This is a genomic window from Streptomyces sp. NPDC049954 (assembly GCF_040656295.1).
Taxonomy (GTDB): Bacteria; Actinomycetota; Actinomycetes; order Streptomycetales; family Streptomycetaceae; genus Streptomyces.
Window position 1 is genome coordinate 113,115 of the sequence record NZ_JBFALS010000001.1, and the last position, 81,135, is coordinate 194,249.

General features: G+C 73.0%; 75 protein-coding genes (1 of these 75 cut by a window edge). 43 read left to right on the forward strand and 32 right to left on the reverse strand.

The window, feature by feature from the left end; all coding sequences use genetic code 11:
• The 4 genes from AB0J21_RS00480 to AB0J21_RS00495 all read right to left on the reverse strand — a co-directional run.
• Positions 1–848 carry the 5' portion of an iron-containing redox enzyme family protein gene (locus AB0J21_RS00480; RefSeq protein ID WP_363143513.1) on the reverse strand. The gene continues 184 nt to the left of window position 1, outside the view, so 848 of the gene's 1,032 nt are visible here — the first part of the coding sequence; the start codon lies at positions 846–848; the stop codon falls past the left edge of the window.
• A complete protein-coding gene (locus tag AB0J21_RS00485) occupies positions 845–1,087 on the reverse strand; it encodes a CDGSH iron-sulfur domain-containing protein (RefSeq protein ID WP_363143514.1) in 243 nt (80 codons plus the stop codon). The genes AB0J21_RS00480 and AB0J21_RS00485 overlap by 4 nt, the downstream gene beginning before the upstream one ends.
• Positions 1,071–1,760: a HemK2/MTQ2 family protein methyltransferase gene (locus tag AB0J21_RS00490; RefSeq protein ID WP_363143515.1), complete on the reverse strand. Its 690-nt coding sequence runs from the start codon at positions 1,758–1,760 to the stop codon at positions 1,071–1,073. Before AB0J21_RS00490 ends, AB0J21_RS00485 begins: the two co-directional genes overlap by 17 nt.
• A 251-nt stretch (positions 1,761–2,011) precedes the next feature.
• Positions 2,012–2,569 (reverse strand): TetR/AcrR family transcriptional regulator, encoded by a 558-nt coding sequence (locus tag AB0J21_RS00495; protein ID WP_363143516.1) that lies wholly within the window; start codon positions 2,567–2,569, stop codon positions 2,012–2,014.
• Positions 2,570–2,972: 403 nt separating this feature from the next.
• Between AB0J21_RS00495 and AB0J21_RS00500 the strand changes: the two genes are divergently transcribed.
• The 16 genes from AB0J21_RS00500 (at position 2,973) to AB0J21_RS00575 (ending at position 14,273) form a co-directional block, all read left to right on the forward strand.
• Entirely contained in the window at positions 2,973–4,487 is a 1,515-nt protein-coding gene (locus AB0J21_RS00500) for a DHA2 family efflux MFS transporter permease subunit (protein WP_363143517.1), read from the forward strand.
• Positions 4,488–4,685: 198 nt separating this feature from the next.
• The gene (locus tag AB0J21_RS00505) at positions 4,686–6,452 is read left to right on the forward strand and encodes an alpha,alpha-phosphotrehalase (RefSeq protein ID WP_363143518.1); all 1,767 of its coding nucleotides are present in this window, start codon (positions 4,686–4,688) and stop codon (positions 6,450–6,452) included.
• A 259-nt stretch (positions 6,453–6,711) separates the two neighbouring features.
• Positions 6,712–7,287 carry a fluoride efflux transporter CrcB gene (gene crcB, locus AB0J21_RS00510; RefSeq protein WP_363143519.1) on the forward strand — a complete coding sequence of 192 codons (576 nt, stop codon included), beginning with the start codon at positions 6,712–6,714 and terminating at the stop codon, positions 7,285–7,287.
• Positions 7,284–7,700, forward strand: coding sequence for a DUF190 domain-containing protein (locus AB0J21_RS00515; RefSeq protein ID WP_363143520.1), 417 nt, complete (start codon positions 7,284–7,286; stop codon positions 7,698–7,700). Before crcB (AB0J21_RS00510) ends, AB0J21_RS00515 begins: the two co-directional genes overlap by 4 nt.
• The gene (crcB, locus tag AB0J21_RS00520; RefSeq protein ID WP_363144064.1) at positions 7,700–8,068 is read left to right on the forward strand and encodes a fluoride efflux transporter CrcB; all 369 of its coding nucleotides are present in this window, start codon (positions 7,700–7,702) and stop codon (positions 8,066–8,068) included. The genes AB0J21_RS00515 and crcB (AB0J21_RS00520) overlap by 1 nt, the downstream gene beginning before the upstream one ends.
• A gap of 111 nt (positions 8,069–8,179) precedes the next feature.
• Complete coding sequence (locus AB0J21_RS00525) at positions 8,180–8,518, forward strand: tetratricopeptide repeat protein (RefSeq protein WP_363143521.1); 339 nt, start codon at positions 8,180–8,182, stop codon at positions 8,516–8,518.
• Between the two features lie 300 nt (positions 8,519–8,818).
• Positions 8,819–9,142, forward strand: coding sequence for a gas vesicle protein (locus tag AB0J21_RS00530; RefSeq protein ID WP_363143522.1), 324 nt, complete (start codon positions 8,819–8,821; stop codon positions 9,140–9,142).
• Between the two features lie 17 nt (positions 9,143–9,159).
• The gene (locus AB0J21_RS00535) at positions 9,160–9,660 is read left to right on the forward strand and encodes a gas vesicle structural protein GvpA (protein WP_363143523.1); all 501 of its coding nucleotides are present in this window, start codon (positions 9,160–9,162) and stop codon (positions 9,658–9,660) included.
• A 5-nt stretch (positions 9,661–9,665) separates the two neighbouring features.
• The gene (locus AB0J21_RS00540; RefSeq protein WP_363143524.1) at positions 9,666–10,448 is read left to right on the forward strand and encodes a GvpL/GvpF family gas vesicle protein; all 783 of its coding nucleotides are present in this window, start codon (positions 9,666–9,668) and stop codon (positions 10,446–10,448) included.
• A 1-nt stretch (position 10,449) separates the two neighbouring features.
• Positions 10,450–10,719, forward strand: coding sequence for a gas vesicle protein GvpG (locus tag AB0J21_RS00545; RefSeq protein WP_363143525.1), 270 nt, complete (start codon positions 10,450–10,452; stop codon positions 10,717–10,719).
• Positions 10,716–11,474, forward strand: coding sequence for a hypothetical protein (locus AB0J21_RS00550; protein ID WP_363143526.1), 759 nt, complete (start codon positions 10,716–10,718; stop codon positions 11,472–11,474). Before AB0J21_RS00545 ends, AB0J21_RS00550 begins: the two co-directional genes overlap by 4 nt.
• A 6-nt stretch (positions 11,475–11,480) precedes the next feature.
• The gene (locus AB0J21_RS00555) at positions 11,481–12,470 is read left to right on the forward strand and encodes an SRPBCC family protein (RefSeq protein WP_363144065.1); all 990 of its coding nucleotides are present in this window, start codon (positions 11,481–11,483) and stop codon (positions 12,468–12,470) included.
• A 24-nt stretch (positions 12,471–12,494) separates the two neighbouring features.
• Positions 12,495–12,962 carry a gas vesicle protein gene (locus AB0J21_RS00560; protein WP_363144066.1) on the forward strand — a complete coding sequence of 156 codons (468 nt, stop codon included), beginning with the start codon at positions 12,495–12,497 and terminating at the stop codon, positions 12,960–12,962.
• Positions 12,959–13,771 (forward strand): GvpL/GvpF family gas vesicle protein, encoded by an 813-nt coding sequence (locus tag AB0J21_RS00565; protein WP_363143527.1) that lies wholly within the window; start codon positions 12,959–12,961, stop codon positions 13,769–13,771. The genes AB0J21_RS00560 and AB0J21_RS00565 overlap by 4 nt, the downstream gene beginning before the upstream one ends.
• The gene (locus AB0J21_RS00570; RefSeq protein ID WP_363143528.1) at positions 13,768–14,001 is read left to right on the forward strand and encodes a gas vesicle protein; all 234 of its coding nucleotides are present in this window, start codon (positions 13,768–13,770) and stop codon (positions 13,999–14,001) included. The genes AB0J21_RS00565 and AB0J21_RS00570 overlap by 4 nt, the downstream gene beginning before the upstream one ends.
• Positions 13,998–14,273, forward strand: a complete 276-nt coding sequence (locus AB0J21_RS00575; RefSeq protein ID WP_363143529.1) for a gas vesicle protein K — start codon at positions 13,998–14,000, stop codon at positions 14,271–14,273. The genes AB0J21_RS00570 and AB0J21_RS00575 overlap by 4 nt, the downstream gene beginning before the upstream one ends.
• Before the next feature lie 26 nt (positions 14,274–14,299).
• On the opposite strand, the gene AB0J21_RS00580 is transcribed toward AB0J21_RS00575, so the two are convergent.
• The 3 genes from AB0J21_RS00580 to AB0J21_RS00590 all read right to left on the reverse strand — a co-directional run bounded on the left by AB0J21_RS00580 (position 14,300) and on the right by AB0J21_RS00590 (position 16,473).
• Positions 14,300–15,241 (reverse strand): D-2-hydroxyacid dehydrogenase family protein, encoded by a 942-nt coding sequence (locus tag AB0J21_RS00580; protein WP_363143530.1) that lies wholly within the window; start codon positions 15,239–15,241, stop codon positions 14,300–14,302.
• Between the two features lie 65 nt (positions 15,242–15,306).
• The gene (locus AB0J21_RS00585; protein WP_363143531.1) at positions 15,307–15,825 is read right to left on the reverse strand and encodes an MSMEG_6728 family protein; all 519 of its coding nucleotides are present in this window, start codon (positions 15,823–15,825) and stop codon (positions 15,307–15,309) included.
• A 51-nt stretch (positions 15,826–15,876) separates the two neighbouring features.
• Complete coding sequence (locus AB0J21_RS00590) at positions 15,877–16,473, reverse strand: DoxX family membrane protein (RefSeq protein WP_363143532.1); 597 nt, start codon at positions 16,471–16,473, stop codon at positions 15,877–15,879.
• A 262-nt stretch (positions 16,474–16,735) separates the two neighbouring features.
• Between AB0J21_RS00590 and pgm the strand changes: the two genes are divergently transcribed.
• The 3 genes from pgm (at position 16,736) to AB0J21_RS00605 (ending at position 20,278) form a co-directional block, all read left to right on the forward strand.
• Complete coding sequence (pgm, locus tag AB0J21_RS00595) at positions 16,736–18,376, forward strand: phosphoglucomutase (alpha-D-glucose-1,6-bisphosphate-dependent) (protein WP_363143533.1); 1,641 nt, start codon at positions 16,736–16,738, stop codon at positions 18,374–18,376.
• A 109-nt stretch (positions 18,377–18,485) separates the two neighbouring features.
• A complete protein-coding gene (locus tag AB0J21_RS00600) occupies positions 18,486–19,121 on the forward strand; it encodes a hypothetical protein (RefSeq protein WP_363143534.1) in 636 nt (211 codons plus the stop codon).
• Entirely contained in the window at positions 19,118–20,278 is a 1,161-nt protein-coding gene (locus AB0J21_RS00605) for a PrsW family glutamic-type intramembrane protease (protein WP_363143535.1), read from the forward strand. Before AB0J21_RS00600 ends, AB0J21_RS00605 begins: the two co-directional genes overlap by 4 nt.
• Positions 20,279–21,006: 728 nt before the next feature.
• Here the strand turns inward: AB0J21_RS00605 and AB0J21_RS00610 are convergent.
• Positions 21,007–24,111 (reverse strand): tetratricopeptide repeat protein, encoded by a 3,105-nt coding sequence (locus AB0J21_RS00610; RefSeq protein WP_363143536.1) that lies wholly within the window; start codon positions 24,109–24,111, stop codon positions 21,007–21,009.
• Positions 24,112–24,329: 218 nt separating this feature from the next.
• Here AB0J21_RS00610 and AB0J21_RS00615 point away from each other — a divergent pair, with 218 nt between their 5' ends.
• Positions 24,330–26,732 (forward strand): NB-ARC domain-containing protein, encoded by a 2,403-nt coding sequence (locus AB0J21_RS00615; RefSeq protein ID WP_363143537.1) that lies wholly within the window; start codon positions 24,330–24,332, stop codon positions 26,730–26,732.
• A 35-nt stretch (positions 26,733–26,767) separates the two neighbouring features.
• On the opposite strand, the gene AB0J21_RS00620 is transcribed toward AB0J21_RS00615, so the two are convergent.
• Both AB0J21_RS00620 and AB0J21_RS00625 read right to left on the reverse strand, forming a co-directional pair.
• Positions 26,768–27,322, reverse strand: a complete 555-nt coding sequence (locus AB0J21_RS00620; protein WP_363143538.1) for a hypothetical protein — start codon at positions 27,320–27,322, stop codon at positions 26,768–26,770.
• A complete protein-coding gene (locus AB0J21_RS00625) occupies positions 27,319–28,560 on the reverse strand; it encodes a hypothetical protein (protein WP_363143539.1) in 1,242 nt (413 codons plus the stop codon). The genes AB0J21_RS00620 and AB0J21_RS00625 overlap by 4 nt, the downstream gene beginning before the upstream one ends.
• 214 nt (positions 28,561–28,774) lie before the next feature.
• Between AB0J21_RS00625 and AB0J21_RS00630 the strand changes: the two genes are divergently transcribed.
• The gene (locus tag AB0J21_RS00630) at positions 28,775–29,212 is read left to right on the forward strand and encodes a protein-tyrosine phosphatase family protein (RefSeq protein ID WP_363143540.1); all 438 of its coding nucleotides are present in this window, start codon (positions 28,775–28,777) and stop codon (positions 29,210–29,212) included.
• Positions 29,213–29,335: 123 nt separating this feature from the next.
• Here AB0J21_RS00630 and AB0J21_RS00635 read toward each other — a convergent pair whose 3' ends face one another.
• Positions 29,336–30,778 (reverse strand): NAD(P)/FAD-dependent oxidoreductase, encoded by a 1,443-nt coding sequence (locus AB0J21_RS00635; RefSeq protein WP_363143541.1) that lies wholly within the window; start codon positions 30,776–30,778, stop codon positions 29,336–29,338.
• Between the two features lie 156 nt (positions 30,779–30,934).
• Here AB0J21_RS00635 and trxA point away from each other — a divergent pair, with 156 nt between their 5' ends.
• Positions 30,935–31,336: a thioredoxin gene (trxA, locus tag AB0J21_RS00640; protein ID WP_363143542.1), complete on the forward strand. Its 402-nt coding sequence runs from the start codon at positions 30,935–30,937 to the stop codon at positions 31,334–31,336.
• A gap of 153 nt (positions 31,337–31,489) precedes the next feature.
• Here the strand turns inward: trxA and AB0J21_RS00645 are convergent, their stop codons facing one another.
• Complete coding sequence (locus AB0J21_RS00645) at positions 31,490–32,926, reverse strand: benzaldehyde dehydrogenase (protein WP_363143543.1); 1,437 nt, start codon at positions 32,924–32,926, stop codon at positions 31,490–31,492.
• Positions 32,927–33,273: 347 nt separating this feature from the next.
• On the opposite strand from AB0J21_RS00645, the gene AB0J21_RS00650 reads away from it, so the two are divergent.
• From AB0J21_RS00650 to egtD, 5 genes are all read left to right on the forward strand, one after another.
• Positions 33,274–33,699 carry a type II toxin-antitoxin system PemK/MazF family toxin gene (locus AB0J21_RS00650; protein WP_363144067.1) on the forward strand — a complete coding sequence of 142 codons (426 nt, stop codon included), beginning with the start codon at positions 33,274–33,276 and terminating at the stop codon, positions 33,697–33,699.
• Between the two features lie 235 nt (positions 33,700–33,934).
• A complete protein-coding gene (gene egtA, locus AB0J21_RS00655) occupies positions 33,935–35,257 on the forward strand; it encodes an ergothioneine biosynthesis glutamate--cysteine ligase EgtA (RefSeq protein WP_363143544.1) in 1,323 nt (440 codons plus the stop codon).
• Entirely contained in the window at positions 35,254–36,630 is a 1,377-nt protein-coding gene (egtB, locus tag AB0J21_RS00660) for an ergothioneine biosynthesis protein EgtB (protein WP_363143545.1), read from the forward strand. The genes egtA and egtB overlap by 4 nt, the downstream gene beginning before the upstream one ends.
• Positions 36,630–37,388, forward strand: coding sequence for an ergothioneine biosynthesis protein EgtC (gene egtC / locus AB0J21_RS00665; RefSeq protein WP_363143546.1), 759 nt, complete (start codon positions 36,630–36,632; stop codon positions 37,386–37,388). Before egtB ends, egtC begins: the two co-directional genes overlap by 1 nt.
• Positions 37,385–38,362, forward strand: a complete 978-nt coding sequence (gene egtD / locus AB0J21_RS00670; protein ID WP_363143547.1) for an L-histidine N(alpha)-methyltransferase — start codon at positions 37,385–37,387, stop codon at positions 38,360–38,362. The genes egtC and egtD overlap by 4 nt, the downstream gene beginning before the upstream one ends.
• Positions 38,363–38,409: 47 nt before the next feature.
• Here the strand turns inward: egtD and AB0J21_RS00675 are convergent, their stop codons facing one another.
• The gene (locus AB0J21_RS00675; RefSeq protein WP_363143548.1) at positions 38,410–39,684 is read right to left on the reverse strand and encodes an extracellular solute-binding protein; all 1,275 of its coding nucleotides are present in this window, start codon (positions 39,682–39,684) and stop codon (positions 38,410–38,412) included.
• Positions 39,685–40,046: 362 nt separating this feature from the next.
• Between AB0J21_RS00675 and AB0J21_RS00680 the strand changes: the two genes are divergently transcribed.
• Positions 40,047–40,286 carry a dodecin gene (locus tag AB0J21_RS00680; protein WP_363143549.1) on the forward strand — a complete coding sequence of 80 codons (240 nt, stop codon included), beginning with the start codon at positions 40,047–40,049 and terminating at the stop codon, positions 40,284–40,286.
• A 127-nt stretch (positions 40,287–40,413) separates the two neighbouring features.
• Positions 40,414–40,794, forward strand: a complete 381-nt coding sequence (locus AB0J21_RS00685) for a hypothetical protein (RefSeq protein ID WP_363143550.1) — start codon at positions 40,414–40,416, stop codon at positions 40,792–40,794.
• Positions 40,795–40,826: 32 nt separating this feature from the next.
• Here the strand turns inward: AB0J21_RS00685 and AB0J21_RS00690 are convergent, their stop codons facing one another.
• The 3 genes from AB0J21_RS00690 to AB0J21_RS00700 all read right to left on the reverse strand — a co-directional run bounded on the left by AB0J21_RS00690 (position 40,827) and on the right by AB0J21_RS00700 (position 42,923).
• The gene (locus AB0J21_RS00690) at positions 40,827–41,039 is read right to left on the reverse strand and encodes a hypothetical protein (RefSeq protein WP_363143551.1); all 213 of its coding nucleotides are present in this window, start codon (positions 41,037–41,039) and stop codon (positions 40,827–40,829) included.
• A gap of 49 nt (positions 41,040–41,088) precedes the next feature.
• Complete coding sequence (locus AB0J21_RS00695; RefSeq protein ID WP_363143552.1) at positions 41,089–41,913, reverse strand: SAM-dependent methyltransferase; 825 nt, start codon at positions 41,911–41,913, stop codon at positions 41,089–41,091.
• Between the two features lie 173 nt (positions 41,914–42,086).
• Positions 42,087–42,923: an NAD(P)H-binding protein gene (locus AB0J21_RS00700; RefSeq protein ID WP_363143553.1), complete on the reverse strand. Its 837-nt coding sequence runs from the start codon at positions 42,921–42,923 to the stop codon at positions 42,087–42,089.
• A 210-nt stretch (positions 42,924–43,133) separates the two neighbouring features.
• Here AB0J21_RS00700 and AB0J21_RS00705 point away from each other — a divergent pair, with 210 nt between their 5' ends.
• From AB0J21_RS00705 to AB0J21_RS00720, 4 genes are all read left to right on the forward strand, one after another.
• Positions 43,134–44,174, forward strand: a complete 1,041-nt coding sequence (locus AB0J21_RS00705) for an LLM class flavin-dependent oxidoreductase (RefSeq protein ID WP_363143554.1) — start codon at positions 43,134–43,136, stop codon at positions 44,172–44,174.
• Positions 44,175–44,236: 62 nt separating this feature from the next.
• Positions 44,237–45,565 (forward strand): radical SAM protein, encoded by a 1,329-nt coding sequence (locus tag AB0J21_RS00710; protein WP_363143555.1) that lies wholly within the window; start codon positions 44,237–44,239, stop codon positions 45,563–45,565.
• A 149-nt stretch (positions 45,566–45,714) separates the two neighbouring features.
• On the forward strand, positions 45,715–48,120 hold the full coding sequence (gene uvrA / locus AB0J21_RS00715; RefSeq protein ID WP_363143556.1) for an excinuclease ABC subunit UvrA: 2,406 nt from the start codon (positions 45,715–45,717) through the stop codon (positions 48,118–48,120).
• 141 nt (positions 48,121–48,261) lie between these two features.
• A complete protein-coding gene (locus tag AB0J21_RS00720; protein WP_363143557.1) occupies positions 48,262–49,236 on the forward strand; it encodes an alpha/beta hydrolase in 975 nt (324 codons plus the stop codon).
• 95 nt (positions 49,237–49,331) lie between these two features.
• Here AB0J21_RS00720 and AB0J21_RS00725 read toward each other — a convergent pair whose 3' ends face one another.
• The 3 genes from AB0J21_RS00725 to AB0J21_RS00735 are packed head-to-tail and all read right to left on the reverse strand — an operon-like array spanning position 49,332 to position 52,736.
• Entirely contained in the window at positions 49,332–50,081 is a 750-nt protein-coding gene (locus tag AB0J21_RS00725; RefSeq protein ID WP_363143558.1) for a succinate dehydrogenase/fumarate reductase iron-sulfur subunit, read from the reverse strand.
• On the reverse strand, positions 50,078–52,027 hold the full coding sequence (locus AB0J21_RS00730) for a fumarate reductase/succinate dehydrogenase flavoprotein subunit (RefSeq protein WP_363143559.1): 1,950 nt from the start codon (positions 52,025–52,027) through the stop codon (positions 50,078–50,080). The genes AB0J21_RS00725 and AB0J21_RS00730 overlap by 4 nt, the downstream gene beginning before the upstream one ends.
• A gap of 1 nt (position 52,028) precedes the next feature.
• Positions 52,029–52,736, reverse strand: coding sequence for a succinate dehydrogenase (locus AB0J21_RS00735; protein WP_363143560.1), 708 nt, complete (start codon positions 52,734–52,736; stop codon positions 52,029–52,031).
• A gap of 83 nt (positions 52,737–52,819) precedes the next feature.
• Between AB0J21_RS00735 and AB0J21_RS00740 the strand changes: the two genes are divergently transcribed.
• Positions 52,820–53,755: a LysR substrate-binding domain-containing protein gene (locus AB0J21_RS00740; protein WP_363143561.1), complete on the forward strand. Its 936-nt coding sequence runs from the start codon at positions 52,820–52,822 to the stop codon at positions 53,753–53,755.
• A 51-nt stretch (positions 53,756–53,806) separates the two neighbouring features.
• On the opposite strand, the gene AB0J21_RS00745 is transcribed toward AB0J21_RS00740, so the two are convergent.
• Positions 53,807–55,951, reverse strand: coding sequence for an EAL domain-containing protein (locus AB0J21_RS00745; protein ID WP_363143562.1), 2,145 nt, complete (start codon positions 55,949–55,951; stop codon positions 53,807–53,809).
• Positions 55,948–56,766, reverse strand: coding sequence for an SAM-dependent methyltransferase (locus tag AB0J21_RS00750; RefSeq protein ID WP_363143563.1), 819 nt, complete (start codon positions 56,764–56,766; stop codon positions 55,948–55,950). Before AB0J21_RS00750 ends, AB0J21_RS00745 begins: the two co-directional genes overlap by 4 nt.
• A 509-nt stretch (positions 56,767–57,275) precedes the next feature.
• Here AB0J21_RS00750 and AB0J21_RS00755 point away from each other — a divergent pair.
• Positions 57,276–57,803, forward strand: a complete 528-nt coding sequence (locus AB0J21_RS00755; protein WP_363143564.1) for a hypothetical protein — start codon at positions 57,276–57,278, stop codon at positions 57,801–57,803.
• A gap of 38 nt (positions 57,804–57,841) precedes the next feature.
• Here AB0J21_RS00755 and AB0J21_RS00760 read toward each other — a convergent pair whose 3' ends face one another.
• On the reverse strand, positions 57,842–58,342 hold the full coding sequence (locus tag AB0J21_RS00760) for a hypothetical protein (protein ID WP_363143565.1): 501 nt from the start codon (positions 58,340–58,342) through the stop codon (positions 57,842–57,844).
• Positions 58,343–58,769: 427 nt separating this feature from the next.
• Here AB0J21_RS00760 and AB0J21_RS00765 point away from each other — a divergent pair, with 427 nt between their 5' ends.
• Together AB0J21_RS00765 and AB0J21_RS00770 are read left to right on the forward strand one after the other, a co-directional pair.
• Positions 58,770–59,417, forward strand: coding sequence for a class F sortase (locus AB0J21_RS00765; protein WP_363143566.1), 648 nt, complete (start codon positions 58,770–58,772; stop codon positions 59,415–59,417).
• Positions 59,418–59,614: 197 nt separating this feature from the next.
• Positions 59,615–60,076, forward strand: coding sequence for a universal stress protein (locus tag AB0J21_RS00770; RefSeq protein ID WP_363143567.1), 462 nt, complete (start codon positions 59,615–59,617; stop codon positions 60,074–60,076).
• A 21-nt stretch (positions 60,077–60,097) separates the two neighbouring features.
• On the opposite strand, the gene AB0J21_RS00775 is transcribed toward AB0J21_RS00770, so the two are convergent.
• Positions 60,098–61,291: a CapA family protein gene (locus tag AB0J21_RS00775; protein ID WP_363143568.1), complete on the reverse strand. Its 1,194-nt coding sequence runs from the start codon at positions 61,289–61,291 to the stop codon at positions 60,098–60,100.
• 298 nt (positions 61,292–61,589) lie between these two features.
• On the opposite strand from AB0J21_RS00775, the gene AB0J21_RS00780 reads away from it, so the two are divergent.
• Both AB0J21_RS00780 and AB0J21_RS00785 read left to right on the forward strand, forming a co-directional pair.
• Complete coding sequence (locus AB0J21_RS00780; protein ID WP_363143569.1) at positions 61,590–62,192, forward strand: sigma-70 family RNA polymerase sigma factor; 603 nt, start codon at positions 61,590–61,592, stop codon at positions 62,190–62,192.
• A gap of 185 nt (positions 62,193–62,377) precedes the next feature.
• Positions 62,378–62,878: a hypothetical protein gene (locus tag AB0J21_RS00785; RefSeq protein ID WP_363143570.1), complete on the forward strand. Its 501-nt coding sequence runs from the start codon at positions 62,378–62,380 to the stop codon at positions 62,876–62,878.
• A gap of 31 nt (positions 62,879–62,909) precedes the next feature.
• Here the strand turns inward: AB0J21_RS00785 and AB0J21_RS00790 are convergent, their stop codons facing one another.
• The 6 genes from AB0J21_RS00790 to AB0J21_RS00815 form a co-directional block, all read right to left on the reverse strand.
• Positions 62,910–64,121: a histidine kinase gene (locus AB0J21_RS00790; protein ID WP_363143571.1), complete on the reverse strand. Its 1,212-nt coding sequence runs from the start codon at positions 64,119–64,121 to the stop codon at positions 62,910–62,912.
• A gap of 28 nt (positions 64,122–64,149) precedes the next feature.
• Positions 64,150–65,688 carry a cation acetate symporter gene (locus tag AB0J21_RS00795; RefSeq protein ID WP_363143572.1) on the reverse strand — a complete coding sequence of 513 codons (1,539 nt, stop codon included), beginning with the start codon at positions 65,686–65,688 and terminating at the stop codon, positions 64,150–64,152.
• Positions 65,685–66,083, reverse strand: a complete 399-nt coding sequence (locus AB0J21_RS00800; RefSeq protein ID WP_363143573.1) for a hypothetical protein — start codon at positions 66,081–66,083, stop codon at positions 65,685–65,687. Before AB0J21_RS00800 ends, AB0J21_RS00795 begins: the two co-directional genes overlap by 4 nt.
• Before the next feature lie 75 nt (positions 66,084–66,158).
• The gene (locus AB0J21_RS00805; protein WP_363143574.1) at positions 66,159–66,941 is read right to left on the reverse strand and encodes a LytTR family DNA-binding domain-containing protein; all 783 of its coding nucleotides are present in this window, start codon (positions 66,939–66,941) and stop codon (positions 66,159–66,161) included.
• Positions 66,942–67,011: 70 nt separating this feature from the next.
• Positions 67,012–67,875 carry a DNA-formamidopyrimidine glycosylase family protein gene (locus AB0J21_RS00810; RefSeq protein ID WP_363143575.1) on the reverse strand — a complete coding sequence of 288 codons (864 nt, stop codon included), beginning with the start codon at positions 67,873–67,875 and terminating at the stop codon, positions 67,012–67,014.
• Between the two features lie 92 nt (positions 67,876–67,967).
• Entirely contained in the window at positions 67,968–70,055 is a 2,088-nt protein-coding gene (locus AB0J21_RS00815) for a SpoIIE family protein phosphatase (RefSeq protein WP_363143576.1), read from the reverse strand.
• A 153-nt stretch (positions 70,056–70,208) separates the two neighbouring features.
• On the opposite strand from AB0J21_RS00815, the gene AB0J21_RS00820 reads away from it, so the two are divergent.
• Together AB0J21_RS00820 and AB0J21_RS00825 are read left to right on the forward strand one after the other, a co-directional pair.
• Positions 70,209–70,775 (forward strand): NAD(P)H-dependent oxidoreductase, encoded by a 567-nt coding sequence (locus AB0J21_RS00820; protein ID WP_363143577.1) that lies wholly within the window; start codon positions 70,209–70,211, stop codon positions 70,773–70,775.
• Positions 70,776–70,777: 2 nt separating this feature from the next.
• Positions 70,778–71,149 (forward strand): helix-turn-helix domain-containing protein, encoded by a 372-nt coding sequence (locus tag AB0J21_RS00825; RefSeq protein WP_363143578.1) that lies wholly within the window; start codon positions 70,778–70,780, stop codon positions 71,147–71,149.
• A 100-nt stretch (positions 71,150–71,249) separates the two neighbouring features.
• Here AB0J21_RS00825 and AB0J21_RS00830 read toward each other — a convergent pair whose 3' ends face one another.
• Together AB0J21_RS00830 and AB0J21_RS00835 are read right to left on the reverse strand one after the other, a co-directional pair.
• Positions 71,250–74,069 carry a ricin-type beta-trefoil lectin domain protein gene (locus AB0J21_RS00830; protein ID WP_363143579.1) on the reverse strand — a complete coding sequence of 940 codons (2,820 nt, stop codon included), beginning with the start codon at positions 74,067–74,069 and terminating at the stop codon, positions 71,250–71,252.
• 179 nt (positions 74,070–74,248) lie between these two features.
• The gene (locus AB0J21_RS00835; protein ID WP_363143580.1) at positions 74,249–76,696 is read right to left on the reverse strand and encodes an RICIN domain-containing protein; all 2,448 of its coding nucleotides are present in this window, start codon (positions 76,694–76,696) and stop codon (positions 74,249–74,251) included.
• A gap of 325 nt (positions 76,697–77,021) precedes the next feature.
• Here AB0J21_RS00835 and AB0J21_RS00840 point away from each other — a divergent pair, with 325 nt between their 5' ends.
• Together AB0J21_RS00840 and AB0J21_RS00845 are read left to right on the forward strand one after the other, a co-directional pair.
• Complete coding sequence (locus tag AB0J21_RS00840; RefSeq protein WP_363143581.1) at positions 77,022–79,310, forward strand: sigma-70 family RNA polymerase sigma factor; 2,289 nt, start codon at positions 77,022–77,024, stop codon at positions 79,308–79,310.
• A gap of 108 nt (positions 79,311–79,418) precedes the next feature.
• A complete protein-coding gene (locus tag AB0J21_RS00845) occupies positions 79,419–79,964 on the forward strand; it encodes a hypothetical protein (RefSeq protein WP_363143582.1) in 546 nt (181 codons plus the stop codon).
• 19 nt (positions 79,965–79,983) lie between these two features.
• Here the strand turns inward: AB0J21_RS00845 and AB0J21_RS00850 are convergent, their stop codons facing one another.
• Positions 79,984–80,934 carry a DUF6777 domain-containing protein gene (locus AB0J21_RS00850; RefSeq protein WP_363143583.1) on the reverse strand — a complete coding sequence of 317 codons (951 nt, stop codon included), beginning with the start codon at positions 80,932–80,934 and terminating at the stop codon, positions 79,984–79,986.
• Between the last annotated feature and the right edge of the window lie 201 nt (positions 80,935–81,135).

The window sequence follows — 81,135 nt, forward strand, 5'->3', positions numbered from 1 at the left end:
CGGCGCACGACCTGTTCGTGGACGGCGTCGGCCTCGACGTGCTCGGTGTAGAAGAACTCGGCCGCCGGTCCCCCTCCGGTGCGGCGCAGGGCCTCGGCCAGTCGCCGGGAACCGGGCGAGGAGGTCACCTCCACGCAGGCGAAGTGGCCCACCAGGCTTCCGCGCAGGGCCCGGTGGAGGCCGAACAGCGACATCTGGTTGACCGTGGCGAGCGCCTCAGCGGGCGCGTGGTCGAGGTAACCGCCGTAGCCGGTGTCCAGGCCCAGGTCGGCCATGAGTTCGGCGAAGAGCCGCGCGTGGACGCGTTCGGCCCGTCCGGCACCGAACTCGTCGTACTCGACGGCGACCATCGCGGCCTTGGCCCGGCCGTGCAGGCGGGGGATCACCCAGACGTGCGGATCGGCCTCCTTGAGGTGGTAGAGGGAGCGCAGGGCCGCGTACTCGCGCAGATGCCACAGCTCGCCCTCGTACTGGAGGTACTGGGCCACGCTCGACGGATCGCGCCCAGCGGGTTCGACGAGCAGGCCCTCGAAGGCCTCGGTCACGGTCCGGCCGGAACCGGTGTCCGCGCGCAGGGCCGCCAGGTAGCCGCGCTCCAGGCGTTCGCGCGCGCCGAGCAGTACGGGGTCCCACTCGCGGCCGTCGTCCACCCCGGCGAATCCGCGGTAGTGCAGTTCGTACAGCACGTAGAGGGCCAGTTGCAGGTCGTCGCCGTACGGGGCGGCGTCCGGGAGCCGTGCCGGGAGCGGCCGGTCCTCGGCCAGGGCCCTGATCACCGCGTGCGACAGGGGGCCGCGGGCGGGGGGCAGTGACGGCCCGGTCGTCGGGGGCCTCGCTTCGCGGATCATGGCGTCCCGTCCTCCTGCGTGTCGGCGGGTTCCGGCGGCGGGGCGGGGCGGGCCCTGCGGCGGTGGCTGGCGTCGCACCAGGGGGCGGTGCGGGTGCGCCGGCAGGTGCACAGGGCGACGAGGAAGCGGTCGGAGCGGCTGACGCGGCCGTCCTCGGCGACGACCTCGACGGGGCCCTCCACGAGCAGCGGGCCGTCCCGGGCCACCCGGACGCGGCGGGTCTCACGGTCGTTCGGCACGGATCACCACCACCTCCTCGCGGTCCTCGTCCGGTCCCAGCAGCCCCGCGCTCCTGAGCCAGCCGAGCCGCGAGCGCACGACCGGTCCGAAGGGGATCCTCGCGCGGTCACTGACCGAGGTGCGCAGTCCCGCTTCGGTCAGCCTGCGCACGGTCGTGTCCGTGCCGCACAGCGCCGAGTGCACGAGGAGCAGGACACCGCCGCTGCGCAGCGCCGCTGGGGCGAGAGCGCACAGGTGGTCGAGGACGGCGCGGCCGTCGTGACCGGCGTCCCAGGCGCGGGCCGCGCCCTTGGTGGGCGGTCCCGGGGTGGGCGCGGGCACGTACGGCGGGTTGCTGATCAGCAGGTCGTAGCTGCGCGCGGTCAGGGCCGCGACCGCGTCGTGCCGGCGCACGGTGAGCCGCTGGCCGCTGAGCAGGGCGTTGGCCCGGGCCGAGAGCACCGCGCGCCACGCGATGTCGACCGCGGTCACCCGTGCTCCGAGCCGGGCGGCGTGGACGGCGAGCACCCCGCTGCCGGTGCCGATGTCGAGCAGGTCGCGCGGGCGGGCACCGGGCGGGAGTTCCCTCTCCAGCGCCAGCAGCAGGAGCCTGGTGTCGGACTGTGGCGCGTAGACGCCCGGCAACCGCAGCAGGCGGCCTCCGGTCGTGGCATTGGTGATGAGGGCGGTCATGGCACGGCTCCTGTCCTCGTCCCTGCGCGTCCGGGCCGCTCGTGCGACGTGCGGCGCGCCCGCCGAGTCCCCCGCTCGATCCTCCGTCGGCCGCGCGCATCCCACCACTGGAGCGCTGCGGTGCCCACGGGCAACGGGAACGAGCCACGGGGAAACAGGGCGGGCACGTCCACGGGGCGGGAGCGGATGCCCGGGCAGGCTTGGAGAGCGGCGGTCGGCGAGGCGCGCCGTCCGTCCGGGGACCCGGAAGGTCAGAGACCGAGGGCGGGCAGGATCACGGAGCGCACGTAGGAACGCAGGAAGACGCGGTCGACGGCGTGGTCCTCGACCAGTTCCCTGGCGATGACCCCGCCGATCATCATGTGCGCCATGTAGTCGATGGCCGGGTTGTCGGCGGCCACCTCCCCCCTGGCCACGGCGCGGCGCACGATCAGGCGCAGGACGTCGTCCTCGGGCTCGATCAGCAGGTCGCGCAGGGCGCGCATGAACTCGGGGTTGGTGTGCGCGACATGGATCAGGCTGCGCAGCAGGGCCGTCTGTTCCTCGGTCTTGCTCTCCTCGTAGTGGTCGACGAGCTCTTCGAGGTCACCGCGGAGCGATCCGGTGTCCCCGCAGGCGCTGGGTGAGGGCTTGCCGTGTTTGAGCGCTCGGGCGACCAGCCCGGCCTTCCCGCCCCACTGGCGGTAGAGAGTCGCCTTGCTGACGTGGGCGCTGTGCGCGACGGCGTCCATCGTGAGCGACTCGTAGCCGCATTCGCGGACGAGGTCGAGTACCTTCTCATAGAGTTCGTCGGCCCTCTGGGCACTCATCCTGCCGGGCGCTGATCCGCTCGTCACTGACACGCTTCGCACCCTCCGTACCTGACCTGCCTCGGGCCGAGCTTACCAAGAGACGGCAAAGAAACGAAACAGTTTCGTTCGCATCAACTTCGCGATCAAGGTCCTCGCAGGGTCCAAAAGTGGCCCCTGAGCTGCATATTCCCGATATGGGCAGGCGATCCGGCAGAAAGCGCGGCTCGCGGACACGGCCGATTCCGCTTTCCCATCGCGCGCAGGACCACGTACGGTTCGTGTACGAAACCGTTTCGTTCCGGCAGACCCGCGATCCCAGCGCTGTGATCCGGCCCCTGCCCCGGCCCGAGCGCCGCCCGGCGCACCGGCCCGTCCGGTTTCGCCAGAGTGTTTCTCGAACGCGTCCCATGGAGCACTTCCCATGAACGAATCCGCCCAGACCCTCGACGAGAAGGTCGCCCCGTCCCCGCCGTCCGACGACACCGGCCACGCGCACCACCACGCGCGCCGCTGGTGGGTGCTGGTGGTCATCGCGCTGGCCCAGCTCATGGTGGTGCTCGACGCCACCATCGTGAACATCGCGCTGCCCTCGGCCCAGCACGACCTGGGATTCAGTGACGGCAACCGGCAGTGGGTCGTCACGGCCTACGCCCTGGCCTTCGGCAGCCTGCTGCTGCTCGGCGGCCGGCTGGCCGACCTCTTCGGCCGCAAGACCATCTTCCTGGTGGGCGTGGTCGGCTTCGCCGCCGCCTCGGCGCTCGCCGGTGCCGCGGGAAGCTTCGGTGTCCTGGTCGTCGGCCGCGTGCTGCAGGGGCTGTTCGGCGCCCTGCTCGCCCCGGCCGCACTGGCCCTGCTCAACACGACCTTCACCAACGCGAAGGAACGGGCCAAGGCCTTCGGGATCTTCGGGGCGATCGCCGGTGCCGGTGGCGGTGTCGGCCTGCTGCTCGGCGGGCTGCTGACCGAGCACCTGAGCTGGCGCTGGACCCTGTACGTCAACCTGATCTTCGCGGTGCTCGCCTTCATCGGCGGCATGGTCTTCCTCAACCGCAGCACCTCGACCGAGCGGCCCAAGCTCGACCTGCCGGGCACGCTGCTGGCCTCGGCCGGTCTGTTCGGTCTCGTCTACGGCTTCTCGAACGCCGAGACCCACGACTGGTCCTCCCCGCTCACCTGGGGCTTCCTGACCGCGGCCGTGGTCCTGATCGCCGTGTTCGCCTGGTGGCAGACCCGCAGCCGGCACCCGCTGCTGCCCCTGCGGATCCTCACCGACCGCGACCGCGGCGCCTCCTTCATCATCGTGGCGATCGCCAGTGCGGGTATGTTCGGGGTCTTCCTGTTCCTGACGTACTTCCTCCAGTCGTCCCTGGGCTTCACCCCGGTCAAGACCGGTCTTGGCTTCCTGCCGATGATCGGCGCGCTCATGGTCACCGCCCAGCTGGCGACCAACATCCTGCTGCCGCGTCTGGGCGCCCGGCCCATCGTGCCGGTGGGCCTGCTGATGGCGGCCGCGGGTCTGGCCCTGCTGACCCGCCTGGACCTGTCCAGCACCTACGCGGCCGACGTACTGCCCGGCCTCCTGATCATGGGCCTCGGCCTCGGTCTGGTCATGCCGCCGGCGATGAGTCTCGCCACCAGCGGGGTCGACGCCCACGACGCGGGTGCCACCTCCGCCACGGTGAACACGATGCAGCAGGTCGGCGGCGCCGTCGGCACCGCGCTGCTCAACACCCTCGCCGCGAGCGCCGCGACCAGCTACCTCGCGGGCAAGCAGCCCACCAAGGCCGTGCTGGCGCAGGCGCAGCTGGAGAGCTACTCGACCGCCTACTGGTGGTCGGCCGGGTTCTTCGCGGCCGGCGCGGTCATCGCGGTGCTGATGTACCGCAGCGGCAAGCCCGGAGCCGTCCAGGAGGGTGCGCCGGTCGTCCACATGTGACGGCCGCACCACCTGTGAGCCGACTCCCCCGGGGCGTGTGAGCGGAGCGCCCCGCGGGCCGGCCGCCGGCCCGGGTCCGCGTGGGGACGACGGACCCTCCGGCCGACGGCCCGGCCCGGTCGTCCCGGCACCGCACACCGCGGCGCCGGGACGACCGGGCCTTTTCGTTCAACTCCCCTGCGGGCCTACAGTTTTCCCATGACCTCGGCCCACTCCGTCAGCCCGGGCGGCCCGCCCGGCGAACCCGCCTGGTGGCGCGACGCGGTCGTCTACCAGGTCTACCCCCGCAGTTTCGCCGACACCGACGGCAGCGGGACCGGTGACCTGCGCGGCGTCACCGAGCACCTCGACCACCTGGCGGCCCTCGGTGTCGACGTGCTGTGGCTGTCCCCGGTGCACCCCTCGCCGCACGCGGACAACGGCTACGACATCAGCGACTACCGCGCCATCGATCCGCTCTTCGGCACGCTGCGGGACTTCGACGAACTCCTGAGCGCCGTGCACGCCCGCGGCATGCGGCTGATCATGGACCTGGTGGTCAACCACACCTCCGACGAGCACCCCTGGTTCCTGGCGGCCCGCGAGGACGGCCCCGGCGGCCCGTTGCGCGAGCGCTACATCTGGCGGCCGGCCAGGCCCGGCCGGAGACCGGGCACCCCGGGAGCCGAACCCAACAACTGGGGGTCGTGGTTCTCCGGTCCCGCCTGGACCTTCGACGAGGCGAGCGGCGAGTACTACCTCCACGTCTTCTCCCCCAAGCAGCCCGACCTCAACTGGGAGAACCCCGAGGTCCGGCAGTCGGTGTTCGCGACCATGCGCTGGTGGCTGGACCGGAGGGTGGACGGCTTCCGGATGGACGTCATCAACCTCGTGTCCAAGGACCCCGCGCTGCCCGACGGGCCGGTCGCGGACGGGGCGCGGTACGGCGACGGCAGCCGCTCCTTCGTGTGCGGCCCGCACATCCACACGTATCTCGCGCAGATGCGCCGGGAGGTGTTCGCCAGGTATCCGCGCCGGCTGCTCGCGGTCGGCGAGATGCCGGGCGTCACGGTGGAAGAGGCACGGCTGTTCACCGATCCCGCGCGGGGCGAGGTCGACATGGTCTTCCAGTTCGAGCACATGAGCCTCGACCAGGGGCCGGGCGGGAAGTTCGACCCCCGCCCGTTGCGCCTCACCGACCTCAAGAAGAGCCTGGGACGCTGGCAGACCGGTCTCGGCGCGGGCTGGAACAGCCTGTACTGGAGCAATCACGACCAGGCCCGGGTGGTGTCCCGCTTCGGCGACGACCGCCCCGCCTTCCGCGCCCGCTCGGCGACCATGCTCGCCACCGTCCTGCATCTGCACCGGGGCACCCCCTACGTCTACCAGGGCGAGGAACTGGGCATGGCCAACGCCCCGTTCGGCACGGTCGAGGACTTCCGGGACATCGAGTCGCTGAACCACTACCGCGAGCGGACGGCGGCCGGAGCGGATCCGGGGCAGGTGCTCGACGCGCTGCGCGAGCGGGGCCGGGACAACGCGCGCACCCCGATGCAGTGGACCGCGGGCCCGCAGGCGGGTTTCACGAGCGGCCACCCGTGGCTCGCGGTGAACCCGGACCACGTCACCGTCAACGCCGAGGCGCAGCGCGCCGATCCGGGCTCCGTCTTCCACCACTACCGGCGGCTCATCGCCCTGCGGCACGAGGAACCCGCCGTGACCGGGGGCGACTTCCGCATGCTGCTGGCCGAGGACGAGCGCGTCTACGCCTTCCTGCGACACGACCGGGCCACCGGCACCGAACTGCTCGTGCTCGGGAACTTCACCGGCGAGGAGGCCGCCTTCGCTCTTCCCGAGGACATCGGGCCGCGGAGCTGGGCGGGCTCACCGACCGTCCTCGCCAACCTCCCCGGGCCGGCGCTGCCCGGCCCGCCGTGGCGGCTGCGCCCCTGGGAGGCGCGCGTCCACCGCCGCCGCGCCCCGTGATCCCGGGGAGCCGGTACGGGGACGCCGCGACGACGACGGAGCGGGCGCGGCGGCGGGCCGGGAGGGAGGCGTCGTCGGGACACGGCGCGAGGTCCGCGCCGCACGAAGGGCTATCCTGTTGGCTGAGTGCCGTCACGCCGAGCGGAGGCACTCGCGGCGGTGGGGCCCGCCGTACCCGAACCGCGGCAGGCGCCGCCAACGGTCCCTACTCGTGACAAGTGCCGCCCGCGTCCCGGGCGGTCCACGCGTAGGGAGAGGTATGCGTTCGAACAGGCCCGGGCGACCGGTACGGACTCCGGCACGGCCCGTCTTTGCCGCCGAGCCGACAGACCCCGACATCGAGGACGCCGAACCCGGCGGGGGCACGGCGGAAGCCGGGGACCGCGGACGCGGGCGTGCCGGGGGCCGGCCGAACCCGTGGCACTCCCAGGGGCCCGTGGTCGGCGCCGTCTCGGCGGGCGGTGTCCTCGGCGCGCTGGCCCGGTACGGCATGGGGCTCGGGTGGCCCACCCCGCGCGACGGGTTCCCCTGGACGACCTTCACGATCAACGTCCTCGGATGTTTCGTGATCGGCGTCCTCCTCGTCTCGGTCACCGAGATCTTCCGGGCCCACCGGCTGCTGCGCCCCTTCTTCGGCACCGGCGTCCTCGGCGGATTCACGACGTTCTCCACGTACTGCGTCGACATTCAGCAGCTGATAGAGAACGGGCGTCCGGGGACCGCCGTCGCCTACCTCGCGGCCACCGCCGTCGCCGCGCTCGCCGCCGTCACCCTCGCCGCCCGCCTCACCAGGCGGCTGCTGGGGCACCTCACGAAAGGGACTTTGCGACCGTGACCGAGTCCACCACGTCCGAGGGCTGGACGACCGTCGACGGGGTACGGCTCACCGTGCTCGTCGACGACACCGACACCTGGCACCACCGTCCCGTGTACAGCGAGATCGTGCACCGCGCGCACGCGGCGGGGCTCGCGGGCGCCTCGGTCTTCCGTGGCGAGGAGGGCTACGGCGTGCATCAACTCGTCCACACAACCCGGCTGTTGTCGATGGCCGACGACCTCCCGGTGGCCGTGGTGATCGTGGACCGGGCAGAGCGGGTGCACGCCTTCCTGCCGCGACTCGCGGAGCTGGGCCTCGAAGGGCTTCTCACGCTGGAGCCGGTCGGCATCCTCACGTTCGACGGCCGCGGGACGCCCGGCACCGGCCCCGGCACCGGCACCGGCACCGGCACCGGAGGAGCGCACACGTGATCAACGCGTTGCTCGTCGCACTGGGGGCGGCCGTCGGTGCCCCGCTGCGCTACCTCACCGACCGGTCGGTGCAGTCCCGGCACTCCGGGGTCTTCCCCTGGGGCACTCTCTGCGTGAATGTGGCGGGCTCCCTCGTGCTCGGGATCGTGACCGGGGCGAGCCTGTCGGGTCTCGCGGGCGAGCGGGTGCGGCTGCTGCTGGGCACGGGGCTGTGCGGGGCGCTGACGACGTACTCGACCTTCTCCTACGAGACACTCCGGCTCACCGAGACGGGGGCCCGGTTCTACGCCGCGGCCAATGTCCTCGCCTCCGTCGCCGCCGGGATCGGCGCGGCCACTCTGGGGTACGTGCTGGGCCGGGCGCTGTAGCCGAGCAGCCGTGGAATATTCAACTTTCCGCTTCGGTTGACCCGCGTGCACGGCAGTTTCGGCCGGCGCCGCCACTTCCGGGCAGGCGCCACCACGTCCGGGAGGGACATCGTGACCGACGCCTACTTCGAGTTCGGCACGCCCGCGGACCGCTGGGACCGCGCGCAGATGTTCTTCGCCGCCAAGGAGTACGGCACGGCGGCCCGGATTCTGCGCGGACTGGTCGAGGAGGACCCGCGGAACACGGCCGCGCGGATGCTGCTCGCCCGTGCTTACTACCACTCGGCGCAGCTGGGCCGGGCCGAGCGTGAACTGCGTTCGGTGCTGGAGCGGGACCCGGTCGAGCACTACGCGACGCTGATGCTGGGCCGGACCCTGGAGCGCCAGGGCAGGGACGCCGAGGCGGCCCCCTATCTGCGGCTCGCCTCCGCGATGTCCGGCGAGTTCTGAGGCGGGTCCGACTGGCCCGGAGTCGCTGACTGAGCCCTCACACGGGCCCGGGGCGCGCATGGCGAAGGCCCCTGGCCGACGACCCGCCGAGGTCGCGGTCAGGGGCCTTCGCCATGCCAGGAAGGCTTCCTGTGGCGCCGGGGTCAGGTGCTGAGGCGGCGTCCTGGCCTCAGGAGCCGGGTGCGCGGGGCGCCCTGACGCCGGGCCCGGCCCGTCGGCGGGACCGGCCCCCGGGGCGCGCGGCTCCCGTTCGGGTGTACAGCGCGGGCGGAACCGGCGTCCTGCGGACAGGCTGGGCACATGGCAGAGCACCGTACCCGTTCCCCGGGTCCCTCCTCGCGGGCCGCGGCCCCCACCCACGCGCTCAAGGGCGCCGAGGAAGCGGCGGAACACGCCTGCCGGAGTCTTTCCGCCCTGATCAGCCATCGCGCCGAGGGCGTGTCCGCCGTGGGGCGGGCCGCCGACCACGAGGGCTGGCGGGTCGACGTCGACGTGCTGGAGGTCCCCCGGATCCCCGACACGACGAGTCTGCTCGCGACCTACGCGGTCGAGCTGGACAGCGCCGGGACGCTTCTGGAGTACCACCGGGTCCGGCGGTACCGCCGTGGCGCCGCCGACAGCTGAGAAGGACGGTCCACGCCATGACGATCACCACCCCCGGCTACCGGGACGACGTCGCGTGCGCGCCGCGTGCCGGCACCCTCTACGACGTTCTGGAACTCATCCTCGACCGCGGCATGGTCATCGACGTGTTCCTGCGCGTCTCCCTGGTGGGCATCGAGATCATCAAGGTGGACGCCCGGATCGTGGTGGCGAGCGTCGACACCTACCTGCGGTTCGCGGAGGCGTGCAACCGGATCGATCTGGAGGACGACTCGCACAGCCGGACCGTCCCGGAGCTGTTCGGCGGGATGACGAAGACGATGGGCAAGGCCGGGGCGAAGAAGGCCGCTTCCTCCGTGGGCGACAAGGTCAAGGGCGCGTTCGGCGCCGGCCGCACGGACGAGGCGGAAGAGGCCGAGGAGCCCGTGGCGGACGAGGAAGCCGAGGAGCGCCGGCCCCGCAGGCGCGCGAGCGCCGGCCGGTCCTCCCCCGCCGGTGGCAGCGGTGCCCGCGGCCGGCGCCGGACGACGAGGGACTGACGACGATGAGCGTGTACGTGTACGCGGTGGTGGGAGCGGGCCACGAGCTCGCGGCCGGTCTCCGTGGTGTGGGTGAACGGCCCTCCTCCGTGGCGCTGTTGAGGAACGCCGAGGGTGAACCGGCCGCTGTGACGGGAGCCGCGCCGACCGGCCTGAGGGCCAGGCGGCGCGACCTCAACGCCCATCAGGACGTGCTGGAGACGCTGATGCGCTCCGGCCCGGTGCTGCCGATGCGGTTCGGCGTGGTACTCCCGGACGAGCGGACGGTCCGCGACCAACTGACCGCCCATGCCGCCGAGTACGCCGCCGTGCTGGAGCGAGTCGAGGGCCGCGTCGAGTTCAACGTGAAGGCCCTGCCGGTACAGGACGAGACCGCGCTCGCCACTCTGCTGCGGGAGGACCCCGCACTGCGGGAGCTGCGCCGGAGCACCTCGCGCCGCCCCGCCTACGAGGCCAACGTCCGGTTCGGGCGGGCGGTGGCCGAGGCACTGACCCGCCGGGCCGCCCGCTGTGCGGAGCGGGTGCGCGCGGCGCTCGAAGAGAGGGCCGCGGAGGTGTCCGAGGGCCCGGAGGTCGATGCCTGCGTGCTCAACACCTCGTACCTGGTCCCGCGGGGTACCGAAGCGGCCTTCCGCGCTCTCGTGGAACGGCAGGCGGCCGCGGAGCGGGGGCGGATCGAAGTGCGCCTGACCGGCCCGCTGCCGTGCTACAGCTTCGTCGGCTCCGGTTCGGCGCGTACGGTCCCGGCCTCCTCACCGTCCGCGGCGCCGTCGTCGGCGGGGGTCTGAGATGGGCCTGCTGACGGGTCTGCTCACCCTCCCCCTCGCGCCGGTGCGCGGAGTGTCGTGGATCGCCGACCGGCTCGTGGACGCCGCCGAGCAGGAGCACAGCGACCCCGCTGTCGTACGGGCCCGGCTCGCCGCTCTCAACCGGGCCTACGACGAGGGGGAGATCGGCACCGAGCAGTTCGAGACCGCCGAGGAGGAACTGCTGGACCTGCTGGAAGGCGTGACCGCCCCCCGATCCGCGTTGTCCCCTGCCCCGGGAAGACAGACATGAACGACAACAGCAAGGCCGTCCTCGCCGCCGCACTCGCCGGCGGCTATCTCCTGGGCCGCACCCGCAAGGCGAAACTCGCCCTCGCGGTCGGCTCGTACCTCGCCGGACGCCGCTACGGGCTGTCGCTGAACAGCCTCACGCCCCGCGGCCTGCTCGACGAGGGACTGACCCGGCTGCGGGAGACACCGCAGTACGCCGCACTGAGCGAACAGGTACGGGAGGAACTGCTCAAGGCGGGCCGGACCGCCGTCTCGGCCGCCGCCGACCGTCACCTGACCTCCCTCGCGGACATCCTGCGTGAGCGCACCTCCGCGCTGACCGGGGTCTCCGTCGGCCCGAAGGGCGAAACGCCCGAGGACGACGAGGAGGACGAGGGGGGACCCGAGGGGTCCGACGAACCGGAGGACGCCGCCGATACGGAGGAGGAGGAAGAAGACGAGGGTCCGGACGGCGAGGGACAGGACGCGGGCTCGCATCAGCCCGGTCGCCGCCCGGTCACTCCTCCCGGCGGCACCGCGAAGACCTCCCACCGGGCGCCCACGAAGAAGGCGCCCGGCGGACGGGTGAACCCCGCCGAGAAGACCGCCGCGGCGAAGAGGGCCGCGGACAGCGGGACGGCCAGGAGGAAGGCTCCGGCCAGGAAGGCCGCGCCCGCCAAGAAGGCCGCCCCCGCGAAGAAAGCCGCCAAGAAGAGCACCCCGCGCGGGGCGGCCGGTACCGGCCGGAGCGCCGCGCCCTCACGACGGGCGAAGTGATCAATGATGGCAGCGGAAAAGAGCGGTGCGAAGGACGGGGAGAAGCCCTCCGCGCTGGAGCACCTGATCGAGGAAGTGACCTCTCATCTCGAAGCCATGGCACAGCACTTGGCTGACAAGGCGGGAGAGAAGGTCAGCGATCTGACCGGCAGGTTGTCCGATGTCGCCGAAGGCACGGGCGCCCGCGCGGGCGCCCGCATCCTGGGCGGCGAATCACCCGTGAAAGCGCTGTTCTCCGAGAAGACGAAGGACGTGAAGAGCAACGTGGCCGGCAAAGTGAAGGGTGCCTTCGGCGGAGGCGGCGGGGGCGACGAGGGTGGCGGCGGGGGCGGCGGGGGCGCCGCGGGTGACCTCAAGATCACCAACATCATCGAGACGCTGGACGTCGGCGTCCCCGTACGCACCGCCTACGACCACTGGACGCAGTTCGAGGACTTCAGCGGCTTCATGAAGGGTGTGAAGTCGGTAGACCAGAAGGACGACGTCAGCACCAACTGGAACGTCAAGGTCGCTTTCTCCGCCCGTAGTTGGGAGGCGACGATCGAGGAGCAGGTGCCGGACGACCGGATCGTGTGGAGCTCCGAGGGCGCCAAGGGCAGCACCCACGGAGCGGTGAGCTTCCACGAGCTGGCACCGAACCTGACCCGCATCGTGGTGGTCGTCGAGTACTCCCCCGCCGGCTTCTTCGAGAAGACCGGCAACCTGTGGCGCGCCCAGGGCCGCCGGCTGCGCCTGGACCTCAAGCACTTCGCCCGGCACGTCACCTTCGCCGAGGAGGACGAGATCGAGGGCTGGCGCGGGGAGGTGCGCGACGGCGAGGTCGTCCGCTCGCACGAGGACGGCCTCAAGGACGACGAGCCGGACGACGAGCAGGACGACGAGGCGGGTCCGGAGGGCGAGGACGAGAACGGCGACGACGGGGGCGAGCCCGAGGACGACGAGGCTGAGGAAGAGGACGACGAGGACGCGGACGAGACCGAAGACGCCCGGGTCTGAGGGGAAGCCGTGACTGACCTCGACCTGCGCGGCGGACGGGAACGGGACTTCGTCCTCCCCGAGCCGGGCACGACGAATCTCGCCGACATCCTCGAACGCGTCCTCGACAAGGGCATCGTGATCGCCGGGGACATCAAGATCGACCTGCTGGACATCGAGTTGCTGACCATCAGGCTCCGGTTGTTCGTGTCCTCCGTCGACACCGCCAGGAAGGCTGGGATCGACTGGTGGGAGACCGATCCCGCGCTCTCCTCCCGGGCCAGGAAGGAGGAACTGGCGGAGGAGAACCGGTTGTTGCGTGAACGGGTCGAGGCGCTGGAGTCGGCGCTCCCGGACGAGTCAGCCTCCGGCGCGCGCGGTTGCGGCGTGCCGGAGGCCCCGTCCGGGCGCCGCTCCGGGGACGGCGGCCCGGACCGGCCCGCGGACCCCGCCCCGGCGCATGCCGGGCCGGCCGGCTCGCCCACATCCACACGTCGCGGGAGGACCGTATGAGCGTCGCCACCTACGTCTACGCCGTTCGACGCTGCGGGGGCGCCGAGGTGCACGTGCCCGGGCACCCCGGCGGAAGCCCGGTGCGGTTGCTGCCGTTCGGGGCGCTGGTCGCGGTCGTGCAGGACGTGCCCGCCGAGGACTTCACGGAGGAGGCGATGCGCCGGCGCCTCGCCGATCCCGCGGAACTGGAGCGGTGCGCGCGCACCCACCACGCCATCGTGACGGCCTGCGCCGACACCGCGCCCACCGTGCCCCTGCCGCTCGCCACGCTGTACGCCAACGACGTCCGGGCCCGCGCGGCGCTGGAGGAGCACGAGGAACGCTTCGGCGCGGCGCTGCACCGCCTCGCCGGGCACGTCGAGTGGGCGGTCAAGGTGCACCGGGACGGCGCGAGCCCCGGCCCCGGCATCGCGCCGGGACCGGCCCCGGCGGCCGAGCCCGCCGAGGACCCCGGGGCGTCGGGTGACGGCCGCAGCTATCTGCGTCAGGTGCGCGAGCGGCAGCGGCAGCGCGACCGGCATCACGAGCAGAGCCTGGACGTGGCCGACCTGGTGGACCGGACGGTGCGCTCGCTGGCGGTGGCGGCGGTGCGCCGCAGACCGCACGGCGTGGAGGTGACGGGCCGGGACCGTCCGCAGGTGATGAACGCCGCGTACCTGCTCGCGCGGGAGGACCACGTCCGGCTCAGCAGCCTGATCAGCACGCTGGAGGCGGACCCCCGGCTGCGGGGGTACGCGGTGGAGACCTCCGGTCCCTGGGTGCCGTACTCCTTCGCGAACGACGAGGACCCGCACGGGGAGACGGTGTGACGGCGCCGCTGCCCGAGACGGTCGCATGGGAGGGCTGGGAGCCCGCGGGCCCGCTGGGCGTCCCGCTCGTGGACCTGCTGGACCGGGTGCTGGCCGCAGGGGTCGTCATCAGCGGGGACCTGGTCATCGCGATCGCCGACGTTCCGCTCGTACGGGTGTCCCTGCACGCGCTGCTGTCCTCGGTCAACGACCGGGTACCCGCGCCCTGGGCGGACAGTGGGCCGCTGTGAGCGACACCCGGGTGGATCTCGACACCGAGCAGGCCGGACGGGATCTCGCCGCCCTGGTCATGACGGTCGTCGAGCTGCTGCGCCAGCTCATGGAACGCCAGGCGGTGCGCCGGGTCGAGCAGGGCGACCTCAGCGAGGAGCAGGAGGACCGCATCGGTACAACCCTCATGCTGCTCGACCGGCGGATGACGCAGCTGTGCGCGCAGCACGGACTCAGACGCGAGGACCTGAATCTCGACCTGGGCCCGCTGGGCACCCTGCTGCCCGACTGAGCGCCCCGGCCCGGCCGCGTTCCGCGTCAGTTCAGGACGCGGACCGGGGCTCCTTCGGCGTAGGCCCTGATGTCGTCCGCCGCCTGCCCGTAGAAGACCTCGTAGGTGCCCTCGGTGACGTATCCGAGGTGCGGGGTCAGGACGGTGCGCGGGGCGGTGCGCAGCGGATGGCCGGCGGGCAGCGGCTCGACGTCGTACACGTCGAGGCCCGCCCCGGCGATCCGTCCCTCGTGCAGGGCCTCGACGAGGGCCGGGGTGTCGATCAGCGGGCCGCGCGAGGTGTTGACCAGGTAGGACCGCGGGCTCATCCAGGACAGTTCCGTACGCCCGACGAGGCCGGTGCTGCGTCCGCTCAGCTTGTAGTGCACGGTGACGACGTCGGCGGCGGAGAAGAGTTCCCGTTTCGAGACGGGCTCGGTGCCGAGTTCGCGTGCCCGCTCCGGGTCGAGGTTGCTGCTCCACGCGAGCACCCGCATCCCGAAGGCCCGTCCGATCGCGGCGACCCGCGCGCCCAGCCTGCCGAGTCCGACCACGCCTAGCACCCGGCCGTCGAGGTCGCCGCCGAGGGTGTGCTGCCAGCCGCCTTCCCGCATTCCGGCGGCCTCGGCGGGCAGATGGCGCACGAGGGACAGGATGAGCCCCCAGGTCAGTTCGGGGGTGGCGGAGACGGGGCTCTCGGTCCCGCACACCGTGACGCCGCGTTCGCGGGCCGCCGCCAGGTCGATGGAGGCGTTGGCCATGCCGGTGGTGACGAGCAGTCGCAGGGCCGGCAGCGCTTCCAGGCGTTCGCGGGTGAACGGGGTCCGCTCGCGCATCGCCACGATCGCCTCGCAGTCCCCCGCGGCGGCGACCAGCGCCTCCGTGCTCGTGAGGGGTTCGTGATGGAAGACCACCTCCGCGCCGAGCGCGGACCAGTCGGCGAAACGATGGGCGGCCTTCTGGTAGTCGTCCAGCACGGCGACGCGCACGGTGTGTCCCTTCGGCGGCGAAAGACGGATCGGCGCCGATCCTAGGCGCTCGCCCGGGTGTTCCCTCACGCACTGTCCGTGCCGGCTGCCGGGCTGCGCGCGGCACCTCGGTCCGCGGTCTCCTCCCGGTCGGAGCGCGGCCACACGTAGGGCAGGTCGTCGGGGGCCGAGGGGAACTGCGGGAGGTAGAAGTCCGGGTTCTTGCGGACCAGGGCCGAGCGGTGGCTGAGGTGGAAGTCCTCGTCGCCCAGCCACGGGGGGAGTTCACGGGCGCGGGACAGGGTGTCCTGCCTGCGGACCCGGCTCGTTCCACGGGCCGCGCGCAGATCGGCCCGCAGGCTCGCGGCGCAGGTGTCGGCCCGGCCGGTACGGGTCCACTCGGCGCACACGTCGAGCCCGTAGCGCACGAGGGCCTCCTCGTAGCCGGCCCACATGCGCACCGCCGGATGGCGGCGCCAGCCGTGGCCGGGCACGGTGAGGCCGCGCAGCACCTGGAGCGCTTCGACGCGCTGCTTGCCGAGGCGACGGGCGTCGAGCGACCGGGCGCTGCGGACGAAGTCCGGGTACGGCAGGAAGGTCTGCATGACGGGTCCCTACCGCACCCGGGCCCCGGTGGTGCGCGTTCGGCGCGGGCTTCAGCCGATGGGGAGCCTTTCGCGGGCGGCCGCCGTGGCCGACCCGGCCGCCGAGCGCGCCGACTGGGAGACGTCGGCGAGGGTGTGCCGTGCGCTGTCCGCCGCTTCCTGTGCGGAGTGGGCGGCCTGACGGGCCGTGGCCAGGGTCTCTCGTTTGCCCAAGCGGGCGGCGGAGCGGGTGCGGTAGGCGACGGACGGTTTCCCGTGGGTGTCGGCGGCGGCGAGGAGCAGTCCGCCGAACAGGGACAGGTCCTTCGTGAACCGCGCCCGGGCCCGCCTGCGCTCCTCGGGGTCCTCCGCCGTCCGCCAGGCGTGGCCGGACAGGGTGGTCGGCAGGAGGCTCGCGGCCAGCGCGAGCGCGCAGACGCGCGGGGAGCGGCCGAGGGCGAGCAGGGTGCCGGCGCCAAGTTGCACCGCACCGCCCAGGCGGGCCAGTCGCACCGGGTCCTCGGTCAGCGGGCCGATCCGGGTGGCGAGGGGCACCAGCACGGGAGCGGCGGCCGACGCGGCGCCGTGGGGGTCGCGAAGAGTGCGCAGTCCCCCGGTGACGAAGGACGAGGCGAGCAGCGGGCGGGCGATTCTCCTGAGGACAGCCATGGCGCTCGCCTGCCCGGGTCGCGCGGCGGCATGCCCGCACGGGGCGGGCCGGTGACGCGGCGGGCCCCGGCGCCGTTCCTGACGCCGGGCCGGTGCGGGGAGCGTCGCCGGGGCGGCGGGGCAGGTGCCTCGGACGGGGGTGACACTGGATGATGGGCCTGCGCCTGCGCGAGGACGCCCCGGCGCCCCGGGCCCCGGCCGTCCAGGTCCTGCGACCTGAGACCGGGACCTGACGACCTGAGACCTGAGCGAGGAGTGGCAGATGCCCCACGAACGAGCCGGACAGCCCGCGCGGCCGGAGAACCTCACCGACATCGCCCGGCTGGTGACGGCGTACTACGCGCTGCACCCGGACCCCGAGGACCCGGCGCAGCGGGTGAGCTTCGGCACCTCCGGGCACCGGGGTTCCTCGGTCTCGACGGCGTTCAACGAGGACCACATCGCGGCGACCAGTCAGGCGATCTGCGAGTACCGGGCCCGCCAGGGCACGGACGGCCCGTTGTTCCTCGGGGCGGACACGCACGCCCTGTCCGAGCCGGCGAAGGTGACCGCGCTGGAGGTGTTCGCCGCGAACGAGGTGACGGTCCTCGTCGACGCGGCGGACGGGTACACCCCGACCCCGGCCGTGTCGCACGCGATCCTCACGTACAACCGGGGCCGCGGCGAGCACCTCGCGGACGGGGTGGTGGTGACGCCCTCGCACAACCCGCCCGGCGACGGGGGTTTCAAGTACAACCCGCCGAGCGGCGGTCCGGCCGGTTCGCAGGCGACGGGCTGGATTCAGGACCGGGCCAACCGGATCATCGCGGACGGACTGGGGGAGGTGCGTCGTGTCCCGTACGCGCGGGCCCTCGCGGCGCCGACGACGGACCGTCACGACTTTCTCGGCACCTACGTCGACGACCTGTCCTCGGTCCTCGACCTGGAGGCGGTGCGCGGCGCGGGGGTGCGGATCGGGGCGGACCCGCTGGGCGGGGCCTCGGTCGACTACTGGGCGCGGATCGCCGAGCGCTACCGTCTCGACCTCACGGTCGTCAATCCGCTGACCGATCCGACCTGGCGGTTCATGACGCTGGACTGGGACGGCAAGATCCGGATGGACTGCTCCTCGCCGTACGCGATGGCCTCGCTCATCGAGCAGCGGGACCGCTTCCAGATCGCGACCGGGAACGACGCGGACGCGGACCGGCACGGCATCGTCACCCCGGACGCGGGCCTGATGAACCCCAACCACTACCTGTCCGTCGCGATCGGCTACCTGTTCTCGCACCGCCCGCGGTGGCCCGCGGCGGCCGGGGTCGGCAAGACGCTGGTGTCCTCGGGGATGATCGACCGGGTCGCCTCCGACGTGGGGCGCACGCTCGTCGAGGTGCCGGTCGGTTTCAAGTGGTTCGTGGACGGGCTGAGCGACGGTTCGCTCGGTTTCGGCGGCGAGGAGTCGGCGGGCGCCTCGTTCCTGCGCAAGGACGGCTCGGTGTGGACCACCGACAAGGACGGCATGCTGCTCGCGCTGCTGGCCTCGGAGATCCTGGCCGTGACCGACAAGACGCCCTCCGAGCACTACGCGGGGCTGACGGCGCGCTTCGGCGCCCCGGCGTACGCGCGGATCGACGCGCCCGCGACGCGTGCCGAGAAGGCGGTGCTCGCGAAGTTGTCGCCCGATCAGGTGCGGGCCGACACGCTGGCCGGGGAGCCGGTCACCGGGGTGCTGACCGAGGCCCCGGGCAACGGCGCGGCGATCGGCGGCATCAAGGTCACGACGGAGAACGCCTGGTTCGCGGCGCGCCCCTCGGGCACCGAGGACGTGTACAAGGTGTACGCCGAGTCCTTCCAGGGCCCTGAGCACCTCGCGCTCGTCCAGGAGGAGGCCAAGGCCGTGGTCGCGGCGGCGCTCGAAGGCTGAGCCTCGTACGGCCGGGGCGCGGGCGGCGGGCGGTTCGCGGTGCGTCCGGGCTTCGGCCGTACGGCCTACGGAGGGTGCGCGGGACGAGTGGCCTGTTCAAGGTGGGCACATGCGCCTTCCCGCCGCCCTCTCCTCCCCCGCCTCCCCGGGGCCCTTGGAACCCGCGGGGTTCTCCGGGCCGGCCGGCCTGCGCCGTACCGCAGCGTTCCTCGCGTTCAGCACGGTCGCGGCGCTCACCCTGGGCTGGCCGCTGGTGGCGCGCGCGGTGCCGGACGGCGAGGGGCTGAGCGCGGGCCAGGTGCTGCGCCTGGGCTTCGCCCCGGCCCAGCGGGTGAGCCTGCGGGTCATGGGCGCGGGCTGGCGGCTGAGCCGCGCCGAGAGCGATCCGGGCACGGGGTTTCTGCTGACCCGGGACGGGGTGCGGCTGCGGGCGAGCCGGGTGGGACTGACCAGGCCGCAGGACGCGGACCGGCTGTGGACCGGTCTGCGGCAGGTGTTGCGCACCTCCGACGGCGCGGCGCGGCTCGGGTCGCCGCGTGTCGTGCGCACCGACACGGGGCGCGCGGGGCAGCGGGGGAACGCCTCGGAGGGCGGGCGTTCCGGACAGGCCTTCGTCTTCGCCTCCCCCGCACGTGACTACGGGCTTCAGGTGGTCGTGCTCGGTGAGCCGGGCGCGGACGCGGGAGCCCTGCGGGAGGGGTACGCGCTCGCGCGGACGGCCGTCTTCGCACGGGAGGGGGCGTGAGCGGCCTGGACCCGGCGACGGCCCCGGTTCCGGAACCCGCGGTACCGCCCCGGCCGCTGTCCGGCCCCGACGGAGCAGGCGCCCTGCGGGCACGAGTGGGGCGGGCGGGCCTCGTGTGGGCGCTGGCGGCGGTGTGCGCGGTGGGGCTGGTGGTGCTCGGCTGGAGTTTCCGGGGGACGGTGCGGGTCTTCGCCGGTACGGCGGTGCTCTCGGCCTTCCTCCTGCTGGTCGCGCTGCACGTCGGCGTCACGGCGCTGCGCCGGGTGCGCCCGTTGCGGGCCCCGCCGCGTGGCTGGTCGTGGGCCGGGGTGTGCTGGGGCGGTACCGCGGCGACGGGCTGCGCGCTGCTCGCCAACGGCGGCCTCTCGGCCCTGTGGTCACGAATCGGCGGTGTCGACTTCGGTTCCTCGTGGGGGGCCGCTCTGACGGCGCCGCTCAACGAGGAGTGCCTGAAGACGGCCGGGGTGGTCCTGATCGCGGTCGCCGTACCGGTGCGGATGCGCGGACCGATGGACGGGTGGACGCTCGGCGCGTTCACCGGTCTCGGCTTCCAGATGACGGAGAACTGGACGTACGCGATGCACAGCGTCCTCATGTACGGGGGCACGTCGGCGGGCGATTCGGCGCTCCAGTCGATCATCGGCCGCGTGGGCTTCACGGGGCTCGGCTCGCACTGGACGATGTCGGCGGTCGCGGGGACGGGCGTGGGGCTGTTGTTGTGCGGGCCGCCCTCGTCCTGGCGTGTGCGGCTGGCCGGGGCGGCCGGCTGTCTGCTGACCGCGATGGCGATGCACTGGTTCTTCAACGCCCCTTTGCTGACAGGGGTGGTGGGTACGGCGGCGAAGACGGGCCTCGACTTCTGCGTGGCGCTCGGCTTCTACCTGGTGTTGCGTCACCGGCTGCGACGGCGTGCGCGTGCGGTGCTGCTGTCCCCCGGCACGCACCCCGGCGCGGCCCGTCTGCTGACCCGGGGCGGCCGCCGACGGGCCCGCGCGGCTCTCCCGCCCGGGCCGGGCCGTGACGCCTACGCCCGGCTGACGGCTGCCCAGTTGGACCTGCTGGAGGAGACGGCCGCCGCCGGGCACCCGCGTCCGGCACTGGCGAGGACGCTCACCGAACGGGTGGCGGCCGCCCGGATCGCCGTGCCCGCTCCGTGACATGAGGGAGTGGGGTCACCGCACGGGATGCACGGTAGCGTGTCGGCCCTCGCGGGGAGGACCGGATCGCGGACTTCTCCGACGGGCCGCACGGCGCAGGCATGGACGGCCCCGGGCAGGGCATAGGATCGCGCAGATTCAGCGAAGGGATGCACCCATGGCTTCGGCGATTTGTCCATGTGGCGGTACTTTCAGCACCGGCGACCCGGGCCCGGACGGCCGGACCACGGCGCTGGTGCACCGCGATGCGCACAACGCGGTGGCGCCGTGCCCGTTGGAGCAGCGGGAAGGGGCGGCGGCGGTGCCGGGGCGGGAGCCGGGCCGGTGACAGCGCGCCGGGGCGCACGGCTGCGGCCGCGCGCCCCGGCGGGGTTCATGCGGAGGTCGGGCTGTATCCCATGCAGGTCGCCCATATCACGATCGCGACCGGCGTGACCGCCAGAGCTCCCCAGAATACCGACTTCACAGCGAGGGAGAGCGGTCCATTATTTCTGGGCACTACACAAAACCTTTCATTGTGCTGGTGGCACGCACCTGAAGAAGCAGGGCATGCGGGAGTGCAAGGAAAGACCTCAGCATCGGGGCGACTCGTTCCGGGAGCGATCATAGCGAGATCATCGGCAGCGCACATAATTCGACCCAATCAGCTTGAGCGCCGCAGCCCTCAGCAGCATTGGTGTAAATGGCACGCATCAGGATCGACCGAGCGCATATGCCAGAAGCAATTCTCAGTCCTGGTCCGGCAGCGCCTCGTCCGCGGCGAGGGCCCTGAGCGCACGCAGCGTATGGGCCGCCTCGGCGCGTGAGCCGAGGCTGTTGCTGATCTCAAGGCTCTGCCGAAGGCGCTCGGCCGCCGCCCGCACCTGCCCCATCGCCTGCTCGGTCCTGCCCAGGTCGTAGAGGACGCTCGCCTCGTCCCCACGGGCCCGGAGTTGGCGCAGCAGGGCGAGGGACGCCAGGTGGCGCGGAACGGCTTCGACGTACCGGCCGGCCCCGCGCAGCGCTCGCCCAAGACCGTTGAGCACCAGGGCCTCCCCGCGGGCGTCCCCGACGCCGCGCAGCGCGGGCAGCGCCCTTTCCAGCAGAGAAAGCGCTTCCTCAGGCTCCCCGAGAGTCGTCAGAACGGTCGCGAGATTCAAATGGAGAGTGGCACTGTCACCACGCCCGCTACCCGAATCCAATAGCTTTATTGCCTGTCGATAAGCGCGCTCAGCCGCCTGCGACCTACCAATGCGCTGATACAGCTCGGCAATATTGTTCAGAGACCGGTAAAGCCCTCTCCGGTCACCCTCGCCAGTGAATCCGGATATAGCCAGAAGGAAATATTCGACCGCCTGCTGATCATTCCCGACATGCAGGTGGAGAATACCCATAAGATTATGGCTGCGCGCCAGCTGTAGAGCATCGCCCAGACGCAGACGAATGCGCAGAGCCCGCTCCGAGAAGGTGTGCGCATACCCGAACTTCCCCATGTACCAGAGCGCCATCGCCAACTGATGCAACGCCTCGGCCTCGACCAGCGGAAGATCCCGGGCGCGGGCCACCGACAGCGCCCCGAGGGCCGCCCGGCGCGCATCCCGGTACTCGCCCCGGTGTGCGCACACCACACTCAGGTCGAGCAGTGCGGCCGCCGCCGCGCTCGCCTCACCGGCGGCCAGCCAGTACGTCACGGCGGCGCGCTGGACGGGTTCAGCCGTCGCGAGATAACCCTCCCCATCCAGGAACCCGCTCAACACATGCACGAACAAAGCGAGTTGCGCATCAGAACCGTTGGCACGCAGCCACTCCAGAGCACCGAGGAGATTGGCCCCCTCCCTGACGAACCACTCGGTGGCGGCGTCCGGCCCCTCCGGTCCGTACGCGTCGCGTGCCCCGGAGGGCGCATCAGGGACAGGTATGCGCACCCGGAACGCGTAAGCCGAGCGATCGGCGTGATCGGCGGAGCGGAGATAATGGTCCACCAGGCGGAGCCGTGCCTGACGGGCCTCGGCCTCGGTGTCCACCTCGGCGAGCCCCTCGACCTCCGCACGAATTGCGCCATCCGTTCCCACCAGGAGACGGGCATAGGAACGCAAGAGATCATGCATGCCGTACCGATGAGGACTGGGCTCTATGATCATATTTCTGACGAGTAGTTCCTCGATTAGACGTTCGGACGTCGCCACCGGAAGATCCGCCAGCGCCGCCACCGCCTCGGGACCGAACTCACTTCCGAAGTGCATCCCGACCCGGCGGAAAACGAGCCTCTGCAGAGGCGTGAGCGCGCGATAGGAAGAAGCGATCACCTGAGTGATGGTCTTTTCGCCGTCCCGCAGCTCCGCCAATCGGTCGGGCCCGCTCAGCAATTGATCCAGAAGATCCGACACCCGCCAAGAAGGGTGCGAAAGGAGCCTACTGGACACCAGTTCGATCGCCAGGGGTAGGCCGGCGCAGAGTCTGACCACCCGCTGGACCTCGGGTTTCCAGGCGTCCCGTTCCAGTCCGACCCGGTGCAGGAAGAGGGCCGCACCCTCCTCCTGCGGCAGCGGCGGGAGGGTGAGATGCCGGACGCCCGTCAGCCCGTTCAGCCGCTGTCGGCTGGTCACCACGACGGCCGCGGGAGAGTCGCCCGGCAGGAGTTCCCTGACCTGCTCGGGGCCGGAGGCGTCGTCGAGCAGCACCGCGATCCGGCGTTCCCGCAGCACCGTGCGCCACAGGGCGACGAGTTCGTCCCTCCGGTGCGGGATGCGTTCGGCCGGGAACTCCAGGAGCCGCAACAGTTCGGTGAGCGCCTGCTCCGGGGCCAGAGGGGCGTGGCCCGGCGTGTGGCCGCGCAGGTTCACGTACAGCCGGCCGTCCGGGAACCGGTCCCGGAGCTGGTGGAACACGTGCAGGGCCAGCGCGGTCTTGCCCAGTCCGCCCATGCCCCCCAGCGCCTCCACGGTCACCACGGGACCGGCCTTTCCCGCCTTCGGACTGAGGGCCGCCGTGAGCCTGCGCACCTCCTCGCGCCGCCCGACCCACGACACGTCCCTGGGCAGGTTGTCGGGGCAGCCCGCACGCCTGCGCGAGGTCCGCTCCGCGCCCGGGTCCAGGAGGTCGGCCGCCGGGACCCCGGCCAGCACCCCGGAGTGGGTCGCGGTCAGGCGCTCGCCGATGTCGATGCCGGTGCGCCGCACGACGCGCTGTCGTGCCGACCTGAGCACCGAGGCCGCCTCCCCCGTGCGGCCGCTCCCATGCAGGGCCAGTGCGTACTGGGCGACGAGGCTCTCGTCGACGGGCCGGTCCTCCAGCAGCGGCGCCAGGAGCGGCACCGCCTCCTCGTACCGGCCGGCCCGCATGAGCGTCGCCGCGCGCAGGCCCAGAGCGCCCGTCCGTGCGTCGCCGACGGCGGCGCGCAGCCGCTGGACCCAGTCCGTGTCCATTCCGGCCAGCGGCTCCCCGCGCCACAGCGCGTCGGCGCGGTCGAGGACCTGCCACGCCTCGGCTCCGGCGCCGCCCCGCGACAGCGCCCGCGCGCGACGCACCAGGTCGGTGTAGCGGTGCAGGTCCACCTGGTCCGGCTCGACCGCGAGGAGGTACGCGTTGCCCCTGCTGACGATCACCGACGGGTCGAGACGGCACTCGCGCAGCGCCCGGCGGACTCTGGAGACATGGCTGTGCAGCGCTTCCCGGGCCTTGAGCGGAGGGTCCTCGCCCCAGACCCTCCGGACGAGGCTCTCCACGCCGACGGTGTTCCCGGCCTCCCAGGCCAGGACGGCCAGAGTCAGACGCGTCTTCGGTGGCCCCAGGGCATGGCGGCTGTCAGCCGTACGAATTTCGACCGAACCCGAAAGCCGAATCTCGAATTCCACCAACGCCCCCCTGCGGAAAGGGCTTGCGTCCAAGCGACCAAGACTGACATGGGATCATCAAATTCGACTACATGGCATCAATCGATGTCCGAAATTGATCGACCCCTTCATCTTCTCGTTGGAGGGACGTGAAAACCGGGGAGAACTCCAGGGCACCGAAAGGTCATTATTGCCACTGGCATATGCTGAACGACTGAACACGCTTCGGGGGACAAGGAATGCCGCTTTCGTCGTCGCGGGACGCAGGGGCCCTTCACCGGGCCGTCGCCCGGTGGCAGCACCAGCCCAGGTCTCCGGCCTGGCACGAACTGGCCGACATCGTGCTGCCGTTGTGCGCCCGAGACGAGGCGCTCGCCCAGCTGTGGCGGCAGGCGCCCACGGGCCCGGCGTTCAGCGCCGCCCTGGACGCCAGCGCCGCGCTCGATCCGAAGACCGGCCATCGTCTCGACTCGTGGCTGGAACGGTACGCGGCCCCCACGACGCCGCCTCCGCACGGCAACGCGGTGAGCGGGAGCGTACTCAACGGGCCGACGGTGCAGTCCGGAACGATCCACGGCGGGGTGCACTTCCACGCCACCTCCCCGGCGTCCTCCTCCCCCAGGCCGGTGCCCCGCCAACTGCCGCCGACGCGCAACTGGCTGGCCGACCGGCGAGGGGACCTGCGCGCGCTCGACCGGCTCGGCGGGGGCGAACATCCGGTCCTGCTGGTGGTCAGCGGTTTCGCCGGGGTCGGCAAGACCACACTCGTCGCCCGCTGGCTGAAGGACCGGACGGACCACTACCCCGACGGGCAGCTGTACGCGGACCTGGGCGGTCACCGTGCGGACGGCCGGGACGGGCCGGTGGCGCCCGCCGCGGTTCTGAGCGCCTTCCTCCGGGCCCTGGGCGCGACCGCCGTTCCCGACGAGTTCTCCGAGCGCGTCACACTGTGGCGATCACTCACCTGGGAGCTGCGGCTGATCCTCATGCTGGACAACGTGGCCACGTCCGCCCAGGTGCGCCCCCTGTTGCCGGGATCGTCGACCGGGCTCACGGTCGTGACCAGCCGGCGACGGCTCACCGGGCTGGCCCCCGACGGAGCGCTGACCCACCACCTGCGGCCGCTGCCGCCCGAGGCGGCGGTCGAGCTGCTGGCGACGGGCGGTGGGGCGCGGGTGGCCAGGGAGCCGGTCGCCGCGCGGGAAGTGGTGACCCTGTGCGCGGGACTGCCCCTCGCGGTCTGCCTGGCCGCGGCCCAGCTCGCCGCGCGTCCCCAGCGCACCGTTTCCGCCCTGGCCCGCACGCTGGCCCAGGGCGGCGGGCCTCTTGGAGCCCTGAGTGTGGACGGCGAGGCCGTCGTCCACACGGCACTCGACCTCGCCTACGCGTCGCTGCCCGAGCAGGCCGCGGCCCTCTACCGGGGTCTCGGCGCGCTGCCCCCGGAGCGCTTCGAGCTGTCCCTGCTGACGGCCCTGTGCGGTACGGGAAGTGGTCCCGAAGCGGCTCGGCAGGCCGAGTTCGCCGTCAACGCGCTGCTGGAGGCACATCTCCTGGAGGAGACCGGTCCGGGCGTGCACCGTTTCCACGATCTCGTCCGTCCCCATGCCGCGGAGCGGGGCGAGGCAGCGAACGAGGACGAGCGGGAGCGGTGTGCGCACCGGTTCGTGCGGTGGTGTCTGGCCGGCGCCGCCGAGGCCGAGCGGCTCCTGACCCCGAGTCACCGCAGGCCCGGTAACGTCGAGGCGCCCGAATCCGTGGCGTGCACGCCCCTGGACGGCGCGCCGCAGGCGGTCGGCTGGCTGAGCGATCACGGACCCGCGCTGCTGGAGGCGGTACGGCTCGCCCACGCGGCCGGCTGGGACGCCCTGTGCTGGCAGTTGGTGGACGCCACCTGGCCGTACTTCCAGCGTCTGCGTCCTGCGGGCGTGTGGAGCGAGGCGCACCGTCTCGGTCTGCACGCGGCCGAGCGGGCGGGTGCCCGTCCCGGGGTGGCCCGGATGCTGACGTCCGGGGCCGTGGGGCTGCGGGAGGAGGGCCGGTACGAGGAGGCCGGGGACTGGTACCGGCGGGCGCTGGAGCTGGCACGCGCGGACGGGGATCCCAAGGAGCAGGCCCAGGCGCACAACGGGCTGGGGCACCTGGCGATGCTGACCGGCCGGTACACGGAAGCGCGGGAGCAGCTCGGCAGGGGACTCGCGCTGCGGGAGTCCGTCGGCTACCACCGGGGGGCCGCTCTGAGCCGGGTGCGGCTGGGCGAGGTCGCGCTGGCGGAGGGGGCGCACGAGGACGCCGTCCGGGAACTGGCCCGGGCGCGCACCGAGCTGACCGGCCTGGACGAGACGTACGAGGCGGCTCGTGCCTGCGCCCTGATGGGCCGTGCGACCGCCCTGCGGGGAGAGCCGGACGCGGGCTCCCGGCTCGTCGAGGAGGCCTTGGGCGTCTTCGTTGCCGCAGGAACCCGCTCGCCCCACTGGGAGGGCACCTGTCTGGTGTGGCTGGGTGACATCGCCGAACAGCAGGGCGATCGTGAGAGGGCACGTGACCGGCTGGCAGCGGCACAAGCCGTCCTCAGGCTGCTCGACCCGGCCAAGGCCGAGCGGATCGGCGAACGACTGGGAGACGGGCCGGGGACGGTGGCCTGACCCGCCGTTCCCGACCCGACGTTTCAGCCGCCGTTTCAGCCGCCGGGGCGCCCTTCTCCCAGGAGCACGCCCCGCACCTCGTCGGGCCGGCCGCCGTGCACCGTCCAGGCGTGCAGCAGGGAGAGCAGGAGGTGGCCGGGGGTCGGACCGGCGAGGGTGCCGCCCTCACCGGTCCGCCCTCTCCACACGATCCCCCCGCGCGTGGCCGCCCCCGCGAGCAGACAGCCCGGGTGGCGCCGCACCAGGGCGTCGGTGTGGTGGTGGGCCGTCGCCGGGGCCCGGACCGTTCCGGCGAGGACGACGTCCGCGCAGTCGGCGATCCGGAGCCCCTCCGCCGTGTCCGTGTCGGCCCACAGGTGACGGTCCGGTACGCCCGCACCGCTGCCTGGACCTGTGCCTGTCGCCGGCCCGGAGTGCGCCAGCGCGGTCAGGCGGAAAGTCCCCGTCAGCGGCGAGGCCCACGCCCGCCACAGGCCCCGGACCGGGATAAGCGAGCCCGCAGCGGTGTGCCACGGCGGGCCCAGGCATACCGTCACCCAGGCCGCGCGGGGAGGCAGGCCCGGGCCGGTCGGCGGCAGGCCCGCGGTCACGACGCCTCCTGACTCGCCGGGGTCTCCCAGTCGGACAGCACGGGAGGCAGCGGCGGCGGTACCGGACCGGCGTCCCGGGCGGGTTCCCCCAGCGCCAGCTGCCGGTACAGCAGCCCGCGCATCCGGCGGTGGAACTGCCCCGGCACCGAGGACAGTTGGGCCGCCACTTCGGCGTAGCGGCCCGGGCGGTGCTCCTGGGTCACATGCCGCAGTTGTTCGTCGAGCGAGTGCAGGGGCGACATCACCGGAGCGATCGCCGACAGCAGGGCGGCGGGTGAGTAGGCGGAGACCGCGCGCCCCGGGCCCGGGGTGAGGATCAGGGCCGCGTCGGTCAGCGTCGTATAGGCGGTGAGGGACCCGTGGTCCCCGACGACGACGTCGGCGGCGATGAGCAGGGACTGCCAGTCGGCTTCCGGCGGCACCACGGCCACGGGGCGGCCCCGCAGTCCGGCGAGCCAGCTGCGCACCTGCCATCTCCCGTGTCCTGCCCAGACGTTGGGATGGATGAGGAAGGCCACGCGGTACCGGTCCCTGGGCAGCCCACCGATCAGTTGCGGCAGGAGGGCGTCGAGGCGGCCGAAGGTGGAGGTCGCTCCCCAGGTCGAGGACACCACCACGAGCTGCTGCCCCTTGCCGACTCCCAGCGCCCGCCGGTACAGGTCACGACGTGGGACACCGGCCCTGATGCCGTCCACGCACGGATCTCCCACGACGTGTGCCACCGGCACCGCCTCCGGGCAGAAGCGCGCGAGTTCCCGCACGTCCCGCTCGTGCGCGTAGGCCAGTGCGGCGGGCACCACACGGCCCTCCCGCGTCACCTGGGTGCGGCTCAGCATGCCGGGAGGCTGTTCCTCGTCCGGGGAGGACCCCACGGGCCTCGGCACCTGTTTGATGTGACTGGCACCGTGCGACACGCGGACGACCGGCGCGCGCACCTCGTGCATGCCTCGCGATCCGGCGGCGAGCGCGAGGTCGAACTCCGTGCTCACCGCCTCGCTCCACGGCACGGTGGTGATGCCGAGATCGTGCAGGTACTCCACGACCCCCGTACCGAAGGCGTGCGGGGCGACGGTGAAGATCACCTGGACCCGCAGGTCGGCTTCCAGCAGACTGACGTAGGCCCGCAGTCGCTGCGCGTACGTCACCGTGTGGACGACGACCAGGACGCGTTTGCAGTCCTGGACGGTGAGCCACCTCCCCTGCTCGATCAGTGCTGTTCTCGTGATTGCGACAGACACGTTCTCCCCCATGATGGTCGGCTGCGCACAACACGTTCCGCACGAGCTGATGCCCGGAAGCTTTGGCCCTTTCCTTGCCGTCCCCTTGCAGCGACCTTGCCGTGCAGGCCGGACCCGTGGCGCGGGGTGGCGAATGCGTTCCCCGCGCGGCTCCGGAGGCGGGCGGTCACGGGTCCTGGCGGGTCGCCGCGCTCCCCCACTACGCTCGGCGTCCATGACGAACGGGTGGCAGGCCGGGGCGGAGGGGGTGCTCCTCCTGCCCTCGGGCCGGAGCGTGCGGGGGCGGGGGCTGCGGCACGGGGAGCCCGGGGCCGGTGGGGCGTTGCCCGCCTTCGGGCTGTACCTGCTGGGGAAGCCGCCGCCCGAGCCGGCGTGGGAGTCGCGGTGGGTGCGCTGGCCGGACTTCCGGCTGCCCGCCGACCGGCCCGGCTTCTCGGCGGTGCTGCGCGAGGTGTGGGAACGCTGTGCCGGGGAGCGGGTCGAGGTGGCGTGCGGGGGCGGGTTCGGAAGGACGGGCACCGCGCTGGCCTGCCTGGCCGTTCTCGACGGGGTACCGGCCGGGGAGGCGGTGGCCTACGTGCGGCGGCATTACGCGGCCCGGGCGGTGGAGACTCCGTGGCAACGCCGTTTCGTGGCGCGGTTCGTGGCCTGAGGAGCGCATCGCGCGCCGGGGCCGGGAGCACACCGAACCGTCACGAGCGCGCCCTTGGAGCGTGCGCCCGCCATGCGGGCCGCGCGCTCAACCGGTCGCGCCGCGCGGCCCCGTGGCGGGTGATCAGCCCCGGTACGCCTCCAGCAGCCGCAGCCACACCTCGCTGATCGTCGGGTAGGCCGGGACCGCGTGCCACAGCCGGTCGAGGGGGACCTCTCCGGCGACGGCGACGGTCGCGGAGTGCAGCAGTTCGCTGACTCCGGGGCCCACGAAGGTGACGCCGCGCAGGAAGCCGTGGTCCTCGTCGACGATCATGCGGGCCCGGCCGGTGTAGTTGTCGCCGTACAGGGCGGCGCCGGCGACGGAGCCGAGGTCCTGGTCGACGGCGCGGACCCGGTGGCCGGCCGCCTGCGCCTCGGCGAGGGTGAGCCCGACCGAGGTGGCCTCGGGGTCGGTGAACACGACCTGCGGGACCGCCGCGTGGTCGGCGGTGGCCTGGTGCGGGGACCACGGGGAGGCGTCGACGCCGACGTCCGCGGCGCGCGCCGCGATGACCGCCCCGGCGATCCTGGCCTGGTACTTGCCCTGGTGGGTGAGGAGCGCCCGGTGGTTGACGTCACCGACCGCGTACAGCCAGTCGGTGCCCTTGACGCGACAGCTGTCGTCCGCGTCGAGCCAGGTGCCCGGTTCGAGGCCGACCGTCTCCAGGCCGAGGTCGTCGGTGCGCGGGGCCCGGCCCGTCGCGAACAGGACCTCGTCGGCCTGGAGGGTGCCGCCGTCGCCGAGGGTCAGCGTGACGGGGCCGTCCCCGGAGTCCCGGGCGACCTCGGCGACCGAGGTGCGCAGGCGCAGGTCGACCCCGGCCTCGCCGAGCCGCTGGGCGACGAGTTCCCCGGCGAAGGGCTCCATGCGTTCCAGCAGTCCGGCGCCGCGCACGAGCAGCGTCACGCCGGAGCCGAGCGCCTGCCAGGCGGTGGCCATCTCGACGGCGACCACGCCGCCGCCGACGATCGCGAGCCGGCCGGGTACGGACTGGGCGCTGGTGGCCTCGCGGCTCGTCCAGGGCCTCGCCGTGTCCATCCCGGGCAGGCCGGGGAGCACGGCGCGGCTGCCGGTCGCGACGACGACGGCCTGCCGGGCGGTGAGCGTCGTTTCGGTTCCGTCGGGGGCGGTCACCGTGACGGTGCGCGGGCCGGCGAGGCGGCCGGTGCCCCGGTGGAGGGCGACGCCGACCGAGTTGATCCACTCGACCTGGCTGTCGTCCTTCCAGTGCGAGGTGAAGGAGTCCCTGCGCGCGAGTACGGCGGCCGCGTCCAGGGGGCCGGAGACCGCTTGGGCGAGGCCGGGCAGCCTGCGCGCGTCGGCCTGCGTGAGTACCGGCTTGAGCAGGGCCTTACTGGGCATGCAGGCCCAGTAGGAGCACTCCCCGCCGACCAGTTCGCTCTCCACGATCGCGGTGCTCAGTCCTGCGGCCTGCGTGCGGTCGGCGGCGTTCTCGCCCACGGGGCCCGCCCCGATGACCACGACGTCGTACTCGGTGTGCTGCGGCGTTCCGGAATCCGTCATGGCAGCCAGTCTGTCGGAGGGTGTGGACGGTTGCCACACGGGTAGCGGAACCCGGAATACGACGTGCTGGGGCAGGGTTGTGCGTAGCGGGTCCGCCCGGACGCCAGCAACGCATGCCAGGCACGGACGCCGAGAAGTCCAGGAAGTAGGGAAAGCATGAGCACTGTGGAGCTCACCAAGGAGAACTTCGACCAGACGGTCACGGACAACGAGTTCGTCCTGATCGACTTCTGGGCGTCCTGGTGCGGTCCGTGCCGCTCCTTCGCCCCGGTGTACGAGAAGTCGGCCGAGGAGAATCCCGATCTCGTCCACGGCAAGGTGGACACCGAGGCGCAGCCCGAACTGGCGGCGGCCTTCGGTATCCAGTCGATCCCGACCCTCATGATCGTGCGCGACCAGGTCGCGGTCTTCGCCCAGCCCGGCGCGCTGCCCGAGTCGGCCCTCCAGGACGTCATCGGCCAGGCCCGCGAGCTGGACATGGCGGAGGTGCGCAAGTCGATCGCCGAGGCCGAGCAGAGCACCGGCGGCCAGGCCCCGCAGCCGGGCGAGAGCGCCTGAGCACGCCTCAGCGGCGGACCCACCCGGCGGACGGCGACATCGCTGCCGGCGGGTACTGACAGACGCTGACAGGCACCGGTCCGCAAGGGGTGTTCACTCACACGGGTGAACACCCCTTGCGGTCTCCAGTACTCACCGGATGATCGGGCCCGCTCAGAACGGGTAGCCGGCGACGTCCTCGCGCACCGTCGTCCAGCGCAGGTCGGTGAACGCGTCGAGGTTCGACTCGCCGCCGAACCGCGCCCCGGTGCCGGAGGCGGCGACCCCGCCGAAGGGGGCGACGGCCTCGTCGTTGACGGTCTGGTCGTTGATGTGCACGATCCCGGTCGGGACACGCTCGGCGAGCGCGAGGCCGCGCGCGGTGTCGCGGGTGACGACGCCGAGCGCGAGCCCGTAGGGGCCCGCCGAGGCCAGCCGCGCGGCCTCGTCCAGGTCCGTGAAGGAGCGCACGGGGGCCACCGGGCCGAAGACCTCCTCGGTGTACGCGGGGGTGTCCTCGTCGGCGTCGGCGAGGACCGTGGGGCGGTGGAACAGCCCTTCGTGGGTCCCGCCGGCCGCGAGCCGGGCGCCGCGCGCGGTGCTCGCCTCGACGAACTGATGGATCTTGGACAGCTGTCCCTGGTCGATGACCGGGCCGAGGTGCACCTGGTCCCGGTACGGGTCGCCGACCGCGAGGGAGTCGGCCTTGGCGGCGAGCCGCTCGACGTACTCCTCGTAGAGCGAGGCGTGCACGAGGTGGCGGCCGGTGGTCATGCACACCTGGCCCTGGTGGAAGAACGAGCCCCAGGCCGCGGCGGAGATCACCGCGTCGAGGTCGGCGTCCTCCAGCACGATCAGGGCGGAGTTCCCGCCCAGTTCCAGATGGGCGCGCTTGAGGTGGCGGCCCGCCGTCTCACCGACCGCGCGGCCCGCGCGGGTGGATCCGGTGAACGAGATGACGGGGACCCGGGCATCGGCGACGAGGGCCTGCCCGAGCCGGCCGTCGCCCGGCAGCACGTGCAGCAGCCCCTCGGGCAGCCCCGCCTCGGCCAGTACGGCGGCGAGGGCGAGCCCACCGCTGACGGCGGTCCGCGGATCGGGCTTGAGCAGTACCGCGTTGCCGAGGGCCAGGGCCGGGGCGACCGAGCGGATCGCGAGGATCAGCGGCACGTTGAACGGGGCGATGACGCCGACCGTGCCGACCGGGGCCCGGCGGGTGTACGACAGTCGCGGGGCCTCGCTGGGCAGTACCTGGCCGAGCGGGCGGGAGGCGAGGGCCGCGGCCTCGTAGCACTCCTGGGCCGCGACGTGCAGTTCGAACCCGGCCTTGCCGGGGATCGAGCCGGTCTCCCGCACGATCCAGTCGCGCAGTTCCCCGGCGTACTCGGTGAACAGGTCACCGGCCCTGCGCAGGACGGCGGCGCGGGCGGGGTAGGGCGTCGCGGCCCACGCGCGGCGCGCGGTGTCCGCCGTCTCGGCGGCCGCGTCGAGGTCCTCGGCCGACGCGAGGGTGAGCCGGCCCAGCTCTTCCCCGGTGGCGGGTTCGACGACGGTGTGCTCCGCGCCGGACAGGGGGGTGGGCTGCCAGGACTTGGGGTCGAGCAGGGGCATGGGGCGCGTCTCCAGTCAGGTGGTCCGGGGGGGCCGAGTGCGCGCGGGCAGCGGCCGGGGCTCGCGGTGGGGGGCACGCGGGCACGCCTGGCCGCTGACTGGTGCTCACATCCGGTCAGATCTGGTTGAGCGCGGGCCATCCTAGTCCCCCGGTGATCAGCGGCACACGGCAGGACCTCCGCGAGAGGTGGCGGCGGAGCGAGCCCTTCCCCCTCTGGAATCAGCCGAGTTGGGGCGGGCGGAGCGGCCCGGCCCGTACCGTCTACGGTGGCCCGGTGACTGCTTCCACCGATGACACCACCACCCCCCGCCCCGCCCGGCCCGGGACCGGGGAGACCTCCGGGCCGCTGGAGCCCGGACGTCACGGGGCCCACGCCACCGTCGAGGCCGATCCCCTTGAGGTGGGCCCGGTGCGCACCTCCTACGCGCCGGCCCACGACGGGGACCCCGACCCCGGCGAGATCGTGTGGACCTGGGTCCCCTACGAGGAGGACGACGGCCGGGGCAAGGACCGCCCGGTGCTGGTCGTGGCGCGCGAGGCCGCCGGGACGGTGCTCGCCGTGCAGTTGTCCAGCAGGCGGCACGACGGGGACCGGGAGTGGGTGCCGCTCGGCAGCGGTCCCTGGGACCGCTCGGGCCGCGATTCCTGGGTCGACGTCGACCGGGTCCTGCGGGTGCACGAACTCGGGATGCGGCGCGAGGCCTGCGCGCTGGACCGCATGCGCTTCAACTCGGTCGTGCGCAGGCTTCAGGAGCGGTACGGCTGGCGGTGACGGGGTAACCGGCCGGGGAAGGCGCGAGGGGGCCCGACCCGCCCCCTGCCCACCGGTGGTGCCCGGTGAACGCGGCGCTCCGGCCCCGGCCGGTCGCGTCGCCCGCCGGGGCCGGAAAGCTTCGGTTCATCCGTTCGGCCGCGGCGGACGGCCCGGGGTGGCCTTGTGGGATCGCGCGGGCTGGTCTTGGCTGGAGGCTGCGATGACCGTGCTCCGACCCGGAGGACCGATTCCCATGACGGATGAGGAGGCCGTGACCGAGGCCGATCTTGAGGCCCTGGTCCGCGGTATCTGTTTCAAGACCGGCCCGCCGCGTGCGGTGGGCGTGGAACTGGAGTGGCTGGTGCACGCCCCGGACCGGCCGTCGCTCCCCCTGACCCCCGGCCTGCTGCGCACGGTCCTCGCACGGCTGCGCGGCCTGCCGCTGCGGGCGCCGCTGACCGTGGAACCCGGCGGGCAGCTGGAGATCAGCTCCCTGCCCGCCCCCTCCCTGACCGCGTGTGTCGAGGAGGTGCAGGCCGACCTGCGGCTGGTCCGGGCCGCGCTGGAGCTCTTCGGCCTCGCGCTGACGGGCTTGGGCACCGATCCGTGGCGCGGCCCGCGGCGGATGTTGCGCGAACCCCGGTACGACGCGATGGAGCAGTACCTGGACCGCGCGGGCGCGGCGGGCCGGAACATGATGTGCTGTTCGGCCTCCGTGCAGGTGTGCCTGGACGCGGGGCACGAGGAGCCGGGACCGCTCGGGCTCGGGCACCGCTGGCGGCTCGCGCACCTGCTGGGCCCCGTGCTGGTCGCGGCCTTCGCCAACTCGCCGTACCTGGGCGGGCGGCGGACCGGGTGGCGGTCCACACGGCAGGCCCTGTGGGCGGACATCGAACCGGGCCGCTCGGCCGCTCCCCCGGTGACGGACCGGCCGCACGAGGCGTGGGCCGCGCACGTCCTGGACACCCCGGTGATGTGCGTACGGTCCGAGAGCGGGCCGTGGCCGGTGCCCGAGGGGCTGACACTGCGCGAGTGGGCGCGGACCGGCCGGCACCGGCCCACGACCCGACAGGATCTGGAGTACCACATCACGACCCTCTTCCCGCCGGTGCGCCCGAGGGGCCATCTGGAGTTGCGGATGATCGACGCGCAGCGCGGGCCGGACGGGTGGGTCGTACCGCTCGCCGTCACCACCGCCTTGTTCGACGACCCGGAGGCCACCGAGACCGCCGCGCGGGCGGTCAAGCCGCTCGCCGAGCGGCTGGGTCCCGAGGCCCCGCCCCGCGGCCGGTTGTGGCAGGACGCCGCCCGGGACGCCCTGCACGACCCGGAGTTGCGCGAGGCGGCGCGTACGTGTTTCGCGGCGGCCGCCGAGGCGCTGCCCCGGCTCGGCGCGAGCACGGCGGTGACGGACGCCGTGGCGGCCTTCGCCGACCGCTACGTCGAACGGGGCCGCTGTCCCGCGGACGATCTGCTCGACCTCTCGCCGGAGGAGCTCGCCTCCCCGCCCGGGCTGTGGGCGGACCGCGCCCCGGCCCACCCGACGACGCAGCGCAGGAAGGACGTCCTGTCATGACCAACGGGCCGCAGGCAAGTACGGCTGTCGACCCCGCCGTGGCGGGGACCGGCGCGGAGGTGCTGCGGGAGCGGGCCGTGGCCGCCCTGCGCCGGGCCAGGGAGCGGACCGCGCTGCTCACCGACGTGGTGGAGGGCCCCGACCTGGTGGCCCAGCACTCGCCGTTGATGTCACCACTGGTGTGGGATCTCGCGCACATCGGCAACCAGGAGGAGCTGTGGCTGCTGCGCGCCGTGGCGGGCCGGGACGCGATGCGGCCCGACATCGACCCGCTCTACGACGCCTTCGAGCATCCACGCTCGGAGCGGCCCTCGCTGCCGCTGCTGGCGCCCGGGGAGGCGCGGGCGTACGCGGCCGAGGTGCGGGGCCGGGTCCTCGACCTGCTCGCGGGCGCGGAGTTCGGCTCGCGCGACTTCGGGTCGGGTCTGACCGAGGCCGGTTTCGCTTTCGGGATGGTCGCCCAGCACGAGCAGCAGCACGACGAGACCATGCTGATCACCCACCAGTTGCGCAAGGGGCCCGCCGTCCTGTCGGCCCCCGAGCCCGAGGCCGCGGGGGGCGACCCCGGGCCGGCCGAAGTGCTCGTCCCCGGGGGCGCGTTCACGATGGGCACCTCCGACGAGCCGTGGGCGCTGGACAACGAACGGCCCGCGCACCGCAGGCTGGTGCCCGCCTTCCACCTCGACACCGCCCCGGTCACCTGCGGGGCGTACCTGCGGTTCATGGCGGACGGCGGCTACACGGACCCGCGCTGGTGGGCCCCGGAGGGCTGGGAACTCGTGCGCCGGCAGAACCTGTCGGCGCCGCTGTTCTGGCGGCGTGAGGGCGGTACGTGGTGGCGGCGCCGCTTCGGCGTCGACGAGCCGGTCCGCGAGGCGGAACCGGTGGTGCACGTGAGCTGGTACGAGGCCGACGCCTACGCGCGCTGGGCGGGGCGCCGGCTGCCGACCGAGGCGGAGTGGGAGAAGGCGGCGCGCCACGACCCCGGGAGCGGGCGCTCGCGCCGCTACCCGTGGGGCGACGAGGTGCCGGGCCCCCACCACGCCAACCTCGGGCAGCGGCATCTGCGCCCGGCGCCGGCCGGCAGCTATCCGCGGGGCGCTTCGCCGCACGGCGTACGGCAGTTGATCGGCGACGTGTGGGAGTGGACGTCGAGCGACTTCCTGCCCTACCCCGGTTTCGTGGCTTACCCCTACCGGGAGTACTCGGAGGTGTTCTTCGGCAAGGAGCACAAGGTGCTGCGCGGCGGTTCCTTCGCGGCGGACGAGGTCGTGGTGCGCGGGACCTTCCGCAACTGGGACTATCCGGTGCGGCGCCAGATCTTCGCGGGCTTCCGCACCGCGCGGGACGCGGAACCCGGGGAGGACGCCTGATGTGCCGCCACATCGCGGTGCTCACCGGGCCCGCGGAGCCGCTCGGCCGTCGCCTGGTCGAGCCCGCGCACGGTCTGTACCGGCAGGCATGGGCGCCGCGCCGGCAGCGCCACGGGACGGTCAACGCCGACGGTTTCGGGGTGGGCTGGTACGCCCCGGGTGATCCGGTCCCGGCCCGCTACCGCCGGCCGGGGCCGATGTGGGGCGACCCCTCGTTCCAGGACCTCGCGCGGGTCGTGCGCAGCGAGGCCCTGCTCGCCGCCGTGCGCGACGCGACCGTCCCGGGCGCGGACGACGAGGCGGCGAGCGCGCCGTACGCCGACGGGCGCACGCTGTTCAGCCACAACGGGGCGGTGCGCGGCTGGCCGCACTCGATGGCGGAGCTGACGGCCACGCTGCCGCCGGAGCTGCTGCTGTCCCTGGAGGCGCGCTGCGACTCCGCGTTCGTGTGGGCGCTGGTCCTGAACCGGCTGCGCACCGGGGACCCGGCGCAGCAGGCGCTCGGGGACACGGTCGTGGAGGTGGCCGGGGCCGCGCCCGGCTCCCGACTCAACCTGCTGATGACGGACGGCAGTTCGATCACGGCGAGCGCGTGGGGCGACTCGCTGTGGTACCTGGCCGATCCGGGGCGGCTCGTGGTGGTCGCCTCGGAGCCCTACGACGACGATCCGCTGTGGCGCGAGGTGCCCGACCGCACGCTGCTCAGCGCGAGCCGCGCCGAGATCCTGCTGACCCCTCTCAAGGAGCCGCCGCAGTGACCACGTTCGCCCTCACCCGCACCCTGCCCGAGGACACGACCGGGGCGGCGCTGCGCGCCGACGTCCTGGCCGGCCTCGGCCAAACGCCCAAGGAACTGCCGCCCAAGTGGTTCTACGACGCGCGCGGCAGCCGCCTGTTCGACGAGATCACGACGCTGCCCGAGTACTACCCGACCCGCGCGGAACGGGAGATCCTGCTGGCCCGTTCGGCGGAGATCGCCGCCGTCTCCGGGGCCCGTACCCTCGTGGAGCTGGGTTCCGGCTCCTCCGACAAGACCCGGCACCTGCTCGACGAACTGCACACCCTGCACACCTACGTCCCGGTCGACGTCAGTTCCAGCGCGCTGTGTGCGGCGGGCGAGGCACTCGCCGCGGACCGGCCGGGCCTGTCGGTGCACGCGCTGGTGGCCGACTTCACCGCGCCGCTCGCGCTGCCCGACACCCCGGGGCCCCGGCTGATCGCCTTTCTCGGCGGCACGATCGGCAATCTGCTGCCCGCGGAGCGCGCGGCCTTCCTCGGCTCCGTACGGCGCTTGCTGACGCCGGGCGATCTGCTGCTGCTCGGCACGGACCTGGTGAAGGACGAGGGGACGCTGGTCGCCGCCTACGACGACGCGGCCGGCGTGACGGCGGCCTTCAACAAGAACGTGCTGTACGTGCTCAACCGTGAACTGGGCGCGGACTTCGACCCGGAGACCTTCCGGCACGTCGCCGTGTGGAACTCCGGGCAGGAGTGGGTCGAGATGCGCCTGCGCTCGGTGCTCAGGCAGAGCGTCAAGATCCCCGCGGTGGACCTGACGGTGGACTTCGCGGAGGGCGAGGAACTGCGCACCGAGGTCTCGGCCAAGTTCCGCGAGGAGAGTGCCCGCGCGGAGCTGGCCGCCGTGGGCCTGAACCCGGTGCGCTGGTGGACGGACGAGGCGGGGCGCTTCGCCCTGTCGCTGTGGGGGGTGGACGGGGCGGCAGGGCGGTAGCCCGCCAGGTGGGCGGCGGCTCGCCCGAGGAGCCGCCGCCGCCCGCCTCACTCCCCCCGGCTGGTGTCCAGCGCCTTGGTGATCTTGTCGGACGCCTCACGGGCCGCCTTCTCGGGGTCGGCGCCGGTGAGGACCTGGGTCATGTAGGACTTGATCGGGTTATTGGCCTCCACCGCGGCCCAGCGGGGGGAGGCGGGCGCCGAGTGGCCCTGTTCCGCGCCCCTGGCCATCGCGCCCACGCCGGGCTCACCGACCACGGCACCGGCCAGGGACGTCTTGTTGGGGACGTAGTTCATGGTGCGGGCGAGGTCGGTCTGCCACTTCTCGCCGGCCAGGTCGGAGACGACGTCGAGCGCGGCCTCGTGGTTCTTGGAGCGCTGGGTGACGACGAGGGCGGAGCCGCCGGTGAAGACGGACCCGGGCTTGGCGGAGGTCTTGCCGGGGACGGGGAAGAAGCCGATCTTGTCCTTCAGCTCGGGGTTCTTCTCGGTGATGACGGCGGCCGAGCCGGGCACGGCCACGATCTGCCCGACGTCGCCACTCGCGAAGACCTCGGTCTGCGGCGGGTTCTCCTCGTCGGCGTCCTTCGGCCCCTTGCCGAGGGCCTGGAGCTGCTTGTAGAAGGCCATCCCGGCGAGCGCCTGCGGCGTGTCGAGACTGCCCTTCCACAGGCCGCCCGAGCCCTTGGCGATGTCGCCACCCTCGTCCCAGACGAACCCGGACAGCGTGTACCAGTCCTGGCCCGCGAGGTAGATGCCCTGGTGGCCGTCGCGGTTGAGCAGTTCGGTGTCGTGCACCCACTCCTCGCGGGTCTTCGGCGTCATCTTGATGCCGGCCGCCTCGAAGAGTTCCTTGTTGTAGATCACGACACGGTTGGCCGCGTACCACGGAATGCCGTACTGGGAGCCGTTGAACTGGCCGGGCTCGGCGAGGCCGGGTATCCAGTCCTCCATGCCGAGGTCGCGCATCGACTCCAGGGTGAGGTCGTACAGACCGCCCTGGTCCACGTACTGCGCGACCTGGGTGTTGCCGACCTCGATGACGTCGGGGACGTCCACGTCCTCGCCGCCCTTGAGCACTTTGGTGACCTTGTCGCCGATCCCGGTCCAGGACTGGATCTCGATCTTGAGCCGCAGGTCGCCGTGCTCCTTCTCGAACGCGCTGGTGAAACGCTTGAGGAAGGCCGAGGAGGCGCTGTCCTTCATGAGCCACACCGTGACGGTCTTGCGGTCCTCACCGGAGCCCGGCAGTACTCCGCAGGCCGAGAGAGAGGAACTGGAGGCGAGCAGGACGACGACAGCGAGAAGGCGGCGCTGGTTCACGTGGGTGGCTTTCCGTCTGCGGACAGGGCGGGCTGACCCGACGTGGGGGACGCGACTGATGAATCGCACGGGTGCGCGAGCAGTCTGGTATGGGCCAAAGAGGCCGTCAAGGTACGCGTGTGACACGAGAGGGCTACGAAAGGGTGTCGGACGGTATACGGAGGGTGCTTCCCGCGGGCGGATCCCCGCCGGGTGGCCGGGCGCGGCCCCGTCTCGCGCACCCGGCGGGAGTGCGGCACCGTGGAGGGGGAACGAGCGGGACGGCTGCCCCGTGCAGCCCGGCGGCGCGGACGTCCCCCGTCGGCCGCCGTACGGAGGCTGGACAACTCCGGCCCTGTCGCGACAACGAGGAGCACGATTCCATGACCGAGAACGTCTACCGGGTCACCGAGATCTACGGCACCTCCACCCAGGGTGTGGACGACGCCATCCGCAAGGGCATCGCGCGCGCCGCGGAGACCATCCGCAACCTCGACTGGTTCGAGGTCACCCAGGTGCGCGGGCACATCGAGAACGGCGAGGTCGAGCACTACCAGGTCGGGCTCAAGGTCGGCTTCCGGCTGGAGGAGGGCACCTCCGACAGCGGCGACGCGCACACCTGAGGCTCGGGGCGCCGCCCGCCGGTGCCGTCGGCCGGGCACCGGCCGGACCGCCCCGGCCGGTGCCCGGGCGGCCGGCCCGCGGGTAACGTCGTGCGGATCGCGCACCGGCCGCTGGGGGAGGGAACTCGTGTCGCAAACGGTGGGCTTCTTCGACGAGCTGTCCGCGCCCGAGGGGGTGGGACGCTGCGGCCCGGTCCGGGACTTCACCCGCTCGACGGGCCCCTCGGACGAGGAGGAGATACGGCACTATCTGCGGTCGGGCGTGACGGTACGCGTGGCCTGGGAGAGCGAGCGCGATGCCGTGGACCCGGCCGCGCCCGCCCTGCCGGGCGGCGCGACGCTCCTGACCGACGGCACCTGGATCTGGCGCGCCGACCTCGCGTACTACGTGGGGCGCTACCACGTGGCGCTGCCCGCCGCGTTCCTCTCCCTGGTCCGCGCGCGGGCCTTCGTCGTACCGGAGCTGTCCGCCGCGGACCTCGCTCCGCTCCGGGCCCGGTACGCCTGACGGGCTTCGCGGGCCGTTCGCATGACGGCGCCTCAGGTGTGGCCCCCGGGTTGCTGGGCCCGGCGCAGGGGCGCGGAGGGCTGTGCCCAGTCGGCGCGTACGACGCGGAAGCCCGTGTTCCGCGCTTCCGGGCAGACCCGTTCGTCGTCGTCGGCCAGGAGCGCGATCCCCCGTTCGCGGCTCAGTGCCCGCAGTCGTTCCGGCTTCGTACGGCGGGCCGTCCCGCGGTCCTGGTTCTGCCGCACCCGGCGTTCTTCACACCGCGAGCCCTCGGGGCGCCGCCGCCCCGGCGCCTCACTCCCCGCCGGTGAGGCGGGCCACGCCGCCGAACATGGCGACCTCGGGCGCCGCGGCCTCGGCCGGGTCCTCGGGGCGCCAGTGGTTGCACGCGACGACGCCCGGCTCCAGCAGTTCGAGACCGTCGAAGAACCGGGCGATGCCCTCCGGGGTGCGCTGCGTCAGCTTCGGGGTGCCGTTGGCGTTCCAGAAGGCCACGGCCTCGTCCACATCGGGCATGTCGGGCTTCCTGACGGTGTGCGACAGGACCAGATGGCTCCCTGCGGGCAGCGCGTCCAGCAGCTTGCGCACCGTGCCGTACGCCGCCTCGTCCTCACCGAGGAAGATCACCACGCCCAGCAGGACCAGCGCCACCGGCTGGTCGAAGTCCAGTGTCTTCGCGGCCTGTTCGAGAATGTGGTCGACGTCCCGCAGGTCCGCGTCCAGGTAGTCGGTGCGCCCCTGCGGTGTGCCGACCAGCAGGGCGCGGGCGTGCGCGAGGACGAGCGGGTCGTTGTCCACGTAGACGATCCGGGACTCGGGTGCGAGTCGCTGCGCCACCTCGTGCGTGTTGTCGGCCGAGGGCAGACCGGTGCCGATGTCGAGGAACTGCCGTATGCCCAGGTCCTGGACGAGGTGACGGACGACCCGGCCGAGGAAGCGCCGGTCGGCGACCGCGTAGTCCCCGATGCCGGGGTGCAGGGACCGGATCTGGTCCCCCAGCACCTGGTCGACCTCGTAGTTGTCCTTGCCGCCCAGCCAGTAGTTCCAGATACGCGCGGTGTGCGCCTGCGAGGTGTTGATCCGGTCGCGCACGGAGGGTGGCAGCGGCTGCTCGGACATGACGTTCTCCTCGGAGTACGGGTGCGCGGTCCAGCGCGGTCTGCGGTGATCGTACTGCCCATGTCCCGCGTTCCGGTGCGGAGTTCGGCATGCGCATGGCCCGCGGTGCGTCTCGCGCAGACGCATCGGGAATCAGGCGTGAGGCGGGGCGGAGCCCGTACGGTCCGCCCCGGTCACCGGAAGTCCCCGGCGTGGTCGAGCGCCCACCGGGCGAAGCTCGTGGCCGGCCGGCCGAGCACCTCCCGCACCCCGTCGTACGTCGGCCCGGGGTGTCCGACGCGCGCGGCCTGGCCGCGCAGCACCGCGTCGGCGACCGGGCCCGGCAGGTGCGCGGCGAGCCGTTCCCGGTACTCCTCGGGAGACACCTGGCGCACGGTGACCGGGCTGCCGATCGCCTCGGCGATCAGCTCCACCTGCCGTGCCTGGGTGAGCGATTCGGGGCCGGTGAGGTGCGGGACGGCTCCTCGATGAGCGGGGTCGAGGAGCGCGCGCACCGCCACCTCGGCCATGTCCCGCTCGTGGACCGGCTCGGTGTAGGCGTCCGGGTGGGCGAGGTCCACCCGCCGTGTCGTGCGGATCGCCTCGCTCCACTGGAGGGTGTTGCTCGCGAACCCCCCGGGCCGCACGAGGGTCAGCGCGATACCGGAGGCGGTCAGCGCCTCCTCCACCGCGCGGTGGGAGCGGGCGATGGCGCTGTCCTGCGCCCCCTGGTCCAGGACGGCGAGCGAGGAGAGCAGCACCACGTGCTCGACCCCGCAGGCGCGCGCGGCACGGACGAAGGTCTCGACGCCCTCGGGCCGGGCGTACAGGAAGACCCCGCTCACCCCGGTGAGGGCGGCGGCCAGCACGGCCGGATCGCGCTGGTTGAAGGGGACGGTCGCGGTGGCGAGGCCGGGGAGGGTGCCCGGAGGCCCGCTGCTCGCCACGCGCACGGACCGGCCCGCGTCGAGCAGCCCGCGCGCCACGGCGCGGCCGACCCGCCCTCGTGCCCCGGTCACCAGAAAGGTCACGGCCTGCTCCTGACGTAGGTACGACGGACGGACGCGCGCGGGTGATCCGCGTGCGCGTGTCCGTGCCAAGTGAGGGGGCCGTCGAGGCATTCCCGCACGGAGCGGGGAGGGACGTGTTTGAGCCACGGCGCGCCGGGGTGCGTGACCCGTCCGGCGGCGTGCGGTCCCGGGCGGCGGGAATCCTCCGTGGTCGCGCACGTTGACCAGGGTGTGAGTTCTGCCATCGCCACCACCAGGTTCTCCGTCCTCGACCGCTCCCGCGTCCGGCAGGGGCACAGCGGCCCCGAGGCGCTGCGCGACACGGTCGCCCTCGCCCGGCTCGCCGAGGAGCTGGGCTACCACCGCTTCTGGGTGTCGGAGCACCACAGCGTCCCCGGGGTCGCCGGTTCGGCTCCGACGGTGCTGGCCGCAGCCGTCGCCTCGGCCACCTCGCGGATCAGGGTGGGGACCGGCGGCGTCATGCTGCCCAACCACCGGCCGCTCGTGGTCGCCGAGCAGTTCGGGGTCCTGGAGTCGCTGTTCCCCGGCCGGGTCGACATGGGGCTCGGCCGCTCCGTGGGGTTCACGGACGGCATCCGGCGGGCGCTGGGGCACGACAAGGAGGACGCGCGGCGTTTCGCCGGGCAGCTCGCCGAACTCCTCGGCTGGTTCGACGGCTCCCAGGACGCCTATCCGCAGGTCCACGCGTGGCCCGCGGAGGGCTTGCGGGTCCCGGCCTTCGTCCTCGCCACCGGACGGGGCGCGCGGACGGCCGCCGAGGCGGGCCTGCCCCTGGTGATCGCCGCCGTGCGGGGCGAGGAGGCCCTGCTGCGGACCGTCGAGGAGTACCGGGCCGCCTTCCGCCCCTCGGCGCGGTGCGCGAGCCCGTACGTGGTGCTGTCCGGGACGGTCGCGGTCGCCGCCACCTCCGCCGAGGCGCACCGCATGCTGCTGTCCGAGGCGTGGTCGACGGCGTACTCCCGCACCCGGGGCGTCTTCCCGCCGCTGCTCCCGGCCGAGGAGATCGAGCGGCTGCCGCTGGGGACCCGCGAGCGCGCGCTCTTCGAGGAGGCGCTGCGGGGACACGTCAGCGGGACCGAGGAGGAGGTGGCCGAGCGGCTGGAGAAGCTGCTGGAACGCTCAGGTGCCGACGAGTACCTGGTGACGACCAGTACCCACGACCGGGAGGCGCTGGCCGCTTCGTACCGCCGGCTCGCGCGCGTGGCGGGCCTGGCCGGACATCACGGCGGCGTCCGCGGGCAGGCGCGGTGAGAGGCGTGGGAGGCGGGGCTTACGGTGGTCGGGGAACGATCGGGGGAGAGTGAGGAGAAGGCATGAGCAGCCGTACGGCACTGGTGGAGGACCTGCTGGAGCGGTTTCCCGGGGTACCGAGGGAAGCCGTGTTCAAGGAGGACCTGTTGCGGGGCGGGGTCGCCTTCGACAAGTCCGCGCTGAGCGACAACGAGTCCGGCGAGGTCAAACCGAAGTCGTACTTCATCTTCTCCTTCGACCACGGGACGCTGCCGGAGCTGGGCGAGGCCGCGCTGCGCCGGCCGCCCGAGGAGATCGTGCTGACCGGCGGACCCTACGACCTGCGCCGCACGGTGGTGTCGGTGCGGGTCAACCCGTCCTCCCCCTACCGGGTGGCCGCCGACGAGGACGGCATGCTCGCCCTGTTCCTCGACGGGAAGCGGATCGCCGACGTCGGGGTGCCGCCCATGCCGGAGTACTACCGGCACAAGCTGTCGAACGGGAAGTCGGTCATGGAGGTGGCGCCCACGATCCAGTGGGGCTACCTGATCTACCTGACGGTGTTCCGGGTGTGCCAGTACTTCGGGGCCAAGGAGGAGTGCGGGTACTGCGACATCAACCACAACTGGCGCCAGCACAAGGCGGCCGGGCGGCCCTACACCGGGGTCAAGGATGTCGAGGAGGTCCTTGAGGCGCTGGAGATCATCGACCGCTACGACACCGCGAAGGCGTCCACCGCGTACACCCTGACGGGTGGGGCGATCACCTCGAAGGTCGCGGGGCGTGACGAGGCCGACTTCTACGGGCACTACGCGAAGGCCATCGAGGAGCGCTTCCCCGGCCGGTGGATCGGCAAGGTCGTCGCGCAGGCGCTGCCCAAGCCGGACGTGCAGCGGTTCAAGGACTACGGGGTGCAGATCTACCACCCGAACTTCGAGGTGTGGGACCGGCGGCTGTTCGAGCTGTACTGCCCCGGCAAGGAGCGCTACGTAGGCCGCGACGAGTGGCACAAGCGCATCCTCGACTCGACCGAGGTGTTCGGGGCGCGCAACGTGATCCCGAACTTCGTGGCGGGCGTCGAGATGGCGGAGCCCTTCGGTTTCACCACGGTCGACGAGGCCATCGCCTCGACCACCGAGGGCCTGCGGTTCTTCATGTCGCACGGCATCACCCCGCGCTTCACGACCTGGTGCCCGGAGCCGACCACCCCGCTGGGCAAGGCCAACCCGGAGGGTGCGCCGCTGGAGTACCACATCCGGCTGCTCCAGGCGTACCGCGCGACGATGGAGGAGTTCGGCCTGTCCTCGCCCCCCGGCTACGGACCGCCCGGAGCGGGCAACGCCGTGTTCTCGGTCAGCTCCTTCATGGACAGCCTGGCCCCGGACGACACGGTGGCGCCGACCGTCGTCTGAGCCGCGCGGGGCCGGCGCCCGCACGCGCCCGAAACCCCCGTCCTTCCGCACCGTTGCGCAGGGGCGGGGGTTCTCGTCCGTCCGGCTCTCTCCCGCCCGGCCGGTCTCCCCCGCCGCGCGGGAGCGGCGCTGCTCCGTAGGATTTCCCCATGGACACCGCTCATGACCCGTATGTCCGCGTCCGGGGCGCCCGCGAGAACAACCTGCGGGACGTCGACGTGGACGTGCCCCGGGACGTCCTCGCCGTCTTCACCGGGGTCTCGGGATCGGGGAAGTCCTCGCTCGCCTTCGGGACGATCTACGCCGAGGCCCAGCGGCGGTACTTCGAGTCCGTCGCCCCGTACGCGAGGCGGCTCATCCACCAGGTCGGCGCGCCGAAGGTCGGCGGGATCAGCGGGCTGCCGCCGGCCGTCTCCCTCCAGCAGCGGCGCTCCGCTCCCGGCTCGCGTTCCTCGGTGGGCACGGTCACGACGCTGTCGAACCTGCTGCGGATGCTGTTCTCCCGGGCCGGTGACTACCCGCCCGGGGCACAGCGGCTGGACTCTGACTCCTTCTCGCCGAACACGGCGGTGGGGGCCTGCCCCGAGTGCCACGGGCTCGGACGGGTGCACCGCACGACCGAGAAGCTGATGGTGCCCGATCCCTCGCTGAGCATCCGGGAGGGGGCGATCGCGGCCTGGCCGGGCGCCTGGCAGGGCAAGAACCTGCGGGACGTGCTGCACGCGCTCGGCTACGACGTGGACCGGCCCTGGCGCGAACTGGACCCGGCCGACCGCGAGTGGATCCTGTTCACCGAGGAGCAGCCCACCGTGACCGTGGAGCCGGTGCGGGAGGCGGGCCGTATTCAACGGCCGTACCAGGGCACCTACATGAGCGCCTGGCGGTACGTGTTGAAGACCTTCGCGGACTCCAAGAGCGAGCCGCTGCGCGCGAAGGCGGCGCGGTACCTGGAGAGCACGCCCTGCCCGGTGTGCCACGGCAGCCGGCTGCGACCCGAGGCGATGGCGGTGACCTTCGCGGGCCGGACGATCGCCGAGGTCGTCGCGCTGCCGGTGGCGGAACTCGCGTCGCTGCTGCGCGCGGCGGGCGGCGGGCAGACGGCGCGGGTGCTGGTCGAGGACCTGCTGCCGAGGCTCGACACGATCGTGGAGCTGGGCCTCGGCTATCTGTCCCTGGACCGCCCGACGCCCACCCTCTCGGCCGGGGAGTTGCAGCGGCTGCGGCTCGCGAGCCAGTTGCGCGCGGGCCTCTTCGGGGTGGTCTACGTGCTGGACGAGCCCTCCGCGGGCCTGCATCCGGCGGACACGGAGGCGCTGCTCGACGTGTTGCACGGGCTCAAGGAGTCGGGGAACTCGGTGTTCGTGGTCGAACACCAGCTGGCCGTGGTCCGGCGCGCGGACTGGCTGGTGGACGTGGGCCCGCTCGCGGGCGAGCACGGCGGGCGGGTGCTGCACAGCGGCCCGGTCGACGGGCTGCGCACGGTCGAGGAGTCCGCGACCCGGCGCTTCCTGTTCGGCGCCCCCGCCCCGCGCGCCCGGCCGCAGCGGGAGCCCTCCGGCTGGATCGAGCTGACCGGGGTGCGCCGCCACAACCTGGACGGTCTGGACGCGCGGTTCCCGCTCGGCGTCTTCACGGCCGTGACCGGGGTCTCCGGCTCGGGGAAGTCCACGCTGGTCGGCGAGGTCCTCGCGGGCGCCCTGACCCGCCCGGTGGAGGGCCAGGAGCAGGCGCCGCACCCCGCGTACACGACGCTGAGCGGGGCGGAGGCGGTGCACCGGGTCGTGCGGGTGGACCAGCGGCCCATCGGGCGCACCCCGCGTTCCAACCTGGCGACGTACACGGGGCTGTTCGACACGGTGCGCAAGGTGTTCGCCCAGGCACCGACCGCCCGAGAGCGCGGCTACGGGGTGGGGCGGTTCTCGTTCAACGTCAGGGGCGGGCGGTGCGAGACCTGCCAGGGCGAGGGCTTCGTCTCGGTCGAGCTGCTGTTCCTGCCCAGCACCTACGCGCCCTGCCCGGACTGTCACGGGGCGCGGTACAACCCGCCGACCCTGGAGGTGGAGTACCGGGGCAGGAACATCGCGCAGGTGCTGGACCTGACGGTGGAGGCGGCGGCCGGGTTCTTCGCCGGAGTGGAGGGGATCGCGCGCAGCCTGCGCACCCTGCTCGACGTGGGGCTCGGCTATCTGCGGCTCGGCCAGCCCGCCACCGAACTCTCGGGCGGCGAGGCCCAGCGCATCAAGCTCGCCACCGAATTGCAGCGGGTACGGCGCGGGCACACGCTGTACGTCCTGGACGAGCCGACCACCGGGCTGCACCCGGCCGATGTCGAGGTGCTGAGCGGCCAGTTGCACGGCCTGGTGGACGCGGGTGACTCGGTGGTGGTCGTGGAGCACGACATGGCGGTGGTGGCGGGCGCGGACTGGGTGCTCGACCTGGGTCCCGGCGGGGGCGACCGGGGCGGCCGGATCGTCGCCGAGGGCCGCCCCGAGCAGGTGGCCGCCTCCCAGGTGAGCGCGACGGCTCCCTATCTGAGGCGCGCTCTGGGGATCTGATCCGCGGGTGCGAGGCCCGCACGGGCACCCGCCTCGCATCTGCGAGGGGGCTTTGCCGGACCGGCAAGGGGCCTTGGGCGCGGCCCGGGAGCACACCATGCTGGTCCCGAAGAGTCCGTGCGCCCTCTGGAGGTACTTCCCATGACCGCTCTCTCCCCCGTCCACCGTCTCGTGGACGTTCCCGGGGCGGGCCGCGTCCACCTCGCCGAGCAGGGCAGCGGTCCGCTCGTCCTGCTCGTGCACGGCTTCCCGGAGTCCTGGTACTCGTGGCGCCACCAGCTTCCCGCGCTCGCGGCGGCCGGGTACCGGGCGGTGGCGATCGACGTGCGCGGCTACGGCAGGTCCTCGAAGCCGACGGCGGTGGAGGAGTACCGGATGCTCGCCCACGTCGCGGACAACGTGGGGGTGGTGCGGGCCCTCGGTGAGCGGACGGCGACGGTCGTGGGGCACGACTGGGGTTCCCCGATCGCGGCCCACTCGGCGCTGCTGCGGCCCGACGTGTTCACGGCCGTGGCTCTGCTGAGCGTGCCGTACACCCCGCCGGGCGGTCCCCGGCCCTCGGAGACCTTCGCGCGGATCGGCGGGGACGAGGAGTTCTACGTCTCGTACTTCCAGCGGCCGGGGCGGGCGGAGGCGGAGATCGAGCCGGACGTGCGCGGGTGGCTGGCCGGGCTCTACGGGGCGCTGTCGGGCGGCGCGGAGCGGGTGGGCTCCGGCCCCTTCTTCGTCCCGCGCGGGGAGCGGATGTCGGGGCGTTTCCCGGGCGGGCCGCCGCCCTCGTGGCTGAGCGAGGCGGACCTCGACGTGTACGCCGCGGAGTTCGAGCGTTCCGGGTTCTCGGGGCCGCTGAACCGCTACCGGAACGTGGACCGGGACTGGGCGGACCTCGCGGCCTGGACGGGGGAGCCGCTGCGGCAGCCCTCACTGTTCGTCGCGGGGCGGGACGAGGCCTCGACGGGCTGGCTCTCGGCCGCGATCGAGGCGTACCCGCGTACGCTCCCGGCGCTGTCCGGCAGCCACCTGCTGGACGGCTGCGGGCACTGGGTGCAGCAGGAGCGGCCCGGGGAGTTCAACGCGCTGCTGGTGGAGTGGCTGGAGCGGCACGTGCCGCGCTGAGCCGCGCCTCCCCGTGACCCGCCCGCCCCGGGCGTCCCCCCGCCGTCTGCACGGGTGGGACGCCCGGGGCGGGCGGGTCACGAGTCAGGCCGGGGTCAGCGCTTTCCGGCCTTGCGGGTGGCGCGCAGCCATTCCTTGTTCATGCTGGTGATCGAGAAGAGTGGGATGCCCTTCGGGCAGGCGGTGGCGCACTCGCCGGCCAGGGTGCAGCCGCCGAAGCCCTCCGCGTCCATCTGGCCCACCATGTCCAGCACGCGGCTCTCGCGCTCCGGGGCGCCCTGCGGGAGGACGTTGAGGTGGTTGATCTTCGCCGAGGTGAACAGCATCGCGGAGCCGTTGGGGCAGGCCGCCACGCAGGCGCCGCAGCCGATGCACTCGGCGTGCTCGAAGGCGTAGTCCGCGTCCGGCTTCGGGACCGGGGTGGCGTGCGCCTCCGGGGCGGTGCCGGTGGCGGCGGAGATGTAGCCGCCGGACTGGATGATGCGGTCGAAGGCCGCGCGGTCGACCGCGAGGTCCTTGATGACCGGGAAGGCGGAGGCCCGCCACGGCTCGATGTCGATCGTGTCGCCGTCCTTGAAGGACCGCATGTGGAGCTGGCACGTGGTGGTGCGCTCCGGGCCGTGGGCGTCGCCGTTGATCACGAGCGAGCAGGCACCGCAGATGCCCTCGCGGCAGTCGTGGTCGAAGGCGACCGGGTCCTCGCCCTTGAGGGTGAGTTCCTCGTTGAGGGTGTCGAGCATCTCCAGGAACGACATGTCCTGCGAGATGTCGTCCACCTCGTAGGTGGCCATGGCTCCTGGGGCGTCGGCGTTCTTCTGGCGCCAGACGCGCAGGGTGAGCTTCATGCGTAGCTCCGCTGAGTGGGGTGGACGTACTCGAAGACCAGGTCTTCCTTGTGCAGGACGGGGGCGTCGCCGGTGCCGGTGAACTCCCAGGCGGCGGCGTACGAGAACTCCTCGTCCCTGCGGGCGGCCTCGCCGTCCGGGGTCTGCGACTCCTCGCGGAAGTGGCCGCCGCAGGACTCGGCGCGGTGCAGCGCGTCGAGGCACATGAGCTCGGCCAGCTCCAGGTAGTCGACGACGCGGTTGGCGCGCTCCAGCGACTGGTTGAACTCGTCGCCGGTGCCGGGCACCTTGATGCGCTTCCAGAACTCCTCGCGGATCTCGGGGATGCGCCGGAGGGCCGTGCGCAGACCCTCCTCGGTGCGGGCCATCCCGCAGTACTCCCACATGAGTTCACCGATCTCGCGGTGGAAGGAGTCGGGGGTGCGGTCGCCGTCGACGGCCAGGAGCCTCGTGAGGCGCTCCTCGGTCTCGCGCACCGCCTCGGTGGCGGCCGGGTGGCTCGCGTTCACCTCGTCCTTGTGGGGGTTCCTGGCGAGGTAGTCGTTGATCGTGGACGGCAGCACGAAGTAGCCGTCCGCGAGGCCCTGCATGAGCGCGGAGGCGCCCAGGCGGTTGGCTCCGTGGTCGGAGAAGTTGGCCTCGCCGATCGCGAACAGGCCGGGGATCGAGGTCTGGAGGTCGTAGTCGACCCACAGTCCGCCCATCGTGTAGTGCACGGCGGGGTAGATCCGCATCGGGACCTTGTAGGGGTCCTCGTCGGTGATCCGCTGGTACATGTCGAAGAGGTTGCCGTACTTGGCCTCGACGGTCTTGCGGCCCATGCGCTCGATGGCCTCGGCGAAGTCGAGGTACACGCCCTGGCCGCCGGGGCCGACGCCGCGTCCCTCGTCGCACACGTTCTTCGCGGCGCGGGAGGCGATGTCACGGGGCACGAGGTTGCCGAAGGACGGGTAGATGCGCTCCAGGTAGTAGTCGCGCTCGTCCTCGGGGATCTCGTTCGGCGGGCGGTTGTCGCCCTTTGCCTTCGGCACCCAGATCCGGCCGTCGTTGCGCAGCGACTCACTCATCAGCGTGAGCTTGGACTGGTGGTCGCCGGTGCGCGGGATGCAGGTCGGGTGGATCTGCGTGAAGCAGGGGTTCGCGAAGTACGCGCCCTTGCGGTGGGCCCGCCAGATCGCCGTGGCGTTGGAGTTCATGGCGTTGGTCGACAGGTAGAAGACGTTGCCGTAGCCGCCGGAGGCGAGGACGACGGCGTCCGCGAAGTACGTGTCGATCTTCCCGGTGATCAGGTCGCGGGCCACGATGCCGCGCGCCTTGCCGTCGACGATGATCAGGTCGAGCATCTCGGTGCGGGGGTGCAGCTCGATGGTGCCGGCCGCGACCTGCCGGGACAGCGCCTGGTAGGCGCCGAGCAGCAGCTGCTGGCCCGTCTGGCCACGGGCGTAGAAGGTGCGGGAGACCTGGACGCCGCCGAAGGAGCGGTTGTCGAGCAGGCCGCCGTACTCGCGGGCGAAGGGCACGCCCTGGGCGACGCACTGGTCGATGATCTCGACGGAGATCTGGGCGAGCCGGTGCACGTTGGACTCGCGGGCGCGGAAGTCTCCGCCCTTGACCGTGTCGTAGAACAGGCGGTGGACCGAGTCGCCGTCGTTGCGGTAGTTCTTCGCGGCGTTGATCCCGCCCTGTGCGGCGACCGAGTGGGCGCGGCGCGGGGAGTCCTGGAAGCAGAACTGGATGACGTGGTAGCCCTGCTCGGCGAGGGTGGCTCCGGCCGAGCCGCCGGCCAGGCCGGTGCCCACCACGATGACGCGGTGCTTGCGGCGGTTGGCCGGGTTGACCAGTTTCGCCTCGAAGCGGCGGGTGTCCCAGCGTTCGGCGACCGGGCCCTTGGGGGCCTTCTCGTCGACGACCGGCTCCCCGGTGGCGTAACGCGTGTAGTCAGTCATGTCAGTCAACCAATCCGGTCATGACGCCGACCGGGACGGCGATGAAGCCGAGTGTGATCACGACGGCGAGGACGTTCGCGACGGTCTTGAGCGTGAGGTCCCTGCGCCTGCTGCCCGCACCGAGGGTCTGGGCGGCGCTCCAGAAACCGTGCTGGACGTGCAGGCCCAGCGCGAGCATCGCGACGATGTAGATGACGTCGCCGTACCAGGTGGAGAAGGTGTCCACCACGTTCGCGTACGGGTGGCCCTGCTGGAAGCCGCCGCTGTGCACGGTGCCGGTCGTCAGGTCGAGGATGTGCCAGACGATGAACAGCGCCAGCACGATGCCGCCGTAGCGCATCGTGTGGGTCGCGTAGGAGGCGCGGCCCCGCTTGTGGACGTACTTGGTCGGCCGGGCCTTCTGGTCGCGGCGGCTGAGCTGGTAGGCCGAGACCGCGTGGGCGACCACGGCGACCACCAGGACGACGCGGATGACCCAGAGCGTCCACTCGTAGTGCATGAACGGTTCGCCGATGGTGCGCAGCCAGTGCGCGTAGTCGTCGAAGGTGCCGGGCCCGAAGAAGATCTTGAGGTTGCCGAACATGTGGACAACCAGATAGAGCAGCATGATGAGGCCGGAAACGGCCATCACGGTCTTCTTGCCGACGGAGGAGTCCCAGATCGTTCGCGTCATGGACGGCCGTCGGTCCGTCCCTGGTGCCAGAGCCATGTCAAGCACGGTAGAGCCGAACAGCCCAAGAGGTCCAAGAGATCGCGGGCCTGATTTCCATAGCCCTGGCCTATCGTGGCCCCATGCAGTTCCAGCAGCTCCAGTATTTCGTGGCCGTCGCCGAGACCCGGCACTTCACCCGCGCCGCCGAGATCGTGCACGTCGCCCAGCCCTCCCTGTCCCAGCAGATCAAGTCCCTGGAGAGGGAGTTGGGCGCGGAGCTGTTCAGCCGCGCGCGCGGGAACATCACCCTCACCGACGCGGGTGAGGCCCTGCTCCCGCTGGCCAGACGCATCCTGGAGGACGCCGAGACAGCCCACCACGAGGTGGGAGAAATCGCACAGTTGCGCAGGGGCCGGGTCCGGCTCGGCGCGACCCCCAGTCTGTGCACCGGACTGCTGCCCGATGTGCTGCGGACGTATCACGATCGTTACCCGGGCATCCAGCTCCTGATCGAGGAGGGCGGCTCCCACGACCTCGTGCGCGAGCTGGCCCGCGGCGCCCTGGACCTGGCCCTCGTGGTGCTGCCGCTGCCGACCGCCTCACCGGCGCTGGAGACCGTCGAGCTGCTGCACGAGGACCTGGTGGTGGTCTCCTCGCTGGTGCGGCCGGCCCCGGGACACGGTTCGGGACGCGGGCGGCGGGTGCGTATCCGGGATCTGCGCGAGGAGCGGCTCGTGATGTTCCGGCACGGCTACGACCTGCGGGAGCTGACCGTGGCGGCCTGCCGCGCCGAGGGCTTCGAGCCGGTCTTCGCGGTGGAGGGCGGCGAGATGGACGCGGTGCTCGGCTTCGTCCGGGCCGGGCTCGGGGCGGCCGTCGTCCCGAGGATGGTCGCCGAGCGCCCCGGAGCCGGTCTGCGGGTCACGCCGCTGGCCTCCCCGGGGATGCGCCGCACGATCGCCCTCGCGCACCGCAGCGACGTCGCGCCGCCCAGAGCGGCCCGCGAGCTGCAGGAGATCCTGGTGCGGGAGGCGGCGCGGGTCGCGGGCGAGGAGAGCGCGGCGAAGAAGAGGTAGGACCTCGGCGGCCGCTGTTTCCGGGGCGGCCCGGGACACCGCCCCGCCCGCTCACCCCGCCGCGTCGACGAGAGCCAGCTCGCGCACCCGCTCGGCCGGTCCCGGCCGGGCGTAGTACCAGCCCTGGGCGGTGTCGCAGCCCAGTTCGCGCAGCTGGTCGGCCTGGGCACCGGTCTCCACGCCCTCGACCGTCACCGCGAGGTCCAGGCTGTGGGCGAGGGCGACGATGCCCTCGACGATCTTGAGGTCGACCGGGTCGGCCGGGTAGTGCTGCATGCCCTGGGTGAAGGAGCGGTCCAGCTTCAGGACGCTGACCGGCAGGCGGCGCAGGTTCGCGAGGTTGGAGTAGCCGGTGCCGAAGTCGTCCAGGGCGATGTCCACACCCATCTCGGCGAGCCGGTGCAGGGGCTTGAGGAGGTCGTCGTCGGCGCCGATCAGCGCGGACTCGGTGACCTCCAGGCACAGCGCTCCGGGTGCCAGTCCGGTGCGCTCCAGTATCTCGACCGTGTCGGCGACCAGCCGGGGGTGCTGGAGCTGGCAGGGCGAGAGGTTGACGTTGACGCGCAGCGGCACCGGGTCCAGGCCCGCGCCGTGCGCCTCCTGCCACTGCCGGGCCTGCCGGGCCGACTCGTCCAGGACCCAGCGGCCGAGCGGCACGATGAGCCCGGTGTGCTCGGCGAGCGTGATGAAACGGTCGGGGCCCAGGACGCCGTGCTGGGGGTGCGACCAGCGCACGAGGGCCTCCGCCCCGCGCACGGTGCCGTCCCCGAGGTGGACGAGGGGCTGGTACTCGATGAAGAACTCGCCGCGCTCCAGGGCGGCGGGCAGCGCGGTGGTCAGGCCGTGCCGGGTGATCGCCCGGGCGTCCGCGTCGGCGTCGGCGACCTCGTAGCGGTTGCCGCCGGCCGCCTTCGCCCGGTACATCGTGATGTCGGCGCTGCGCAGCACGTCGGCCGCCCCGCGCTCCCCCGCCGCCGGGCCCTCGACGATGCCGATGCTGCCGCGCGCGGTCAGTTCCCTGCCGTCCACCCGGACCGGGCCGGCCAGCGCGTTCATCATCCGGCCGGCGAGTTCGTGCACCTCGACATGGGCCCGGGGGCCCGTGGTGAGGGCCACGAACTCGTCGCCGCCGAGCCGGGCGACGATCTCCCCGGGCGCCGTCGCGCAGGACTGGAGGCGGTCGGCGACCTCGACCAGCAGCCGGTCGCCCGCCGCGTGGCCGAGGCTGTCGTTGACCGTCTTGAAACCGTCGAGGTCCAGGTAGCACAGGCCGAAGCGCTGGCCCTCCCCCGCCGACAGGGCCTTCTCCAGTCGCTCGGAGAACAGCGTGCGGTTGGGCAGACCGGTCAGGGCGTCGTGGGTCGCCTCGTAGCGCAGCCGCAGATTGAGCAGCCGGCGTTCCGTGGTGTCCTCGAAGAGCGCGAGCTGGTAGTTGGGCACCCCGTCGACGTCGCGCAGCAGGGACACCGTGAGGTTGGTCCACAGGACCGTGCCGTCGTGCCGGTAGAAGGGCTTCTCGGCGCGGAAGTACTCGCGGTCGGCGCCCGTCAGCTCCTCGTAGAGCCGCCACACGGTCGGCGGGTCGTCGGGGTGGCCCCAGTCGCGCACGTTGCGGCCGCGCAGTCCTCCCACGCCGCCGAACATCGCCACCAGCGCGTCGTTGACCTCCAGGATGGTGCCGTCCATCGAGGCGATCGAGATGCCGATGGCGGCGCCCTCGAAGACCGCGCGGAAGCGCGCCTCGCTCACGTGCAGGGCCTGCTCGACGGCGGCGCGGGCGGCGAGCGCGGCCCGCGAGATCGCCTCCTGCTCACTGAGCGTGCGCTCGCGCAGCGCCCCGGCGAAACCCGCCGCCAGGGCGTGCTGGACGCGGGCGGCGCGGGCGGTCAGTTCCTCCTGCCGCCCGTCGACGCCGCAGTACAGCACGAGGTAGGCGTCCACGACGTCGAGCGTGCGGCTGAGCGCCTCGGGGTCGGTGCAGTGCGCCCGGACGAGCGCCGCGCCGATCGACCGGGCGTCGGCCGCGTCGAAGACCCTCGCGTGCAGGGCCTCGCGCAGCCGGTGGGCCAGGGGGCTCAGCAGCGCCTCGAACTCGGCGCGGGTCAGGGAGGTCGCGGTGAGCGGGAACAGGGTCCTGCTCCAGATCGTCGCGAACCGCTCCACCCTGCTGTCGGGGTCGTCCGCCGCCTCGTTCACGCCGTACGCCCCACACCCGCGAAACCGGAGTACGCGTACGGGTCCTCGTTCTCGCTCACCCGCCCGCCGTCCGGCCGCCACTCGGGCATCTGCACGAGCCCGGGTTCGACCAGCTCGCAGCCGGTGAAGAAGGCCGCGATCTGCTCGGGGTCGCGCATGATCAGCGGGTTGCGGATGTCCCGGTAGACGTCGACGGCGTTGCCCGCGTCCTCGCGGGAGCGGGGTATGCCCTCGTACGCGGCGTGGGTGAGGATCAGGAGGCTGCCGGGGGCGAGCGCGGAGAGCAGTTCGGCGACGGCGGCCTGCGGTTCCTCCTTGTCGTCGAGGAAGTGCAGGACCGCGACGAGGAGCAGGGCGACGGGCCGGTCGAGGTCGAGCAGGTCGCGCAGCGCGGGCGCGGCGAGGATCTCCTGCGGCTTGCGCAGATCGGCGGAGATCACGGCGGAGCGCTCGTCCCCGGCGAGCACCGCCTCGCTGTGCGCGACGGCGACCGGGTCGTGGTCGACGTAAACGACCCGGGAGTCGGGGGCCACCGACCTGGCCACCTCGTGGACGCTGCCGAAGGTGGGTATGCCGGAGCCGATGTCGAGGAACTGCGTGACGCCCTCAGCCGCCGCGTAGCGCACCGCCCGGCGCATGAAGGCACGATTCGCCTGCATGATCTTGGGGAGTCCCGGGAGGTGCTCCATGGCCTTGCGGGCGGCCTCGCGGTCCACCTCGAAGTTGTGCGAACCGCCCAGGTAGTAGTCGTAGATGCGGGACACGCTCGGGACCGATATGTCGATTCCCCGAGGGGCCCAGGCGGGACGCTCCATCGATGCTCCAAGTCGTTGCGGCACGGGTGCGGACGCGGTGCGGTGCGGGCGGAGGGAGCCGATGGCTCCGCGCAGAGGCTACTGATCAACCGCCAGAAGGGCGAGGAAAAACGGAAAATGACCGTCCGTTCTGGCCCATCACCTGCGACTTGTCCGCAATGCGGCCCGTCCGCCGCGCCCTCGCGTCCGCCCCGCACAATACGGGGTGCCGGCCCGGGGGCGAAACATTCCTGTTCGTGAACTCGGCGCATGGGCAGCACACTTGGGAGCACGCTCCGGGGCGTGCGGACCGGTGGACCCGGCCGGCGCCGCACGAGGGCCCCGGCGGTCCTCCCACACCCGCGCCGCCCGGTCTTCACCCGGGTGCCGCACGGCGTGACCCGTTCGCACGACAGGGATCGCGGCACGGCGGACGGGTTCCTAGCGTGACCGGGGACGGCGGGGACACCACCGGCCCGGTGGGCCGAGCGACCCTTCCCCGCCGCCCCGATGCCGTACCGGAGGAACAGATGCGCCCGATACGTACCGGCTGTGCCGCCCTGTTCGGCGCGAGCCTGTTGCTGTGCGCCGGCCCGACCGCCCTCGCCGCCGGCCCGCCGGCCGGCGACCCCCACGGTTTCCGCCCCCGGGTGACCCCGTCGACCGTGGCGCCGGGCGGGGAGGTGCGGCTGTCCGCGGCGGGCTGCGAGGAGGACGCCGAGGTGAGTTCGGGCATCTTCGACCCGGTCGTGGTGCCGCCCGGGGAGGAGGTCGGCGCGACGGTCGACCGTGAAGCGGGCCGGGGCGCCGCCTACGAGGTGACCTTCGACTGCGGGGGCGTGCGGCGCGGGGTGACCCTGACGGTGGCGGGCGGCGGCCCTTCGCACCACGGGGAACACCCGGTCCCCGGCAAGGGGGTGCACGCCGGGGTGGGCGGCGGCAGCCTCGGCGGTTTCGACCCCGGTCACCTGGCGCTCGGCGCGGTGCTGGTCGCGGGCGGCCTCACAGCCGCCTACCGGCTCACGCGGCGCCGGGAGAGGGACGACGCCGCGTCCTGAGCAACGGGCCCGGCTCCCGTACGGCGGCGGGGGCCGGGTCAGGCGTCGGGCCGGTCCCTCTCCTCGGCGCGGCCGCGCAGCCAGAGCAGTCCGCCGCCGATCACCGCCGCGGCGACCAGTCCGCCACCGACCATCATGTCCGCGTCCCCCGCGGCCTGTTCGGTGGAGCCTCCGGTTCCGCCGCGCACGCCGCCGTGGAAGACGGTGAAGGCGGAGGACCGGGTCAGACGCAGCCCGCCGCAGCGCACGGTGACGTCGTAGCGGCCGGGCGCGACGGAACGCTCGACGAAGGCGCCGGCCCGGGCGGTGTCCCCGTCCTCGGCGCGGTGCAGCCGGGTACGGGAGAAGGCGGGGGACTCGACGGTGCCCTCGGCGCAGTCGGCGCCCCGTACCGCCACCGTCAGGCTGGTCCCGCGCGGTACGGCCGCGGGGGCGACGACGACCTCGGCCGGTCCCGCCTGCGCGGACCACGCGACGGGCGCGGCGAGAACGAGGGCCGCGGCGGCGAGACCCGCGGCCAGGGCTGGGGTGGTGCGCATGAGGCTGCCCTCCCGGAGGGCGCCCCGGGGTCCGGTCCCGGTTCGACGGTGCGAGCGCCTCCGTGACCGACCTTCGGCCGGTGACGGGGCCGCCGCATGTCGGGGTACCCCCGTCCGGTGGACCTGTCCGGCGTGAGATCCACATAAAGACGATCATCACCCCAGGTCACGCGCGGGCGCGGGTTTTCCGCCGGTCGTACCCGGACGGCGCAGGGGCGGCCGGACGACGGCCGCGGTGACCGGGGGCTCCGTATCCCAGCGGCGGGGGCCGGTAGAGGTTGGCCACCCGTTCGCCGTCGCACTGTCGCCGCCCCGAGGAGGCGCGCCTAGCGTGCTGGTATCCGGCGCCCCGGCCGCACGGACGCGCAGGTCCGGCCGCCCGCCAGGACGGCTCCCGGTCGGGCGCCGAGGTCGACGAGGAGGACGCATGAGCACTCCCGGGGCAGGCGAGACACGGCGCCGTCCTGCGCCGTGGGGGCTCATAGCGCTCGTCCTGCTGACGGGCCTGGCCCTCATACGCAACGGTTCGGGCGAGGTCACGAGCGGACCGCCGCAGCCCGCCTCCTCCGCCGCGGCGGCCGGGGACCACTCCCCCGCCCCCGCCGCCGGACGGGTCCTGGGCCTCTCTGTCCCACGCCGGGTGCGGATACCCGCGATATCGGTGGACGCGCCGGTGCGCCCGGTGGGCCTGGACGCGGAGGGCTGGGTCGCGGCCCCGCCGCCCGCCGACCCGAACCTCGCGGGCTGGTTCACCGGGGGCGCCTCGCCCGGTCAGCAGGGCGCCGCGGTGATCGTGGGACACGTCGACAACGACCGGGGGCCCGCCGTGTTCTACGGCCTGGGGGCCTTGCGCAAGGGGAACCGGGTCGAGGTGGAGCGGGCGGACGGGGCAACCGCCGTCTTCGAGGTGTACGGCGTCGAGGTCTTCTCGAAGGAGGACTTCCCCGGCGACCGGGTGTACGGGCCGACGCACGGACCGGAGTTGCGGGTCATCACGTGCGGCGGGCGGTACCGCAGGGGCTCGGGTTACGAGGGCAACGTCGTGGTCTTCGCCCGCGAGGTCGCGATCCGCTGACCGGCCCGCGTCAGGAGCGCGGCCGACGTCGGGAGGGTGTGGCGACCGGATTCCACTTCTCCCGCCGGGAAGGCACGTGATCGCGCCGTCGGCGCACCCCGGGCGCCCACCAGCGGGACCGACGCCGCGTGGAACGCGAGGGGCACCCACGCCGAGCAGCGGCATCGCATGGTTCCGGAAGGCACTAACCTCTCTGCGTGACCGAACAGCAGCCACATCAGTTCGAACGCGGCACCGACGGCCCGAAAGTGATCCTCGTGGGGGTCGACGGCTCGGCGTCCTCCATGCGCGCGGCCTCCTACGCGGGGGGCCTGGCCCGTCGGCAGCGGGCCCTGCTCGCCCTCGTGTACGTCAAGCCGGTGCTGTCGGCGGGCGCCACGATGGGCGCCCCGGTGGCCGACACCACCGACGAGATCGCCAGCAGCCTGGTCGCCGACATCAAGGAGTCGACGGAGCAGGTCAAGGACATCTTCGACGTGCGGTGGGAGTTCCACACCTTCCGGGGCGACCCCTATACGGGGCTCGTGACGGCGGCGGACGAACTCAAGGCGGACGCCGTCGTGGTGGGCGCCTCGGAGCAGGCCGGGCACCGCTTCGTCGGTTCGGTCGCGATCCGGCTCGTCAAGGCGGGGCGCTGGCCGGTCACCGTCGTGCCGTGACGGCCGGCGCCGCGCGGGTGCTCAACGGCCCGTCCGCAGACCGTTCTCGGCGCCCTTCCGGCTGAGCACGACCGCGCTCAGCCGGTCGCGTACGGCGGTGAGGTCCCTGCCGTGCGCGACGGCCTCGGGCACGTTGACGACCCGGCCGGCCCCCGTGTCGAACCACTGGGGGACGAACTCGGCCTTCCGCACGGTCCAGCGTCCGCCGGAGCGCGCGGGCGGGGCGAAGGTGAAGCGGGCGAGGGTGCCCTCGTTGCCCCGCGGGTCGTGGACGCCCGCGTTGTTGATCATCCGGCCGGCGATCTGGTCGCCCATGCCGTACACCACCCACGTGCCGTTGACCTTCTCGTACGCCTGCGGGACGTGTGCGTGGGTGCCGAGGATCAGGTCGACATCGGGCCGGCCGGCGGTGCGGGAGGCAGTCAACTCCCGGCTGAGGGTCAGTTGTTGCTCGTCGGGGGCCTGTTGCCACTCGGTGCCCCAGTGGAGGCTGACCACCACGATGTCGGCGCCCGCCTTCCTGGCCGAGCGGGCGTCCGCCAGGACGCGGTCCCGGTCGATGAGCCGCACGGTCCACGGTGCGTCCTCGGGCGGGGCGATGTCGTTGGTGCCGTAGGTGTAGGCGAGGTGGGCGATCCGCGCGCCGCCGGCCTTGAGCAGTGCGGGACGTTCGGCCTCGGAGGCCGTGCGTCCCGAGCCCGCGTGCGCGACACCCGCCCGGTCGAGGGCTCCGAGGGTGTGCGCCACGCCCCGTTTCCCGTCGTCGAGCGTGTGGTTGGACGCGGTGGAGCAGGAGTCGTAGCCGGTCGCGGCCAGGGCGTCGGCGACCTGCGGCGGCGACACGAACTCGGGATAGCCGGTGTAGGGCCCGTCCTCGTCGCCGTAGACCGTCTCCATGTGGCAGAGGGCCAGGTCGGCGCGGGAGACGACGGGCCGCACCCCGGCGAGCATGGGCCGGAAGTCGTAGCCCTCCCCGCCCGCGTCGGCGCGTGCCTGCCGGATGATCGAGTCGTGCGGCAGCACGTCGCCCGAGGCCACGAGCGTGAAGGGACGGTCGTGCGAGGCGCTGCCCCCGGCCGCCGAGGGGTGCGGCGAGGCGGCGGCACGCCCGGAGGGGGGCGCGGGCGCGCCGGAGCAGGCCACGGCGGTGGTGGCCAGCAGGGCGAGCGAGGCGAGGGAACGGGTGGGGTTCCGGCGCCGGGGAGGTGCGGTCATCGTCGGCTCTCCGTGGGTCAAGACATCCGAATAAATGCGTTAATATGACAAAACAGACGTTCACGCTGTGCGCGCAAGGCTCCATCCCGTCGGAGAGCCGACGTCACCCCAACGGCCGCGAGCGGCCGTTCAGGCGGGGCCCGCCGCACGCGCACCCCTGAGGGCCGGCAGTGCCGGTCGCTCGCCCCCGGGGGCCCGGTCGCCCGTTCGTCGCACCACTCGCCGACGCCTTCGACCGTCCGTCGCACAGCCGTGCAGGGCTATGGCCGTGCGGCGCGGGCTGCGCTGCCATACCGCCATGACACCGCCGACGACGACGTTGCCCGAGGTCCGCCGGCCCGTCCATCAGGGCCGGACCGCCTTCTCCCGACACCGCGGCCCCGCAGAGCGGGCCGGCGAGCGCGAGCTGGCCGAGGTGCAACGGGCGCACGGTCCGGCCCTGTTCGGGCTGCTGCTGCGGCTGTCGGACGGCGACCGGCAGCGCGCCGAGGACCTGGTGCAGGAGACCTACGTCCGTGTCTGGCAGCACCCGGAGGCGCTGCGCGCCGACTACGCCTCCGTCCGGCCATGGCTGTTCACCGTCGGCAGGCGGCTCGCGATCGACGCGCGCAGGGCCCGGCAGGCGCGGCCCGCCGAGGTGCAGGGCACGGTCCTGGAGAGCGCGCGGGTGTGCGCGGACCACGCCGAGCGCTCGACGGCCGCGCTGGACGTGCGCGAGGCCGTCCGCACCCTCAGCCCCGAGCACCGCGAGGTCCTGGTGCAGGTGTACTTCCGGGGGGCGAGCGTGGCGGAGGCGGCGGCTGTGCTGGGCATTCCCGAGGGCACGGTCAAATCGCGCGCGTACTACGCGCTGCGGGTCCTGCGCGGGATTCTGCCGGGATACGCCCCGTCGGCCCGCTGAAACCGGACACTGGGTCAAGTCTCCGCAAAACCCCTTGCTGAAGCACCCCTTCAGGTAATCGGCTGTACCCGTCCGCACACCCGCGGCGTCCGGGCCCCGCCGTACGCGGAGTCCCGCACGCCCGCTCGCGCGGCATGGGCCGGGGGCCAGTGACCACTGCACGGACCTGGAGGAGGACGGACAGCATGGGACACGGGGAAGGCGCCGTGAGCGGCGAACTGACGGTGCCGATGGGGTGGCTGTACGCCGAGTACATCGCCGACGAACTGCTGCGTACGGGCGATCTGATGCCGCCGACCTCCTTCGAGTTCCGGGCGGGGCGGGACGCGCTGGCGCTCACCGTGTTCCTCGCCGACACCGAGGGCGAGCTGAGCGGCATCCGCGTCATCACCCAGTTGGAGACCTGGCTGTCGCTGACCGCCTACGACCAGCCCTGGCAGGACTGGGTCGCCGAGCGCCTGCGCCTGCTGGAGGCGGGGGCGCACTCCGGCAGCACCGCCGAGGCCGATCTGCTGCTCGCGGCGGCGGCCTGGCGCTGGCTGCGGGAGACGGAACTGCTCGCCCCGGACCTCGACGCGGTGCCCGGCGACGGCCCGGTCCCCGAGGAGGAGGACGGCCCGAAGGTGTGGACCCCGGCCTGGCGGCTGGGCCTGCCGCTGGGGCACCTCGCCATCCACCTGTTCTGAGCCGGGCGGCGGGCGGGGCCGGGCACCCCGCTCAGCTCTCCTGGCGGCGCGCCGTCCTCGGCGTGGAGTGCACTCCGGGACGGTACTTGGGCAGCCGTACCGTGATGCGGGTGCCGGCCCCCACCCCCGTCTCGATGACCAGTCCGTACGCGTCGCCGAAGACCTGGCGCAGCCGCTCGTCCACGTTGAGCAGCCCGATGCCGGTGGACGGGCCGCCCTCGCCGCGCAGGATGCGGCGCAGCCGCTCCGGTTCCATGCCGACCCCGTCGTCCTCGATGACCACCTCGGCCTCCGCCCCCGCGTCCCGTGCGCCGATGGTGATGCGGCTGCGGGTCACCGCGCCTTCCAGCCCGTGCTTGACGGCGTTCTCCACGAGCGGCTGCAGGCACAGGAAGGGCAGGGTCACGGGCAGCACCTCGGGCGCGATCTGGAGGGTGACCGAGAGCCGGTCGCCGAAGCGGGCGCGGACCAGCGCCAGGTACTGGTCGATGGAGTGCAGTTCGTCGGCGAGCGTCGTGAAGTCGCCGTGGCTGCGGAACGAGTAGCGGGTGAAGTCGGCGAACTCCAGCAGCAGTTCACGGGCACGCTCGGGGTCGGTGCGCACGAAGGAGGCGATGGCGGCGAGGGAGTTGAAGATGAAGTGCGGGGAGATCTGCGCCCGCAGCGCCCTGATCTCCGCCTCGATGAGCCGGGTGCGGGAGTTGTCCAGTTCGGCGAGTTCGAGCTGCACCGAGACCCAGCGGGCCACCTCGTCGGCGGCCCGGGCCAGTACCGCCGACTCGCGCGGCGCGTAGGTCACCAGGGCGCCGAGCACCCGGTGTTCGACGACGACGGGCGCGGCGACCGCCCAGCGCAGCGGGCAGTCCGGGTTTCCGCAGCCGCAGGCGAAGGCGGCGCCGCGCCCCGAGTCGAGGACGGCGGCCACGTGCTCCATGACCCGCCGCGCGTGGTGCTCCCCGTGCCCGTCCCAGGCCAGCACCCGGCCCCGGTCGGTGAGGCACAGCGCGTCGGTGCCGAGCAGGGAGCGCAGGCGGCGCAGCGCCTTGCGGGCGCTGTCCTCGGTCAGTCCGGCGCGCAGCGGGGGCGCGGCGAGCGAGGCGGTGTGCAGGGTGTCGAAGGTCGCGCGTTCCACGGGGGTGCCGAGGTCGCTGCGGCCGGCCGGGTGCGCGGTGCGCCGTCCGAGCAGGAACCCGCCGGCCAGCAGCACGGGACACAGCGCGAGCAGCAGGGCGGTCGCGGTCACGTCGGAAGTCCTTCCTGGCGGGCCGCGCTCACCGCTGCCCGCCCGCCGGGTCCTCGTCGGCGCTCAGCGATTCGGGCAGGTGCAGGCGGGTCATGGTGGCGCTGGTGTGCGGCGGGACGCTCCCCGGGGTGGCGAGGGAGACCAGGATCATCGCGAGGAAGCCGACCGGCACCGACCACACGGCGGGCCAGGCGAGGAGGGTGTGCAGCCAGCCGTGGCGGACGAGTCCGGCGACGGTGAGGGCCACCGCGAGCATCGCGGAGCCACCGCCCGCGAGGAGCCCGGCGACGGCGCCCGGCGGGGTCAGCCGCCGCCACCAGATGCCGAGGACGAGCAGCGGGCAGAACGAGGAGGCCGACACGGCGAAGGCCATGCCGACGGCGTCGGCCACGGGGACGCCGTCGACGAGCAGGGTGCCGCCGAGCGGGACGGCGACGGAGAGCACGGTCGCGAGCCGGAAGTGCCGCAGTCCGCGCGGTGGCAGCACGTCCTGGGTGAGCACCCCGGTGACGGCCATCGTCAGCCCGGAGGCGGTGGACAGGAAGGCGGCGAAGGCGCCGCCCGCCACGAGCGCGCCGAGCAGGTCCCCGCCCAGCCCTCCGACGACCCGGCCGGGCAGCAGCAGGACGGTGGCGTCGGCGGCGTCGGTGGTCCCGGGGGCGCTCAACTCGGGGGCGTAGAGCGTGCCGAGCCAGCCGTACAGCGGGGGCAGCAGGTAGAAGGCACCGATCAGGGCGAGGACGACGACGGTGGTGCGGCGCGCGGTGCGCCCGTCGGGGCTCGTGTAGAAGCGCACCACGACGTGCGGCAGGCCCATGGTGCCGAGGAAGGTCGCGACGATGAGCCCGTAGGTCGCGTACAGCGGATGGTCGGCGCGGCTGGTGGCGAGCGGCTGGTCGGCGCCGGCACCGCCCCACGAGGCGAGGTCGGCGCCCGGCTCGGCGGGGGTGCCCGGGTCGCCGTGCCAGGCCAGCAGCAGGAAGAAGGCGGGTACGAGCAGCGCGGTGAGTTTGAGCCAGTACTGGAAGGCCTGGACGAACGTGATGCTGCGCATGCCGCCGGCCGCGACGGACAGGATCACCACGGCCGCGACGAGCGCCCCGCCGAACCAGCGGGGCGAGCCGGTGAGGATCTGGAGGGTGAGCCCCGCGCCCTGGAGCTGGGGCAGCAGGTAGAGCCAGCCGACGCCGACGACGCAGCCGCTGACCGTCCGCCGCACGCCCGAGGACTCCAGTCGCCCCTCCGCGAAGTCCGGCAGGGTGTAGGCGCCCGAGCGGCGCAGCGGGGCGGCGACGAAGACGAGCAGGACGAGGTAGCCGGCGGTGTAGCCGACCGGGTACCACAGCATGTCCGGGCCGTGCAGGAGCACGAGGCCCGCGATGCCGAGGAAGGAGGCCGCGGACAGGTACTCGCCGCTGATGGCGGCGGCGTTGAGGGTGGGCCCGACGGTGCGGGAGGCGACGTAGAAGTCGGAGGTGGTGCGGGAGACGCGCAGGCCGAAGCCGCCGATGAGCACGGTCGCGAGGACCACGACGGCGACCGCCGGGATCGCGTACGCCTGGTTCACGGTGCGTCCGGCCCCCGCGTCCGCGCCGGGTCCCGCGGGCGTTCGGCGCCGCGCACGAGGCGCACGAAGTCCCGCTCGTTGCGTTCGGCGCGGCGTACGTAGGCCCAGGCGATCAGGACGAGGAAGGGGTAGCAGCCGAAGCCGAGGACGGCCCATACGACGGTGGCGTTGCGCAGCGCCCCGAAGAACAGCGGAAGGGTCGTCACGGGCAGCGCGAGGACGGCGAACGCGGCCAGTCCGGTGCGTAGTTGGCTGCGCATGAGGGAGCGCACGTAGGCGGCTCCGAGGGTGGTCTGCTCGTGGATCTCCGAGGGGGTGCGCCGCCCGGGGAGCCGGCGCACGGTCCTGGGCTCCCCCGTCACGACTTCACGCCGGGGCGCTTGCTCTGCGGGCACGGGCGGAGTGTAGGCGGGTGGCTGCCGGAGGGGGAAGTGCGCTCCGTCGGCCCGGGGCGTCCGGGTGCGTCCGTCCTACCCCCCGGCCCGTTCGACGAGGAGTTCGCGCAGCCGGCTGGCGTGCCGCCGGGAGACGGACAGTTCGGCCCCGCCGATGCGCACGCTCATCCCGCCGCCGTCCATGCGCAGTTCCTCGATGCGGTGCAGGGCGACGAGGTGGCTGCGGTGGATGCGGACGAAGCCGTGCGGCTGCCAGCGCTCCTCCAGGGTGGAGAGCGGGATGCGTACGAGGTGGCTGCCCTCACCGGTGTGCAGGCGCGCGTAGTCGCCCTGCGCCTCGGCGTACGCGATGTCGGCGACCGGGACGAGCCGGGTCACGCCGCCCAGTTCGACCGGGACGTGTTCGGCGGCGGTGGTCGCGGGCAGCGCGGCGGGGCGGCGCTGCTGGTCGCGGGCCTCGGTCTGCTCCACGACGCGGCGTACGGCCTCGGCGAGCCGTTCCCTGCGCACCGGTTTGAGGACGTAGTCGACGGCCTTCAGGTCGAAGGCGCGTACCGCGAAGTCCTCGTGGGCGGTGACGAAGACGATGAGCGGCGGGCGGGCGAATCCGGCGAGCAGCCGGGCCACGTCCAGACCGGTGAGCCCGGCCATCCGGATGTCGAGGAACAGCACGTCGATGGCGCCCGCGCCCGGCGCTTCACCGTGTTCGCCGGTGCCGAGGGCGTGGCCGAGCCGGCGCAGGGCCCCGGTCGCGTCCGTCGCTCCCTCGGCGCTGGCCACCCGGGGGTCGGCCCGCAGCAGGTAGAGCAGTTCGGCGAGCGCGGGTTCCTCGTCGTCCACAGCCAGTACGCGCAGCATGTCGGTGGAGTGTAGGGGGTGCCCGGGGCACGGCCAATGGGCGTGCCCCGGCCCCGCCTTGTCGCGGCGGTCATTTCAGCAGGCGGGAGAGTCTGCGGTCGGCGAGGGGCTTCCCGCCGGTCTGGCAGGTGGGGCAGTACTGGAGGGAGGAGTCGGCGAAGGAGACCTCGCGGATCGTGTCGCCGCACACGGGGCAGGGCTCGCCAGTGCGGCCGTGGACGCGCAGTCCGCTCTTCTTCTCGGCCTTCAGCCGGCCGGCGGCGAGCCCGCGCGAGCGTTCCACGGCCTCCGTCAGCGTCGTGCGCAGGGCTTCGTGGAGGCGGGTGGTCTCCTCCTCGGTGAGCCGGCCGGCGTTCTTGAAGGGGGACATCCTGGCGGCGTGCAGGATCTCGTCGCTGTAGGCGTTGCCGACCCCGGCGATCAGGCTCTGGTCGCGCAGGGCGCCCTTGAGCTGTCTGCGCTCCCCGTGCAGCAGCGCGGCGAAGGCCTCGCGGTCGAAGTCGTCGGCGAGCGGATCGGGTCCGAGCCGGGCGATGCCGGGGACCTGTAGCGGGTCCTCGGTGACGTACACGGCGAGACGTTTCTGGGTGCCGGCCTCGGTGAGGTCGAAGCCCTGACCGTCCTCCAGGGCGACGCGCAGCGCGAGGGGGCCCTTGCCGGGGCGCGGTGGCGTCTCGGGGAGGCGGTCCTGCCACCGCACCCAGCCGGCCCGGGCGAGGTGGGTCACGAGGTGCGGTCCGTCGCCGGTCCCGATGTCGAGGAACTTGCCGTGGCGCCGCACCGAGGTGACCTCGCGCCCCTCCAGGGCGGTGAGCGGTGGGTCGTACGTCTTGAGGACGTTGATCGCGACGGGCAGGACACGCGTCACGGTGTGACCGACGAGGTGGTCGTCGAGGAAACCCCGCAGGGCCTCGACCTCGGGCAGCTCGGGCATGTTCCCAGGGTGCCGCCTCGGGGGCGCGGGGGCGAGCGGAGGCCGCCGGCGGCGGTCCCGCTCGTACGCGTCGTGGCCTGCGGACCCCGCCGTCAGGGCCGCGGTGTCCGGCCCGCGCGGGCGGGGATCACGAACTCGCACCACACGCACTTGCCGTTGCCCCGGCCCTCGACGCCCCAGTCGTCGGCGAGCAGGTCCACGAGCAGCAGTCCGCGGCCCGTGACCCCGTCGGGGCGGGTCGGCCGGCGGCGCGGGAGGACGCTGGAGGCGTCCTCGACCTCGATGCGCAGGCGGCGGTCCGGACCGTTCCGGAGGATGCGGAGGGTCACGACGCACGGTCCGTCGGTGTGGGTGAGCGCGTTGGTGATGAGTTCGTCGGCGACGAGTTCGGCCGCGTCCCCGCGTTCGCCGCCGCCCCACGCGTGGGCGGAGGAGCGGATGAGGTGGCGGGCCTCGGGCAGGTCGCGCGGTTCGCCCGGGGACACGCACTGCTGGAGCCGTCCGCCGTAGTGGGGGGTGCCGGCGGCGCGGCGGCGCAGCAGGAGGAGTGCCGCGTCGTCCTCGCCGCCGCGCTCCTCGACGGTCGCGGTGAGCTGGTCGGCGAGCAGCCGCAGATCGTGCGGTCCCGCGCTGACCTGGGCGATGAGCGCCTTGATGCCGTCGTCGAGGTCGGTCCCCGGCTGTTCGACGAGTCCGTCGGTGCACAGCAGGAGGGTCGCCCCGAGGTCGAGTTCGAGGGTGGACACCGGGTAGCCGAGCGAGCCGAACTGCGTGCTCAGGCCCAGGGGCATCCCGCCCTCGACGGGGACGCGCCGGGCCGTGCCGTCGGGGCCGGCGACGACCGGGTCGAGGTGGCCGGCCCGGACGAGCTGGAGGACCCCGGTGGACAGGTCGGCCTCGGCGTACAGGCAGGTCGCGAAGCGGTCGGTGTCCAGTTCGTTGAGGAAGGCGGAGGTGCGGGCCATGACGGTGGCGGGCGGGTGGCCCTCGGCGGCGTAGGCGCGCAGGACGATGCGCAGCTGGCCCATGACGGCGGCGGCGTGGGTGTCGTGCCCCTGGACGTCGCCGATGACGGCTCCGATCCGGCCGCCGGGCAGCGGGATCACGTCGTACCAGTCGCCGCCGATGTCCCGCCCGTGCCGGGCCGCGCGGTAGCGGACGACGAGGTCGGCGCCCGAGACCGCGGGGATGGTGCGCGGCAGCATGGCGTGCTGGAGGTGCTGGGCGAGGTCCTTCTCCTGCTCGTAGAGCACGGCGCGCTGGAGGCTCTGGGCGAGGCTGCTGCCGAGGGCGACGAGTACGTTGCGCTCCTCGGCGGTGAATCCGCGCTTGTCGCGGTAGAGCAGGCCGATCGAGCCGATGGGCTCGCCCTGGGCGACGAGCGGGAGGTAGGCGGCCGCGGACAGGCCGAGCCCCTCGATCTGGGGCCACAGCGCGGGATAGGCCCCGGAGAAGGCTTCCGGGGTGCCGAGGAAGGCGGGCCGCAGGGTCCTGATGACGTCGCTCATGGGGTACGGGTCCTCGACCCGGGTCCAGCGGGTGCCGGGCACGTAGCCGCCCTGGGGGCCGTCGGCGACGAGGCGGATGCGGCCGTCCTCCAGGAGTCCCATGACGAGGTCGTCCGCGCCGAGCCGGGCGAGACCGTGGCGTTCCTGGAGCACGTCGATGACGTCCCTGACGGTGCGCGCCGAGGCGAGGGCCGCGGTGGTGCGCTGCACGATGCCGGTCTGGCGGCGCAGTTCCGCGGCCTGCTCGCGGCGGGCGGTGGTGTCGCTGAGTTCCTGGGTGGCGTCCCGGACGATGCCGAAGACGCGGCGGGCGCGGCCGGTGGAGTCGCGGCGGATGGTGCCCTGGGTGTGCGTCCAGCGCAGTCCGCCCTCGGGGCGGCGCACCTGGAAGTAGGCGGCGTAGGTCTCGGAGCCCCCGCGGATCATGTCCTTGATCATGTTGCCCATGCGGTCGCGTTCGGCGGCCGGCATCTTGGACGAGGCCGTGGTGGCGAGCCCGTCGTAGCTCTCGGAGGTCACGCCGAAGATCGCCAGCGCCTGGCTGTCGAGGTGCATGCGGCCGCTGTCGAGGTCCCAGTCGAAGCTGCCCATCCTGTTCATGGCCAGGATGGGGTTCGGGCCGGCCGGCCAGTCCTCCGGCGCCGGCTGGGCAGTCGCTCCCGGTTCGGCCATGGAGCCACCTTCCCATCGCCGGGTCCATATATCGATTTTTCACCCTCTCCCGGCTTTCACCTCTCCTCGAGTTGACTAATTTATTCTTAGTGACTTTACTTAGCTGAGTAAATAAGCGGCACCACGGAACCAGGAAGCAGAAGGTCTCTCTTCATGTCGAAGCTCAGCATCGTCATCGCCAGCACCCGCCCCGGCCGGATCGGACTCCCGGTGGGCCAGTGGATCGACGCGTTCGCGCGGCAGCACGGCGGCTTCGGCGAGGTGGAGCTGGTGGACCTGGCCGAGGAGGGGCTGCCGTTCATGGACGAGCCGAACCACCCGCGTCTTCGCCAGTACGTGCACGACCACACGCGCCGCTGGAGCGCCAAGGTCGACGCGTCCGACGCCTTCGTGTTCGTCATGCCGGAGTACAACTACGGTTTCAACGCCGAGCTGAAGAACGCGATCGACTACCTGCACGCCGAATGGGCCCACAAGCCGGTCGGCCTGGTCAGCTACGGTGGCGTCTCGGCCGGCACCCGCGCCGCCCAGATGATCAAGCAGGTGGTGACGACGCTGAAGATGACCCCGCTCCCCGAGGCCGTCTCGATCCCCTTCGTGCAGCAGTTCCTCAAGGACGGCCGCATCGAGGCGAACGACGTGATGGAGGCGGGGGCCAAGGCGATGCTGGACGAGCTGGTCCGGGTCAGCGACGCGCTACTCCCGCTGCGTAAGGTCTGAGGATGAGCGACGACGAGATCCATCGCGTCTGCACGCGCTTCCACCAGGCGATCGAGCTGATCGGCGCCCGGTGGACGGGCGCCATCCTGCGCGCGCTGTTCACCGGGCACCACCAGTACTCGCACATCAGGCAGGCGGTACCGGGCCTGAGTGACACGATGCTCGCCCAGCGGCTGCGCACCCTGGAGGCGGAGGATCTCGTCGTACGCCGGGTGGTGGCCGACACCCCCGTGCGCGTGGAGTACGAGCTGACCGGGAAGGGCCGCGAACTCGCCCCCGTCCTGGACGCGGTGGTGTCCTGGTCGCACCGCTGGATCCCCCTCCCCGGCGAGGACGCGGTGACGCCCGGCCCGCGCACGGCGGACGGGAACTGAGGGGACCCGCCGACGCCTCGCGGCGTGCGCGGACCTCAGGGTCCGGGCACACCGCGAGGCGGCGGGCGGCCCGCTTCTCAGCGACCCGCCCGCCGCTTGGTCAGGACCGGGCCCACTTCTGGTTGGCCGCGCCCGAGCAGGCCCACAGCACCAGTTGGGTGCCGTTGGCCGTGCCGTGCGCGTCGGCGTCGACGCACTTCCCGGAGGCGACCCCGACGACGGTGCCGTCCGCCCGTACCCGCCACTGCTGGCTCGCGCTGCCGTTGCAGTCGTAGATCTGCACGGCGGTCCCGTCGGCGGTGGCCCCGCCGGCGGCCTCCAGGCACTTGCTGTCGAAGACCGTGAGCTGGTTGGACGTGGTGCTGGTCCACGCCTGGTTGCTGCCGTTGTTGCAGTCCCACAGCGCGGGCCGGGTCCCGTTGTCCTTGCTCGCGGCCGGCACGTCGACGCACTTGCCGGACTCCTGGCCCTTCAGGATGCCGCTCGTGGCGCCCCGCGCCCAGGTCTGGTTGCCGCCCCCGTTGCAGGTCCACAGGACGATCCCGGTCCCGTTCGCGGTGCCGGCGTCCTTCGCGTCCAGGCACTTGCCCGAGGCCACTCCCACGACGCTGCCGTCGTCCCGGACCGTCCACTGCTGGCCCGCGGTGCCGTTGCAGTCGTAGATCTGCACGACCGTGCCGTTGGCGGTACCGCCCGCGTTCGCGTCGAGGCACTTGTCGCCGTAGACCGTGAGCTGCTTGGACGGGGTCGCCGTCCAGGTCTGGTTCCCGGCGCCCGTGCAGTCCCACAGCGCGACCGGGGTGGAGTTGGTGTGCGAGGCGGCCGGCACGTCGACGCAGAGTCCGGAGTCCCTGCCCTTCAGGACGCCGCCGACGTTCCCGGGGGCGTTCGCGGTGACGGAGAGGTTGTCGAACAGGTTCGTCTGGTAGCCGACGACCCCGAAGCCGACCTGTCCCTTCTGGAACGAACTGTCGTTGACGGTACCGAGCGTCATGCCGTCCGCCGAGGCGGTGATCCGGTCGCCCGAGAAGCCGAGCGACAGCGTGTGCCAGCTGTTCAGGCCGAGTCCGGAACGGGTGCCCGAGGCCAGGGTGGACAGGACGCCGCCGCTGGAGTTCTTGGCGATCGACCAGGAACCGGTGTCGCTGACCCTCAGCTGGTAGGCGGCCTGATGGCTCTGCGGACGGTTCTGGGTGTTCGCGCGTCCCAGCAGCGTCACCGTCCCCGCCTGTTTCATGTCGACGTCCACCTTGACGGTGTAGTTGCTCCAGGTCGGATCACCGACCAGGGTGTAGGCGTCCGAGTCGTCCTGCCACAGGATCGGCCGGACGGGCGCCACCTGCTGCACGCACTGTCCGGAGCGGCCGTCCACGCAGGGCCGGCCCTCGTAGGCGCCCTGCATGTCGGAGAGGTACTTGGCCTGGCCGTTGGTCGCGACGCGGTCGAAGGTGTCGTTGTACGGCAGCGCGAGCTGGTGCGCGGCCGGCGCGGTCGCCGTCCCCTTGCCCTGGCCGGTGGTCGTGGTGACGGTGTAGACGTAGCCGGGCTGGAGGTTCAGGGAGTAGGTGCCGCCCGAGGCGTTGACGTCCTGGGTGTGGACGAAGGAGGTGGCCTCGCTCGGCCCGTTGACCTTGGTGGCCCACACGTGCAGGGTCCCGGTCTTCAGCCCGCCCCGGACCGCGATGTTCGCGGTCTGCGCGCCGGTGGCCGTCGTGGTCTCCAGAACCGTCGACCAGTCACCGCCGCTCGGGGACTTCAGCGTCACGTAACTGCCGTTGTTCTCCGACCCGTCCAGGTAGCCGGAGCCGGAGTCGATGAACTTCCAGCCCGGCTTGGTGAACTGGGTGACCTGCGCGGTCGCCCAGGTGCTCGCGCCCACCCGGTAGTTGCCGGACCACGGGGAGCCCGCGGTCATCAGGCCGACCGTCGAGTACGGCAGGTTCTGGTAGAGAGCCGCGATGAGCGGCCAGTTGAAGTAGCTGGTCATCCGGGCGTCGGTGTAGCCGCGGGTGATGGCTCGGATCAGCGCCGGGGTCCCGCTGTCCATGTCGTTCGAGCCGCCCTCGCTCGCCCACAGCGGTTTTCCGCTGTCGCGCGCGGCCTGGCTCGACGAGCAGGTCTTCGCGATGTCGTCGTTTCCGTAGCCGCACGGGTAGTGCGCGCCGATGACCGACACGGCGTCCCGGAAGGCGGGGTTCTTCGCCATGTCGTCGGCGACCTCCCACCCGCTGTCGTTCGCGACGATCTGCACCCCGGAGTAGCCGTGGTCGTTCAGCGCCTTGCGCAGTTTGACGTACCAGTCGACGTTGTGACCGCGCTCGTTCCAGCCGCCGAGGTACTTGATGCCCAGGTCGTGCTGCTTGGCGCAGTCCAGCCAGGTGATCAGGTAGTCGATCGTGTCGTCGGACCAGAAACCGCCGTTGATCCAGCCCGGCGCCGTCCAGGCCAGACCGTAGAGGCCGATGTCGGGGTTGCGGGCCTTCGCCTCCTCGGCGAGCCAGAACTCGTACCCCGCGTCGCAGTTGACCTGTCCCCGGGTGTGCTGGGTCGAGGGCTCCGAGCCGTCGGTGGAGTTCGCGTCCCCGCCGATCTCCAGTTTGAGGAGCTGGAGGTTGGCGCCGTAGTTCGGTGTGAACAGGTAGTCGAGGATCTGATCGCGCTGAGCCTTCGGATAGTCGATCAGCAGCCGCGAGTTGCCGCCTCCGCCGCTGATGGCACCGATCCCGTCGAAGGTACGGCCACCCCCGGCGCCGTCCACCGTGATGGCGGTCGCGGCGGCGGCCCGCGTCCCGCTTCCGGCGGCCGTCGCCGGTAACCCGGCCCCCCAGCTCATGCCCAGCGCCGCGAGCAGCGCGAGCACGAGGGTGATGACCCGTCTCCGCCCTCTGTGCGTGTCTCCTGTGCGCGTACTTCTCGTCATGCCATCCCTCACCGTTCGGACAACGTTGTCGCGCCCCTGCGGGAACGTTCGCTCCCTGAAGCTAGAGAGCGGTCATGCACCCGTCAATGGTCTGGACAAGGATGGCTCCAGCGGGCGGGCGCGGGGCGGCGGGGGTGGGGGCGGTTCCGGTTCCGCCCCCACCCCCGCCGGCGCTCCCCTCAGCTCAGCAGTTCCCACACGTGGTCGTCCGTGCCGCTGTCCTCGAACTGCACGACGTGCGCCGAGTTGGCCGTGGACATGTTGTCGACACCGAGGACCTTCCCGGAGTGCCGGTTGCGCAGCCGGAAGACCCCGTCACCCGTGTCCGGGACGAACTGCCACAGGTGGTCGTCGGTGTCGCTGTCGTCGAACTGCACGACGTGCGCCGAGTTCGCGGTGGACATGTTGTCGACGCCGAGCACCTTCCCGCTGTGCTTGTTGCGCAGCCGGTACCAGCCGTCGCCCTCCGGGACGGGCTCCCACAGGTGGTCGTCGGTGCCGTTGTCGTCGAACTGCACGACGTGCGCCGAGTTCGCGGTGGACATGGTGTCGACGCCGAGCACCTTCCCGCTGTGCTTGTTGCGCAGCCGGTACCACTTCTGGCTCAGCCAGGCGTGCCCCGAGGTGCTCGCGGTGGGGAAGGCGGTGACGCGCAGCCGGGCGGCGCCCATGGGTACGAGCGTGACCGTCTCCACGGGTTCCGCGGTGCGCGCGGGGCTGTCCTGGAGCGGCCACACCACCTGTTGGGCGTCGGCGCTCCAGTCGGGCAGCCGGCGGGCGCGGGCTGTGAGGGTGAGCGGCGTCCCCTCCAGGGTGAAGGGGTCGGCCGCCGCCTTCGTCCGTCGCCGGCCGGTCCGCAGACCGGCGGTGGGATCGGCCGCGTCGAGGACGAGTCCGTAGTTCCACGGGCCGCTCGCGTGCACGGCGTACTCGGGGAACTGGTCGCTGCCGCCGATGCGTTCGTACGTCTCGCCGATGCGCAGGGAGTACGTGAGCGGGCCCCGGTCGACGCTGACCGCGTCGTGGTTGTCCTGCCAGGTGCGCACGGCGGTGCGCTGGGGCAGGGTCAGGACGACGGTGTCGCCGTCCGACCAGGTGCGCTCGACGCGGGTGAAGGCGGGCCCCGCCGGGGCGTCCACGGGGCTGCCCGCGACGGTGAGCCGCGCGTCCTCGCACCAGGCGGGGATGCGCAGTTGGAGCGGGAAGGAGACCTTCTTCGCCGTGTGGACGGTGAAGGTGACGGTGTCGCCGAAGGGGTACTCGGTGTCCTCGGTGACGGTCACCTCGCTGCCGTCGGCCACGGTCGCGGTGACCTCGCTGGGCGCGTACATCGCGGCGGCCAGGCCCCGGTCGGGGGTGGCGAGCCACAGTTCCTCGGTGAAGTACGGCCAGCCCATGCCGTAGTTGTGCGGGCAGCAGCGGTACTGGTCGACGCCGGGCAGGTACGCCTGCATCGCGAAGCCGTTCTGGAACTGCCGGTCGGTCTTGACCCGGTCGTCGAGGTCGACGCTGTTGGCGCTGGTGACGTAGTGGATGGCCTTGCCCGAGGGATCGAGCGCGGCCGGCAGCGAGTTGAAGGCGAGGTCCTCGCAGCGGTCGGCCCACAGCGGGTCCCCGGTGAGGCGGGTCAGGAGCTGGTGGCTGGCCATGAACTCGACGATGCCGCAGCTCTCGAAGCCCTGCCGAGGGTCGTCGTGCCCCTCCCGGATGTTCTCGTCCCCCGCGAAGCCGCCACCGGGGAACTGGCCGTGCGCCAGGGCGAGTCGGTAGGTGTCGTAGGAGGCGCGGGTATCGGCCTGCGCTTTGCTGCGCAGCGCGTACTGGGCGGGTTCGCGGAAGCCCTGGGCGATGTTGACGTTGTGCGGGCTGGCCAGTCGCGCGGACCAGTCGGCGCCGTTCGCGTGGATCTTGTCGACGAGGTCCAGCAGGAAGGCGTCGCCGGTGCGGTTGTAGAGCCAGTAGACGCTGTCCAGCCCGTCGCCCCAGCGCAGCGACACCCAGCTGGTGTTGAAGGCGCCGGGGCCCTGGGCGTTCATGTACCGGAAGAAGCCGGTGAGCAGGGGCACGACGCGCTCGTCGCCGTCGTACTCCTGCCACGAGCGCATCGCCTGGATCAGCGGGAGGAAGGGCCAGAAGTCCGGGCCGCCGTTCAGGGAGGTGCGCAGCCGGGTGGGCCCGAAGAAGCCGTCGTCCTGCCGGGTGGCGAGGATCGCGTCCATCCAGCGGCGCACCTCGGCCAGCGCCGCGCCGTCCCGGGTGACGACGGCCAGGTCGACGTATCCGCGCAGCCAGTACGGCAGTTCCTCCCAGCCCTCCTTCTCCGGGTGGACCCAGCCGGTGGTGTCGAAGTCCAGGAAGTGGGAGGTGTCGGCGTAGCGCCCGCACAGGCCGTCCAGTTCCTTGCCGAGCTGGGTGGCGAGCCAGCCCTTCGCGGTGACGGCCTGGGGCGGCAGGCGCAGGAAGGCGGTGGGCGCGAGCGGCGCGGCGTTCGGGGTGTAGTGACCGCCGGGCGCGGGCCGGGCCTTGGCCCCCGCGGCGGTCGCGGTGCCGGCGTACCGGCCGCTGAGCACGAGGGCGGCCGAGGCGGCCACCGAGGTGGAGACGAACTGTCTGCGGTTCAGGTGCATGGTGGGGGGCTCCTGTGTCCTGTCGGCTCGGCAGATCTGTTCGGGGTGCGCGCGGTCCTGGCGCGGACCCCGGGCGCTCGTTCCTTGCAACGTTGGAAACGGGGAATCGGCGGTATGACAGCACGGACGGCGGGGGCTGTCCAGGGGTCTCGCACACGCTGTGACGGGAGGGGGCCGGGTGCGGGCGGGGCGGGGCCGGGTGCGGGCGGGGCGGGGCGCCGGGAGAAAGTGTTATGCGCCGGGCCGTGGTCCGTCTGCGGTGGCGACAGAGGTGTCCCCGGCAACCGGGGAGGCCCGAACCGGTCGTAGTGAGGATTGCCGCACCATGTCAGACTCTCGTTTCCCCGACGGACGGCTCGTGGCCGCCGCGCTCGGCGGCGATGCCCGTGCCGAGGAGGAGTTGCTCACCGGCTGTCTGCACCTCGTCTACCAGCTCGTCGGCCGCGCCGCCGACCGTGACCTGGACGTGGACGACGTCGTGCAGGAGACGATGCTGCGGATCGTGCGCGGTCTGCCGGAGGTGCGCGAGCAGTCGCGGTTCCGCTCGTGGGTGGTGACCATCGCGCTGCGTTCGCTCACCGAGGCCAGGCGCGCGGCCGGCACGCGGCGGCTGCGGGCGGCCGAGACGTCCGAGGAGGCGCTGGGTGCTCCGGAGCCGGATCTCGCCGCGCTGGTGAGTCTGCGCGACGCGCTGACCCGGGAGCAGCGGCAGTTCGCCGAGGCGGTCCAGTGGCTCGATCCCGGTTACCGCGAGCTGTTGTCGCTGTGGTGGCTGGAGGTCACCGGTCGGCTGGACCGCGAGGAACTGGCCCGGGCGACCGGGCTGAGCGGCCCCCATCTGGCGGTCCGTCTCCAGCGGATGCGCGGCCAGCTGGACGTGTGCCGTCGGCTGGTGCGCGCGCTCGCCGTCGCACCCCGCTGCCCGGAGCTGGCCCGTTGCGTGGACGGCGGGGAACCGGTGGCCGGCCCCCTGGTACGCAAGCGGCTGGCGCGGCATGTGCGGGACTGCCGGACCTGTGGCGGCAGTGGCCGTCGTCTGGTCGCCCCCGAGCAACTCCTCGCCGGCTTCCCGCTGCTGGTTCCGCCGGCCTCCGCCAGGCACTGGCTCCGTCACGGACTGAGCGCCACGCGGCACTCCTTGCCCCACTCGGCCGCCTCGCACGCCCCCTCCCCCGGTCCCGGTCGGCACTCGGCGCACTCCGCGCCCCGGCGGGCGCCGCACGGCGGGCGGCCCGGGCGGGCGCGGTGGACGGTCACGGCAGGGGCGGCGGGCGCCGCCGCGGTACTCGCGGGCGGACTGTGGACCGCCGCGAACGGCACGGGCACCGACGAGGTCGAGGCGACGGCGGCCCGCGCACGGACCACCGCACCGGCTCCGGCGACCGTCCCGCCGTCGCCGAAGACCCACGGTCCCCAGCTGGATTCGAGCACGGCGCGCCCCGAGGACCCGCCCCGTAAGGCCTCCGCCTCGGCGAGCCCCCGCCACCGGGCCGTGAGCCCCCGGGTGCAGGCTCCGGCCGTGCCGCCCTTCTCCACGAAGGTGCCGAAGGTTCCGGCCGCCTCGGGCGGCGATCTCGGCACGGTCCGCCAGAACCCGGCGGTCGGGGCCCGTGACAACGGGCAGAGCACCCTGTACGAGGGCCGCTCACTGTGGATCTTCGACGACACGACGCTGCGCGACCCCTGGGGATTCCTGTCCAACTCCGGTGCGGCCACGGCCGATCTGGACGCCTCGGACGGGATCGACCTGCGCTCCACGAGCCCGTTCACGACCTCCGCGCAGGGCCGGCCGGTGGAGCTGCTGCCCCGTACGGCGGCGGAGCGGGCGTTCGAGAAGCAGCACGGTGAGGACGGCGGCTGCACGGCGGAGCAGGACCAGTACTGCGGGGCGCGGTTCGGGTTCTGGCCGGGCCCGGTGATCTCCGACCCGGCCCGCCACCGCGTGCTGGTCATGTACGGGAAGCTGTGCCGGGGCGGGAAGGACGGCACGCCCTGCTCGGGTGAGCTGGGCAAGGGCCTCGGTACGGGGATCGCCGCGCTCGACATGCGCACCCACCGGGTGACCCGGCTGGAGGCCGCGCACGGCCCGGGGGTGCGCGGCGTCGAGGGAGCCGACCCCACGATGTTCTTCCCGGACGGGCAGGGCTTCAGCGCGGCGGCTCTCGTGGTCGGGGAGACGGTGTACGTGTACGGGGACTGCTCGTACCACGGCTGCGCGGTGGCGCGTGTTCCGCTCGCCTCGGTCGAGGACCGTTCGGCCTGGCGGTTTTGCACGGGAGACGGCTGGTCCCCGGACCCGGGCGCCGCCCGGCCCGTGGTGGGGGCCGGTTCCGCGGGACAGAGCGTGTTCTACGACCGGGCGCTGTCCGCGTACGTCAACGTGTATCTGCCGTACGGGAGCGACGAGGTGCGGTACCAGGTGGGCGGTTCGCCCTACGGCCCGTGGAGCGATCCGCGCACGGCCGGGCACACGAAGGGCGGCAAGCGGAGCGACTACGCGCTGTTCGCGCACCCCGAGTACGCGCGCGACGGCGGGCTGACGCAGTACCTGACGTACTTCCACCCGGACGACGGGAGCCAGCGCCTCATGCGGGTGCGCTTCAGCAAGCCGTGACGGTGGGCCGGTGCTCTCGCGCCCGGCCGGGGGACGGCCCGCGCGGCGCTCACCCGGACGGGCGGGGGCGCGGTTTCGCGGTGCGGCGGGCCGGGGAGGGTGGGCGGCATGACCCCTGTGCCCTCCCCCGTGTTCTCCGTGCTCGCCTCCGGTGCCTCCCGGATGTGCCCGGCCCTCGATCCGCGCGCCGTCCTGCTCGGTGTGGCCTCCGGGATGCGCAGTCAGTACGGGCTGGCGGGCGTGGCGCTGACCACCCGCCGCGACGAGACCGCCCCGCCCGCCTCCCTGTTTCGGGGGCGGGCGGCGAAGACGCTGTGCGCTCTGGGGGCGGTGGGCGAATCGGTCACCGACAAGGCCCCCGCCGCCCCGAGCCGTCTCGCCGCGAAGGGGCTGCTGCCCCGGCTCGCGTCCGGCGCCCTCGCCTGCGCGGCCGTGGCCGGACGGGAGGGGCGCGGCCGCGATGTCCCGGTCGCCGCCGCCACGGGGGCCGCGGCCGCGCTCGGCGGGGCGCTGCTGGGCGCGGCCTGGCGCAAGAGCTTCTCGCTGTGCGGAGCCCCCGACCCGCTCGCCGCGGTGGCGGAGGACCTGAGCGCGGCCCTGCTCGTGGCCTTCGTGTGCCTGTCGGGTCCTGACGGCACGACGAACATCGCGTGAGGCGGAGCGGGCGGTCCGCTCAGCCGTGCGCGGGGCGGGAGAGCAGGTGGGCCGGGCGCGCCGTCTCCTCCCCGCCCTCCGGCGTCTCCTCCTCGTCGGGCCGGGTGGGCGGCGGGGTGGACTCCCAGGGCTTGGTGGAGTCCGGGCTCGGGCTGTCCGGTGCGCTCGGCTCGGGCTCGGGCGGCGGCTTCGGGGTGTGCTTCGGGGCCGGCACGGTCCGGTCGTGGCCGCCGTCGTCGCCGACCGGCCGCTCCAGGTACAGACCGTGCGCGGGGTCGGCCAGGACGAGGACGGGCAGCGGCCGGCTCGCGGGTGTCACGGAGTGCACCCGCTCGGCGCGGTAGCCGCTCCACGCGGTGCCGCGGTGGCCGTGGACCGAGTCGCCCTCGGCTTCGCCGAGGGGGTTGCCGCACGCGCAGCGCACCCGGGGCACCCCGCGGGCGTCGACGAGGACGGCGGTGCCGGCCTGGAGGACGGCCGGGTACTCGGTGACCTCCTGGCCGCGGTAGCCGTGGGAGGTGACGAGGGTGTCGCTGCGCAGCGTGACCGGGGTGAGGTCGTCGAGGTAGCGGTCGAGGCCGTCCGCGGCGACGCCCGAGGCGCGGGCGAAGGCGGTGGCCCGGGGCCGGTCCTGCGCGAGCAGCCGTGTCTGGCGCGCCACGTCGCAACTGCCGCGCGCCGCGGTTCCCGCGTACAGGCCGGGGCTGTCCCCGGCGACCCGGGCGGCCCGGGTGTCGTCCGCCGTGCCGGTGGGCACCGGCTGCTCCGTACGGGTGAGCGGCGGCGGGGTGCCGAGCACGCTGCCGGCGGTGAAGGCGTCGGGTCCCCGTTCCGCCGCGGGCTGGAGCAGGGGGCCGTTCACCGCGCCGAGGCTGCGCTGTTCGGTGCCGCAGGCGCCGCAGACCAGGGCGAGGACGGCGAGGCCGGCACCGGCGAGCGCGGCGGGGACCGAGGGGTGGCGTGAGCGCACGGCGTCCTCCTGGCGGACGGGGCGACGCGGGCGCGGAGCCCGTGGGGCGTCCGCGCCCGCCGGCCCGGGGCGGGCGGCGGGGGCCCCGGACGGGGTCGGGGTGCGGGTTGGTGTGGGGGGGGTGGGCTGTTGTGGTGGTCGTTTGGTTTAATTTTGTTTTGGTGGTTGTTGCTCGGCTGGTTGACCCGGGATTCGTGGGGT

Coding starts and splice junctions, on each gene's coding strand:
- AB0J21_RS00490 (WP_363143515.1), bottom strand. CDS start 1,760: ATGACCGCCCTCATCACCAATGCCACGACCGGAGGCCGCCTGCTGCGG.
- AB0J21_RS00495 (WP_363143516.1), bottom strand. CDS start 2,569: ATGAGTGCCCAGAGGGCCGACGAACTCTATGAGAAGGTACTCGACCTC.
- AB0J21_RS00500 (WP_363143517.1), top strand. CDS start 2,973: ATGAACGAATCCGCCCAGACCCTCGACGAGAAGGTCGCCCCGTCCCCG.
- AB0J21_RS00505 (WP_363143518.1), top strand. CDS start 4,686: ATGACCTCGGCCCACTCCGTCAGCCCGGGCGGCCCGCCCGGCGAACCC.
- crcB (WP_363143519.1), top strand. CDS start 6,712: ATGCGTTCGAACAGGCCCGGGCGACCGGTACGGACTCCGGCACGGCCC.
- AB0J21_RS00530 (WP_363143522.1), top strand. CDS start 8,819: ATGGCAGAGCACCGTACCCGTTCCCCGGGTCCCTCCTCGCGGGCCGCG.
- AB0J21_RS00535 (WP_363143523.1), top strand. CDS start 9,160: ATGACGATCACCACCCCCGGCTACCGGGACGACGTCGCGTGCGCGCCG.
- AB0J21_RS00540 (WP_363143524.1), top strand. CDS start 9,666: ATGAGCGTGTACGTGTACGCGGTGGTGGGAGCGGGCCACGAGCTCGCG.
- AB0J21_RS00545 (WP_363143525.1), top strand. CDS start 10,450: ATGGGCCTGCTGACGGGTCTGCTCACCCTCCCCCTCGCGCCGGTGCGC.
- AB0J21_RS00550 (WP_363143526.1), top strand. CDS start 10,716: ATGAACGACAACAGCAAGGCCGTCCTCGCCGCCGCACTCGCCGGCGGC.
- AB0J21_RS00555 (WP_363144065.1), top strand. CDS start 11,481: ATGGCAGCGGAAAAGAGCGGTGCGAAGGACGGGGAGAAGCCCTCCGCG.
- AB0J21_RS00565 (WP_363143527.1), top strand. CDS start 12,959: ATGAGCGTCGCCACCTACGTCTACGCCGTTCGACGCTGCGGGGGCGCC.
- AB0J21_RS00585 (WP_363143531.1), bottom strand. CDS start 15,825: ATGCAGACCTTCCTGCCGTACCCGGACTTCGTCCGCAGCGCCCGGTCG.
- AB0J21_RS00590 (WP_363143532.1), bottom strand. CDS start 16,473: ATGGCTGTCCTCAGGAGAATCGCCCGCCCGCTGCTCGCCTCGTCCTTC.
- pgm (WP_363143533.1), top strand. CDS start 16,736: ATGCCCCACGAACGAGCCGGACAGCCCGCGCGGCCGGAGAACCTCACC.
- AB0J21_RS00600 (WP_363143534.1), top strand. CDS start 18,486: ATGCGCCTTCCCGCCGCCCTCTCCTCCCCCGCCTCCCCGGGGCCCTTG.
- AB0J21_RS00615 (WP_363143537.1), top strand. CDS start 24,330: ATGCCGCTTTCGTCGTCGCGGGACGCAGGGGCCCTTCACCGGGCCGTC.
- AB0J21_RS00630 (WP_363143540.1), top strand. CDS start 28,775: ATGACGAACGGGTGGCAGGCCGGGGCGGAGGGGGTGCTCCTCCTGCCC.
- AB0J21_RS00635 (WP_363143541.1), bottom strand. CDS start 30,778: ATGACGGATTCCGGAACGCCGCAGCACACCGAGTACGACGTCGTGGTC.
- trxA (WP_363143542.1), top strand. CDS start 30,935: ATGAGCACTGTGGAGCTCACCAAGGAGAACTTCGACCAGACGGTCACG.
- AB0J21_RS00645 (WP_363143543.1), bottom strand. CDS start 32,926: ATGCCCCTGCTCGACCCCAAGTCCTGGCAGCCCACCCCCCTGTCCGGC.
- egtA (WP_363143544.1), top strand. CDS start 33,935: ATGACGGATGAGGAGGCCGTGACCGAGGCCGATCTTGAGGCCCTGGTC.
- egtB (WP_363143545.1), top strand. CDS start 35,254: ATGACCAACGGGCCGCAGGCAAGTACGGCTGTCGACCCCGCCGTGGCG.
- egtC (WP_363143546.1), top strand. CDS start 36,630: ATGTGCCGCCACATCGCGGTGCTCACCGGGCCCGCGGAGCCGCTCGGC.
- AB0J21_RS00680 (WP_363143549.1), top strand. CDS start 40,047: ATGACCGAGAACGTCTACCGGGTCACCGAGATCTACGGCACCTCCACC.
- AB0J21_RS00695 (WP_363143552.1), bottom strand. CDS start 41,913: ATGTCCGAGCAGCCGCTGCCACCCTCCGTGCGCGACCGGATCAACACC.
- AB0J21_RS00710 (WP_363143555.1), top strand. CDS start 44,237: ATGAGCAGCCGTACGGCACTGGTGGAGGACCTGCTGGAGCGGTTTCCC.
- uvrA (WP_363143556.1), top strand. CDS start 45,715: ATGGACACCGCTCATGACCCGTATGTCCGCGTCCGGGGCGCCCGCGAG.
- AB0J21_RS00720 (WP_363143557.1), top strand. CDS start 48,262: ATGACCGCTCTCTCCCCCGTCCACCGTCTCGTGGACGTTCCCGGGGCG.
- AB0J21_RS00725 (WP_363143558.1), bottom strand. CDS start 50,081: ATGAAGCTCACCCTGCGCGTCTGGCGCCAGAAGAACGCCGACGCCCCA.
- AB0J21_RS00730 (WP_363143559.1), bottom strand. CDS start 52,027: ATGACTGACTACACGCGTTACGCCACCGGGGAGCCGGTCGTCGACGAG.
- AB0J21_RS00735 (WP_363143560.1), bottom strand. CDS start 52,736: ATGGCTCTGGCACCAGGGACGGACCGACGGCCGTCCATGACGCGAACG.
- AB0J21_RS00740 (WP_363143561.1), top strand. CDS start 52,820: ATGCAGTTCCAGCAGCTCCAGTATTTCGTGGCCGTCGCCGAGACCCGG.
- AB0J21_RS00750 (WP_363143563.1), bottom strand. CDS start 56,766: ATGGAGCGTCCCGCCTGGGCCCCTCGGGGAATCGACATATCGGTCCCG.
- AB0J21_RS00755 (WP_363143564.1), top strand. CDS start 57,276: ATGCGCCCGATACGTACCGGCTGTGCCGCCCTGTTCGGCGCGAGCCTG.
- AB0J21_RS00760 (WP_363143565.1), bottom strand. CDS start 58,342: ATGCGCACCACCCCAGCCCTGGCCGCGGGTCTCGCCGCCGCGGCCCTC.
- AB0J21_RS00765 (WP_363143566.1), top strand. CDS start 58,770: ATGAGCACTCCCGGGGCAGGCGAGACACGGCGCCGTCCTGCGCCGTGG.
- AB0J21_RS00775 (WP_363143568.1), bottom strand. CDS start 61,291: ATGACCGCACCTCCCCGGCGCCGGAACCCCACCCGTTCCCTCGCCTCG.
- AB0J21_RS00780 (WP_363143569.1), top strand. CDS start 61,590: ATGACACCGCCGACGACGACGTTGCCCGAGGTCCGCCGGCCCGTCCAT.
- AB0J21_RS00785 (WP_363143570.1), top strand. CDS start 62,378: ATGGGACACGGGGAAGGCGCCGTGAGCGGCGAACTGACGGTGCCGATG.
- AB0J21_RS00805 (WP_363143574.1), bottom strand. CDS start 66,941: ATGCTGCGCGTACTGGCTGTGGACGACGAGGAACCCGCGCTCGCCGAA.
- AB0J21_RS00810 (WP_363143575.1), bottom strand. CDS start 67,875: ATGCCCGAGCTGCCCGAGGTCGAGGCCCTGCGGGGTTTCCTCGACGAC.
- AB0J21_RS00815 (WP_363143576.1), bottom strand. CDS start 70,055: ATGGCCGAACCGGGAGCGACTGCCCAGCCGGCGCCGGAGGACTGGCCG.
- AB0J21_RS00820 (WP_363143577.1), top strand. CDS start 70,209: ATGTCGAAGCTCAGCATCGTCATCGCCAGCACCCGCCCCGGCCGGATC.
- AB0J21_RS00825 (WP_363143578.1), top strand. CDS start 70,778: ATGAGCGACGACGAGATCCATCGCGTCTGCACGCGCTTCCACCAGGCG.
- AB0J21_RS00830 (WP_363143579.1), bottom strand. CDS start 74,069: ATGACGAGAAGTACGCGCACAGGAGACACGCACAGAGGGCGGAGACGG.
- AB0J21_RS00835 (WP_363143580.1), bottom strand. CDS start 76,696: ATGCACCTGAACCGCAGACAGTTCGTCTCCACCTCGGTGGCCGCCTCG.
- AB0J21_RS00840 (WP_363143581.1), top strand. CDS start 77,022: ATGTCAGACTCTCGTTTCCCCGACGGACGGCTCGTGGCCGCCGCGCTC.
- AB0J21_RS00845 (WP_363143582.1), top strand. CDS start 79,419: ATGACCCCTGTGCCCTCCCCCGTGTTCTCCGTGCTCGCCTCCGGTGCC.